We start from the raw sequence: 110,559 nt of genomic DNA on the forward strand, positions 1-110,559 counted from the left end.
CTGAAGCGCAGACCGCGCACGCCGCCTGCGTCGAGCCGCTTCAGTTCGTCATCGCTGGCGCCAGGATCGAGCACGCCGATGCCGCGACCGGCCCCATCGAAGCGGTGCAAGGCGTCGAGCAGGCAAGCATGGTCCTTGCGATGGAACTTGGACTGCACGACCACCGCCCGCTGCGTGCCCAGACGCGCCTGCAGCAGCCGGTAGTCGTCAAACGTCATGCCGGACGGCTTCGCCGCATCCGGGCTCGGAAAGCGCGGATCCAGGATATGGCAATGCGCGTCGCAAGCACCCGCCGGCACGGCGGAGCGAGGCGCCGCCATGCCAGCAGAGTTGGGGACCGGACCATCATCCGCCATCGGCGGCTCCTTCGCGCGAGGCTCTGAACTCTTGGAATCGATCACGTCGCATTCGGACGGTTCCGTCCGAATGCGACGTGATTTGGGGCCTTCAATCGATCTTGATGTTGCGGGATTTGACGGTGGCGGCCGTGCGGCCGATCTCGTCATCCAGGAAGCGCGCGAAGGCGTCGGGTTTGTTGCCGACCGGCTCGAGTCCGAGCTTTTCGAGCTTCGCCTTGATCTCCGGATTGGCCACCGCGGCGACGATTTCGCGCGAGAGCCGCTCGACGATGGCGGGCGACGTGCCCTTCGGCGCGAACAGCCCGTTCCATTCCTGTGTCTCGAAATCCTTGAGGCCGCTTTCAATCAGCGTGGGAACCTCGGGCAGCAATGGCGAGCGCTTCGGGGAGCCGATGGCGAGCGCCTGCACGGAACCCGAGGTGACCTGGCCGAGCGTGGAAGCCGTATTGCCGAAATAGAGCGAGACGCGGTCGCCGATGATGTCGTTGAGCGCCGGCGCGCCGCCGCGATAGGGCACATGCACGATGTTGAGGCCGGCAGCGTGGTTCAGCGCCTCGCCGGCCAGATGGGACGCCGAGCCCGCGCCGGCCGAGGCGTAGCTCGCCTTTTCCGGGTTCTTGCGGGCGTAGTCGAGCAGCTCCGCGACCGTCTTGTAGGGCGCCTTGGGGCTGGCGACGAGGATATTGGGTGCGATCACGACGAGCGAGACCGGAATGAAATCCGCCTTGGGGTCGAAGGGCAATTTGCGCAGGGTCGGATTGGCGGCGAAGGCCGAGGCATCGAAGAGCAGCGTGTAACCGTCGGCCTGGGCCTTGGCGACGAAATCGGCGCCGATCACGCCGCCGCCGCCCGGACGGTTCTCGATCACGATCTGCTGGCCGAGCGTCTGGCTCATCTGCTGGCCGACGATGCGGGCGGTGCTGTCCGCGCCGCCACCGGCCGCATAGGGCACGACCATCTTGATCGGCCGGTCCGGGTATTGCGCGAGCGTCGGCAACGGCGACAACGCAAACAGTACCGCGGCGATACGGAGCAGCGTCTGGCTCATTTATGGATGTCCTTCCTGGATCTGCATGGTCTGGCACTATCGATGAGGCTGGGATCAGCCGCCGTGGAGCACACCGGCCTGCGCCAGCTCCGCCACGGCGTCCTCGGTCAGGCCGAGCCCGGCCAGGATCTCGCGGTTGTGCTCGCCCAGGCGTGGCGCCCGAGTACGGATCGAGCCCGGCGTGTCGGTCAGGCGCGGCACGACATGGTGCATCGGCAGCTGGCCCATCTCCGCATCGGGGTAGTCGGCAATCAGCTCGCGCGCGATCACATGCGGATCGGCCATGATCTGCGGCGTATCGTAGATCGGCCCGATCGTGACCTCGGCCTTCTCGAAGAAGGCGACGTTCTCGGCCTGGCTTCGCTGCGCAATGAAGGCGCCGATGATGGCGTCCAGCTCCTCGACATGGCGCAATCTGTCGGCGTTGGTGCGGAAGCGCGGGTCCTCGATCAAGTCCGGCCGGCCGATCGCGCGGAAGAGCCGTTCGGTCATCTTCTGGATCGAGCCGGACAGGCTGACATAGGCGCCGTCGCTGCAGCGATAGGCGTTGCGCGGGGCGGAGTTGGTCGAGCGGCTGCCGGTGCGCGGCTTGACCTTGCCGGTCAGGCGGTAATTCGCGGCTTGCGGGCTCAGGATCGCGAAAAGCGGGTCCAGCAGCGGCAGATCGACGACCTGGCCCTTGCCGCCATTGATCTCGACCTCGCGCAACGCGATCATCGCCGCCGAGACGCCATAGAGCCCGGCGATGCCGTCAGCAAGATACATCGGCGGCAGCACGGGCTCACGATCGCCGAAGCCGTTGATCGCGGCGAAGCCCGAGGCGCCCTCGATGACCGTGCCGAAGCCGGGGCGCTGCGCATAAGGCCCGTCCTGCCCCCAACCGGAGATGCGGATGATGACGAGGCTGGGATTGATCGCGAGCAGCGCTTGCGGCGAGAGCCCCATCTTCTCCAGCACGCCGGGCCGGAAGCTCTCGATCAGGATCTGGGCGCTCGGGACGAGGTCGCGGATCAGCGCGCAGGCGCGCGGGTCGCGCAGGTTGAGGCACAGGCTCTTCTTGTTTCGCGCATAGACCTTCCAATGTGTCTCGATGCCTTCGGTCTTCCAGGCACGCAGCGTGTCGCCCTCGGGCGGCTCGACCTTGATCACCTCGGCGCCGAAATCGCCGAGCACCTGGGTCAGCACATTGCCGGCGAAGAGACGCGACAGATCGAGGATGCGGATGCCGTCGAGGCTGCCTTTCGCGGCCGGCTCGTAATCGCGGCGATGAAGTTCGCTCATGTCTCAGATGTCCGGATTGGTCTGCGCGCGCTCGGCCGCATCGGCCAAGGCGACGATGGCGCGGGCGCGGATCAGAAAGGGCGCGTCGATCATCTGGCCATCGACCAGATAGGCGCCGACGCCCTTGGCTTGCGCGTCCTCGGCTGCCGCCAGGATCGTCCGGGCGCGGGCGATTTCGGTGGCCGTGGGCATGAAGGCCTCATTGGCGATCGCGATCTGGCTGGGATGGATGCAGCTCTTGCCGGCGAAGCCATGGCGCCGGGCCGCCGCGCACTCCATGCGATATCCGTCGGGGTCATTGACCCCGCCGAAGGCGCCGTCATAGGCCGCAACGCCCGCTTCGGCGGCGGCGAGGCGGACGGCAACGCGGATATGCGCCAACGCCGCCTCGTCGCGCCGGTCGATCCCGGTCGGTTCGAGCAGGTCGGCATAGCCGATCTGAAGCCCGGCGACACGGGGATGGGCGGTTGCGAGCTCGGCCGCCCGGCGCAAGGCCTTCGGCGTCTCGATATTGACCAGCAGTCCGGTGGGTTGGGCACGACCAGCCGCGGTATCGAGCGTGTCGAGCAGCTGAGCAGCCTGCCGCACCGTCTCGGCATCCTCGACCATCGGCAGGTTGACGAGGTGCACGCTGGGCATGACCACCGCCGCCATATCCGCCTGGAAATGCCGGGTGCCCAGCGCATTGACGCGCACGACGACGGTCTTGCCGCGCGCAGCTTCGGGAGCGCGCAGGAACGCCGCGAGCTGGGCCCGGGCCTCGTCCTTGCGCTCCTCGGCGACGGCGTCCTCCAGATCGAAGGACAGCGAATCCGCCGCTGACGCAGCCGCCTTGGCGAAGAGCTCCGGCCGCGAGCCGGGGACGAAGAGCTTGCTGCGCATCAGCATGGCGATGATCCCTTGTTCAAAGCGGGTCCCTTGTTCAAAGCGCCTCGGGGCCGTTCTGGAAGATCATGATCGCCTCCGGCGGGATGCGGACCAGCACCTCGGGTGAGCTCACCGCCCGGCTGGTCTGGACACGCAGCCGGAAGCCTTGCCCCGCCATCTCGTGCTCATGGACCGAGCCGAGATAGGAGCTGTGCGTGATCCGCGCGCCCAACACATTCGCGCCGGGAGCATCGGTCAGTTCGATGCGCTCGGGCCTGATGGCCAGGACGAGCTTGCCGCTGACCGCCTCGGGGCAGGAACTGGCGACGAGCTGCGTGCCGTCGCCGAGGCGCAATTGCGCCTGCCCGGCGGAGCGGCCGACAAGCTCCGCCTCGATGAAGTTCGCCGAGCCGATGAAGTCGGCGACGAAGGCATTGGCCGGGCGCTCATAGATATCGGTCGGCGTGCCCAGTTGCTGGATCTTGCCCATGCTCATCACCGCGATGCGGTCGGACACTGCGAGCGCCTCAGACTGGTCGTGAGTGACGTAGATCGTCGTGACGTTGAGGCGCTCCTGCAATTCGCGCAGCCAGATTCGGGCCCGCTCGCGCAATTTGGCGTCGAGATTGGACAAGGGCTCGTCCAGCAGCAGCAGGCGCGGCCGGTAGACCAAAGCGCGCGCCAGCGCGACGCGCTGCTGCTGGCCGCCGGAAAGCTCGAAAGGGTAACGCTCGGCGTATTTGCCCATCTCGACGAGATCGAGCGCCTCCTTGATCCGGCTGTCGCGCTCAGCGCGCCCGACCTTGCGCAGCTCCAGCGGGAAGGAGAGGTTCTGCGCCACCGTCTTGTGCGGCCAGAGCGCATAGCTCTGGAAGACGAGGCCGATATTGCGCGCCTCCGGCGGCACGGCGATGCCCTTGGCGCCGTCGAAGAAGACCTTGTCGCCGATACGGATCGTGCCGGAGGTCGCTTCATTCAGGCCCGAGATCGCAAACAATGTCGTCGATTTGCCGCAGCCGGAGGGGCCGAGCAGCGTCAGGAACTCGCCCGAGGGGACCGTGAGCGAGATGTCGTCGACGGCATTGACGTCGCCATAGGCGATGGTGAGACGGTCGAGAACGAGATCAGCCATAGATTTTGGCTCCCAGGACGCGGCGTGCGACGAGCACGAAGATGGCGGTGATGACGACCTGGATGGTCGCGAGAGCCGAGACGGGGCCGTTATCGCCCTGGGCCCAGAGCTGCAGCATCGTCGTGCCGATGATCTCGGAGCCGGGCTGGAACAGGAAGACGGCCGTCACATACTCCTTGAAGAAGTGGATGAAGAGCAGCGCGAAGGTCGAGAACAGCGCCGGCTTGAGCAGCGGTGCGATGATACGCGTCACCGTCGTCCACCAGTCGGCGCCGGAGATGCGCGCGCCGCGGTCGAGCTCGTCGCCGATCTGGGCCAGCGCCGGCGCGATCGTGCCGAAGCCCACCGGGATGTAGCGCACCATGAAGGCCAGGATCAGGATCCAGATCGTGCCGCGGATCGCATCGAGCCCCGGCACCCAGATCACCGCGTAGAAGAATCCAAGGCCGGCGATGATGCCGGGCAGCGAGCGCGGGAACAGCGCGATGTATTCCAGCGGGCGCGCGCCCTTGAACTCGGAGCGGCGCGAGACCAGCGTGATGATCGCGACCAGAACGGTGCCGATGACGCCGCCGATCAGCGAGATCAGCACCGAATTGCCGATCGAGCGCATATAGTTCGGCGTCTGCAGGATCAGGTCGAAATTCTTCGTCGTCAGCAGCGTCCAGAACGGCACGAGCGGGGTCAGGAAGCTGACGCTCGCACGCATCAGCGTGCCCGCGAAGACGAGGACGATGGTGAAGAAGACATAGGCGAACACCGCGGCGAAGACGATCCAGCGCCAGCGGCCGAGATCGAGGAGAGCGGGCCGGCTCGCCTTGCCGCGCACGGTGACGAAGCGGTTGCTGCCGACCATGAGGCGGCCCTGGAGCCAGACCAGGAAGGCGACGATCGCCAGCAGGATGAGCGCAGCGGCGCCGACGATGCCGTAATCGGGCTGGACGGCGGCGTTGATGCCCTTGTCATAGAGGAAGCTGGTGATGGTCTCGATCTTGTTGGGGGCGCCGAACAGGAGCGGGATCGAGAGCATTTCGATCGCGACGACGAAGTTCAGCACGGTCGAATAGATCAGGGCCGGGCGCATCATCGGCACGGTCACACTCCACAGCGCCCGGAACGGACCGGCGCCGACCGAACGCGCCGCCGCCTCGAGCTGCGCATCCGCCTTGCTGACGGCGCCCAGGCACATGAGATAGGCGAGCGGTGCCTGCGACAGCCCGGCGACGACGCCCATGCCGGAGAGGGAATAGAGATCCCACGGCGTCACGCCGGTCCAGCTCCGTACCGCCAGCGTGACGTAGCCCGAGGGGCCGTACATGGTGAGCCAGCCGAAGGCGATGACGAGATGGCTGACGAAGAGCGGCCAGACCAGGACCTCGCCGAGCCAGCCTCGGCCCGGCAGGTTGGTGCGCCCGATCACGACTGCAGCCAGCGCCCCGAAGACCTGGGCGAAGATGGTCGAGAGAACCGCGAAGATCACCGTGTTGAGCGCGATCTCGCCGATGCCGGCTTCAGTGACCAGGCGGCCGAAATTCGCCGCGGTCAGCGCAGCCGAGGCGTCATAGAGCGGCTTGTTCAGAAAGGCCTGCATCGCGATCGGCGCGATCGGCCCGATGACGAGCAGCGTCGTCAGCGCGGCGACGCTCCAGAAGATCAGGCGCGAACGGTCGAAGCCCGTTCGCTCGAGGGCGGCATCCATGATGAGGCGAACCTTGTGATCGGCGGATCTTGGGATCGAGGGTGGCCGCAGCCGCCGGGGCTGCTGCGGCGTGCGGACGGCCTCAGCGGCCTTGCATGGCGGCGTTCCATTTCTCGACGAAGGGTTTCGCCTGCTCGATCAGCGCCTTGTCGAAGCCGACGACGATCATGTTCTTCTCGCCGACCTTCTCGGCGATGCCCTGATAGGTGTAGCGGACCTCGCTTTCCGCCACGTCCTCGCGATAGGGCACGAGACCGCCCTTGCCGAGCAGGGTCTGGCCCTTGTTGCTGAGCAGGAAATCGAGAAACAGCTTGGCGGAATTGATGTTGGCCGCCTGCTTGGGAATGCCCATGCCGCGCAGCATCACCGGCGTGCCGTCATCGGGGAAGGCGAAGCCGAGGATCTTGCCGCCCGGCTCGTCGAGGCGCGGGAAGATGGTGATGCCGGAGACCGCGATGCCGACGACATATTCGCCGGCCGCGATCTTCTCGTTCATCGGCCCGCCCGAGACCTCGCCGCGGATCATCGGCCCGATCGCGCGCAAGGCCGTCCAGCCGGCATCGCCCTTCTCGTGCAAGGTCTGCCACCAGGCCGCGAGGCCGAAGGAGTTGCGCGCCGCGTCATAGGTGGTGATCCGGCCCTTATAGGTTCCGGGATCGGCGGCGGCCATCTTGGCGAGCGAGGTAAGGCCGGTCGGCCGCTGGCCCTCCTTCAGAAGCGCCGTGTTGTAGGTCAGCACCAGCGGGTCGGACGAGGCCACGAACACGCCGGGATAGGGCTTGCCGAAGGCTGGCACCTTCTCGGCCTCGGGACTCCTGTAGTCGAGCATGCGCCCGTCCAGGCCATAGGCGGCCCAGCGGTCATTGGCGCCGGAGATCAGCAGATCGGCCGTGCGCGCGCCGCTGCCGGCCTCGGCCTCCCAGCGCGAATGCACGGTGCCGGAGCCAAGATCGAGCGTCTCGACCTTGATCCAGGGATAGCTCTGGCGGAAGCCGTCCAGCACCGGCTTCCAGTTGTTGTTCGCCATGTTGGAATAGATGACGAGCCCGTTCTCCTTGCGCGACGCCTCGATCGTCGCGCCGTAATCGGCGGGATAATAGCTCGGCGTGGCAGGCGCCTGCGCCGAGCCGATGCCGGGCGCGGCCACCAGCGCGGCGGCAGCGAGCAAACTAGTCAGAAGGCCCTTGATCACGGTCGTTTCTCCCTGGGTTTTTCGCAAAGAACGCCGAGCGCTTCGCAAGCTCGTGGCTTGCCTGCGCGGCGGCGGCGATGGTCAGCGCCTTCAGGCGCTCTTGGTCTTGCGCGATCCGCTCACGCGGTCCCGAGATGTTGAGGGCGGCGACGACCCTGCCGTCCTGCGACAGGATCGGCGCCGCGATTCCGGCTGCGCCTTCGACGACGCCCTTGAGATTGACGAAGGCGCCGTCGCGCCTGGTGGCTTCGACATGCGCCCTCACGGCTACTGCCGTCGCCTCATCGAGCCCGGCGAGATAGGCCTCGCGCTCAGCCTGGCTCATTCCGGTCAAAAGGACGATGCCGCTGGCGACTTCGTGCAGGGTGCGCGCATGCGAGATATCCCGGTCGTAGCGGATCTCGCGCAGGGGCAGGAGCTTGTTGAGGTAACGGACCTTGCCTTCGGTCAGGATGGCGATGAAACCCGACTCGCGGGCCGCATTGACGGCCTCGCGCAGGACGGGCTCGACGACCCGCAGGATCGTGCCCCAGCCCTGCTGCCCGGCAGAAGGCTCGCCCGGCAGGCGGATGAGCACATAAAGCCCGTCGGGCTGCCGCAGCACATAGCCGGCCGAAACCAGCGAGCGCAGCAGCAGCAGCGCGCTGCTCTTGGGCACCGCCATCGCCTGCGTGATCTCGGCAAGCGTCGCCGGCTCGTAGCGGCGCGCCAGCCATTCGATGAATTCGAGGATGCGCTCAGCGCCTCGCCCACTCATCCGTCGCCTCATCCCATCGTTCAGTATTTTGAACGCGTTTTATTTTATGAATGAGCCATAGCGCCTGGGCGCCTGGGCTGTCAAACCGCAGGGCTGAGCACAGGGCCGCCTCGGCGCGAGCCCGCAGCGAGATCGACCGAGGTGATGATTGTGTTCGTGGGTGGATTGAGAGCATCGCCCTCTACGAGCGATGCCTGACGGCGGCCTTCGGCTTCGCCTCAGCTCAGGGTCAGCAGATCCGGCGTCTTCGCCTCGACAAGCCCGGACCAGTCGGCGCCGATCCGAGCGCTGACCTCGGATGCGAGCGCTTCGGGACGGCCGCGGCTCTCTGCCCCCTCCTCGATCCAATAGGCGATCAGCTTGCTGCGGCTGTCCTGGAATACGGGCATCTTGCGGGCCCGCTGGCGGATCGCACGGATGGCCGTCTGCTCGCCCGATCCCCAGAGATAGCCGCAGCCCTCCGGCAGGGGAATCTGCTGGAAAACCTCCGCCAGCCTGCTGGCGCGCAGGCCGTTGCCGGAGCCATGCAGCCAGGTCACCAGGGCCCGGGGATGAGGCGGCAGAGCCTGCTCATGCGCCTCATCCGCGACTTCGATGACGACGCGGCTGGCGATAGCGTCGGGCGTCTCCTCGATGAGCCGCGCCAGGGCCGGCAAGCCGGTCGCGTCGGCCAGCAGCACTTGCCAGCGGACATCCGGAGGCGGCTGATACAGGCCGCGCGGACTATTGATGACGATGCGGTGCCCGGGCGGAGCAGCCTGCGCCCATTCGCTGGCCAGACCGCCCTCATGCACGACGAAATCGATGTCGAGCTCGCGCGCAGCCGCATCGAACCGGCGCACGGTGTAGGTGGAGTAGCGGACCGGCGGCTTGCCTTCCGGATAGGTCCAGCGCCCCTCGCCATCGATGATGGGGAGCACCGTTTCGCCCGTCGCCTCGTCGGGGAAGAACAGGCGGACATATTCGTCCCCGATCCCGGTGGAGCGAAATGCAGCGAGGCCCTCTCCCGCGAATGTCAGCCGCACCATGCCCGGCGTCAGGAGCTGGCGCCGCGCGACTGCTACTTCGTGAAACATCTGCTGCGTCATCGATCGTTCCAAGCCTGCCGGCGGCAAGGACGTATCTGCCCTTGGATCGCCAGGGCCTGTCTCTTAAGTCGTCGTGCGCGGGTTGAAAACCATCAGGCAAGATTATCTCATTGGTGTATTTCTAAACTATACATGGCGGAGCGAGAGGAAGCGGTCTGAAATGGATCGTATTCTACCGTTTTCGCTCGTGCGGGACGATATGCCATGGCCGCAAGTCCGGACGATGTCGAGAGTCTGCACATCTCCTAGCATCGTCAGCTCCTATCCGGGGCGGCAAGTGACGCACTAGACGAGACGTTCCGTCTCGCTTAGCCTTGGCTCATGACCTCCGCCGCCATCACCGCTCCCCGCCGCTCGGCGCAGTCCCATGAGGCCGTGCTTGCGGCTGCGGCCGACATCGCCGGCCGGCGCGGCTACAGCCATACAGGGATCGAGGACATCGCCGCGCAAGCCGGCGTCGGCAAGCAGACGATCTACCGCTGGTGGCCCAACAAGGCCGCGCTCTTCATCGAGGTCTATGGCAGGCTCGTCCCCGCCGGCCTCGGGGCCGAGAATGCGGGCAGCCTGGCCAGCGATCTGACGAGGCTCCTGCAGCGATTATCGGAGCTTTATGCGGACACGCCCGCCGGCAACATCCTCTCGGGGCTGATCGCCGAGGCCCAGACCGATCCCAGCCTCGCCAGCCAGTTGCACGATGCCTATGTCGCGCCGCGCCGGGAGATTCTGCGCTCCATCCTGAAGCGGGCCGCTGATCGCGGGGAAATCGCCTTTCCCGACAATGCGGACTTCGCCATCGACCTGTTCTCGGGCGCCGTCTGGTTCCGGATCCTGCTCGGCACGCGCCGCCTGGACCCGACATTCATACAACAGCTCGTCGATGCGCTGCTGCGCATGGTCCAGGGGGCTCAGCCTGCCCCAGCGATGCCTGCGGACATCCAGGCGAAGGATTGATCGGGGAGGGTTTCTGCCATGGCGCGCATCGATCCACTCAATGTGGCTCATTACTGGCGGGACCAGCGCTGGGATGGCCTGAGCCTGATGCGCGCCGACTTCCAGACACAGCACTATGCCCCGCATCGCCACGAGGCTTTCGTCATTGCCGCGACCGAGTTCGGCGGCTCCGTCTTCCGCAGCAGGGGGCTTGTCGAGCAGGCGAGCGCCTCGACCCTGCTGGCCTTCAACCCCGCCGAGCCGCATTCGGGCGGAATGGGAGCAAGCCGGAGATGGCGCTACCGCTCGCTCTATCTGGAGCAAGCCGCGATCGACGCGGTGGCGCGGGGGCTCGGCATCCAAGCGGTGCCCTATTTCACCCGGAACCTGTTTCCCGATCTCGACCTCATCTCGCGCTTCCTCCTGTTGCACGGTGTGCTCCAGGATGGGCGCGACGCGCTCCAGGCCAATGAGCTGATGATCTCGACCTTCGCGCTGCTGTTCGCGCGCCATGGCAGCGGCGGCGGCCGCATCGAGCCCGCGCCGCGCGATCGCGCCCGGCTGAAGATCGCCCTCGACATGATACGGGCGAGGCTGAACGAGGCTCCTTCGCTCTCCGATCTCAGCCAGGCGCTGGCGCTGACCCAGTATCAGGTCATCAGCCTGTTCAAGCGGACGACGGGGCTGACGCCCCATGCCTATGTCACGCAGCTTCGCCTGGACGTGGCTTGCCGCCGCCTCGCCCAGGGCGCAGGTATCGCCGATGTCGCGGTCGATTGCGGCTTCTACGATCAAAGCGCCCTGACCAGGCACTTCAAGCGCTGCTACGGCCTGACCCCACTGCAATTCGCCACCGCCGCCCGCAGCTGAATCGGCCGGGAGGTTCGCCCCCCGGCCTTTGATCAATCAGCCTTCGCGACCGGCCCGGGCCGGTGTCAGGATCGGATCGGGCGTCCCACGGCTTTCGGATGCTCCGCGCGGGCGGCCATGCAGCGCCAGGATGATCGCGGCGCTGAACGCCACCGCCGCGGTCACATACCAGGCCGGCGACAGGCCGTTGCCGGTCCTGGCGATGAGCCAGGTGGCGATGAACGGCGCAAAGCCGCCGAATATCGTGACGGCGAGATTGTAGGCGATCGAGGTCCCCGTCGAACGGATCTCCGCCGGACATATTTCCGCGATCGCGGCCGGCGCGGTGCCGGTGAAGGCCGCGATCAAGGTCGCGAAAACGATCTGGAAGGCGAGCAGCGACCATAGCGTCGGCGACGCGCTGAGGAGCGCGAGCAAGGGATAGGTCAAGACGACGATGGCCAGCGCCGGACCGACCAGAAGCGGGCGGCGGCCGATGCGGTCCGACAAAGCTCCGAAGACCGGCGCCAGCACGAGCAGCACGACCAGGCTGACCGCGTTGGCCAGGAAGGTCGTGCTCTGCGGCAGGTGAAGCTGGCGCACCGCATAGGTCGGCATGTAGATCAGGAAGAAATAGGTGCAGACGGTCCAGGTGATCGTGATGCCGAAACCCGTGGCGATGCTGCGTTTATGGAAGCGCAGCGCCTCGCTCAGCGGCGAACCGGGCAATTTGGCGGCGGCTTGCGTGAACTCCTCGGCTTCCTCGGTCTGCGCGCGGATATAGAAGCCGACGGGGCCGATCAGCAGGCCGAGCAGGAAAGGGATGCGCCAGCCCCAGCTCTCCAACGCCTCCTGGGAGAGCAGGCCGGTGATGGCCGCGCCCAGGAGCGAGCCGAGCAGCAAGGCACAGGCCTGGCTGGCCTGCTGCCAGCTCGCGAAGAAGCCGCGGCGGCCGGGTGGCGCGTGCTCGACGAGAAAAGCCGTCGCGGCGCCGATCTCGCCCCCGGCCGAGAAGCCCTGGATCAGGCGCGCGAGCACGATGATGGCGGGAGCCCAGGCGCCGATGCTGGCATAGGTCGGCGCGAAACCGATCATGGCGGTGCCCAGCGCCATCAGCAGGATCGTCACCGACAGCGCGAATTTGCGCCCTTTGCTATCGGCCATGCTGCCGAGCACGATGGCGCCGACGGGCCGCATGAAGAAGCCGACGCCGAAGGTCGCGACCGTGAGAAGCAGCGACACCGTCTCGTCGCCGGCGGGAAAGAAAAGCCTGGAGATGATGATCGCGAAGAAGCCATAGACCGCGAAATCATAGGTCTCGAGCATATTGCCGATCGTCGCCGCGACGATGGCGCGACGGGATTTGGCGCGCATGGGCGCCGAGATTGGCCCGGACGGCCCGAGGCCTGCTTGCATCTGTTCTGCCGACATGAAGATCCCCTTGTTTTTGTGTTGCCTTAAGCTGTTTTTGGGTTGCCTCAGGCCTCGGCCCATTGCGTCGCGCGGGCGAGGAAGCGGGTGGCTTCCTCCAGCTGTTCCGCCGCGATCCATTCATCCGCCTGATGCGCCTGCTCGATCGAGCCCGGGCCGCAGACCACGGTTGGGATGCCCGCCGCCTGGAAGAAGCCGGCCTCGGTTCCAAAGGGCAGCTCCATCAGCGGCAAGCTCGCGCCGAGCTCCTGCGCGATCGCGAGCGCCGGATTGTCCGGCTCCGGCCGCAATGGCGGGATCGTCACGGTTTCCCGGGTTTCAGGCGGCAGGCCCGGCGGCGCCGCGCGGCGCACGAACTCGTCGGTGACGGTCCTCAACGCGGCGATGTTGGCGCTCGCAGCCGGCCTTATCTCCCAGAGGACCTCGCAGCGGCCCGGCACGATGTTGATGCCGGTGCCGCCGGAGATCTGGCCGACATTGAACGTCGTCCGGTCGACACCCTCGGCGTCTTGCGCCCCGTGCCCGTCGAGAAGGCCGACGAAACGCGCCGCGGCCGCGATGGCGCTCACCCCCTTGCCGGGATTGCCGGAATGCACGGCATGGCCGTGGAAAACCGTCCGGAATCCGAGATAGCCGCGATGGCGATCGCCGATACGCATGCTGGTGGGTTCGCCGACCACGACGAGGGCCGGCCTGGACAGGTTCGCGACGAGATCGGCGACGAGCCCCGGCACACCGAAGCAGCCGATCTCCTCGTCATAGCTCAAGGCCAGATGGACCGGGCGCTTCAATCGCGCCTGGCCCCATTGCGGCGCGAAAGCCAGGCAGCAGGCGACGAAGCCCTTCATGTCGGTCGCGCCGCGCCCGTAGAAGCGGCCGTCGCACTGCCTCAGCTCGAAAGGGTTGCTGCTCCAGCTCTGGCCGTCGACTGGCACCGTGTCGGTATGGGCGGAGAGCACGATCCCACCCGGCACATCCGGACCGAAACTGGCGAGCAGATTGGCCTTGGCGCCGCCGCTGTCATGCGTGAGCCGGACTTTGGCGCCGGCGGTTTCGAGCAAAGCCGTCGCCCAGCCCACGAGCGCCAGATTGGAGTTGCGGGAGGTCGTGTCGAAGGCGACGAGGCGATGGAGCAGGGCGGCAGGCGTCATCGGATCGCTCATGCCGCCCGCGCCCTGGCCGATGTCAGGCGCCCTCCGGACAGGGTGCAGCCGGAGCCCAAGAGCTTCATCGAGGCCAAGAGCTTCGTAGCGGGCCTCAGCCTATCGAGTTCGCGATGGTGGAATCTGTGCGCCATGCCCTGCCAGCCATTTCGAATGTGCCGGGCAGCGTGATGCGGAGGCGCCTGATGCTATTGGCGAAAATCGAGGGTTTCAGAAAAGAAGCGCCGCCTCGCCATCGCCCTGGCGAACCGGCGATGCCGCTTTGCCAGGCAGTGGCCGCGTGAATCGCGATCGTGCATTGGCGCTTATTGGGAGATGACTCGGGCCGGCGATCCCGCTATGGAGGCAGATGTCGGCGGCAGGCACATGCCCGCGAACCGGCATGCGGGCGTAGTTCAGTGGTAGAACGTCAGCTTCCCAAGCTGAATGTCGTCGGTTCGATCCCGATCGCCCGCTCCAAAAAACGTTTTGACAACAATATGTTAGAACGCCGGCTTCGCGACCCGGGCCGCGGAATCCATCCTCTCCGGCATGGTTTGGCTGGGAACGCCCACGAGCATTTTCAATCGTTCAGGAATTTGCCCTCGTGCCGCGCGGGCATCTCACCCGGTGCGTTCGGCGATGGCGGTCCCTGCCGCCCAGCCTGATGACCACGCCCATTGGAAATTGTAGCCACCGAGCCAGCCGGTGACGTCGACCACTTCACCGATGAAGTACAGGCCGTCGACCGTGCTTGCTTCCATCGTCCGTGAGTTCAGACCGGACGTATCGACGCCACCGAGCGTCACCTCCGCTGTCCGGTATCCTTCCGATCCGATGGGCATGACCTCCCAGCCTTGAATGGTGGACGCGATCGCGGCGAGCTTCTTGTCGCTGGCGTCGCCGATGGGCCCCGCCCAACCATGGGCATCGGCGAGATAAGAGGCCAATCGCTTCGGCAGAATATCACCAAGCGTATTGGCGATGCTTCTGCGGCCGTTGTCCTGTCTGGACGCGCGCAAACCGGCGAACACGTCCTGCCTGGGCAGGAACGCGATCCTGATCGGTGCTTTCTCGCGCCAATAGGACGAAATCTGCAGGATCGCCGGGCCGGAAAGCCCGCGATGCGTGAACAGCAGCGCCTCGTCGAATGTGGTCTTGCCGCACGAGACCCGCGCATCTGCAGCGACGCCGGCCATCTCGCGAAACCCGGCAAGAACGTCTTCACCGAATGTCAGCGGCACCAGGGCTGGGCGCGTCTCCGTCACCGCCAAACCAAACTGGCCGGCGATCTGGTAGCCAAGGCTGGATGCTCCCATTTTCGGGATGGATTTTCCTCCGGACGCAACGACAAACTGCCGGCACCGAATTTTGGCGGCCCCCTCACCGCCAAGCACGATCGCAAAGCCGTCATCGCTCCGCTCCAGGTTTTCCAATGTGGTTCTGAGGCGCAATTCGCAGGCCGCGCGCGCCATCTCATCCATCAGCATTGCGATGATATCCTTGGCGGACTCATCGCAGAAGAGCTGCCCGAGCGCTTTCTCGTGATAGGCAATGCCGTGTTTTTCGACCAACGCCACGAAATCATGCTGCGTGTATCGGCCCAGCGCAGATTTGGCGAAATGCGGATTATTCGACAAAAAATTGCGCGCGCTTGTTCCGATATTGGTGAAGTTGCAGCGGCCCCCGCCGGAAATGCGGATTTTTTCGCCGGGCGCTTTGGCATGATCGACGATGAGAACACGCCCGCCGCGCGCTGCGGCATGGATCGCGCACATCATTCCAGCAGCACCGGCACCCAGGATGACAGTGTCGAAACGCTCAATCGACATCGAATGCTGCTAGCCCCAGAAGAGCCCTGACGGGCCATTGCGCAGCGTCTCGGATGGCATCGCACTACGCTTAAGCTTCGGGTAGATGATCGGCGACCGTCCATCAACAGATGAGACTGCGATCTCGAGTCTTGTCGCGACCCGGCGATCCTGTAGGCCAATCCGTCGATGAACGCGGGCGAGGACGTTCAACGGCTTGGCGCCGCTTTCCAGGCTGAATGTTGTCGGTTCGATCCCGATCGGCTGGTCCATTTCCCGTATCTCACGCGAGTTCGCTCCGCTCATCGCTCCGATGGGGCGGCCTGACCGGCCGGCGGGCAGTCGCCCTTGCGAACCCTTCGGGTTCGACTTCGCTCCGGTGAAGCGCTCCAATCCGCCCCAAACGCTCATGACCTGCGTCACGGAGGCCGCTTCCGGCCACGGCCGCGCGGGGGTATGAGTTGGCCCATGACGCAAGCGCAGGACGATCCGCAGCAGGATACGGCCCCGCCGTCGCGAGCGGGCATCCTGCTGCTCGCCGGCGGCGCGCTCGGCCTGCTTTTGACCGGGCTCTTGCTCTGGTGGCGCGAAGGCGACCGGCTTTTCACCGACGGCCTCATCGCCGCCCTCGTCGCCTGCTTCTGAACCCCATCCAAACGCCCTGAAACCGGATCGCCCGCCGTGCAACGCCGCCTCATCCTGCCCCTGATCGTCTTTCTTCTGGGGGCGCTCGCGCTCGCCGCGGCCGCGATCATCACCTTTTCGCCGACACGACAGAACCAGACGGGAACGGCGAGCGTCGGCGGGCCGTTCTCGCTGACGACGCCTGACGGCAAGACATTGACCGACAAGGAACTGCGCGGCGCGCCCTTCCTGGTCTTCTTCGGCTTCACCCATTGCCCCGACATCTGCCCGACCAAGCTGTTTGAGATCTCGGAGATGCTGCGCGCCGCCGGTCCCAAGGGCGAGAAGCTGCGCGCGCTGTTCATCAGCGTCGATCCCGCGCGCGACACGCCGGAGACCTTGAAGAGCTATCTCGGCAGCTTCGATCCGCGCATCGTTGGACTGACCGGCGACCAGGCGGCGATCGACGCCACGGTCAAGGCCTACCGCGCCTATGCCAAGAAGGTCCCGCTCAAGGATGGCGACTACACCATGGACCACACTGCGCTGGTCTATCTGATGGGCAAGGACGGCAGCTTCATCGGCGCCTTCAACAGCGAGCGGCCGCCGGCGGAGGCCGCGGCGGAGTGGCTGCGGCATCTCTAGGCAGGCACCGCCGCGCCAGGCTAGGGCGGTCTTGGCTGCCGATTTCAAATGACGGATCGACAGGGAACCCGAATCGGCGCGCCGGCTCACACTAGGCCGGCAGCTTGTTCATGAGTTCCAGCTGAGCCAGATGCTCCTTGATATGGCCGCGAATCAGCATCGCGATCGAGCGGTGGGTCTGATTCTTGCCGTTGGTCAGATAGACCTCCTGAATCTGCAGAAGCCGCTGGTGCCCTTCGACCTGCCCTTTCACATAGGCCTTGTCGAACTCCGGACCGGTCGGCATCGCCTTCAGAATCTCGACCATGGCTTTCGCCTCGGCACTCAAGGGGGGAGGAGCGGTCTCCGACATGCCGGTGGCGGCCTTGACCACCGATGCCACCACGTCCTGCTCCGCCGCCTCGAACTGGGCAAATCGCCGGACATTCGTATCGACAGCCTTGGTGGCAGCCGCGCGGCTTGCCTCCAGCGACGTCGCGCTCGCTTCCAGCGTTTCCGCCGCATGTTTCTGTTCAGGCGACATCCCGGCCGGCGCGCTTTGTCCAAATGCTGCCGAGGGGAGAGCAGAAACCATCGCTGCTTGCAGAAATGACCGGCGGTCCATGGAACTCTCCCCAGATGAGCTAAAACTCAAAAGGGGTGAACTTCCGTCAGCGCTGAATGTTCATTTACGCGCGAAGCTTGGCAGCTGCGGATTATGAGCCTGCCCGAACCCACATCAACTGGTGAGGCTGCCTGATTGCGACAGGTGCCGCCCCAGCCACCATTGGGAGGGGACGGACCGGGGCGGCAAGGCTGCGCAAACGCGACGCCCGATCGTTAGACGCGGCAGACCGGGAACAGGTTCACAAGCCACGCCACATTCTGGATTGGAGGTCGCTCGAACCAACCATGCCGAGCATCGCGGCCGCACAGACTGCTGCCTTAAACGTGCCCGCATCGATGTAGTCTTTCGACATAAGGCTGCCTTCGAGGGTCGGGAGGATGCCGGGCGAAACTCCTGAACCGAACGTTGTCGAACATGCTGCTCGCCATGCTGACACTGATGATGAAAGCCGTCAGACGCCGGCGGGCGCGCTCCAACCGGCGGCGCAGGCGTTAGGGCGTTTTCGAGCGAAGTGGCGCCGGCTCTCATCAAAAAGCGAGGGCGGGATCAATGCGAATAACCGGCTCCTACTTTTTCGCATCCTGCTCTCGCCGCAGCCAGGCACCCGCCGTGAAGACGGCGTTGGCCCGGGATTTGCGCCTTACGCCCGGCGAGGCTTCTTAAGGCTTGGGTAACCATGAAGCATCACTTTTGAGCGGATAGAGGCCACCCCCGACGCAGAGCCACCTTGGGAGTGAAGTCATGGACGCCTTTACGATGGTCATCATGGCCTGCGTGTCGGGGGAGCCGACATGCATGGCGACGCGAATCAGCGAGATGGGCTTCACCAGCGTCGAAGCCTGCGAAGCCCGGATCGACGACATCACGCGTGCCATGACCAAACAGCTCGCCACTCACCAGGAATTCAAAGGTCGCCAAGTGACCTATGACGTCTCCTGCCTGGACAGGGCGCAGCTCCGGCAAAAGCTCGGTGTTGCGCAGGCTGATACTTAGCGGCGGTCGTAGGGCGCGGCGTGCCGGCTGATTCGCCTGTAACCGTCACCAATCTTCATCGGTCGCGGGTAAAGGTTGGGATCAGTGTGGCCTTTCAAAGGTGCATCGCCCCCTCATGGCCACGGCGTTGCCGACTCCGGCGCGTCTCCTGTCAAACTGAGGTTCTGGACGAAGATCACGCGCGAAAGGCTGAAGACACGCACGAAGTTCGCTTGCGGCTCCCACCAAGGCTCCACGATGGTGCCCCAGTAGTTCATGGTTACGTGCGGCATTCGCAGCAGCTTGGCCCGGACAAACAGCTCCTCCAGCGCCCGCTGCTGTTGCGCCGTGCCAAACAGCTGGAGATGCAGGGAGGGCGGGCTCCGCGTCTCCCAGTTCGTCGTTTGGCCCCAACCCATTGCCCCTTCACCAAACCGGCTGGCGAGCCGCAAGCTCTCAGAAGCGGGCTCGAACCCGACGCTGACCCGCATTTGCCTCAATGCACTTTGCTGGTCCGCGCCCAGTCTCCCCGAAAACCGGACCTTAATGTCTGCGGGGTGGCCGGGGTCATCCATGTCACAGCGAGTGTTCATAGCGTCTAGGCCGACGAAGCCTTGCACCACATGGTTCTTGCGCGAGAACTCGTCCCATAGGTCTGAGGTCCACTCCCCGGGCAGGGTGGGAGGTGGCGTGTCCTTCTTGCTCCAGAATCCCAAGGCGCCCCCCAACAGCGACTACCGCATGCACTATGGAGGTCCTTTTGTGACCGCCCCGTACGAACCGCACAAGACGCTCAGCCACCTCCCGAGTGGTTATGGCGAAAGCTCGGTGTCGCGCAGGTCGATGCCTAGCCGCAGCGACGGGGCGCGGCACGCCGACCGATTTGCCGGAAACCGTCGCCAGTTTCATCGGTCTGGGGACAAAGGCTGGGATCGCCCGGAAAGGCGGTCGGCCGTCAGCGCGGCTAGCATGAGAATGGCAACCTGATCCCGCAGTATCGTGCGGACGAAGCCACAGGCCTCCAGCGCCCTCGGTTTGACTTGGACTCCGTCGGAAGCAGCGGGATGCTGGACGTCGCGACGTTGCATGAGGCCCTCGGAAAAAAAACGTCTGGAGCCTGGATCGCGGAGAACGTTCGTAAGCTGGGCGACCGGGGAAAGGGCTTACTCGCATCGTCGCGTGAGCATATCGCAGTCCGTTCTATGCGCTTCCTTAACGGATTTACGGTTTTGATCAGTCTCGAATACTTGCGACCAAGGAGAGACCCAGGAGGGTCAGAATGGATGCGACTGCCCTAGCGCGGGATCCCGCGCCGACGACCATTTCCTCGCATATTGCTGAGAACATCGATCGCGTACTCTCAAGCATTCGCAGTTATCTAAAGATGGATGTTGCGTTCGTCTCCGAGTTTTTGGGGCAAAACCGCATTTTTCGTAACGTTGACTGCGCCGACCGCGAAGCGCCGTATCGCGTTGGTGACGTCATCCCGATGGCGGCCGGCTATTGCCGTCATATCGCTAGCGGACAGTTGCCAGAGCTAATTCCCGACACGCGAGAGATCGAGTTTGCGTGGACGATCCCCGAAACCACCTCAATTCCAATTGGGTCCCATCTGAGCGTTCCGATTCAACTCGACGGAGGCAGGACTTTTGGGACGTTCTGCTGCTTCAGCCATTTGCCTAACCCGCTCCTCGATAAGCGCGACCTCGAATTATTGCGTACTTTCGGCCGAATGCTGGCAAATGACCTGACGGCGGATCTCAAGCTCGAAGCAGAACGACGCACGACCGCCAACAGGATCGGCTCAGCGATTGAGCTTGGTGATCCGCAAATCGTCTTTCAGCCAATTATACGCCTCGATGACCAGGCGGTTGTCGGTGTCGAGTGTCTTGCGCGTTTCGCCAGCGACCGCAATCTGTCGCCAGACCTTTGGTTCGCGGATGCATATAAGGTCGGTTTGGGCCATCAGCTGGAACTCCTGGCGGTCCGAAAGGCGCTGGCGTGCAGCTCAGATCTCCCGGCTGATCTAACGGTCAGCGTGAACATTTCGCCCGCTACGCTGATTACCGGAGACGTGCTGGATGCTCTCCGCGGCTTCGATCATCGACGGCTCATCATAGAAGTCACGGAACATGTTCCGATCGATAACTATGATCCCATCCTACTGGCGATAGCTCCAATTCGAGCATCCGGGGTCCGCGTCGCAATCGACGATGCCGGCGCAGGCTACTCGAGCCTGCGGCATATCCTCGCTATGCGTCCAGATATCATCAAGTTCGACATCAGCCTGACGCGGGGCGTCGATACCGACCCGGTTCGCCAAGCCATGGCAGCGGCACTCTCTGAATTTGCGCAGCGCACTCGAACAAGTGTTGTGGCGGAAGGGGTCGAGACCGAAGGCGAATTTCGGACCTTACGCGATCTGAAATTCGATAAGGGCCAAGGATATTATTTCGGCCGCCCGCAAGAACTTCCCGATTTCCTCCGCGGCTTCGCCGGAAAATTGGCGGCCGATCGCTGAGCTAACGTCGGAGCGAGAGCCCTTAATATTCCATTAAATCTCATTGTGTTTGACTTGAACCGCTGTTCCGCGTTTTCCTCGAGGCCCAACATGGCCGCGCCAGTACTTGACGCTTCTCGCGAGCAAAATCGTCTCGATGTGCTCGCGCGCTATGACGTACTCGACACCCCCAACGAAGAGACATTCGACCGCGTCACACGGCTGGTTCGGCGAACGCTCAATGTCTCGATGGCAACGGTCACCTTTCTTGATGGCCACCGCCAGTGGTTCAAGTCACGCACAGGCGTCACCGAGTGCGAAGGCGATCGGCAAAGCGCATTGTGCAATCTGACCATCCGCCAACCCACCCCGCTCGTTGTCCAGGATGCGCGCTCCGATCCGCGTTTCGCAAATAACCCGCTGGTCGTCGGCGCACCTCATTTGCGCTTCTATTTGGGCGTTCCACTGAGCGTGGACGGACAGAACATCGGCACACTTTGCGCGATGGACACCGTTCCCCGGCAAGTCGACGCCGAGGACATCGTGACTCTAAAAGACCTGGCCCAGATCGTGATGAACGAAATGGAATTGAGGCATGTTGCAGCGACAGATAGCCTGACCGGCGCACGCTCCCGAAGATCCTTTCGGGACGAAGCAACTCGGATCCTGGCGCTCGCTGCTCGTCATCGCCATGAAGCCGGCTGCATCACTTTCGATCTCGATCATTTTAAGGGGATCAATGACCGCTATGGCCATGCCATCGGCGATGCCGTACTCGGCGGAAGTGTCGAAGTGTGCCGAAAACTCCTGCGCCAAACCGACTTGCTTGGTCGGCTGGGTGGCGAGGAGTTCGCAATTCTGCTCCCCCATACCGATAAAGCGGCAACGATGAACGTGGCTGAGAAATTGCGTGAGGGAATAGCCTCGCAGCAATTCGAAGGCGTCGACGCGGCTTTCAATGTGACTGCCAGCTTCGGGGTTGCCAGCTTCGGCCCAGCCTTCGCCGATGTGGACGCAATCTTGAAGGCCGCTGATGAAGCGCTTTATGCAGCGAAAGCAACCGGGCGAAATCGCTGCGTCGTGAGCCAGAACGCCGAAAGTGCCAGTTGGTCACTGGGCAGACGCGTTCTTAAGGCGGGGCAAATCGTTTTCAACGGTGGACGCTCGGTGATCAACTGCACAGTCCGGCGCCTCTCAGAACACGGGGCAAACCTGGCTGTGCTTAGTACCGCAGGCGTCCCTGATCGTTTCAAATTGGCCATTGAAGTCGATTCTTTTTCGCGAGCCTGCCAGATCGCTCGGAAGGCAGATTCGGAGATCGATGTCCAATTTGCTTGAGTAAATCGCCGGGGCCTTCCGCGCAGGCGGGCACAGCCAACCAGGCCCAGCGGACATCAGCCCAGGCGCCGGCAACCCGGTCGCAGTTCGGTGCGCCGTCCTATGCGGGCAGCGCCATGGACGGATGATCTGAAGCAGGAGTGCGCGCTCGAAAGCACGGAAGCTTTCGTGGCCTTCGTGAATGATCTGCGGTGCGCTGAAAATCGATTGCCCATCCCGCAGGGCAGCTCCCCAGCAAGGACAAGCGACTTGGGCAAGCTAGCGAAGGAGGCGCGGCCTGCTCGGGCTCGCCAGCAGCAAAGCCACCCGGCTCGGACGAATCAGTCTGACGACAGGCGCCGAACGAATTTCAGAGGCTTGTCCAAAAGCGTCCGCAGTAATCCACGCCGACGCGCCTCGATCCAGTGCGCGGAGTAGGACCGAGAAAACGGCACCGCCGAGTTCTCTATCTCTGACAGATGTTTAGGAAGGAAGAAATGGTGGAGCCAGGCGGAATCGAACCGCCGACCTCTTGAATGCCATTCAAGCGCTCTCCCAACTGAGCTATGGCCCCACGCTAGCCGGCTGATTTGGGGGTCAGCCGGGATATTCCCGGGCGGTCATGCCTCACCTTTGCGGTGATCGACCGTCCCGTCCTTGTCGCCGCTGCGAGCGGCGAAGCGCTCTATAGGCGGGAGTGCCGGAAGACTCAAGCGCTGAATGTCGCCTAATCGTCATTCTTTCACAGTGCCTGCCCAGAGGCATTCTTTCACAGCGCCCGCCCAGAGGCATTCTTGCACAGCGCCCGCCCAGAGGGCGGAATCCTCAGACGTCCTCGTCGCCCTCGATGTCGCCATCGATCAGGTCGGCGACGTCGTCATCGCCTTCCTCGTCTTCCTCAAGGAAGGTGTCGTCCTCGGGGGCGATGTCGTCGTCCTCGACTTCGATATCGTCCTCGCTGGTGACGACAGCCTCCTTCTCGGTGGCTTCCGCATCGGCCTCGTCGAGCGAGACGAGTTCGACTGCGCCGTCGGCGACCTCGACCTCATCCTCGTCATCGGCGGGCTTGGCGGCAACGGCCGCCGCCTTCGCCTGGGGCTCGAACATCGAACGCGGGAAGGTCTGCCCGGTATAGGGCGAGACGATCGGATCCTTGTTCAGGTCGTAGAATTTGCGGCCCGTTGTCGGGCAAACGCGCTTAGTTCCAAGTTCCGGTTTCGCCACTGCGTCGGACCTTCAATCATGCATGTTCTGAAAAGCAGGCGCGTCCGTTAGTCGGGGCAGGCGGCCCTGTCAAATGTTGATTTCGCCCCGAGGGGCGCGTGACGCCTGGCTAAGGGTCATGCTAGGCAGCCCGCGCTTCCCCCAGACCAGCCGGCAGAGACCAAAGTGGCCCACGCGCAGCCCCCGATCCCCGTCACCGCACGCAGCAGGGGCCCACTTGCGGGACGCGTGCGCGTGCCCGGCGACAAGTCGATCTCGCACCGCTCGCTCATCTTCGGCCTGCTCGCGATCGGCGAGACGAGGATCAGCGGCCTGCTCGAGGGCGAGGACGTGATGCGCACGGCCGATGCCGCGCGCGCGCTCGGCGCGATCGTCCATCACGACAGGCCGGGCAGCTGGCGCGTCCGCGGCGTCGGCGTCGGTGGCTTGCGCGAACCCGGCGGCGTGCTCGATTTCGGCAATGCCGGCACCGGCTCGCGCTTGATGATGGGCGTCTGCGGCGCCCATCCGATCACCACGGTTTTCGATGGCGACGCCTCGCTGCGCAAGCGCCCGATGCGGCGCATCCTCGACCCGCTCGAACTGATGGGCACGACGATCGTCGCGCAGGAGGAGGGCGGGCGCGTGCCGCTGACCCTGCGCGGGCCGAAGGAGGCCGTGCCGATCACCTATCGCACGCCGGTCGCCTCGGCGCAGGTCAAGTCGGCCGTGCTGCTGGCTGGCCTGGCCGCGCCCGGCGAGACCACAGTGATCGAAACCGAGGCGACGCGCGACCATACCGAAAAGATGCTGAGGCATTTCGGCGCGGATGTCGCGGTTTCGCCGGATGGCGCGCATGGACGGCGCATCGTGCTCAAGGGCCAGCCCGAATTGCAGGCCGCGTCGATCGTGGTGCCGGCAGACCCCTCCTCGGCCGCCTTTCCGCTGGTCGCGGCCCTGATCGTGCCGGGCTCGGACATCCTGATCGAGAGCGTGATGACCAATCCGCTGCGCAGCGGGCTTTTGACCACGTTGCGCGAGATGGGCGCGGATATCAGCGTCGAGGGCGAGGCGAATGAGGGTGGCGAGGCGGTCGCGACGCTGCGCGTGCGGGCCGGCGCCCTGAAGGGCGTTACGGTTCCGCCCGAGCGCGCGCCCGCGATGATCGACGAATATCCGGTGCTGGCGGTCGCGGCCTCCTTCGCCACGGGCACGACACGGATGCGCGGCCTGCAGGAATTGCGCGTCAAGGAATCCGATCGCCTGGCCGCCGTCGAGGCCGGGCTGAAGGCAGCCGGCGTCACCTGCGCGATCGAAGGCGATGATCTTATCGTCGAGGGCCGTGGCGGCGAGGTCGCAGGCGGCGGCCTGGTCGCGACCCATCTCGACCACCGCATCGCCATGAGCTTCCTGGTGATGGGGCTGGCGACGCGGCAACCGATGACGGTCGATGACGGCGCGATGATCGCGACGAGCTTTCCGAGCTTCGTCGCCCTGATGAACGGGCTTGGAGGCGACATCGCATGAGCCGCAACAATGGGCGGGAGCGGCTTGTCATCGCGGTCGACGGTCCCGCCGCCTCCGGCAAGGGCACGCTGGCGCGCCGGCTCGCCGCGCATTACGGCCTGCCCTATCTCGATACCGGACTGCTCTACCGCATGGTCGCCAGGGCCGTGCTCGATGCAGGCCACGACATCCAGGATGCGGACGCCGCAGCGGCGATCGTCGCGAGCTTCGATGAAGCCGCCTTTCCCGAGGACAGCCTGCGCGGGCGCGAGATCGGCGAGGCCGCCTCCGTCGTCGCGGCGATGCCGGCCGTGCGCAGCGGCTTGATCGCGCGCCAGCGCCGCTTCGCCGGGCAAGCCGGCGGCGCTGTGCTGGACGGGCGCGATATCGGCACGGTGATCTGCCCGGAGGCGCGCGCGAAACTCTTCGTCACCGCCACGCCCGAAGTGCGCGCCGCGCGCCGCCATCGCGAGCTGACGGGACGCGGCGAGCCTGCCACTTTCGAAGGCATCCTGGCCGATATCCGCCGGCGCGACGCGCGCGATTCCGGCCGCAGCGACGCTCCCCTCAAATTGGCGGAGGACGCCGTCCTGCTCGACACCTCGGCTCTGACCATCGAGGAAGCGGCCGCAGCCGCTATCGGCATCGTCGATGCCCGTCGTGCCAATCCAAGTCACGAGAATGCTATAATAAGCGACTGAGCCTGCCCAGCTTTCGCCCTTGGCGGGAATCGAAACCGGGCGCACACTGCCGTTACGATAGGATGACGGAGGTGGCGATGCGGCGTTGGCTGTTCGGTCTCTTGAGTCTCACGGCAGCGAGCCTGCTGACCGGCACGGCGCCCAGGGCGCAGCAAGCCGCCGCTCCTGCTGAGGAGGTCGATGTCGCGCTCGTCCTGGCGCTCGATGTGTCCTATTCAATGGATATCGACGAGCTCGCCTTGCAGCGAAACGGCTATATCGAGGCCTTCCGCTCGAAAGAGCTGCATAACGCCATCGCCAAGGGGGCGATCGGCAAGATCGCCGTGACCTATTTCGAATGGGCCGGCGGCGACTTCCAGCACATCGTCAAATCCTGGACCATCATCGACACGCCGCAATCGGCGCTGGCCTTCGCCGAGGAGCTGGGCGAGGCGCCGACGCGGCGCGGCCGGCGCACCTCGATCTCGGGGGCGATCGACCTCGGCATGGCACTTCTGGAAAAGTCCAACGTCACGGCGATGCGCCGGGTCATCGATATCTCCGGCGACGGCGCCAACAATGACGGGCGCCCCGTCACCGCCGCGCGCGATGCAGCCGCCGCCAAGGGCATCAACATCAACGGCCTGCCGATCATGCTGAAGCAGGCGAGCTATTTCGATATCGACAACCTCGACGTCTACTACAAGGACTGCGTGGTCACCGGCATCGGCGCCTTCGTGATCCCGATTCGCGAGCGCCATCAATTCGTCGATGCGACGCGGACCAAGCTGGTGCGCGAGATCGCCGAGATGCCGCGTGATGGCGAAGCGCTCGTCCAGAAGGCGCAGTCGACCAGCCAGAACCCAAGCTGCCTGGCGGGCGAGCGGCAATGGCGCGACCGGATGGGGAATTGAACAGCGACACGCAGGGATTCTGCTTCTTCGTCATGACCGGGCTTGTCCCGACCATCCACGTCTTCGCTGATCCAGGCTAGTGCTCAAGACAGGGATACTCGCCACAAGGGCGAGCATGACGGCAGAGCCTCAGGTCCCGCGCGGCTTCGCCCTCGTCGTCGGCGGCGCGGCGGCGGGATCGTCCGGCCAGGGGTGGCGTGGGTAGCGGCCCTTCATCTCGGACTTCACGGCCGACCATGAGCCGCGCCAGAAGCCCGGCAGATCGCGAGTGATCTGGATCGGCTTGTGCCCCGGCGAGAGCAATTCCAGCACCAGCGGCACGCGGCCCCCGGCCAGCGCAGGGTGGAGGCCAAGCCCAAAGAGCTCCTGCACCCGCACCGAGATCGTCGGGCCGGCCTCGGCGGCATAGTCGACCGCGAGGTTGGAGCCCGTCGGCGCGGTAAAATGCGTCGGGGCCTCGCTGTCGAGCCGGCGTTTCAGATCCCAGGGCAAAAGTTCGGTCAGCGCCGCATCGAGATCGGAGGCCTGGATCGCCGCAAGCGAGGCGCGTCCCGGAAGATGCGGCGCGAGCCATGTCGCGACATCGGGCCCAAGCCCCTCATCCGTCAGGTCGGGCCAGGGATTGTCGCCGCCCGAGGACGCCGTCGCCTTGCGCAGGAAGTCGACGCGCTCGCGCAATTGCATTTGCGCCTTCGTCCAGGGCAGGAGCCCGATGCCGAGCGTTGCGATACCCCCGGCCAGCGCCGTGGCGTTGTCCAGGGACGCGTCGACCGGCAATGGCCGTTCCGCCAGCAGCAGCGCGCCATAGCGCCTGATGGCGCGGACCCGCAGCGCGCGCGCGGCCCGCTCGAACGTGACCTCGCTGCGCTCCTCGATCGTGAAAGGCGCGAGCCCCTCGCCCGCGAGCCAGAGGATGTCCGCCTCCGTGATCACTACCGCCGCCATGATACGCGCCTGCTGGGCGGCTCCGGTCATCTCCGCCACCACGAGCCAGGGCTCGCGCGCCAGCCGCTGGGAGGGCTCCAGCGCCGCGCCGCGGCCATTGGCGAGCAGATACGGGCCGGAGCCCGCGCTGCGTGCCCTGGCGATGCGGTCTGGATAGGCCAGCGCCAGCAGGAGGCCCAGCGACAGCGCCAGCTCCCGTAGTTTCGGACGCGCCTTCTCCGCGCTGCGCGCCCAGCCTTCGGCCAGCCGGCGCATATCGGCGGCGCGGCCGCCGCGCTCGCGACCGAGCCGCTCCAGGCGCTCGGCAAGATCGATCGCATCGCCGCCCAGCCCGCGCTCGACCAGCAGTGCGGCAAGCGCGGCCGCCGGGCTCGCCTGGCCGAAGCCCGCAGCGGCCACGACCATGCGCGCCAGCCGGGGCGGCAGCGGCAGCGCCTGCAGCGCCTTGCCCTCCGGCGTGATGCGGCCATCGCCATCGAGCGCGTGCAGCGTCGTCAGCAGGGCGCGCGCCTCCTTCAGGGCCGGTGCGGGCGGCATATCGAGGAAGGCGAGGCTCGTCGGGTCGGTCACACCCCAGGCGGCGCAATCGAGCAGCAGGGGGGCCAGGTCGGCGGAGAGGATTTCGGGCCGTGCGAAAGCCTCCAGCGCGCCGGTGCCGGCCTCCTCCCAGAGGCGGTAGCAGATGCCGGGCTCGGTGCGCCCGGCGCGGCCGCGACGTTGGTCTGCCGCCGCGCGGCTGACGCGGCGCGTCTCCAATCGGGTCACGCCGATATCGGGCTCATAGACCGGCACGCGGGCAAGGCCTGAATCGATCACCACGCGCACGCCCTCGATCGTCAGCGAGGTCTCGGCGATGGCGGTCGCCAGCACGACCTTGCGGCGGCCCTTGGGCGCAGGCAGCACGGCGCGATCCTGCTCGGCCTGGTCGAGCGCGCCATAGAGCGGCGCGATCTCGACGGAAGCCTCGCGGATGCGTTCGCGCAGGCGCTCCTCGACACGACGAATCTCGCCCTGGCCGGGCAGGAAGACGAGCAGCGAGCCGGCCTGCTCGTTCAGCGCCAGAAGCACGGCCTCCGTGACCTGATCCTCGATGCGCTTCAGCGGATCGCGGCCGCGATAGCGCGTCTCGACAGGGAAGGCCCGTCCCTGGCTCTCGATCACGGGCGCTTCGCCGAGCAATCGCGCGACGCGCGCGCCATCGAGCGTCGCCGACATCACCAGGATGCGCAGATCCTCGCGCAGGCCCGCTTGTGCATCGAGCGCCAGCGCCAGGCCGAAATCGGCATCGAGCGAGCGCTCGTGGAATTCGTCGAAGAGCACGGCCGCGACGCCGTCGAGCCCGGGATCGTCGAGGATCATCCGGGCGAAGACGCCTTCGGTGACGACCTCGATGCGGGTCTTCGGGCCGATCTTGGAGCCGAGCCGGACGCGCAGGCCGACCGTCTCGCCAACGCGCTCGCCCAGCGTCTGCGCCATGCGGTTGGCCGCGCCGCGCGCCGCCAGGCGGCGCGGCTCCAACAGGATCAGCTTGCCGCCCTTCGCCCAGGGCTCGTCGAGCAAGGCGAGCGGCACGCGCGTGGTCTTGCCCGCGCCGGGGGGCGCGACGAGGACGGCGTTGGGGCGCCCCCGCAGCGAGGCTGCGAGCTTGTCCAGGACGGCATCGATGGGGAGCTTCGTGTCGAAGGCGCGCATGACGTCTCGCCTGTGGCGCGACGGGAGGCGAAGCGCAAGCCTTTGAGCGGAATACGGCGCCCGAGTTTCCAACGGGGCCTCGTGTTCAATCGGGGATGTATGCTGCAGGAAAGGATTGCCCAGGGCCGGCCGAATCCGACAGGATCGCGCCATCAGCCCGGCGCCGCGCGCGTCCCGTCTTCGCGAGATCAGATGCAAGAAATCAGATGTATGTGAGCCTCATTCGTCGCGGCTTCCTGTGGTTCATCGGCGCGCTGGCGCTGGGCGGCTCGTCCCGCGCCGACGAACCGAAACCTGCGCCATCCCAACCGAATCCCGCCCCTGTGATCTCCGTCAGGCCGCGCCATGTCCTGTGTTTTCTCGGCCGCGCGCATGATCTGGCGCGGCTGTCGGAGGCCGCCCGCAACGCGATCGGCACTGTCGCCAAGGGCTTCAGCGTCGACACGGATTATTCCCAGGATGAGGCGGATGACCGGATGGAGCGTTCATTTGCGGTATGCTGGGATCGCGTGCAGCCCAAGGCCTGGACGGCCTCGGACGAACGCGCTGTCGCGGAGCATGGTTCGGTGCTCTATGTGATGGGGCCGCCAATGACGGCCGAGACGGCCGTCGAGACCTCCGCCACCGCCTTGCTGCTGGTGCAGCAACTCATCCAGGCCGGAGCGGTGGCCGTCAAAGGGGAAAGCGCCGGGATCGCCCATGGGCTGGCGCGCTGGCAGGAGCTGGCGGCCCAGGCGCAAGCGGCGCGCCAGGCCGTGCGCGAAGCCGGCGACAGCCTGGCGCTCGGCCGGATCTGCCGCCTGGCCTTCGCAAAACGCCCGCTGGAGGCCAAGGGCTATCTGGAAAGTGTCGGCTTTCACCTCGTCGGGCTGCCGGAGGTCTATGCGCCGAAGTCGCTGGGCAGCGAACGGGCGGTCGTCGCGCTCATGGACGAGGTCGCCGACGAGATCGCAAGGCGCGGGCTTGAGGCGACATTGCGCGAGCGCAAGGCAAGCCGGTCCTTCGCATCGACCTATGACGAGGACGAATTCAAGTTCAACCCCTATGGGATCGTGAGGCTTCAGCCGTAATCTCGAACAGAAACGGCCCGTCTTAGCCTCAGGCCGCCTGCTTCAGCCCGACCTCGAAAGGCGACAGCGCGACCGTGCCAGTGCGCACCGTGACCAGGGTGTTGGCCGGCAGCGCCTGCCAGCAATCGCGCGCGGCATCGACCGGTTCTGAGGCGATGATGACGCTGTCGCCGCGGTCGCAGAGATAGAGCGTCGGCGGCTTGGGGTCGGAGGACCAGCGCACCGCATGGACGCTGTCGCCATCGGCAAGCGCCGCGGCGCAGCGCAAGGGCTCGCGGATGCCGGCCTGCTGCATCAGGGCGAGCGCTTCGCCCAGCGCCCAGGCCAGCGCTTCGCCAGGTGTCATGCCCTCGGCCATGCCGGCCAGGGTGAGCAGGAAGATCGCCTCGGAATCGGTCGTGCCGACGCGGTCGCCATAGAGTGCGTCGGGAATCAGGCTCTCCAGCTTGCGGCGGATCAGGCCGTAGCCGCCGATCTGGCCGTTATGCATGAAGAGGTGGTGGCCATGGGCGAAGGGGTGGCAATTGGCTCGCGTCGTCGCGGTGCCCGTCGCGGCGCGGACATGGGCGAAGAAGAGGCGCGAGCGGACCTGGCGCGCGATCGAGAGCAGGTTTTCATCCGCCCAGGCGGGCCTGACCTCGCGGTAAAGCCCCGGCTCGCGCCTGTCGCCATACCAGCCGACGCCGAACCCGTCGCCATTCGTACCGGTCTTGGTTTCCTCGGCATGGAGCGATTGGTGGATCAGCGAATGGCAGGGCGCCGCGACGAGATCCTCAAGAAAGACGGGCGCGCCTGAATAAGCAAGGAAACGGCACATGATCGGTCCCGAATCGGCCGCGGCCGGGATGCCGCTAGGAGGAGATTATTCTACAGGAATGAATGCCGGCATAACAATCGACCAATGCGGGTCATTCCGCACGCGCTGCGGCGCGCAGTGCCGCTGCGCAGATGCGCAACCGCGAGACGCGAAGTCGCCTCGTCCCGACGACGGTCCCGTGCCTGCACCGCATCACGCTGCGCTGCGGCGCGCAGGGGATGATGACGGGCTACTCGCCGCAGCTGAAATCGAGCGTCGCGCTCTTGGCGCTGCGGCCGACCTTGACCTCGATATCGAGCGGCGCACAGGTCGCGTTGTCGAGCAGGAAGGCCTTGTGGATGCGCCCACTCTCGCCGAACAGGAAACCGCCATAGACGCGCCGCAGCAGGGTCTTTTCGCCGGTCTTGGCCCGCTGCTTGACCGTGATGGAGGCAAGGTCGCGGGCGATCTTGTCGGAGGATCTGGTGTTCTTCGCGCCGGTGAACACCAATGTCACCAGAACCGCGTCTGCCGGCTCGCCGGCATCGCCCTCGCCGATGACCGTGTTGTGCAGTGCCCTATTGGCGCCGATGAGATTATCCGAGAGCTTGCCGGAGCGTTCGAGGAAGATCTGGGCCCTGATCTCGGCGACCGAGACCTGGGCGAAGACCGGATTGGCCAGGGCCGGGACGAAGATAAGGGCCAGAAGAACTGGCAGAAGCGCGCGCATCCTGGAAATCCCCTTGCCATCTCTCGTTGCGTCACCCGGGCCTATACTGATTTGGCCCCAGGTTGCTAGGCTTTCGCTCCTCGTCTAACCAGCTACAGTCCACAACAGCCTCTGGGCTCGGCGATGATGACAACCACGCGAAAAGCGGGCGGGGAATGGCCTTAGTGAGCTTTCTGAGACGAACCGGCGCGGTGCTCGCGCTATGCCTGGTCTCCAGCGCAGCGCTGGCCGCAGGCGATATCGGCGGCGCGACGATGGGAGCGGTCTGGGCGCTGCCCTTCGCCGGCATGCTGCTCTCGATCGCGCTCGGTCCCGTGCTGTTCCCGCATTTCTGGGAGCTGAACTACGGCAAGTTCGCAGCGTTCTGGTCGGTGCTGGTGCTGGCGCCGCTGGTCCTGTCGCGCGGTTTCGACCCGGCGCTGGGCGCGCTCCTGCATATGGGGCTGCTCGATTATATCCCCTTCATCATCCTGCTCTTTGCCCTGTTCACGATCGCCGGCGGCATCCTGATCATGGGCAATCTGCACGGCACGCCCGCGACCAACACGGTTCTTCTGGCGATCGGCACGCTGATGGCGAGCTTCGTCGGCACCACGGGCGCCTCGATCATCATGATCCGCCCGATCCTGCGCGCCAATGATGCGCGGCGCCACAATGTCCATGTCGTCGTGTTCTTCATCTTCCTGGTCTCGAATATCGGCGGCTCGCTGACGCCACTCGGCGACCCGCCGCTGTTCCTCGGCTTCCTGCGCGGGGTGAGCTTCTTCTGGACGACCACGCATCTGCTTCCGGAGACCGGCTTTGCCGTCATCGTGCTGCTCGCCCTGTTCTATGGGCTCGACAGCTGGTTCTACCGCAAGGAGGAGGGCCTGCCGCAGCTCAAGGACCCGACACCGGACCGCGACATCAAGCTCTATGGCAAGGTCAACATCGCCCTGCTCGGCGGCGTCATCCTCGCCATCCTGATGTCGGCGAGCTGGAAGCCGGGCGTCGCCTTCACCGTGCACGGCATCGCGGTGGAATGGCAGAACCTGGCGCGCGACCTCATCCTGCTCGCGCTGGCGGGGCTTTCGCTGAAGCTGACGCCGGGTCCGGTGCGCGCCGGCAATGAATTCAGCTGGGGGCCGATCAAGGAGGTCGCCAAACTCTTCGCCGGTATCTTCATCTGCATCATCCCGGTGCTGGCGATGCTGCAGGCGGGCCGCAACGGAGCCTTCGCGCCGCTGGTCGCGCTGGTCAGCCATGCCGATGGCGCGCCCAACAACATCGCCTATTTCTGGCTGACCGGGGCGCTGTCCTCCTTCCTCGACAATGCGCCGACCTATCTCGTCTTCTTCGAGCTCGCCGGCGGCGATCCGCAAAAGCTGATGACGACGGGTGCATTGACGCTGACGGCGATCTCGGCCGGCGCGGTCTTCATGGGCGCCAACAGCTATATCGGCAACGCGCCGAACTTCATGGTCTATGCCATCGCCAAGGACCGGAAGGTCGCGATGCCGAGCTTCTTCGGCTACATGCTCTGGTCGGGCACGATTCTGATCCCGCTGTTTCTGGTGCAGACGCTGATTTTCTTCAGGTGAAGCGGCGATCTCGCCATGCTCGGGCTTGACCCGAGCGGCTCATACAGGGGGCGCTCGGTTCCCCACGGCTTGCGCGTCGATCAACGCCACGCATGGCTGATGTCACCGTCTCTGACTTGAAGCGGGACTGCCTGTGCTGGCAGATAGGGTTGAGACGATCACGCCCCAGGACACAGCTTCCATGACCGATGCAGCCGCCAGCAAGCCCTCCCCGCCGACCTATGCCGATGTCGAGGCGGCAGCGCTGCGCATCAAGGGCGTCGCCCATCATACCCCGGTTCTGACCTCGGCCACCGCCAACAGGCGCACTGACGCCAGCCTGGTCTTCAAGGCCGAGAACCTGCAACGCATGGGCGCCTTCAAGTTCCGCGGCGGCTATAATGCGATCGCGGCATTGTCGCCGGAGCAGAAGCGTGCCGGCGTCGTGACCTATTCCTCGGGCAATCACGCCCAGGCGATCGCGCTGGCGGGCAAGCTGCTCGGCGTGCCCACCACGATCATCATGCCGGAGGATGCGCCGGTGGCGAAGGTCGAGGCGACGCAGGCCTATGGCGGCGAGATCGTGCGCTATGACCGCTACAGCCAGGACCGCCTCGTGATCGGCGGCCAGCTCGCGGCCGAGCGCGGCCTGACCGTGATCCCGCCCTATGACCACCCTCATGTCATCGCCGGGCAGGGCACCGCGACCAAGGAGCTGATCGAGGATGCCGGCCCCCTCGACATCCTGCTGGTCTGCCTGGGCGGCGGCGGCCTGCTGGCTGGGGCGGCCCTGGCCGCCAAGGCGCTGAATCCGGGCTGCCGCGTCTTCGGCGTCGAGCCCGAGGCCGGCAATGACGGGCAGCAATCCTTCCGCTCCGGCAAGATCGTCAAGATCGCGGTGCCCAAGACGATCGCCGACGGGGCGCAGACCGCCTTCCTGGGCGATCTCACCTTCCCGATCATCCAGGCCCTGGTCGAGGACATCGTCACCGTCAGCGACGCCGCGCTGATCGATGCGATGCGCTTCTTCGCCGAGCGGATGAAGCTCGTGGTCGAGCCGACCGGATGCCTGGCCGCCGCCGCCGCATTCACCGGCGCGGTGCCGGTCGCGGGCAAGCGCGTCGGCGTGATCTTGAGCGGTGGCAACGTCGATCTGGCGAGCTTTGCCCGTTTCATCGCGCCGGCCGGTTAGATCACGTCGCATTCGGACGGAATCGTCCGAATGCGAAAGAACGTGTTCGACTCTAAAACCTGCGGCCACGCGCCATTCCGGCGTTGACGCCGGGCGCGGCAGCGACTATACGCCTGCCTCTCGCGACGGTCCGCGCAAGCAACGGCCGCCGCCCACGCATTTTCCATCACGGTCGCGGTCCGACCCCGCCAGGCACATAGCCTGAGGCGAACGGACGCGATGAGAACGAGGACGTTTCGATGGCCAATACGACGTCGGCCAAGAAGGCCACGCGCAAGATCGCGCGTCGCACCGAGGTCAATAAGGCGCGCCGCTCGCGCATGCGCACCTTCCTGCGCAAGGTCGAGGAGGCGATCGCCTCCGGCGACAAGAGCGCCGCTGCCGATGCTCTGAAGGCGGCCCAGCCCGAGATCATGCGGGCTGCTCAGAAGGGCATCGTTCACAAGAATACGGCGTCCCGGAAGGTCTCGCGCCTGGCGCATCGGGTTGGCGCTCTCGCCTCCTGATTTTCGCCATTCCGCAGAGCGGATTTTCGACTGAAAAACCCGGCCGTGAGGCCGGGTTTTTTCGTTGGCTGCAAACCTGGCTGTGACCCGGCTGCTACATTGTGCGAATGATTGATTCGCATCGCTTGTCAGCACGATTCTGCAATCTTTCCACGGCTTTGCGGGGTTGACTCCGGGGGCGCTCTGAGGGCGCAAAATCGGCCTCTCCGGCAGTTTTGACCGCGCAGCGAAAGCGCTTATTTTTCATGAGTTTAGCGGGCAAAGGATTTGGCCCTCGGGATTCCCTCCGACTCTCCTCGGGTGGATGGCACATTTGGAAAAAAAAGATTCGCTCTCGAAGGCATAGGGCATCCGTAAAGAAAATCTTAAGTTCCACAACCAATTGCACGGTGAATGCCGGTAGGTCAGACTACCCCTTTCGGGCCTCGACTCTCGGAAGCCGGCTGAAGGGGATGTTGATCCCTTTCGAGAGCGCCCTGTAAGGTCATTTTCATCGCCGGGCGGACAGCAATGGCCACCGGGGATTTCCGAAGAAATAATAGCGTTTTGGCTCGCGACCTAGGGGGGTTGGAGGATGCGGCTCTTTGTCTTGTCAGGTTGAGATGAAGTGCGGCTGCGTCTCTCCGCGGGCTATCCAGGCGTAATCGACAGAAGCGAAGGCAGGTCCCCTGCGAGCGCGCAGCGTTCGCGGAAGGCCTGATCTATCGACCGGACCAGTAGCGCCGGCGAGGCTGCCGCATTGCGGCGGTTCTCGCTCAAGCGCGCCAATTTTTTAAAGAATGGGGCAACACACATGTTTGAACGGCAGGAGACGGTGGAAGCGATCGAGGCAGTGGCGTCGCCGCTTCCTTTGGTTGCGACCACGATCACGGAGACGATCGCCCCCCTGCAGGGTTCGCTCGGGGAGGCCTGGGACCGAGTTCGCCGCCGCCTGCGTGCGGAGCTTGGCGAGGACGTGTTCTCGAGCTGGTTCGCCCGTGTCGAGATCGGCGGGCTCGTCGACAGCGTCGCCTATCTCACCGTGCCGACCCGTTTCCTGAAGAGCTGGCTCGAGGCGCATTACGCCGAGCGTCTTCAGGTCAATTGCCAGGCAGAACTGGGCGCCGTGAATGGCGTCATCCTGTCCGTCCGCCAGGTCTCGCGTGACAGTGCGCCGGCCCCGGTGCGAGAGATGGTCGCCGCGCGTCCGCGCTCTGCCGTGGCTGCGCCTGCGGCCGCTTCCGCCGAGATCCGCCATGGTGAGGCCGCGACGCCGTGCGAGCGCGACATCGTCGACGCTTGCGGCACGGTGCTCGACCGGCGCCTGACCTTCGAGAACTTCATCGTCGGCAAGTCGAACCAGCTCGCTTTCGCGGCTGCCGAGCGTATCGCTGCGGCTCCTGCCGGATCGACGCCCTATAACCCGCTCTACCTTCATGCCGGCGTCGGCCTGGGCAAGACGCATCTGCTGCAGGCAATCGCCCAGGAAGCGCGCCGCCAGGGCAAGCGCGTCGCCTATTTCACCGCCGACCGCTTCATGTACGGCTTCGTCGCCGCGCTGAAGTCGCAGACCGCGCTCGCCTTCAAGGAGAAGCTGCGCGGCATCGACCTGCTCGTGGTCGATGATGTCCAGTTCATCCAGGGCAAGTCGATCCAGCAGGAGTTCGGCCATACGATCAATGCGCTGATCGACGCCGGCAAGCAGATCGTCGTGGCCGGTGACAGGCTCGCCAACGACCTCGAGGCGCTGGACGAGCGCATCCGCTCGCGCCTGGGCGGCGGACTCGTCGTCGAGGTCGGCGATCTCGACGAGACGCTGCGCGGCAAGATTCTGGGCGGCCGATTGGCGGCGCTGCACGCCGCCCATCCGAATTTCCACGTCAATCCCGATGTCGTCGCCTATGTCGCTTGCGTCGTCGCCACCAATGGCCGCGATCTCGACGGTGCCGCCAACCGCTTGCTTGCCCATGCCACGCTGTCTGGCCAGGCGGTCACCCTGGAGACGGCCGAGGCCGCGATCCGCGATCTGGTGCGCACCCGCGAGCCGCGCCGCGTCAAGATCGAGGACATCCAAAAGCTGGTCGCGACGCGCTACAATGTCAGCCGGGCCGATATCCTGTCGGAGCGGCGGACGGCGGCGGTGGTGAAGCCGCGCCAGATCGCGATGTATCTCTCCAAGGCGCTGACTCCGCGCTCCCTGCCTGAGATCGGCCGCCGTTTCGGCGGGCGCGACCACACCACGGTGCTGCATGCGGTGCGCAAGATCGAGAAGGCGATCACCGAGGATCGCATGCTCCATGACGAGGTCGATCTCTTGAAGCGCATGCTGCAGGAGTGAGCGGCGGGCGTTGAAGCCCCTCTGCCCGTTTTGATTGTGATTGCCGGCGCGCCTGCCCTTGCGCCGGTGGCGCGCCTCCGGCAATGTCGCGGGCCATTCCGCCGCCCGCGCTTCCTTGGCCCGGGCGCAATCACGCCAGAAGACTAAGAGATATGAAGGTCACGGTCGAACGTTCCACGCTGCTGAAGTCGCTGGGCCACGTGCATCGCGTGGTGGAGCGCCGCAACACGATCCCGATCCTGTCGAACTTGCTGCTCAGCGGAGCGGAGGCCGGCCTGAGGCTCAAGGCGACCGACCTCGATATAGAGGTCGTGGAAACAATCGCCGCCGATGTCGCCGAGCCCGGCGCGACGACCGTTCCGGCCCATACGCTGTACGATATCGTCCGCAAGCTGCCCGACGGCGCACAGGTCTCGCTTGAGACGACTGGCGAGACCGGGCTGACCTTGCGCTCGGGCCGCTCGCGCTTCCAGCTCCAGACCTTGCCGGAAAGCGACTTCCCGGACATCACAGCCGGCGAGATGGCGCATCGCTTCGTGCTTCCGGCCGGTGAGTTCAAGCGCCTGATCGACAAGACGCAGTTCGCGATCTCGACCGAGGAGACGCGCTATTATCTGAACGGCATCTATCTCCACACGCTCGATGTCGAGGGCCGCAGCCTGTTGCGCGCGGTCGCCACTGACGGCCACCGCCTTGCCCGCGTCGACACCGCAGCACCTGCGGGCGCCGCCGGCATGCCCGGCGTCATCATCCCGCGCAAGGCCGTCTCCGAAATCCAGAAGCTGCTGGAGGATGGCGAGACCGAAGTGGCGATCGAATTATCCGCAACCAAGATCCGCGTCGCGACCCAGGCCGTGGTGCTGACCTCGAAGCTGATCGACGGCACTTTCCCCGATTATCAGCGCGTCATTCCCAGCGGCAACGACAAGCGATTGACCGTCGACAAGGGCGATTTCGCAGCCTCGGTCGACCGTGTCTCGACGATATCCTCCGAGCGCGGCCGGGCCGTGAAGCTCTCCATGGCCGATGGCCGCATGACGCTCTCGGTCACCAATCCCGATTCCGGCTCGGCGACCGAGGAGATCGAGGTCGACTATGATGCGAGCCCGCTCGATATCGGCTTCAATGCCCGCTATCTCATGGATATCGCCGCCCAGCTCGATGGCGACACCGCCCTGCTCAAGCTGGCCGACCCCGGCTCGCCGACCGTGATCCAGGATCGCGAAGGCGCGTCTGCGCTCTATGTGCTGATGCCGATGCGGGTTTAGGCAGCGTTCAGTGCCGTGACCGCCGTCGCGCGCCTGATCCTCCAGGATTTCCGTTCCTATGAGGCCCTCGATCTGACGATCGAGGGCCAAATCGTTGCGCTTGTCGGCGAGAACGGAGCGGGCAAGACCAATCTGCTGGAGGCGCTTTCGCTGTTCGCGCCCGGGCGCGGCCTGCGCCGCGTCGACCTTGCCGACATGGCGCGCCAGGGCGGACCGAGCTCCTTTGCCGTCTCGATCGCGCTCGCCGATGACGGGCCGCGCCTGGGCATGGGGCTGAGCGAGCGCGATGGCGATGGTAAGCGCAGCCGCCTCTCGCGCATCGACGGTGTGCCGGTCGGCTCGGCGTTGGCCTTCAGCGAGCATTTGCGCCTGGTCTGGCTGACGCCGGATGTCGACGGGCTGTTCAGGGGCGCGGCCGGCGATCGCCGCCGCTTCCTCGACCGGCTGGTGCTGGCGGTCGACCCGACGCATGCGACCCGCTCGAACGCGCTGGAGCGCGCCTTGCGCTCGCGCAACCGCATCCTCGAGGAAACGCCGCATCAGACGCAATGGCTCGACGCCGTCGAGCGCGAGGTCGCCGAGCTCGGCGTCGCGGTCGCGGCCGCCCGCGCCGAGACGGTGGCGCGATTGAGCGCGATCATCGCGGAAACCCGCGACGACGCCTCGCCCTTCCCCCATGCGGCGCTGGCGCTGGCGGGCGAGCTCGACACGCTGGTGGCACAGCTTCCGGCGCTCGACGCGGAGGACGCCTACCGGGCCCTGCTGCGCCAGGGCCGGGCTCGCGATCGTGCCGCCGGGCGAACGCTGATCGGGCCGCAGGCCTCGGATCTCGAAGTCCGCCATGCGCCCAAGGACATACCCGCCGAGCTGGGGTCCACCGGTGAGCAGAAGGCGCTCCTGATCGGCCTCGTGCTCGCCCATGCCAGGCTGGTCGCGGCGATGAGCGGCATCACCCCGCTCGTCCTGCTGGACGAGATCGCCGCCCATCTCGATCCGCGCCGGCGGGCGGCGCTCTACGACGCCTTGCTCGCGCTCGGCTGCCAGGTCTGGATGACCGGGGCGGATCCAGCGCTGTTCGCTGACCTGCCGGATGGTTCCCAGCAGATCAAGGTCGAGGCCGGCCGGGCGCTGCCCATGGTGTGATCGAGACCAGAAATGCCAAGTGTGATCGACGTGGTGGTGATTGCGCTTTGGGGGCGTTCCTCGCCTACAGGACGCGCACGTTTCGACTATAGACGCGGAAATACTCAACTGAGCTGTCTGTGGATACGGAAAAGCCATCGTCATGCTGGCTGGGGCCGCGCCTCATGGTTGATGGGCGGTTAACCATTCGGTGCTAGTGTCATCGCCCATGCAGCCATCCCCGAACATGTTCTCTGCGTCGGAGAAGGAGATCGCGAGCCGCCTGCTCGCGCTCCTCGCGCCGTATTTCGATGCCTCGATCGAGAAGCTCTACAGTTCGACCTTCGGCCGCGACAAGCTTAACCAGGACCGCCAGCTCCATCGTGACGAGCAGGCCAAATACCGCCTGCTTTTCGCCCTGCAATTCGATGCCGATTACGTTGCCGCCAAGCGGCGCATCGTCAGCCGGGCCAACCAGCACGACATCACCTTGGCGGACTATCCGCTGTTCTTCCTCGAGGATTTCTCGAACTTCCTGTCGGTCATTTTCTCGCGCTGGAAGCGGCGCTGGGGGCCGGTCGACGAAGCGCTACGCGTGTTCTGCAAATTGATGCTGACCGACATTGCCTACTCGATCGCCCGTTTCGACGAGGCAATCGACCTGCAGACGGGCGAGCGCCTCAAGCTGGTCGAACAGGCCTTTCGGAGCGGCATCGCCGAGCGCATCTCGGCGATCGAGGTCAGCATGGGCGACATTTCCGGGTTCTCCAGCGAGCTGTCGGCCAAGGCCGGTGAAACCCTGTCGGCGGTGGCCGAGACCCAGCGCAAGCCCGAGCAGGTCGCGGCCTCCGTGGCCGAGATCGTCTCCGCCACGCGTGCCTTCGGCGCGTCCTGCGCCGAGATCACGGTCGAGACCGCAACGTCCAGCCGGGCAGCGGACGAGGCCGGGGCGGGCTGCGAGGGGATTGCCAGCAATGTCGCCATGCTCCGGCAAGCCAATGGCCGTATCGGCAACGTGGTCGAACTGATCCGTAATCTCGCGGCGCAAACCAATCTGCTGGCGCTCAATGCCACCATCGAGGCCGCGCGCGCGGGCGAGGCCGGGCGCGGCTTTGCGGTTGTGGCCGCCGAGGTGAAATCCCTCGCGACGGCGACCAACAGCGCCACGGAGACCATTCGTCAGGGCATCGACGAAGTGGTCAATGCGAGTCTCGCCATCGATGAAGCCGTTGCCCAGCTCGGCAGCACCATGCAGGCGATGCAGGCCAGCGCTCGCCTTGTGGCCGAATCCGCAGCCGGTCAGGCCGGGCGCATCGAAGCCATCGCCGCCCAGGCCGAAGCCTCGTCGCTTGGGGTCGATGCAATCGCCCGCCATGCGACGCTGGTCGAGGGGCTCGCCGGAGAGGCTGCGGCGCTCGCTTACCACACTGACGAACGCATCAAGGCAACCTCCCGGCTGGCGCAGGAACTCGAAAGCTCGATTGCCGTCTTCCTCGGCGAGGTTGCGCAGGTGCGCGCCGACCGGCATCACGCGGTCGTTCGCGAAGCGGTCTGATCGATCAGGCCACGCAATGCGATGGGACGGGATGCGGCAAGGCTGCTAACCTTGCGGCAGCATCACGATAAGCGGTCGCATGCCATGGATTTTTCGAGCCTTCTGATTTTCGCCGGCGTTTATTTCCTTGCCGTCGCTTCGCCGGGGCCAAGCATCGCGGCGCTGGTGGCGCGCTCGCTGGCCACCGGCTTTCGCCGCTCGCTGCCCTTCGCCGCCGGCATCGTCGCGGGCGACCTGATCTGGCTCTCGCTGACCGCGCTCGGGCTCGCCGTGCTGATGCAGAGCTTCCACGGGCTGTTCGTCGCGATCAAATATGCCGGCTGCGCCTATCTGCTCTATCTCGCCTTGCGGCTCTGGGCCGCGCCCACGGGAGCGTTGAAGCAGGCTCCGGCGGCGCGCGGGGAAGGCTGGCGCCTGTTCCTGGGCGGAATCGCGCTGACGATGGGCAATCCCAAGGTCATCGTCTTCTTCCTGTCGATCCTGCCGCTGGTCGTCGACCTCTCCGCCCTGACGCCGCTCGCCTTCGCCGAGATCGCCACGTTGATCACGCTGATCATCGGCTCGACCCTGATCGCCTATGCCTATGCGGCCGATCGGGCGCGGCGGCTGGTGGCGAGCCCGCGCGCTCTGCGCCGGATCAACCGATTGACGGGCGGCGTCATGGCGGGAGCGGCTGCTGCCATCGCCATGCGCAGCTGAGCGGCCATGCTGCTGCTGGCGGCGGGCCTGCTCGATCTCGGCTTCGCGCTGTTCCATGCGGCGTTCTGGCGGCTCTTCGGCTGGCCGGAACGACTCGCGCCATCGGGCGGGCTGAACAGCGCGATCACCCAAACGCTCAATGTGATGCTGAGCTTCGTCTTCGTCGTCTATGGCGCGGCGTTGATCTGGCAGGCGGGAGATCCCGAGGCATCCTGGCTGCTGCCCCTCGCGGGTGGCTTGTTCTGGTTGCTGCGATTGGCGCTCCAGTGCCTCTGGTTCGATCCGCGCCCGCTCGCCTCCGGGCTGATCACGGCGGTCTTCGCCCTGGCGGCCGCGCTTCACCTGTTGGCCGGGCTGTCCTGAGGCTGGCAATCCGCGCGGCGGTCGGGCACACCACTGATCATGCCGCAATCCCGCGAATCAGACGCCCGCGCGATCCTCAAATCCGTCTTCGGCTATGACGAATTCCGTCCCGGCCAATGGGAGGTGATCGCGGCCGCCCTTGCCGGCGAAGACGTCTTCGCGGTGATGCCGACGGGCTCGGGTAAATCGATGTGCTATCAGCTTCCGGCGCTGGTCGCGGGTGGTTTGACGCTGGTGGTCTCGCCTTTGATCGCGCTGATGCGCGACCAGGTCGGGCAATTGACGCGGGCCGGCGTCGCCGCCGCCTCGCTCAATTCGATGAACAGCGAGACCGAGGCCACTGAAGCCTGGGACAAGCTCAATGCCGGCGAATTGCGCCTGCTCTTCGTCTCGCCCGAGCGCTTGGCCGGCGAGGGACTGGTCTCGCGCCTGCGCCGGCTCGGCGTGACCCGGCTCGCCATCGACGAGGCGCATTGCGTCTCGCAATGGGGCCATGATTTCCGCCCCGAATACCGCCTGCTCGCCAAGGCGCGCGAGGCGCTGGGCGGCGTGCCGGTGACGGCCCTGACCGCAACCGCCGACCGGCAGACGCGCGAGGACATTGCCCAGCAGCTCTTCCCCAAGCCGCCGCACAGCGTCGTCCACTCCTTCGACCGCCCGAATCTGAAGCTCGCCTTCGCGCCCAAGGATCAGCCCAAGCGCCAGATCGCCGAGTTCCTGACGCGCCATCGCGGCGGCAGCGGCATCGTCTATTGCTCGTCGCGCGGGCGCACCGAACGCTTGAGCGAGGGCCTGCGCGAGAAAGGCTACAACGCGCTGCCCTATCACGCGGGCATGGAGCAGGGCCTGCGCAACCGCAATCAGGACATCTTCCTGCAGGAGGACGGCGTCGTCGTCTGCGCCACCATCGCCTTCGGCATGGGCATCAACAAGCCCGATGTCCGCTTCGTCGTCCATGCCGACATGCCGGGCTCGATCGAGAGCTATTACCAGGAGATCGGCCGTGCCGGTCGCGATGGCCTGCCGGCCGACACGCTGACCCTCTACGGCATCGAGGACATGGCGCTGCGCCGCCGCCAGATCGACGAGAAGGCGGTCGAGGACGAGCGCCGCCGGATCGAGCACAAGCGCCTGAACGCCATGATCGACCTGTGCGAATCCGCGCTGTGCCGCAGGAGCGCGCTGCTCGCCTATTTCGGCGAGGAGACGCAGAGCTGCCGCCATGGAAATGCGCCGATCCGCTGCGATCTCTGCGGCGGCGAGGCCGAATTGACCGATGCTACGCTCGATGCGCGAAAGCTGCTCTCTGCGGTGGCGCGCTCGGGCCAGCGCTTCGGCGCGGGCCATCTCGCCGACATCCTGACCGGCACCATGTCCGAGACCATCCGCCGCCAGAACCATGATGGGCTGAAGACCTTCGGTGTCGGCCAGGACAAGCCCAAGAGCGCCTGGACCGCATTGACGCGAAAGCTCTTCGCCGCCGGCGCCCTGGCCGAGGCCAGCATCGAGCATGGCGGCTTCTGCCTGACCCCGAGGGGTGAAGACATCCTGTTCGGCCGCGAGGCGATCGCGCTTCGGGCCGATCTCCATGCTGATCGCCGTACGCGTCGCGCCGGGCGCGAGGCGGCCCGCGCCGACGGGCTCGACGAGGGCACGGCCGGGCTGTTCGAGCATCTCAGGCAACTGCGCCTGTCGATCGCCCGCGAGGAGGGCGTCGCGGCCTACATCATCTTCACCGACCGCACCCTGATCGCGATGGCGCGCGAGCGGCCACTGGGGCTGGAGGCGATGCGCGCGATCGAAGGCGTCGGCGAGCGCAAGCTCACGCAATATGGCGAGGCCTTCCTGGAGGCGATCGCGGGGTTTGCGGGCTGATAACCGCCAGACTCGCGCACGCACGCGTACACGCGTGAAAAAGCCGTCATTAGCCCCTATATTGACCCATACGAATCAAGACGATCGCGGATGCCCGCGCCTCCGCCGAAGGACCACGACATGAGCGATGCTGCCCGCGACCTTGAAGATGCCGCCTATGGCGCCGATTCTATCAAGGTTCTCAAAGGCTTGGATGCGGTGCGCAAGCGCCCCGGCATGTATATCGGCGACACCGATGACGGCTCGGGCCTGCATCACATGGTCTATGAGGTGGTCGACAACGCGATCGACGAGGCGCTGGCCGGCCATGCCGACCTCGTCACCGTCACGCTGAACGCCGAGGGTTCGGTCACCGTCACCGATAATGGCCGCGGCATCCCGACAAATATCCACAGCGAGGAAGGCATCTCGGCGGCCGAGGTCATCATGACCCAGCTCCATGCCGGCGGTAAGTTCGACCAGAACTCCTACAAGGTCTCGGGCGGCCTCCACGGCGTCGGCGTCTCCGTGGTGAACGCGCTCTCGGTCTCGCTGAAGCTGCGCATCTGGCGCGGTGGCCAGGAGCATTTCATGGAGTTCCGCCATGGCGATGCGGTGGCGCCGCTCGCGGTCGTGGGGCCGGCCGGCGACAAGCGCGGCACGGAGGTGACCTTCACCCCGTCCCAAGAAACCTTCACCATGATCGAGTTCGACTACAAGACGCTCGAACATCGCCTGCGCGAGCTCGCCTTCCTGAATTCGGGCGTCCGCATCGTCCTGACCGATGCCCGCCATGCCGAGGTGGTGCGCGAGGAATTGATGTATGAGGGCGGCGTCGAGGCCTTCGTGCGCTATCTCGACCGGGCCAAGACCGCGATCATCACCAAGCCGGTGATGCTCTCGGCCGAAAAGGACGGCATCACCGTCGATGTCGCGCTGTGGTGGAACGACAGCTACCACGAGAACGTGCTCTGTTTCACCAACAACATCCCGCAGCGTGATGGCGGCACCCATCTTGCCGGCTTCCGAGCCGCGCTGACGCGCCAGATCACCGGCTATGCCGAGACCTCGGGCATCCTGAAGAAGGAAAAGGTCGCGCTCACCGGCGATGATTGCCGCGAGGGCCTGACCGCAATCGTCTCGGTCAAGGTACCAGACCCGAAATTCTCATCGCAGACCAAGGACAAGCTGGTCTCCTCGGAGGTGCGTCCCGTCGTCGAGAACGTCGTCAACCAGGCGCTCTCGACCTGGCTCGAAGAGCACCCGCCCGAGGCCAGGCTGATCGTCGGCAAGGTGGCGGAAGCCGCAGCCGCGCGTGAGGCCGCCCGCAAGGCGCGCGACCTGACCCGCCGCAAGGGCGCGCTCGACATCGCCTCGCTCCCGGGCAAGCTCGCCGACTGCCAGGAACGCGATCCAGCCAAGTCCGAGCTCTTCATCGTCGAGGGTGACTCGGCCGGTGGCTCCGCCAAGCAGGGCCGCGCCCGCGAATACCAGGCCGTGCTGCCCTTGCGCGGCAAGATCCTCAATGTCGAGCGGGCGCGCGTCGACAAGATGCTCTCCTCCGAGCAGGTCGGTACGCTGATCATTGCGCTCGGTGCCGGCATTCGCGAAGAGTTCAATATCGAGAAGCTGCGCTACCACAAGATCATCATCATGACCGACGCGGACGTGGACGGCTCCCACATTCGCACCCTGCTCTTGACCTTCTTCTACCGGCAGATGCCGGAGGTGATCGAGCGCGGGCATCTCTTCATCGCCCAGCCGCCGCTCTACAAGGCGGCGCGCGGCAAATCGCAGACCTATCTCAAGGACGAGCGCGCGCTCGAGGATTACCTCGTCGAAACCGCGCTCGACGGCGCGGTCTTCAAGACGAGCGACAGCGCCGAGCGGGCCGGCTCCGATCTGCGCAGCCTGATCGAGGAGGCGCGCGGCATCCGCTTCACCCTTGGGCAATTGCATTCGCGCTATGACCGCCGCGTCGTCGAGCAGATGGCGATCGCCGGCGCGCTCCATCCCTTCTCCGAGGACAGCGAGGCGCAGGCCAATGAAAAGGCGGCCGCCGTGGCCGCGCGCCTCGATGCGATCTCCGACGATCTTGAGCGCGGCTGGGAGGGCAAGGTCGCCGATGGCGGCTTCCTGTTCTCGCGGATGGTGCGCGGCGTGAAGCAGGTCGCCGCGATCGATGCCGGCCTGCTCGCCAGCGCGGAGGCGCGCAAGCTCGATGCGTCGAGCGCCTCGCTGCAGGAGGCCTATGCCAAGCCGGGCCTGCTCAGCCGCAAGGGCGACGACCATGCCGTCAACGGCCCGACGGACCTGTTCGACGCCGTGACCGCCATCGGCAAGAAGGGCGTCTCGCTGCAGCGCTATAAAGGCCTCGGCGAGATGAACCCGGAACAGCTCTGGGAAACCACGCTCGACCGCGAAGCCCGCTCGCTGCTGCGCGTCAAGAACGACCAGAACGACGAGGCCGACGACCTCTTCGTCAAGCTCATGGGCGACGTCGTGGAGCCGCGCCGCGAGTTCATCCAGAGCAACGCCCTGACCGCGACGGTCGATACCTGAGCTGGGCCGTCAGGGGCTGAAGCGATCGCGCTTCAGCTCCGTGTGCCGCGCGGGCCCTTGAACTGCTCGCAGAGCGTTTCGGTCGCCCGGACCAGCATCGCCGCATCGACGCCCACGGCCGTGAAGCTGGTGCCAAGCTCGATGCAGCGTGCGGCGAAGGCGTTGTCGGGCGTCAGGATGCCGGCGGGCTTGCCGCAGGCCCTGATGCGGCCGATCGCCGTCTCGATCAGCGCCTTGACCTCCGGATGGCCGGGCTGGCCGACATGGCCGAGGCTCGCCGCCAGATCGGCCGGGCCGATGAAGACGCCGTCGACGCCATCGACCGAGGCGATCGCCTCCAATTGGTCGAGCGCCTCGCCGGTCTCGATCTGCACGAGCAGGCAGAGCTCCTCATGGGCGCGCCGGCCGTAATCCGCGACGCGGCCGAAGCAGGTTGCTCGCGTCACGCCCGAAACGCCCCTGATGCCGTCGGGCGGATAGCGCATCGCCGCGACCGCGGCCCGCGCCTCCCCAGCGTTCTGGACATAGGGGATCAATAGGGTCTGCGCGCCGAAATCGAGCAATCGCTTGATCAGCACGGCGTCGTTGCTGGCTGGCCGCACCACTGCCGAGACCGGATAGGGCGCAACCGCCTGGAGCTGCGCCAGCACGGTCAGCGGATCGCCGGGCGAATGTTCGGTGTCGAGCAGGAGCCAGTCGAAGCCGGAACCCGCGACCGCCTCGGCGGCATAGCTGCCCGGCAGGCTGCACCACAGGCCGATCTGCTGGTGGCCCTCATTCAGGGCGCGCTTGAACAGATTGGGCGGGAGTTCCATGGCGAACCTCAACTGAGCGAGACGCCGATGGCGCCGAGCGGACCGTAATCGGCCTGGATGACGTCGCCGGCTGCGATGTCGACCGGCCGGGTGAAGGAGCCGGCGAGCACGATCTCGCCCTTCCTCAGCCCCGTTCCGACAGCGTGCAATTTGTTGACGAGCCAGGCAATGCCGGCGGCGGGGTGGCCCATGATCGCGGCCGAGACGCCGGATTCCTCGATGATGCCGTTCTTCGACAGCGTCGCGCCGATCCAGCGGATATCGACATCCATCGGACGGATCGGCCGTCCCCCGACCACGATCGCTCCGAAGGCGGCGTTGTCGGCGATGGTGTCGGTGATCGCGCGCGGAACCTCGGTGCGGTAATCGATGATCTCGAGCGCCGGCAGCACCATCTCGGTCGCGCGCATGACGTCGTAGATGCGCGCACCCGGGCCTTCCAGGTCCTGTCCCATGACGAAGGCGAGCTCGACCTCCAGGCGCGGCTTGATGAAGTCGCTTGCCTTGATCCGGGCGCCGTCATTGTAGAGCGCGTCGTCGAGGATGCAGCCATAGTCCGGCTCGGTCATCTTCGACGCCATCTGCATGGCGCGCGAGGTCAGGCCGATCTTGTGGCCGACCATGCGGGCGCCATTGGCGATTCGCGCCTGCGCCCAGAGACCCTGGATGCGGTAGGCGTCCTCGATCTCGATACCGGGATAGGTCTTGCTGAGCTGGGGAATCGCCTGGCGCGTGCGCTCCGCCTGGAGCAATGCGTCGGCGCCCTGTTGGCGCTCGCCTTCGGTCAGCATGGTGGTCTCCTGCGCTCTAGCTCTTTGTTTTAACGTGTTTTCTCCGCGCAAACGCTTCGCGTTTGTCGCAAGGGAACCGGTGGCCACTTCGCTCGAAGAACGCGCTAGCCGGGCCGGCTTGCGGAATGAGCGGGCGGGTTCGCTACTTGATCGGCGGGCGTGGCAGCACGGTTTCGCCGGGCTCCATCACATAGGTGTAGTCCAGCGCGTACCAGGGCGTGGCGATGCCGGCATCGGACGGGTGCGGCTCCTCATGGCGGACATAATCGCCGAGCAGGGCCCTGGTGACGCCGAACTGGACGTCGGTGTCGATATGGGGATCCTTGGGGTCGTAGACCTGCGAGATCAGGACCTTGAAGCCCGGCTTGACGATCAGCGCATGCAGATGCGCCGGGCGATAGGGATGCCGGTTCTGCGCCGCCAGCAGCCGGCCGACGACGCCGTCGGTCGGGATCGGGTAACCGACCATCTTCACGGTGCTGAACCAGAAGCGGCCATCCGCATCGGTGGTGAATTTGCCGCGCAGGTTCATCTCGGCCTGTTCGGGATCCTGATTCTCGTAAAGCCCGACCGGCGAGGCGTGCCAGACATCGACTTCGGCGCCAGCGATGGGCGCCCCGGCCCGGTCGATGACGCGGGCCGTCACCAGCAGCGGATCGCCTGGCGTATCCGAGCGGATGATCGTGCCGCCATTCGCGACATGCGGCGCGTTCAATCGCCAGAACGGGCCGAGCAGCGATTGCGAGGTTTCGGTGTTGCCGCCATCGCCATTGTTGAGCAGGCAGACCAGGGAGGAGACGCCGAGCGAGCCGGCCATCAGCACCATCTCGTTATGGCTGTCGCTGGTGAGCTTGCCGATCTCGTTCAGGAGCGCGGTCGCTTCGCGAAATTCGGCTTCGGTCAGGCGTACGTCGCGGATGAAGGCATGGAGATGGGTCACGAGCGAGGCCAGGATTTCGCGCTGCCGCGGGTTTTGCGTGCGCGCCATCACCGCCAGTGCGTCGCGCGTCACATCGTGGTGGTTCTCGATGATCATGGCGTTCTCCTTGCGCCTTTCCATCGATTAAAATCGATTATCTGTCAACTTGAGCGCGCACGAACGAGAGCAGGTGAGCAGGTGTTTGCCGAGTGCATCTCACTGGAAGTTCAGGTAACATGCTAATCTAGAACGTTAATTTCTATAACCCTGCCGCCTGTCGATGGCAAGGGCTTGGTTTCGCGGCTTTTTCGATCTCAGTGTTTGACATTGATAATCGATTATCATAGTTATCGGCGACGGTTGAACCGGCATGGCTGGGAGGGGGCAGCATGAGTTTTGTCGCCGACGAGCCGGCCGATGCATTGGCGTCGAGGGCTGGATTTGCCAGAGGTGGCAGTTCCGCTTCCGAGGAACCTGCATCCATGCCCGGCTCACCGACCCATGGTTCGAGCGACAGCAAGAACACGAAGGCATCCCGTCTGGTCGATCGGCTGCGCGAGGCGATTTTGTCGGGCGAGCTGCGCCCCGGAACCAAGATCAATCTCGACGCGGTCAGGCGCGAACTCGATGTCTCGCTGAGTCCGTTGCGCGAGGCGCTGGCCCGTTTGATCGCGGTTGGCCTCGTCGAACTGCATGACAACAAGGGCTATTCGGTCGCGCCGGTTTCGCTGAGCAATCTCGCGGAAATCACCCGGCTGCGGGTCGAGTTCGAGAGCCTCGCGCTCTCCTCGGCCATCGCCCATGGCGATCTGAGCTGGGAGAGCGATGTCATGCGTGCGCTCCACCGCCTCAACCGCACCGAGCGGGTCGCCGGCGACCCGGCGACGCTGGAAGCCTGGGAACACGCCCATCGCGACTTCCACATGACGCTGATCAGAGGCTGCGGCATGCCGCTGCTGCTGAATTTCTGCGCCATGCTGCACAATCTGAACGATCGCTATCGCCGGGTTTTTCTGGTGGCGCAGGGTGGCGATCGCAATGTCGCCGCCGAGCATAGCGAGATCGCGCAGGGCGCGGTGGCGCGCGATGGGACTTATGCCTGTGAGAAGCTGCGCGAGCATATCCTGCGCACCGGCACCAATCTGCGCGCCCGCCTGTCCGACCAGCTTCAGCCCTGAGCCGAGGGAGCCCGATCTTGATGCAGCTGTCATCCGCCTCGCTGCCACCACTCGGGATCGCGCATTTCACCACGATCGATGTCGCACCGCTCGACTTCGTCGCCCTTGCCGCGAAGGTCGGCTACGCCACGGTAGGTTTGCGGCTCCACCCGGCTTTCCCGGGCGCTCCGTTCTACGAGATCCGGCCGGGCAGCGCGCTGATGGGCTCGATGCGGGCTCTGCTCGCGAATACGGGCCTGAGCGTCCACGATATCGAATTCGTCGTCATCGACGACAGCTTCTCGCCGGTCAGCCTGGCGCCGATTCTCGAAAGCGCGGCCGAGCTTGGAGCGCAGCGGCTGAGCGTCTGCGGTGACGATCCCGAGCATGGCCGGCTTGTCGCCAACTTCGCCGGGCTCTGCGAGCTGGCGGCCGGCTTCGGCCTTGGCGTCGATCTCGAAAACATGCCCTGGCGGCAGGTGGCGACCATACAGGATGCCGCGCGGGTCGTGCTGGAGGCAGAACACGCCAATGGCGGCGTGCTCGTCGATGCGCTGCATCTCACGCGCGGCGGCGCAACCCCGGCCGAGCTGCGGGAGATGCCGCCACATCTCATCAGGAGCGCCCAGCTTTGCGATGCAGGTGCGGATCGCCCCGTATCGGTCGAGGCGATCATCCAGGAGGCGCGCGGCGGGCGGTTATTGCCGGGGCAAGGCGTCCTGCCATTGCAGAATCTGTTGGCCGGGCTCCCGGCCGATGTGACGCTCTCGGTCGAGGTGCCCAATCATGGCGTCCCGGCGCTGGAGCATGCGCAGGCCGTCTTCGATGCCGCGATGGCGGTGATCGCGGCCCGCGATCTGGCTGGATCGGCCTGAGGCGATGACGCAGGCACCCAATCATTGCCCGTCAGCGGCAGACCATCCGCAAGACGGTTTCGATGGCGCTTCGGCGGCGGCGTTCGCGCGCCTCGGGGGCCGCCATGTCATGGCCGAAGACCTGCCGGATGCTGGCTTGGTTCGAGACATTGTAGAAGCTCAGCGCGCTGATCGTCAGGTGGATGTCGATCGGGTCGAGCCCCTCCCGGAACAGGCCATCCACCCGCCCGCGTTCATAGACCTCGCGGATCATGTCGATCGCCGAGAGGTTCAGCACGCTGATCTTGGTGGAGGTCGCGAGATGGCGGCCGTGGTGAATGTTCTCGACCATGACGAGGCGGACGAAATCCGGATTGTCGGCGTGATAGTCGAAGGTGAAGCCCGTCAGCGTGGCGATCGCCTCGCGTGGCGGCAGGGCCGCGAGATCCAGGCTGCGCTCGAAGGTGCGGATGCGGGCATAGGCCTCCTCCAGCACGGCCCGGTAGAGCCCCTCCTTGTCGCCGAAATAATAATAGATCATCCGCTTGCTGTTGGAGGTCTTGGCGGCGATCTCGTCGACGCGGGCGCCGCTGAGGCCGTTCTCCACGAATTCGGCCCGCGCCACCGCGAGGATGTCGCGGCGCACGCCCTCGGGATCCTGGGTCCAGCTCGCCGATTTGCGGCGCTTTGCCGGCAGGGGCGGGGCGGTCACCATCCGATTCATCTCGCTACGTTCCAAACCAGACGCGACCCTAGCGCGCTGTGCGCCCCTGTAAATGGACCAGGCAGTTAATTTCGCTTGACCAATTGGACTATCTAGTACAATTGGAATTCAAGGATTTATCGCAGGCATGGCGCGCGCAATGCGCACCGAGCTTGAGAAACCCCGCCAAGGCGCCCGATCAGAGGCGCCGGAAATGACGATATAGTGCTCGGACCGACCCGTTCAGAAGGTTGGCCGCTCCAGGGAAAACGCCGTGAACTACACGCTCGACTTCTTGCCCGTCATCGACGGGCTGCCCAGCCTGCTGGCGGCCTGTCTCGGCACGCTCGGATTGGCCCTGGGCGGCATGATCCTCGCGATCATCATCGGGATCGGCGGCGTGATGCTGCGCGATTCCGGCATCAAGCAGGTGCGCTGGCTCGTCATCGCCTTCGTCGAGCTGATCCGCAACACGCCCTTTCTGGTCCAGATCTATTTCATCTATTTCGCCCTGCCGCTCGCCGGCATCCGGCTCGATCCGACGCCGACAGCGATCATCGCGCTCGGCATCAATGGCGGCGCCTATGCGATCGAGATCATCCGCGGCGGCGTGCAATCGATCGGCAAGGGGCAGATCGAGGCCGGTCTCGCGCTCGGCCTGCACAAGGCCCAGGTCTTCCGCCTCATCGTGCTGAAGCCGGCGCTGCGCGCGATCTACCCCTCGCTCACCAGCCAGTTCATCCTTTTGACCCTGACCACGAGCGTGGCCTCGGCGATCGCGGCCTATGAACTGACCTCGGTCGCCCAGAGGATCGAATCCGACAGCTTCCGCAGCTTCGAGGTCTATGGCGCGGTGACGCTGTTTTACCTCGTCATGTCCTGGCTCTTGATGCGGATCTTCGGGCTGATCCAGTCGCGCTATCTCAACTATCCGGTCAAGTGAGGGAGGGCGTCATGGGTCTCAACGAATTCCTCTTCCTCCTCGCCGGCCTGAAATGGACGCTGGCCCTGTCGGCCCTCGGCTTCGTCGGCGGTGGCGTTGCCGGCCTTGTCGTCGCGCTGGCGCGGACCTCGGGCATCGCCCCGCTGGAGCGTGTCGCGGCGAGCTATATCGGCCTGTTCCAGGGCACGCCGCTCCTGATGCAGCTTTTCGTGGTCTATTACGGGCTGGCGCTTGTCGGGCTGAAGCTCGATGCCTGGGTCGCGGTCGCGATCGGCTTCACGCTGCATGCCAGCGCCTATCTCGGCGAGATCTGGCGCGGCTCGATCGAGGCGGTGCCGCGCGGTCAGACCGAGGCTGCCAAGGCTTTGAGCCTGAATTACGTCTCGCGGATGAAGGACGTGATCCTGCCCCAGGCGATCCGGATTTCGCTGCCGGCAACGATCGGCTTCCTGGTGCAGTTGATCAAAGGCACCTCGCTGGCTGCCATCGTCGGCTTCACCGAGCTGGCGCGTGCCGGCAGCATCGTCTCGAACCAGATTTTCCAGCCCCTGCTCGTCTTCGGCGTCGTGGGCGCCCTCTACTTCGCCATGTGCTGGCCGCTGTCGCTCTACGGCGCCTGGCTCGAACGCCGCCTCGCCACGGCCACGCGGTGAGGCGGCCGGCACAACGCTCCGCCAATGCCTGACTCAAAATGCCTGCCCCAACAAGAAGCCAACCCAGGGAGTAAAGACCATGACTGATGTGACCCGCGCGACGCTGAACCGCCGTCACCTGCTGCTCGGCGCTTCGGTCGCTATCGCCGCGCCGGCTTTGCTGACCCGGCCCGCGCTGGCGATCACGCCGGCCGAGATCAAGAGCAAGGGCAAGCTCGTCATCGGCATCCAGGGCGACAATCCGCCCTTCGGCTTCGTCAACACCAGCGGCAAGCAGGAAGGTTTTGACGCCGATGTCGGCGAGCTCTTTGCCAAGGAGCTCGGCGTCGCCGTCGAATTCGTGCCGCTCGCCGTGGCCAACCGCATTCCCGCGCTCACCGCTGGCCGCGTCGACATCCTGTTCGCGACCATGGCGATGCTGCCGGAACGCGCCAAGGCGGTGCAGTTCTCCAAGCCTTATGTCGCGAACTACATCACGCTGGTCGCGCCGAAGGCGACCGTGGTGAAGGCCAATGCCGACATGGGCAAGCTCGTCATCGGCGTGCCGCGCGCCAGCGTCCAGGACGCGCAGATCACCAAGAACGCTCCCGAAGGCACCACGATCCGCCGCTTCGACGACGATGCCGCGACCATCCAGTCACTGCTTTCGGGCCAGGTCCAGGCCGTGGGCGGAAACATGTTCTATGTCCAGCGCCTCAATGCGCAGAAGCCTGATGGTTTCGAAGACAAACTCGAATTCACCAGGCTCTACAACGGCGCCTGCACGCGGCTCGGCGAGAAGGAGATCAATGCGGCGACGAACGCCTTCATCGACAAGATCGTCGGCAATGGCGAGCTCGCGAAGATCTACGCGAAATGGATGAAAGTGCCGCTGCCGACCTTCCCCGCCAGTCTCGAAGGCGTCTCCTTCGTCGTCAGCTGACGCCCCCTCCAGCAGCCGGAGCCCTCAGTCATGACCAGCCATGCCACGACCACGTCCGCCGCCACGGACACGCCCATGATCGTGATGGAGAGCGTCGAGAAATGGTATGGCGGGTTCAAGGCCCTGACCGGCATCAATCTCTCGGTCCGCGCAGGCGAGAAGATCGTCCTGTGCGGGCCGTCGGGGTCGGGTAAATCGACCCTGATCCGCTGCATCAACCATCTCGAAGCCTATGAGAAGGGCGCCATCCGCGTCGGCGGCATCGCGCTCGGCGAGGATTCCAGCACGATCGACGCCGTCCGCCGCGAGGTCGGCATGGTCTTCCAGAACTTCAACCTGTTTCCGCATCTGACCGTGCTGCAGAACTGCACGCTCGCCCCGATGCGAACGCTGCGCCAGAGCCGGAAGGACGCCGAAGCCAATGCGCGCCGCCTGCTCGACCGGGTCAAGATTCTGGAGCAGGCCGACAAATACCCGGCCCAGCTGTCTGGGGGCCAGCAGCAGCGCGTCGCGATTGCGCGCGCGCTCTGCATGGGTCCCAAGGTGATGCTCTTCGACGAACCGACCTCGGCGCTCGATCCCGAAATGGTCAAGGAAGTGCTCGACACCATGGTCGCGCTCGCCGAGGAGGGCATGACCATGATCTGCGTCACCCATGAGATGGGTTTCGCCCGCCAGGTCGCCGACCGCGTCATCTTCATGGCTTCAGGCGAGATCGTCGAGGAGGCCCCGCCCGAAATCTTCTTCAGCAAGCCCACCCACGCCCGCACCAAGCAGTTTCTCGGCGAGATCCTGCGTGGGCATTAGAGCATTGCGCGAAAAAGTGGGTACCGGTTTTTCGCATAGGCAATGCTCTCGACGTTTAGAATCTTGCGCGTCAGCGCCCGGAGCCGATGATGAGCCGCCTCGTCTATGTCCTGAACGGACCCAACCTCAACCTGCTCGGAAAGCGCCAGCCGCATATCTACGGCCATGTCACATTGGCCGATGTCGAAGCCGAATGCCGCAAGCTCGCAGGCGAGTTGCACCTCGACCTCCGCTTCCACCAGAGCAACCGCGAATACGAGATCATCGACTGGATCCACGCGGCGCGGGAGGAGGCTGGCGGCATCGTCATCAACCCGGCGGCCTTTACCCACACTTCGGTGGCGATCCTCGATGCGCTCAACACCTTCGATTCGCCGGTCGTCGAGGTGCACATCTCCAATGTCCATAAGCGCGAGGCGTTCCGGCACCATTCCTACGTCTCGCTGCGGGCCGATGGTGTCATCGCCGGCTTCGGTACGCAGGGCTACACGCTCGCCTTGCAGCGGGTCGCGCGATTGATCGACGAGAAGGCGGCCTGATCGGCAAGCGCCATGCCGCGACGGGCGCTATGGTCGCGACCGACTGAAGCGCCGGGATACCGCAGCGAGCCAGTGGCGGCCGGACCACAAGCTTTTTGAGGAGATGCATCATGGATGACACGGGATCGCGGCCGCTGCGAATCGGCGTCCTGGGCGCGGCGAACATCGCGCGCGCCTTCACCAGCGGAGTTGCGCCGTCAAAGACCGTGGCGGTCGCGGCTGTCGCGAGCCGCGATGCCGGCAAGGCGCAGCGCTTCGCGCAGGAATGCGGGATCCCGCGGTCGCACGGCTCCTATGAGGCGCTGTTGGCGGATCCGGAGATCGACGCGATCTACAATCCGCTGCCGAATTCACTCCATGCGGAATGGTCGATCCGCGCCATGGAGGCGGGCAAGCATGTGCTCTGCGAAAAGCCGCTGGCGATGACGGCGGTCGAGGCGCGCGCCATGTTCGCCGCCGCCCAACGGCTTGGACGCCATCTCGTCGAGGCCTATCCCTATCGCGCCCAGCCGCAGACCCTGAAGCTGCGTGATTTGCTGGCGGAAGGCGCGATCGGCAAGGTCCAACTGATCCGCTCCAGCTTCGGCGTCGCCTTTTCCGATCCGAGCAATATCCGCCTTAAGCCGGAGGTCGGTGGCGGCGCGCTGCTCGATGCCGGCAGCTATGCCGTCAGCCTGGCGCTGCTGGCCGCGGGCGAACGGCCCGAACGCGTCAGCGCCATGGCCCGCTGGAGCGAGACCGGCGTCGATCTCAGCGTCGTTGCGTCATTGGAATTCCCGAGCGGCGCGCTGGCGCAGATTTCCTGCAGCTTCGCCACGGCCTATCACCGCAATGCGCTGATCGCCGGCGATGCCGGGACGATCGAGACCAGCTATCTCAACCATCCCCCGGCTGGCGGCCCACCGATCCTGACGCTGCGGCGCGGCACGACCATTGCGGCTGTGCCGGAGATCATCGAAGTCGCGCCCGGTAACGGCTTCCTGGCCGAAGCTGAATCCTTCCAGCGCCTGGTGACCCAAGGCGTTGCGCATTGGACCGGCGCGACGCCCGCCGAATCCATCGACATCGCCCTGACCCTGGACGCGATCGGCCAGAGCGCACGTTCGGGCGCGGCCGTGACGATCACGGGATGAGAATCGGCAAAGCAAGACCATGAAAGCCTGTTCGCCATGATACGCGGCACGACCAAGCTCATCGCCCATCTCGGCTACCCGACCGAGTCCTTCAAGGCGCCGATGATCTACAATCCCTATTTCGAGCAGCACGGCATCGACGCCGTCGTCGTGCCGATGGGCTGCAAGGCGCAGGATTATGCCGCCTTTCTCAAGCCGCTGTTCAGGCTCTCCAACATTCATGGCGCGCTCGTCACCATGCCGCACAAGGTCGCGACGATCGCGCTCCTGGACGAGGTCATGACGACGGCGAAGGTCGCGGGCGCCTGCAACGCGATCCGCCTTGGTCCCGATGGGTCGCTGATCGGCGACATGTTCGACGGCGAAGGTTTTGTGCGCGGCGTCCTGCGCAAGGGTCGCACGCTCCTGGGGGCGCGCGCGCTCGTGGTCGGCGCGGGCGGCGTCGGCTCCGCCATTGCGGCCTCGCTTGCCAAGGCCGGCGTCGCCGAACTTGCTTTGTTCGACGCCTACACCCCGATGGCGGAGGGGCTCAGTGAGCGTCTGCGCACCCATTATCCCAAGCTCAAGGTCTCGGCCGGCTCCAACGACCCCGCCGGCTATGACATCGTCGTCAATGCGACGCCGCTCGGCATGAAGGAGGGCGATCCGTTGCCGGTCGATGTCGAGCGTATCGCGCCCTCGGCCTTTGTCGGCGAGGTCGTGATGAAGCAGGAGATCACGCCCTTCCTGGCGGCGGCACGCGCCCGCGGCTGCGCTTTCCAGATCGGCACCGACATGCTGTTCGAGCAGATTCCGGCCTATCTGGAATTCTTCGGATTTCCGGCGGCCACCGCAGACGAACTCCGGGCGGTTTCACGGATCAACTATTGATCCTGTCCTCGCTCTTTGGTGAGGGCCGGAGGCCTCAACTCATCGCGCTGAAAACCGACCAGCCCGTCGCTTCGGCCACGCGCTCCAGCGCCTGCGTGCCCAGCTTGGAATTGCCATTGGCGTTCAGCCCGGGCGACCAGACCGCGATCGAGGCCTTGCCGGGCGCGATCGCCAGAATCCCGCCGCCGACACCCGATTTCCCCGGCAATCCGACGCGGAAGGCGAAGTCGCCCGAGGCATCGTAATGGCCGCAGGTCAGCATCAGCGCGTTGATTCGGCGCGCCCGCTGGGCCGAGACGACGCGTGCGCCGCCGGGCTGGTAGAGCCCGCCATGCATCAGATAGCGCCCGGCCATGGCGAGCTGCCGGCACGTCATCGCGATGGCGCATTGGTGGAAATACACGCCGAGCGTCAGCTCCGGCGCGTGCTGGATATTGCCGAAGGCCTTCATATAGTTGGCGAGCGCGACATTGCGGAATCCGGTCGCCTGTTCGGCGCGCGCCACCGCCTCGTCGATGGTGATCGTGTCGTCATCGGCGAGATAGCGCACGAAGCGCAGCAATTCGCCGATCGCCACGCGCGGCTCATGGCCGGCGAGGTTGATGTCGGCGACGACCAGCGCGCCCGCATTGATGAAGGGGTTGCGCGGAATGCCCTGCTCGCGCTCGAGCTGGACGATCGAGTTGAAGGGCGTGCCGGAGGGCTCGCGGCCGACGCGACGCCAGAGCGTGTCGCCGACCTTGCCGAGCGCCTGCGTCAGCGCGAACACCTTCGAGACGCTCTGGATCGAGAAGGCCTGCTCGGCGTCGCCGGCGGCATGGACCGCGCCATCGGCCGTGACGATGCAGAGCCCGAAGCGCCTTGGGTCGATCGTGGCCAGGGGTGGAATATAGGTCGCGACTGCACCGCGATCCTCGGCTGCTGCCATATCCTGGGCGATATCGCGGACCAGTCGGGTTATGTCAGTCAAGCTTTCCATCCCCGCCGGCCCTGTGGCCCGTCCCGGCGCAACAAGCCTGAGCCGTCCGGGTGGGTCAAGCGCGCCTCTGGATGAAAGCCGTTGCGCTGCGCCTGGATCTGTCGTGATCTTCCTCGCGGGAAAACAAACCGCCGGGAGCCGATGCGATGCGGATGGCCGCGATCTCTGCCCTGATGGTGGGATTTTGTCTCACTTTGCCCGCCCTAGCGCGCCCGCTCGAACGCGAGTTGCCACCGAAACAGGCCGCTTGCTGGGAGCGAGACTACGACGCAGCCCATCTCAAGGCGCATCCGGGACAGCGCGTGGCGAGCATCCGGCTGGTCCACCTGCCCGATGCCGTGCCGCCGGAGCCGGGCGGCAGCTATGTCCAGTTCTACATCAACCTGCGCCAGCGCAATGCGGCGACAGGCTATGATTACCAGCTCGGCGGCTTCTGCCGGCCGAACGGCAAGGGCCTGCGCTGCCGGCCGGAATGGGAGGCCGGGTCCTGGCGCATCGACGCCGGCCCCGGCGGCACGCTCGACGTCCGCAGCGACGGCATCGTCGCCAACCCCAACCCCTATGATGCCGAAGAAATCGCGGACAAGGCCGTCAAGATCCCGAGCAAGCCCGACGACATGCTCTGGCGGCTCGCGCCCGCGAAAGGGTCATGTGAGTTGCAGTGACGAGGGCCGGGCTCAGGCCGTCTGGCTGGACAGCTTGATCAATCGCTCCAGCGCGGCGTCGAGGAAACCGCTGGTGCGGGCGTCGGTGATCTCGCCATCCTCGCCAAAGGCTTTGTCGGCGCCGCCGACCGCAACCATTTCGGGGATCAATAGCGCGCCGAAACCGAGCTCCAGCACGGTGCGCAACTGCGTCAAGCCGCGATAGGCGCCCAGAGCGCCCGGCGAAGCGCCGCCAAGCGCCACGACCTTGCCGGCCAGCCCGGTCGCGGGCGCTCCGGGCTTGGCGACGCTCGCCCAGTCCAGCGCATTCTTCAGCGCCGGCGCATAGCCCGCATTGTACTCCGGGCTGGCGATGAACAGGCCGGCATGGGCGTCGATCTGCGCGCGCAGGTCATGGGCCGGCTGCGGCGCGTGACCGAAACCCGTAGCATCGACCAGCGGCAAGGGATAATCCGCAAGCGAGATCAGCGTGACCTGCGCTCCCGCCGCCGTGAGCTTCTTGGCCGCCAGGGCCGCGAGCTTCGCATTGAGCGAGCCGGGGCGCGACGAGCCGGAGAAAACGAGAATCTTGGGTGCGGACATGACGGCCTCGGTCGGATCAGGACGGTCGGGAGCGACTGGCTGGAAACTATGCCGTTGCACCCGCGACGCCAAGACCGCCGAACGCGATGTCACGATTGCGCGGATGCAATGAAGCGCGCGATTATGTCCGAACGTCAGATCGTCGGGAAGGCCGGCTGCGAAGCCTTATATCCAGGCCCTATGTCGCCTGGCGATAGACCCAGACGCGCGCGGGCGGGATATTGCGCAAGACCCAATCCGAGGCGAAGGCCTTCAGCCCGGAGCCCTTGCGAGGCACGGGCGAGATCACCGAATAGGTGAACTGGATCAGGGGTGCACCCTCGACCAGCAAGGTGAAAGCATCCTTGGCGAGCGCGCTGCGCATCGCCGGCGGGCGATTGAACAGGGGCAGGCTGGAGACGACGGCGATCGCCTTCTCCTGGAGATGGCCGGCCAGCGTCGTCGAGAGCGCATAGGCGTCGCCCTCCACCACGGTCGCGCGGGGAAAGCGCTGGCGCAGCAGCGCGCAGAATTCCGGGCTGTACTCGACCAGGATAAGCCGTTCCTCGCTGATGCCGCGTTCGATCAGCGCCTCGGTCACCGGTCCGGTGCCGGGGCCGATCTCGATCACCGGCCCGGGAATGGCGGGGTCGACGAAGGACGCCATGCGCCGCGCCAGGAACGGGCTGGACGGCGTCACCGAGCCGGTGCGGCCGGGATCGTCGATCCACGACTTGATGAAACGGGCTTCGTCGCTCAGCTTCGATTTGGCTTCGCCGGCAACCCTGGACACATGGGTCTTGAACTTCTCGGCCTTCTGGCGGACCTCGCCTTCGACCTTGTAGCGAACGGCGGCAACCCTCAAACGCGCCTCGGCCATGCTGTCGACGAGGTCGGCAGCGGTCACGCGCACCTCATCCTCGATGCGCACGGCCATGCTCGACTGGCCTAGCCTTGCAGCTAGCGAGCCGGTGCGCGGGCGACGATGGGGATGAGTTTGAGACATTTGACCCCTAGTGCTGACGCAACATGCGGCAACCATGACGAAATAATGACGTTACCTGCCCGACATATAGGGTTCAAGAGCCTTGAGAGCACGAAGATCTGCCGCTCGCTGAGGCAGGAGGTGCCCTCAGATCAGCGGTCTCGGCTCGAGCTCCCGTTCGTAAAGCGAAGCCATGCGGGCGGTCAGGCGCGGATTGAGCAGGGTCAGGCGCCCGCCCGAGATCTCGAAAAGGCCGGCCCGGCGCAGCTTCGCCCATGTCTTGCTGGTGTGGACGAGCGATAACCCGAGCGCATCGGCGAGCTGCTGCTGCGAGAGCGGAAACCGGAAGCTGTTCTCGCTCACCAGGCCAAGCGCGTTGGCGCGGCGATGGAGCGAGATCAGCAGCGCCGCGATGCGCTCGGCGGCATTGCGCTGGCCGACAGAGGTCAGGTTCTCGTCGATCAGGCTCTCCTCGCGCGAGCCGAGCCAGGCGATCTCATAGGACAGGCTCGGCATCCGCACGAACAGATCCCAGACCCGCTTGCGTGGAAAGGCGCAGAGCTCGACCTCAGTCAGGGCCTCGATGCCGTGCTGGGCGGCGCTCAGCAGGGAGGCCTGCAAGCCGACGAGGTCTCCCGGCAGCAGGAAGTTCAGGATCTGGCGCCGGCCGTCGGGCAGGGATTTGTAGCGGAACGCCCAGCCGGAGAAGAGCGTGTAGAGCGCCGCGTCCTCCTGTCCGGGTTGGATGATGTCGGCGCCGGCCGGCAGCAGGCGATGCTCCATCTTCATCGCCTGGATGAAGCGCACCTCGTCGTCGGTCTTGTCCTTAAAGGCGGGCTTGAGCCGGAGCGGGCAGGCCAGGCAGGGCACGCCGATGCGGTTCTGATTCGCGCTCGTCGCCATCGTGTCGATCGATCCGTTCTTGCAATGGCTGCCGGCATACGCGTCTGGCCGAAAAGAACAACCCGGCGTCCCGTCACTTGTTCCCCGTGTTGCACGTGTTCCCGTCTTGTGCGGCGCAGCATATGTGGAGTGGCAGGGGAACTTGCGCCGCGGCAGGGCGTTCTGAATCAGCGTCCGTCATGGTGCCGTGACGATTCTGGAGTGGCCGCTGCATGTCCGACACGCCGAGTGTCCCGAAACGCTCGCGTATGAGCCGCTTCTTCGTGACCGCCTTGAAATTCTGGACGGGCAAAGCCCGGCTGCGCGCCTGGGGGCTGACGATCGTCGTGCTCGTCTTCGTCGCGGCACAGATCGCGACCGCCGTCGGAATCAATGCCTGGAACCGGCTGTTCTTCGATGCTCTCGAAAAGCGCGATGTCGCGGCGGTCTGGAGCACGGTCGCCTGGCTGCCGCTGCTCATCGCGGTCTCGGCGTTGACGCTGTCGGCGCTGGTGATCAGCCGCATGCTGCTGCAGATGCGCTGGCGTGAAAATCTGACGCGCCGCATCGCCGGCTGGTGGATCGCCGACCAGCGCTACTACCGGATGCAGTTCACCGCCAAGGAGCAGAGCGCACCGGAATATCGTATCGCGGAGGATGTCCGCCTCGCCGTCGAACCGCTGGTCGAATTTGCTATCGGCCTGATCAGCGCAGCCGTCACCGCCGCGACTTTCGCCACCATCCTCTGGCATGTCGCAGGCTCGGCCCACTTCGTGCTCGGCGGTGCGGACATCGTGATCCCGAGCTATATGGCGATCGCGGCGATCCTTTATGCGATCATCGCCTCGCTCGCCGCCTATGTTGCCGGCCGGCCGCTGGTTGGCCGCATCTCGGTGAAGAACGAAGCGGAGGCGCAGTTTCGCGCCGAGATGACAAGGCTGCGCGAGAACGCCGAGAGCATCGCGCTCATCCGCGGCGACGCCGACGAACGGACCTCCGTCGGCGAGAATTACGGCCGTGTCGTCGCGGCCTGGCTGGGCGTCATCCGCCAGCAAGGCGTCATTGCGCTGGTGCTCAACACCAATGGTGCGCTGTTTCCGATCGTGCCGCTGCTGCTGATCGCGCCGAAATATCTGTCGGGCGAGGTCACGCTGGGTGCCGTGATGCAGGTCGTTGCGGCCTTCAGCGCCGTGCAAGCGGCCCTGATCTGGTTCGTCGACAATTTCGTGCGGCTGGCCGAGTGGTTCGCCTCCGTGGCCCGCGTCGACGAGCTTCAGGAGGCGCTGGAGGCGCTCGATGTCGGCACGATCATGGAAGGCGAAACCCAGATCAGCCTCGGCGAGAGCGACGATGGCGCGATCCATATCGAGAATCTCTCGATCGCCCACAGCAATGGCCGCGTGGTCATCGCCGACGCCTCGGTGGTGATCGAATTGGGCGAGAAGGTGCTGATCGTCGGCGAAAGCGGTTCCGGCAAGAGCACGCTGATCCGCGCCTTGGCGGGGTTGTGGCCCTGGGGCTCGGGACGGATCGAGGTGCCGCGCGGCAAGTCGATCGCCTTCGTGCCGCAGAAGCCCTATCTGCCGATGGGCAGCTTCCGCACCGTGCTGCTCTATCCGCAAGCGGATGCGCCGGTTCCAGACGATGTCGTCATCGCCGCCATGAAGCGCTGCGGGCTGGCCTATCTCGCCAAGCGCCTCGATGACGAGGATCGATGGGATCAGATCCTCTCCGGCGGCGAGCGTCAGCGCGTCGCCTTCACCCGCCTCCTTATCCAGAAGCCGGATATCGTCATCATGGACGAGGCGACCTCGGCGCTGGACGAGGATAGCCAGAATACATTGCTGGGTCTGTTCGAGGACGAACTTGCCCATGTGACGGTGATCAGCGTCGGCCATCGCAGCGGTCTCGAGGAGTTCCATGACCGCAAGATCACCCTGGAGAAGCGCCTCGCCGGCGCTCATCTGAGCTCGCGGCGGCTGGGCAAGTCGCTCTGGCGGCTGTTCCGCAGCCGTGGCTCAGCTAATGACGATGCGGCTTAGTGGAGGCGGTCACGTCGATGTGACCGCCGGTCGGCGCCGCGATCGTACCGAAATGGAACTGTGAGGCGATCCTTGCGTTAACTCCTGCATAAACCGGCTGATGGTGGCTGGTTCTGGCGTTGGGAGAGACAGATGTTGAATGACAGCCTTGCCCCCATCAAACGCGCTGGCCTGTTCTTCGGCTTCATGGGCGTGGCCGTCGCCAGCCTGACATTCGGCGCGGATTGGCAGCGCCCTGACGACCAGAGCTCGAGCACGGTCGCGCAGGCCAAGATTGAGCGCCATGAGCCGGCCGATATCCGTTTCGCGTCCGTGAATTCCGGCCAGAAGGTCGTCGATCGCACCAAGCGCGCCATCGCCACCTCCCAGCAGGCCATGGCGGAGAGTGGTCCAAGGGTGATCATCCGCTGATCTGATTTATGCTCGCGGCGGGAACTGTTTTCAGGGTTGCGCGTTGACGACCCAGCGCTCCCTCGCGCGATGCACTTCGAGCCGCCTCCGGGCGGCTTGTTTTTTTGGTCGTCGCGGGGCTGGCGCGGATTTGCCGCCATATCAAGTCGCATTCGGACGATGCCGTCCGAATGCGACTTGATCGATTCTAAAAGTTTAGAGCATTGCCCCTGCGAAAAACCTGTACCCGTTTTTCGCAGGGGCAATGCTCTAGGGGGACACGATGTATCTGCGCATCCGCCACGCCACCACCTATCGCTATGCCGCCCCGGTGCAATTCGGGCCGCATCGGCTGATGCTGCGCCCGCGCGATTCCTTCGATCTGCGCGTGGTCGACACGGCCTTGTCAATCGCTCCGCGGGCGCGGCTGCGCTGGATGCACGACGCCTATGGCAATTCGGTCGCGGTCGCGATTTTTGACGCGCCGGCCAATACGCTCGATATCGTCAGCGAACTGGTGATCCAGCGCTTCGGTTCGGCCCTGCTGCGCACCGAGATCGAGAATTCCGCGGCCGTGACCGGCGTCGTCTACAGCGAAGCGGAGCGCGCCGTGCTCCAGCCTTATCTCGATCTCGCTGCCGCCGACCCTGACGGACTGCTCGACCATTGGTTGGCGGATTTTCGCGCCCGCATCGGCCATGGTTCCGGGCATCTGCTGCGCGACCTCGCCCATGCGATCTATACCGGGCTGAGTTATGCGGTGCGCTTCGACGAAGGCACGCAGCATCCCGCCGATACGCTGCGCTCACTCGCCGGCTCCTGCCGCGATTATGCCTGGCTCTTCATCGAGCTCGCCCGGCGCATGGGCTTCGCCTCGCGTTTCGTGACGGGCTATATCCATGACCGCTCGCCCGACGCGGCCGGGCTGGTCTCCAGCATCGGCCTGACCCATGCCTGGGCCGACGTCTTCATCCCCGGCGATGGCTGGGTGGAGTTCGATCCGACCAATGATCTCGTCGCCGACAGGCAGCTTCTGCGCGTCGCCGTCGCACGCGTGCCCGAGGATGCCTCGCCGGTTTCCGGCAGTTTCACCGGGGGAACGGGTTCGTTCCTCGGGCTGAGCGTCGGCGTCAATATTGAACCGATCGACAAGCCGGCCTGATGGCACGGCGTCTTGAGTGGCTGGCCCGAAAAGAAGCCACTGATTCCAACGGCTCTGCCCCAATCATCGACACGCCGTCATCCCGGGCGTAGCGAAGCGTAGACCCGGGATCCATGCCGGAGCGCAGCTTGGCTAGGCTCAGGAATGGACCTGGATCTGCGCGGCTTCGCCGCTTGTCCGAGATGACGGCGCGGGAGATATCAACCGATCGGAAGTCCCTGATATCGCTTGGTTCATTTCGAGCTGGGCTCTCAGGCGAAATGGGCGACCCTCCAGGCGCCCAGCCGCGACCCTTCCGGTGCGCCCGCCTGAACCGCCTCGATCTGGGTGACGAGGCCGGCGAAGAGCTTGGGCGGCTCGCTATGAACGATCTCGCGATCGGCCTCGATGGCGATCTCGACAGTCCCGTCGTCGATATCGGAGACGGAGATTTGGATGCTGACGGCTGGCGTGCTGCGCAGCGCACGCGACATCACGTCGACGATCAGGAAACCGAGTGGGATGATCCGGTCGACCGAGAGGGAGGCGCGCGTGGCGACGGTGCTGCTGACCCATTGGTCGCGGCGGCGCAGCAGGTTCGAGATCATCGTCACGACATCGTCGACGAAGAGGTCGACGCGCACGGGCTGCATCTCGCCATCGGCGAGCGTGAAGCGATAGGCGGCCGAGAGCACGTGAACGCGGCATTCGGCGTCGGCCAAGGCCATTCGCGCGTCGCCGCGGTAGTCGCGTTTGGTCAGGCCGATATAGCTCTGCACCACCTGCAGGCTGTTCTTCACGCGGTGATGCAGTTCGCGAACCAGGAAACGGTTGTCGTCGAGCGCCGTCTGCAGCTTGCGCTGCCTGACCTCCTGCTCCTCGACCATGACGTTGAAGGCTTCGGCGACGCTGCGGATATCGCTCGGCATGTCGTCGGCGATCACCGCGCGTGCCGTCGTCAGGGTCGAGCGTGTCCTGGCCGCCGCCTCGATGCCGCGCAGCCAGCGCACGCAATGCTTGTCGATCGCGCGCAGATAGACCACGCAGAGCAGCGCCAGCGTCAGCAGCGGCGCCAACAGCAGCACCAGAAATTGTGTCCGGGCCGCCTGCCCCAGCGCATCGTCGAAGCTGGCGACGATGTAGAAATCAGGGTCGGCGACGATGCGGGTGGCGTAGATGCGCGAGACGCCGGCGCGGCTTTGCGCTTGCGAGGGCTCCTTCGCCGCCGACGCCAGAGCTCGCGCCGGCAGCCAGGACGCGTCGTCCGGCTGCGCGGTGCCGCGCGAGACGATGATGTCGCTGTTGCGGCCGGCCAGGGCGACGACGAGCCCGGGTTCACCGTCACCGAGGTCGAAGACCTGATCCAGCAATTCGGGGTCGACCAGCAGCAGGCCTTCCCGCATCGGGCTGCCGGCATCGTCGCTTTGCGCGTAGACGGCGAGATAGCGCTTGCCGCCCAGCCTTACATGGTCGTAGCGCGCCTGGGCGAGCTCCGTCCCGGCCCAGATCTGGACCGGCGGCTTTGCCTTCAAACTTGCCGCGGCCGCGGCGAGATCGGCAGCGCTGAGCTCGGGATCGAGCGAGAAGGCGCAGGCCTCGCCGCCCTGCGGCAGGATATGGATGGCGCGATATCCGGCGACCCGAGCAAGCGTCTGGCCGCCGACCTTTCCACAATCGCTGCTCTCGCGGCCGTTCAGGGCCAATGCGGAACCGCCGGCGAGCAGCGACCGCAAGGCGCCGCGATACCAGACGCGGGTGCGCACAGCGTAGTCCTCCGCCGTGCGCATCTGGGATGTGCGGATCGCGGAGGTGACGGTCTGGTAGGTGGTGACGGCGGTGATCGCGGTCAGGCCGGCGATTGGCAGCGCTATGCCGATCAGCAGCGCCAGCAGACGCCCTCTGACGGTCTTGAAGCGCGCCAGCCGCATCAGAGGCCGACGATTTCGGAACCGACCCTTTGGATGGCGGCGGCGCTCTTGCGATCTGGCCCGAGATCGTCGAGTCCGCCGATCGAAAGCAGTTCGGCCAGCTTCGTCCGGGCGCGGTTGACCCGGCTCTTGATCGTACCGATGGCGACGCCGCAGATCTCGGCGGTTTCCTCATAGGACAGCCCGGTCGCGCCGACCATGATCAGCACTTCGCGCTGTTCCTCGGGCAGCTTGGCGAGCGCCTTGCGGAAATCGGCGAGGTCGAGATGGCTTTCTTGGTTGCCATGCGTCGCCATGCGTTCGGCATAGGTGCCCTCGCTGTCCTGCACCTCCCGCCCGCGCTTGCGGTAGAGCGAGTAATAGGTGTTGCGCAGGATCGTGAAGAGCCAGGCGCGCAGGCTTGTGCCGGGCTCGAATTTCTCCGAATTGCCCCAGGCCTTGAGCAGCGTGTCCTGCACGAGATCGTCGGCGAGCTGCATCGAGCCCGAAAGCGAGGCCGCGAAGGCGCGCAGATTCGGGATCTCCTTGATCAGCCCGTCCTTGAAATCAGCGGCGCTCATCGGACATGTCCCCGGAAGCGGCACGGGTTTCCTGAGCTTCGAGCTGGGCGAGCAGCACTAGGAATTTGTCGGGCACCGGCGCGTTGATGATATCGTCGTAATGCGCCTTCAGCGATCGCCCGATCGATTCCTGCACCCTGGGGTCGAGGACCAGTTCGACCTCGTCATTGTCTACCCCGCCGGGTTCCGTCATCGAGACGCTCGTGTTGTTCATGTCAGCCCTCGCAACGAAGGCGAGCCTGCTTTTCCAGCTGGTCTCGCATTTGATCATACCGGCCCGCCCAAGCTGGCACTCATACGGCCAGATAACAGGCTTTGCCGGAAAAGGTTCCAGGAAGAACAAAAAATAAATTGCTTGTCAGAAAGCCGCTGCAGGTGCTCATTTTCGGCTAGTTACAAGGGACCTTTGCATGTCGATCGCGAAAGAAATTGCACCGCACCTGCCCTATCTGCGCCGGTTCGCCCGGGCGCTGAGCGGGACGCAGGCGAGCGGAGACGCCTATGTCGTCGCGATGCTCGAAGCGCTCGTCGCCGATCCCTCTTCGTTCCCGCGCGGGTTCGATCCCAGGCTGGGCCTCTACCATACCTTCCTGAAGCTGTGGTCCTCGGTCAGCCTCAACGCCATCAGCACCGGCTCTGCCGAGACCGACCGGCCCTCGGCCGAGCGCAATCTCGAAGCGCTGACGCCGCGGCCGCGGCAGGCCTTCCTGCTGCGTACCGTCGAAGGTTTCTCGATCGAGGAGGTCGCCACGATCATGGGTATTTCAGCGCCCGACGCCGCCGGCCTCATCCAGGCGGCAGGTCAGGAGATCGCCGAGCAGGTTGCGACCGATGTGTTGATCATCGAGGACGAGCCGATCATCGCGCTCGACATCGAGACCATGGTGGAGGAGCTCGGCCATACCGTGACCGGCGTCGCCCGCACGCATCGCGAGGCGATCGCGCTCGTCGCCAAGAAGCGCCCCGGCCTCGTCCTCGCCGACATCCAGCTCGCCGATGGCAGCTCCGGCCTCGACGCCGTCAACGAGATCCTGTCCTCGATCGATGTGCCAGTGATCTTCATCACCGCCTATCCCGAGCGTCTGCTGACCGGTGACCGGCCGGAACCGGCCTTTCTGATCACCAAGCCGTTCCAGCCCGAGGCGGTGAAGGCTGCGATCAGCCAGGCGCTGTTCTTCGATCGCCGGGCCGGCCGCAAGGCGGCCTGAGCGGCTCTCGACGTCTACGATCCCAGGCCGGCGGCATTTCCATGTCGCCGGCTTTTTCGTTGCTCGGGCCCACCGGCATAGGCCGACCAGGAAGCATGGATGGCCCGATCAGAACGCATGAACCAGGCGGGAACCAGCGTGTCGCTCCAGCGTTACGCGCAAGGGCAGGCCGGACCAAACCGGCCGCCTTTCGGGAGGTCTTGGTCCATGGCGACGACGTTTGTTGCGGCCCTGATCACGGGCGGTTCGATGGCGTTGGTTCTGTTCGGTGGCGTCGTGTCCGCAGGCGCGCTGACGGCGGAAGCCCTGTCGCTCGCTTTGGCCGCTACCACGGTCCTGGCCGTGCTCAGCGCTGCCGCCCTCGACAGCTGAGTCCGAAGATCACAGCGCTCCGCAATGCATCCGGGACAGGAGTGTCGTCCAGGGCGGCGTGGACATATCCGTCGCTAGATCATGTCGCATTCGGACGGAAGCGTCGGAATGCGAAAAACGTGATCGATTCTAAAAGTTTAGAGCATTGCTCCTGCGAAAAACCGGTGCCCACTTTTTCGCGCAATGCTCTATGGCTGCGAAGCCTTGGCCGACTCGCCTTGGCCGCTGCGGCTGTCGCGATCTGGGCAGGCGGCGTTCATGGCGCGGAAGTTCATGCCCCGGAACTTCATGCCGCGGAAAGCATCAGCCAAAGCGGAGCAGGAATCAGGGCCTTGCCGCCACCGCGCCCGGTTGATCTGCGCCCACAGCAGCAATCGCTGCCTTCGTCGAAGCCCGCCGACCCCTCCGCGCTCCCCGCCGGCGCGAGCCCAGCGGATCCGCCGAACCCCGAGGGCGGCGCTGCCTGCCTGGCGGGACTGCGGGCACTTTACGGCACGCGCGTGCGTTCGGCCGATGCTGATGCCGCCAAATCCGAGGATGCCGCCTGCCGTGTCGAGAGCCCCGTCCTGGTCGAGGCGCTCGCGATGGGAGCCGTGCCGGTCGTCTTCGAGCCACCTGCCACCTTGAGTTGCGAGATGGCGACAAAGGCAGCCGAATTTCTCTCCGTTAGCGTCCAGCCGCTGGCGAAAGGCTATTTCGGCCGGGATCTGGTTGGCCTGCGCGTCGGGGGCGGCCACGAATGTCGGCGTCGCAACAGGGCGGCGACCGGGCCGCTGAGCGAACATGCGACAGGTCGGGCGCTCGACATCTTCGCCTTTGTCTTCGCAGGGCAGGCCGGTGGCCTGAAGCTCAGCGTCGAACGGCCCGAGGATACCGTCCAGCAGCGGTTCCTCCTAGCTGTGAGGCAGGCCGCATGCGGCGCTTTCACCACCAGCATAGGGCCGGGCGCGGATGCCGCCCATGCCAACCACCTGCATCTGGACATCCAGGCGCGCCGTTCACAGTCGACACGGTTTTGCCAATGAACCCGTGTCTCATCAGAGAGTTAGAGCATCGCCCGAAACCGGTTCCCAGGTTTGCGAATCTTGCTCGAGGAGAGATCTGGAACCCGCTGGCATCAAGCGGGAATGCGCGAGAGGAAGGCAACGTCGCAAGCGGGATGGCGCTCCTGCCTTTCGGCTGCGCTGCGCCGCACCGCAATGATCTCCAGAGCCGTCCTGGTGTCATGGCCCTGCGCGATCAGCACTTCCAGTTCCCAGAACGGCGGCGTGCGCACCTCGCCGCGCCAGGTGAGTCCCTTGGCAGACGCATCATCCTGGAGGAAGCTGATGAGCATGTGGGTTTTCCGCCTCAATGCCGAGTATAACGCAACACCTCCGACCGGGTTCCGTTTAATGAGGAACTGTGGAGTGTTTGCGGCGTTTCAGCGTCATTCGATCGTGAGGAGTTTCAATATGGCTGCCCCGCTTCCCCGGTTTCAAACTGTTGCGATCCTTGCTGCCGCGGCTGCGGGCCTGCTCGCGTTCCAGGCTCCAGCCTTCGCTCAGTCAGGCCCGCCGGCGGGGCGTCTCAACTGCAGCGTCGGCGCGGGGCTAGGTCTGGTGGTGACATCGCAACGCCCGATGGAGTGCCGCTTCACGCCGCGCCGCGGCCCGGGGCAGCGCTATATCGGCGTCGTCAGGAATTTCGGCCTCGATCTCGGCACGATCCGCAGCAGCACGATGTCCTGGCGCGTCTACGGTCCTTATGCTCGGGCCCCGCTGGGCGTGCTCGCCGGCCGCTATGGCGGAGCGACGGTGGGCGGCTCTGTAGGGACGGGCGGCTCCGGCAATCTGCTCGTCGGCGGCAATAACGGCGATGTCACCCTGCAGCCGCTTTCGCTCCAAGGCGCCCGCGGGATCAACGTGGCGATCGGCGTGACCGGATTCGAGCTGACGCTGGCCAAGTCCAGACGTCGCTAAGGTCACAGTCGCTGCGGTCGCAAATGACTGGCGCCTCCAAAGGTTCGCTACGATTCGCTAACCTTATCGCTGCAAATTTAATCGCATTTGACGATTTCCCAACATGTTCGGAGGACACTGTCGGAACATCGCAAGCACTCTGACGTTCTCTCGGCATGTTACGAGAAGAGAACAGAGGAAGGGAGGCTGGATTGATGTCCGATATCCGCATCCTGATCGTCGAAGACGACCCGTTCATCGCAATGGACATCGAAGCAGCCGTGGCGGAACAGTTTGGTGACAGTGCCGAGTTGATCATCGTCGAATCGGTTGCCGGTGCGCGTTTGGCGGCGGCGTCGCAGCTGTCCTGCGCCTTGCTCGATATCGATGTCGTCGGGGGCAAGACCTTCGATGTCGCCACCAGCCTGCTCCAGAGCGGCACGCCCTTCGCGTTCGTCTCGGGCTCGGCTCCCAACGATGTGCCCAAATCGCTGCGTGACGTGCGCTTCCTGCGCAAGCCCTTTTCCACGCGCGAGATCGCGAGCTTCGTCTCGAGCGCGATCAAGGTAGCCTGACCGTCGGCGGCAGCTCGCCGCACTCAATCCCGTTTCGGGAATGTCAGCGTGATCTTGGAGCCGGGGCGCTCGGAACCGGACGAAAGCGGCTCGCTCGTCATCGTGGCCCGCATGCTGCGCAACAGGCTGGCGATCACCGTCTGACCCAGGCCCTTGGTATCCGCTTCGACCACCGGCAGCCCGACGCCGTTATCCTCCACCGTCAGGAGAAGCGTGGTCGCTCCGTCCGCGTCACGCTCGCTGAAACGGATGACGATTCGCCCCGGCGCATTGTCGGGGAAGGCGTGCTTGATCGCGTTCGTCACGAGTTCGTTGACGATCACGACGAAGGACACCGCGTCGCGCCCAGGCAGGCGGATCGAATCCATCTCCAATACGATCTCGATCGGCCGGCCCTCGGCCGCCTTGCCGATCTCGGCGAGGAGATCCTCCATATAGGGCTGGGCGTCGATCTCGTCGGTCTCGATGTCGAGGCGCAGGCGACGTTGCCCGGCGGCGATCGCCTGGATGCGGGACTGCGCCTGGGAGAGGGCGTTGCGCACGGCCGGCTCGCGCGCCTGCCGGCTCTGGACATTGAGCAGCGCCGAGACCATTGCGAGGTTGTTGCCGACACGGTGGTTGACGTCGCGCAGCAGCGCCTCGATGCGCAGCCGCTCGTTCTCGAGCTGCTGGGTTCTCTCGCTCACGATTCGCTCGAGCTGCGCGTTGCTGGAGGCGAGCAGGGTGCTGCGGCGCTGCCGCGTGCGCAATTGCTGCCAGGCGGCGAAGGCAAGTCCGGCCAGCGCGACGACGATGCCGATACTGGCCAGAAGCCGCCTGCGCTCCTCGGCGCGATTGAGCGCGACGAGGCGGATGTTCTCGGTGAGCTGAAGCTGCTGCACGGTGCCGCGCAACGCATCCATGACCGAGAAGCCATTGCCGCCCTTCACGCGTGCGACAGCCGTATCAAGCTGGCCTGCCCGCACGAGCGCGATCGTTGAGTCGAGCTCATCCAGCTTGGCGATAGCCTCGCTGCGCGCCTTGGCGACGCGCTCGGTCTGCGCGGCATCGCCTTCAACGAGTTGCTTCAGGGCGTCGAGTTCCGGCAGGGCGGCGGCTCGGCCATTCGTGTAGGGGCCGAGATAGGCTGGATCATGGGTCAGGAGATAGCCGCGCTGTCCGGTCTCGGCGTCGCGCATATGGCCCAGGAACCGTTCGGAGCGCTCGCGAATCTCGATGGAATGCGAGACGAGTTCCGCGGTGGCGCGCGCTTGCGCGTTGATCCAGGCCGCCAGGATGACCGCCACGCCAACGACGCCGATCGCGATGATCGTCGTCGTGGCCGATCGCAGGCGGGCGCCTAGGGCGGGAATGCTGGGCAGCGCCAAGCGGCTGCGGGGCCTTACCTCAGTGGACATGGATACCGTGATACAGGACGGAATCCGCAATCCCTATGTAAAAAGACAGGGGCAGTCGAGCGCACGCCGCATTCGCCTTGGAGGGTTCTCAAGCGAAGCGGACCCCGGTTGGCGTGAAGAAAACGCGCCAGAACAAGGGGCTAGAGCCATGGCTCCAGAGCAGGACGCGAAAAAGCGGAAACCGGCTTTTCGTGTTGATTCGTCTCTCAACTCTTTGATGAGGGGCGGATTCAGATGTCAGATGGAATCACTCCGTGATCTCATCTGACATCATCCGGCTCTCGAGCGCGGCTTGCGCTGCTACGCCTCGTCCTCGTCGCCCCCGTCGCGGTTGAAGAACTGCCTGCCGATCAGGACGCCGAGGATGACGACGCTCCCGACGACGGCCGTGCGCCAGCCCATGCGCGACGATCCGAGCAGCTTGGCCGCGATCGGCGCGGCGGCCAATGCCGTGGTTGCCAACGGCCGCGACGGTCGCCGGCGATTCTTGACATAGGTCGCGACGCCCAGGCTCAGCAAGGCGGCGAGCAACAGGCCACCCGCGATCCAGAGGCTCGCCGTGATCGGGTCGTAGCGCAGCGCCAGCACGGTGTGCAGCGCGTTCAGGCCATAGCCCGCCGCGCACAGGACCAGCAGGACTGAGAAGCCGTACAGGCCGTAGATGATGACATTGCGCCTGACCGCGCCGGAGACCTCCGACGCGATGAAGCTTCCCAGCCCCCCGAGCATGGCTTATCGGGCCGACAGGAAGCCGACGAACAGGCCGACAGCCGCCGCCACTCCGAGCGCGCGCAACGGCCGCTCCTGGATCTCCTGCACGATGATGCGCTGCAGATCGGTCGCCTGTTCCTTGGCGACGTCGACCATCTTGTCGGTGTCGACGCCGACGGCGCGCAGCTTTTCGGTGACCGTTGCCGCCAAATCCTCGGCGCTGCGTGTCAGACTGGCTTCGAGTTCGCTCGTCTCACGCTTGACGCGGCGGCTGGCTTTCTGTGCGGAGGCCTTGGCGTCAGCAGCGATGTCCTCGGCGCCTGCGACGGCTTCGTCCTTGGCGCGTTTGACCGCCGAGGCCGCCTGGCGTTTCGCGGAAGTGGTGCTGGCCATGTCTGATGTCCCCCTCTCGATACTGCGAATGGATGCGATACTGCGAATGGATGGATGCGCTCCGAACGAAACCGGAGCTTGGTGACCTAACGCACGCATGGTGCGCAAGTTCCTTGTAGCCGACTAGCCGTTGCCGGCTGCCTGCTGCTCGGCGGGCACTTCCTGGGGCGAGGCCTCTGCCTGCTGCACCTTGCGGTATGTGGCAAATTCTTCCTGCGCGACCATCGCCACGAGCAGGATCGGCGTCGACAGCACGGCGCCGACCGGCCCCCAGAGCCAAAGCCAGAAGACGAAGCCGATGAAGACCAGGAATGGCGAGACGGTGAGCCTGCGCCCGACGAAAACCGGGGTCACCACATTGCCTTCGAGCAGATGCAGCACGAAATACGCCGCTGCCGGCCAGATCGCGGCGAGGAGAGACGGCGCGTCCAGCAGCGCCCCTGCAAGCAGCAGCACGGTGACGATGATCGGCCCGATGAAGGCGAGATAATTCAGCAGGAAAGCGAGCGCGCCCCAGAAGACCGGGAATGGCAGCCCCGCGAGCCAGGCGATTGCCAGAGCCAACAGGCCCATGCCGAGATTGATCAGCGTCACCAGCCCGAAATAGCGCGCGACCCGCGTCTCGATTTCCTGAAAGAAGGCGCCGGCGGATTTCCGCGCGCCACGCCCGAGGCAAAATCGCAGCGTGCGCGCCTTGAGATGGCGCCGCGTCGCCAGCCAGAAATACACTGTTGCGACGAAGATCAGCAGGCCACCCGCCGCCGTCGAAGACGACACCGCGATATCGAGCAGCGGATTGCCTTGGGAGACGTTGAGTTCCGCCCCGCTCTTGCCGGTCAGCGCAGCGGCGGCCCGCTTCAACTCGTCCATGAAGACGAAGACGCCGGCGAGCTTGGCCTGCAGCGCCGCCATCATTGCGGGCGCCCGGTCGCTCCAGCCGGCGATCGGCACGGCGAGCAGGGTGATCGCGAAGAGAATCAGGCCGACCCCGAGCAGGACCACTATGGCTGCCGCCAGATGCTGCGGCACGCCGCGACGCACCAGCCAGTCGACCAGCGGTCCCAGCACCAGGCCGAAGATGACGCCCGCCGTCACCGGCAGGGCAATGACCTTGGTCAGATAGAGCGTCGTGGTCGCCAGGATGACGAAGATGCCGATAATGGCGTAGCGGACGATAAGGTCATGCTCATAGGGCGTGACGTCGTCCTGGGTCTCCTCGATCTCGGGTTCCGCCATATAGCGCGGAAACGGTCTCCAGGCGGACGAACTGAGCATGTGACGATATCCAACGCGCAAAGCGCGCCCCCCGGCGCGTCGGATCTATAACGTGGCACTGGCAGGCAAGGTTCCTGTGGTCCAAGGTTCCTGTGGTCCAAGGTTCTTGCGGTCCAAGGTTCTTGCGGCCGAAGCGTCGGCGCCTCAATGCGCCTCGTCCCAGTTGCTGGCGGCCCGCGCGTCGACCTGCAGGGGCACGCGCAGCTGCACGGCTGGGTGCGGTGCATCCACCATGACCTGGCGGACCAGCGGCAGTGTCGCCTCGACCTGGGCGTCGGGCACCTCGAAGACGAGCTCGTCATGCACCTGCAGCAGCATGCGGGCGTCGAGCCTGGCGGCGGCAAGCGCGCCCTCCATCCGGATCATGGCGCGGCGGATGATGTCGGCAGCCGAGCCCTGGATCGGCGCGTTGATCGCCTGGCGCTCGACGAAAGCGCGTTCGGAGGGGTTCTTCGAGGCGACCGCCGGGAAATGGCAGACCCGGCCGAAGATCGTCGTGACATGGCCGTTCGCCCGCACGAAGGTCTTGGTCTGGTCCATATAGTCGCGGATGCCTGGGAAGCGTTCGAAATACTTCCGGATATAGGCGCCGGCTTCCTCGCGGCTGATGGCGAGCTGGTTGGCGAGGCCGAAGGCCGAGATCCCGTAGATGATGCCGAAATTGATCGCCTTGGCGCGGCGGCGCACCTCGCTCGGCATGCCCTGGACCGGCACGCCGAACATTTCCGAGGCCGTCATCGCATGGATGTCGATGCCGTCGGCGAAGGCCTGCCGGAGCTGCGGGATATCGGCGATATGGGCGAGCAGGCGCAGCTCGATCTGGCTGTAATCGGCCGAGATCAGCTTGTGGCCCTTTTCGGCGACGAAGGCAGTCCTGATCTTGCGGCCGGCCTCGGTGCGGATCGGGATGTTCTGCAGGTTGGGTTCGGAGGAGGAGAGCCGTCCCGTCGTCGTCGCCGCCAGCGCATAGGAGGTGTGCACCCGGTTGGTCTCCGGGTGCAGATAGGTCGGCAGCGAGTCGGTATAGGTCGATTTCAGCTTGGCGAGCTGGCGCCATTCCAGGATCTTCGAGGGCAGTGGGTGGCCCTGCTCGGCGAGCTCTTCGAGCACGCCGGCCCCGGTCGCCCATTGCCCGGTCGCGGTCTTCTTGGCGCCGGAAAGCCCCATCTTGCCGAACAGGATGTCGCCGAGCTGCTTGGGACTGCCGATCAGGAATTTCTCGCCGGCCACCTCGTAGATCTCGTCTTCCAGCCGGGCCAGCGATTGCGCGAATTCGCCCGAGAGCCGCGACAGGATCTGCCGGTCGATGGCGATGCCGCGCTGCTCCATCCGGGCGAGCACGGCGATCAGCGGCCGCTCCAGCGTCTCGTAGACGGTGGTCTTGCCCTCGGCCGCGAGCCTCGGCTTCAGCGCGCGCCAGAGCCGCAGCGTCACATCGGCATCCTCGGCGGCGTAATCCGTCGCCTTGTCGAGCGCGATCTTGTCGAAGGTCACCTGCGCCTTGCCGGTGCCCGCGACTTGCGAGAACGGGATCGTCTCATGGCCGAGATGCAGCTCGGAGAGCCGGTCCATGCCGTGATTGTTGTTGCCGGCGTCGAGCGCATAGGAAATCAGCATCGTGTCCTCGATCGGGGCGACGGAAAGCCCGTGCCGTTCGAGGATCAGCAGGTCGTATTTCAGGTTCTGGCCGATCTTCAGGACGCCTGGATCGACCAGCAGCGGCTTGAGCGCCGCCACAGCCTGGTCGAGCGGAATTTGCCCCTCGACCATGCCGCTGCCGAACAAATCGGTGCCGCCGCGATGCTGCAGCGGGATGTAGCAGGCGCGTCCCGGCGCGACGGCGAGCGAGATGCCGACGAGATCGGCCTGCATCGCGTCGAGCGAATTGGTCTCGGTGTCGAGCGCGACATGGCCGGCCTCATAGGCCCATCCGATCCAGCGCTCGAGATCGGCGAGCGTACGCACGCATTCATAGGCCGTGCGGTCGATTGTCCCGGCGATCGCCTCGTTCTTGCGGGCGGCTGCGAGCTCGGACGGCGTCATCCAGCCGTCGCCGGCCGCGGGCTGCGCGCTGGCCGGTTCTGCGCCCGCGACGGAGGCTGCGGCAGGGGCTGCGAAGCCGCCCTCGCCCGCATCTGCGCCGACATAGAGGGCCTTCAATTCGGCCGCGCGCGACCCACCCGGCGCCAGCGCCTCGTCGGCGTCGATCGCCGCGACATCGGCTCCATAGGCCTCGGCGACGCGTTTGGTGATGGTGGTGAATTCCATCGCCTTGAGGAAGGCGACGAGCCTGGCCGGATCGGGGTCGGCCAGCGTCAGATGCGAGAGTGGCGTCTCGACCTTCACGTCGTCGACCAGCGTCACGAGCTTGTGCGAAATGCGCACCTTCTCGATCACCTCGGGATTGGTCAGGGTCTCCCGGCGCTTGGGCTGCTTGATCTCGCCGGCCCGCGCCAGCAGCGTCTCCAGGTCGCCATACTCACCGATGAGCTGGGCCGCCGTCTTGATGCCGATGCCGGGAGCGCCCGGCACATTGTCGGTCGCGTCGCCGGCCAGCGCCTGCACGTCGACCACCCTGTTCGGCATCACGCCGAAATACTCGACCACCTCGGGCTCGCCGATCCGGCGTTCGGCCCGGAAGCCGGCGCCCTTCTTGGCGTCGCCCGAGGCCGGATCGTACATCGCCACGCCCGGCCCGACGAGCTGCATCAGATCCTTGTCGGCGGAGACGATCAGCACGTCGGCCCCGGCCTCGCGCGCCTGCCTGGCATAGGTCGCGATCAGGTCGTCGGCCTCGTAGACATCCTGCTCGACCGGGATCAGCCCGAAGGCGCGCACCGCCTCGCGCATCAGCGGGAATTGCGGGATCAGATCGGCCGGCGGCTCGGAGCGGTTGCCTTTATAAGCGGGGTAGAGCGCCTTGCGGAACGAGTTCTCGGTCTTGTCGAAGACGATGGCGAGATGCGTCGGTTTCACCCCGAGCACGCCCTCACGCACGAACTGGAACATCTTCGTCGCAAACAACCGCACGGCGCCGGAGGGCAGGCCGTCGGAGCGTGCATTGTATTTCCTGTCCTGATTGATCGACTGGAAATAGGCGCGGAAGATGAAGTTCGAACCGTCGACCAGGAAGAGGTGGTCGCCGGGCTTCAGGTCGGGGGCGGTGGTCTTCGGGGCTGTCTCGCTCATGGCGCGGACCTTATTCGGGCAGGGCGAGCCGGTCCATGCTTGTTGGCTCAGCTCGTGCAAAAGCCTGTCAGCAGTCTGGGGCTGTTGGTCGCTTTGGCCGTGATTTGACCACTGCTCCATCGTCATTGCGAGCGCAGCGACGCAATCCAGGGGGACGTAGAGCGAACCCTCCTGGATTGCGTCGCTGCGCTCGCAATGACGGTAAGGTCGTCACGCAACTGGTCGAACGGCCAGCACCTCACCCCTGCCCCTCTCACTGAACTCGGGTCTGCCCGAGTTCAGTACGCAAAGTGTCGAAGTCGGCTAGACCCGACTTCGATGCAGGAGAGGGGTTCTCCGTTGCGGTTCCGGGGCTACTTCGTGATCGTGTCGATCTCGGCCAGCTCATCGGCAGTCAGCGCCCATTCGGCCGCCTTGACGTTGGCGGCGATCTGCTCCGGCTTGGTCGCGCCCGCGATGACGCTGGAGACGACGGGCTGTGCGGCGAGCCAGGAAAAGGCGAGCTCGACCAGCGTCTTGCCCCGCGCCTCGCAGAAGGCTGTCAGCTTCTCGGTCTTCTCCCAGTTGACCTCGGTCAGGACCTCGTCGGCACGCTTCGATTCCTTGGTCATGCGCGCGCCTTCCGGCATCGGCGCGTTGCGCTTGTACTTGCCGGTCAGCAAGCCGTTGGCGAGCGGGAAATAAGGCAGCAGCCCCATGCCGAAATGGCGGGCGGCGGGAATCAGGTCCTTTTCCGCGCCGCGCACCAGCAGGCTGTATTCGTCCTGGCAGGAAGCAAAGCCGTTGATGCCGAGATCGCGCGCCGTCCACTCCGCATTGGCCATCTGCCAGGCCGGCATGTTGGAGCAGCCGATATAGCGCACCTTGCCCTGGCGGATCAGGTCTTCGAGCGCGCGCAGCGTCTCGTCGATCGGCGTCAGCGGGTCGGCGCGGTGGAACTGGTAGAGGTCGAGCCAGTCGGTCTTGAGGCGCTTCAGCGAGGCCTCGACCGCCGACATGATGTAACGCCGCGAGCCGCCCTTCATCGTGCCGGCATCGTTCATGTCCATGCCGAACTTGCTGGCGAGCACGATGTCCTTGCGGCGCGGGCCCAGAAGCTGGCCGAGCGCCGTCTCGGAGCCCCCGCGTGCGCCGTAGACATCGGCGGTGTCGAACAAGGTGATGCCATGCTCGATCGCCGCATCGACGACCTTGCGCGCCGCCTCGTCATCGATGCGGCCGCCGAAATTGTTGCAGCCGAGGCCGACGAGCGAAACGCGCAGGCCGGAGCGGCCGAGATTGCGGGTGAGCATGGGAAACGTCCTTCGTGATGAGGGACGCAAGGGACCAGAGCCGGAGCGAGCCGGCAAGCGCGCTGGGCGCAACCCGGCTCATCGTCAGTCTCGGGCTTGTCCCGAGACAAGCATGCCGGAAGCGGTCTTCAGAAAAATGCCCGGCACGAGGCCGGGCATGATGGGTACGGTCGGGTCGAGCCCGAGCGTGACGCGGAGCTCAGGGCTTCAAGCCACTTCCTGCTTCTGCTTCTGCGAGCGCTTGCGCTCGTTGGGGTCGAGCACGCCCTTGCGCAGGCGGATCGACTTCGGCGTCACCTCGACGAGCTCGTCATCGTCGATCCAGGCCAGAGAACGCTCCAGCGTCATCCGGATCGGCGGCGTCAGGCGCACGGCCTCGTCCTTCGAGGTGGTGCGGATGTTGGTGAGCTTCTTGCCCTTGAGCACGTTCACTTCGAGATCGTTCTCGCGGGTGTGCTCGCCGACGATCATGCCCTGATAGACCTTCCAGCCGGGCTCGATCATCATCGGGCCGCGATCCTCGAGGTTCCACAGCGCGTAGGCCACGGCCTCGCCGGTCTCCATCGCGATCAGCACGCCGTTGCGGCGTCCGCCGATCTCGCCCTTATAGGGCAGGTAGTCGTGGAACAGCCGGTTCATGATTGCGGTGCCGCGCGTGTCGGTCAGCAGTTCGCCCTGATAGCCGATCAGGCCGCGCGTCGGGGCGTGGAACACGAGCCGCAGGCGATTGCCGCCGGAGGGACGCATTTCCAGCATGTCGGCCTTGCGCTCCGACATCTTCTGCACGACGACGCCGGAATGCTCCTCGTCGACGTCGATGATGACCTCCTCGATCGGCTCCAGCAGCTGGCCGGCCTCGTCGCGCTTCAGCACGACGCGCGGACGCGAGACGCCGAGCTCGAAACCCTCGCGACGCATCTGCTCGATCAGGATGGCGAGCTGCAATTCGCCGCGGCCGGAGACGATGTAGCTGTCCTTGTCGGCAGCTTCCTCGATCTTCAGCGCGACATTGCCCTCGGCCTCCTTGAACAGGCGGTCGCGGATGACGCGGGTGGTGACCTTGTCGCCCTCGGTGCCGGCGAGCGGGGAATCATTGACCATGAAGGTCATCGACACGGTCGGCGGATCGATCGGCTGCGCCTTGATCGCGGTCTCGACGGACGGATCGCAGAAGGTGTCGGCGACCGAGCCCTTCACCAGGCCGGCGATGGAGACGATATCGCCCGGGATGGCTTCCTCGATCGGCGTGCGCTCGAGACCACGGAAGGCGAGGATCTTGGTGATGCGGCCGCTTTCGACCAGCGAGCCGTCGCCCGACAGCACCTTGATCATCTGGTTCGGCTTGGCCGAGCCCGAGACGACGCGGCCGGTGATGATGCGGCCGAGATAGGGGTTGGCTTCGAGCAGCGTGCCGAGCATGCGGAACGGGCCTTCCTCGATGCGCGGCTCCGGCACATGGCTGAGGATGAGGTCGTACATCGGGGCGAGGCCCTGATCCTGCGGGCCGGCGGGATCATGCGCCATCCAGCCCTGCTTGCCCGAACCGTAGAGGATCGGGAAGTCGAGCTGCTCGTCGCTGGCGTCGAGCGCCGCAAACAGGTCGAAGACCTCGTTGATGACTTCGGTGACGCGGGCGTCGGGCTTGTCGACCTTGTTGATCGCCACGATCGGGCGCAGGCCGAGCTTCAAAGCCTTGGAGACCACGAACTTGGTCTGCGGCATCGGACCCTCGGCCGCATCGACTAGCACGATGGCCGAGTCGACCATGTTCAGGATGCGCTCGACCTCGCCGCCGAAATCGGCGTGGCCTGGGGTGTCGACGATGTTGATGCGCGTATCCTTCCAGACGACCGAGGTCGCCTTGGCCAGGATGGTGATGCCGCGCTCCTTCTCAAGCTCGTTGGAATCCATCACGCGCTCGATCACGCGCTGGTTGTCGCGGTAGGTGCCCGACTGCTGCAGCAACTTGTCGACAAGCGTGGTTTTGCCGTGGTCGACGTGGGCGATAATGGCGATATTGCGCATGGACATGCGGGTAAGGGCCTTGTTTCAAGACCGCAAGCCGGCCAGGTCAAAGCCCTGCCGGCGCAGCCCGTTCATGAGGAAACTGGAATTCGCTGCGCTGCACATAAACGCTGAAGGCCGTTTGGGCAACCTTTGCTCGCGCGCAAGAGCAGGATGCGAAAAAGCGGGAGCCGGCCGCTCGGGACAAGCCGATGCGAGATCAAAGCCCTCCAGCATCGGGCTGGAGACGATATTAGGTCCGATCAGGCAGGGCGGCGCGCTACGCGTCGACCAGCGCCAGGCGCCGCTCCGCGACCGCGCGTCCGACCTGGTCCATCACCAGCCGGTAGGCGGCCAGCCCCGAACCGTCGAGGTCGCCCTTGGCGAAATCGCTGAGCACGCGCGTCAGAATCTCGTCGGCCTCGCGGTCGAGCCGCGCCAGTTCGATCTCGTCGGAACAGGTGCGGATCACCGGCAGCAGCGCCAGCAATTCGTCGAGCCCCGACATCGCCCGGCGGCGGCGCGCCGCGCTTTCCTGGCCCAGAATGGCGGCGCCGCCGGTGCCCAGCATGGAGAGACCCATCACGGCGAGATAGAACCAGTCGCCATAGCGCTCGAAGAAGGTCTCCTGCTCGCCGTCGATGAAGGCGGCGGCACCGGAATGGACCGTGAGCGGGGCATCCTTGTCCGTGGAGGGCGTCTCCAGCCCCTGGATCGACGGTAGCTCGGCTGCAAGCGTCAATCGCAGCGCCAGCAGTTCCTTGACCACCTGGCCGACGAGAGTGTCGTCGAGATTCTGCGAGGCCATCAGGCGCGAGGTGACGGAGATCGTCGGCAGGTTCTCGGAAGGGCGGGGCGGGTCGCCGCCGAGCGCGCCGCGCACGATCTCGCCGGTCTCGATCGAGCGGTAGCGCGCCTTGATCGCCTCGGCCTCGCGGATCGGGATCAGCATGGGATCCTCGCCCCAGGCGGAGCGGAGGCGGTTGATGCCGTCATTATTCGCCAGCGAGCCGACGGCATTGATCGAGAAGAAGGCGTCGATGCGCCCTTCCCTGGCGAAGGGCACGATCTCGTCCGGCGTCAGCCCGATGATCTCGACCTCGCCGGGCCTGACTTCGTATTGTGCCAAGACGCGCTGGAGCAGCACGATATTCCCGGCCGGATTGCGCGCGACGCCGATCCTGCGGCCGCGCAGATCGGCGATCCGCCCGATCCCGCTTGCCTTGGTGGCGATGATGAAGGGGAAGGAGCGGCGCGTGATCAGGGCGGTGTCGCCCTGGGCGGGCAGCGCGATGTCGGGGCGCACGATCGCGAGATCGGCCAGGCCGTCATCGAGCTTCTTGGCGCTTTCCTCCGAGCCTTCGGTCAATACGAGCCGGAAGCGAAGGGATGATTTCTCGCGGTTGAGCCCCTGGACGAAGCCCGCCGCCATGCGCGCATCCTCCGAGCCCAGCGGTCCGACAGCCAGACGCAGGGTCTTGGGCTGGCTGACGAAGTAGAAAACCGACGCGGTGACGCCAAAGACCGCCAGTAACCCCGCCAGAGCCGTAAAGCCGCGCCGCCCCATCCTCAATCGATCCGCCCCATTCCGTTGCGTCCACGCAGGATGCTCTCACGGGCGATCATGTCGCAAGTGCGGCGGCGCCCCGGATCATGCTAGAGCGGGCCGATGAACCACTATGACGACACATTCGCTGTGAAGATCTGCGGGCTCTCGACCCCGGAGACGCTGGCGGTCGCGCTCGACGCCGGCGCCGACATGATCGGCCTCAACTTCCACCCCAAAAGCCCGCGCTTCGTCACGATCGAGCAGGCGATAGCGCTGGCCGCCATGGCGCGGGGGCGGGCGGAGATCGTGGCCCTGATCGTCGATTGGGATGAGACGCAGGCCATGCGCCTGGTTGAAGCGCTGAAGCCGGACTGGCTGCAGCTGCATGGCCGGGAAACGCCGGAGCAGTTGCGCGCCCTCAAGGCCGCGACCGGTCTGCCCGTGATGAAGGCGCTCGGCATTGCGGGCACAGAGGATCTTGCGGCTGTCGAAGCCCATCGCGGCGTCGCCGACCGCATTCTGCTCGATGCCAAGCCGCCCAAGGATGCCGCCTATCCCGGCGGTCATGGCCGGCCCTTTGACTGGAGCCTGCTTGCCGAACTCGACCCCGGCTTGCGCTTCATGTTATCGGGCGGGCTCGATCCGGCCAATGTCGCCGAGGCGATCCGCATCACGAGACCCGCCGGGGTCGACGTCTCCTCGGGCGTCGAAACCGCGCCGGGCGTCAAGGATGCCGGCCGGATCAGGGATTTCATCGCGGCGGCGCGGGCCGGTGCGCAGAGTTTGAGACCATAGAGGCAAGCCGGACATGAACGCGCCCCATACCCCGAACACCTACCGCTCCGGCCCCGACGAGAATGGCCGCTTCGGGATGTTCGGCGGCCGCTTCGTCGCCGAGACGCTGATGCCGCTGATCCTGGAGCTCGAACAGGCCTATGAGGCGGCCAAGGCCGACCCTGCCTATCATGCCGAGACGGCCTATGGTTTGAAGCATTATGTCGGCCGGCCCTCGCCGCTCTATTACGCCGAGCGCCTGACCGAGTATTTTCGCGACAAGGCAGCGGCCTCTGGCCTCTCGGGCGGCGCAAAAATCTATCTGAAGCGCGAGGAGCTGAACCATACCGGTTCGCACAAGGTCAACAATGTGCTCGGCCAGATCCTGCTGGCGCGGCGCATGGGCAAGAAGCGCATCATCGCCGAGACTGGCGCCGGCCAGCATGGCGTCGCGACCGCCACGCTCTGCGCCCGCTATGGCCTGGAATGCATCGTCTATATGGGTGCGGTCGACGTCGCACGCCAGGCGCCCAACGTCTTCCGCATGCAGATGCTGGGTGCAACCGTTATCCCGGTCGAGTCGGGCACCAAGACGCTCAAGGACGCGATGAACGAGGCGCTGCGCGATTGGGTCACCAATGTCGGGACCACCTTCTACTGCATCGGCACTGTCGCGGGCCCGCATCCCTATCCCGCCATGGTGCGCGATTTCCAGTCGATCATCGGCAGGGAAACGCGCGAGCAGATGCAGGAACTGGAAGGCCGCCTGCCGGATTCGCTGATCGCCTGCATCGGCGGCGGCTCGAATGCGATGGGTCTGTTCCACCCGTTCCTCGATGACCCCAGCGTCGAGATCTATGGCGTCGAGGCGGCCGGCCACGGCATTCCGTCAGGCCTTCACGCCGCCTCCTTGACCGGCGGCGCGCCGGGCGTGCTGCACGGCAACCGCACCTATCTGCTGATGGACGCGGATGGCCAGATCAAGGACGCGCATTCGATCTCGGCCGGGCTCGACTATCCCGGCATCGGCCCCGAGCATTCCTGGCTGCATGATGTCGGCCGGGCGAAATACATCTCGGCCACCGACGAGGAAGCGCTGGAGGCTTTCCAGCTGATCTCGAAGCTGGAGGGCATCATTCCCGCGCTGGAATCGGCCCATGCGCTCGCCCGCGTTGCCGATCTCGCCCCGAAGAAGCCGCAGGACCATCTGATGGTGGTCAATCTCTCCGGCCGCGGCGACAAGGATATCCCGCAAGTGGCGGAGATTCTGGCGGCGCGCTGAACCGCGCCGGGCTGCCGAGAAGGAGCAGATGATGAAAAAGGCGATCCTGTTCGCGGCCATGCTGGCCCTTTCGGGCCAGGCGCAGGCCCAGAACCGCGACGCGGCTCCCGCCGAAGGCATCGTCATCCGCACCGAAGGCGAAGTCCGGGTGAAGCCCGATCTCGCGACGATCCAGGCCGGCGTGGTCAGTGAAGGCAAGACCGCGGCGGAGGCCCTGGCCAAGAACACGCCGGCGCTGGCCAAGCTGGTCGAGGCGGTCAAGGCGGCGGGCGTCGCGCCTGCCGATCTCTCGACCTCCCAGGTCGCGCTGACGCCTCGCCTGACCCAACCCTCGGCGTCCTCCTCGCCGCAACCACGGGCGCCCAGGATCGACGGTTATGAGGCGCGCACCGGCATCACCGTGATCCTGCGCGACATCGCCAAAGCCGGGCCCTTGATCGATGCGCTGGTCGCGGCCGGCGCCAACGACATGTCCGGCATCAGCTTCGGCCTCGCCGACGAGGGCAAGGCCAAGGACGCGGCGCGCGCCAAGGCGGCCGAGAGCGCGCGGGCTCGTGCGGAAATCTATGCCGGCAAGCTCGGCGTGAAGCTGGGCGACCTCGTCTCGATCGTCGAGGCCGAAGCCGAGCCTCCCGCCAGGCCGATGGGCGATGTGCGAGCCTATCGCATGGCGGCGGGCGCCGCGCCGATCCAGGTCGAGCCGGGTGAGATCACGGTCAGTGCCGCGCTGCGCACTGTCTGGCGCATCGAGAAGTAGACGCCGGCTCAGCGATGGTGGCGCAATGCATCCGCGAGCAGCGGATGCGGCGGTTCGGCGAACGGGTTGATCACGGTCGCGCCGCGATAGACGAAGCCGTGCTGCATGTCCTCCGAGAGCAGGGCCGCACATTTTGCATCAGCCGCCGTTACAAGGATCACGGCATCCCAGATCTGCAAGCCGGCCTCGGTTGCGAGGTCGGTCGCATGAGCGAAGGTCGCCTCGGTCGCTGCGCCTGAAGCGCAGGTACTGATCCACTCCCGGCAAATGCTGCGCGCCCGATCGAGGGGCGTCCGATATTTCCGGGTGAGGACATTGTAGAATTCGCCGACGACTTGCGATGCCAGGAATACGCGCTTCGGTCCAAGTCTCGAGCGAAGCTCCTTTGCTCGCGCCTCGCGCTGCGGATCGTTCAAGCCTTCCGCATAGACAAGGATGTTGGTATCGAACGCGACCAGCATGGCTCAGTCGTACATGTCGTCACGCGTTGCGCGAGGCAGATTCTGAGCCGTTTGGCTGTTGAGCCGCCGCGTCAGCTCGTCGAAAGCTTTTTGCCGCCGCTCCATCTCGCTGTCGGTGTCGTCCGCGCGAACGATCTTGACCTTCGGCTTGCCGCGCGACGTCACGACCACCTCCTCGCCGCTCTCGGCGAGCTTCATCAGCTTCGAGAATTCGCGATTGGCCTGTGCGGCCGAGACCGATTTCACCATGGCCGCCTCCAAAAGTAGTGATATCACTACTTTATGCTCGCTCCCGATCTTTCGCAAGCTGACCCCGCTTTTCCAGCCCGGGAAACGCATGCTATTTCAGGCCTCATGAGCATCCGTATCGTCCGTCTCGGCACGCCCCGCCTTCCCGATGAGGGCACGCGGATCGGCACCGTGCGCCGGCCGCCGCGCGGTGTCCGCAAGGAGCGCTATGCGGCCGACGACTGGTACGATGTCTGGTTTCCGGAGCTTTCGCCCAGCCCTGAACTGGTGAAATCGGCGCTGACCGCGGAGAGCGAGGCGGAATGGCATGGCTTCGTGCGCGCCTTCCGCGTCGAAATGGACGAGCCCGCGGCACGTCGCACGCTCGATCTGCTCGCCGCGCTCTCCCATAGCGGACGCTTCTCGATCGGTTGCTATTGCGAGCATGAGAACCGTTGCCACCGTTCGGTGCTGCGTGCGTTGCTGAGCGAGCGCGGCGCCGAGATCGCCGGAGAGACCGGAGCTTGACGGCATACCTCTCGCCAAGCCGGCCCCGGGCATGCTAACCGCAAGCCCATGACAACGACCGGCCAAACCCGCATCCAGACCCGCTTCCAAGCCTGTGCAGCCGAAGGCCGCGCCGCGCTGGTGACATTCATCACGGCGGGCGATCCCGATTTCGACACCGCCAGCGCGATCCTGCACGCTTTGCCAGCCGCAGGCGCCGACATCATCGAGCTCGGCGTGCCCTTCACCGATCCGATGGCCGATGGCATCCCGGTCCAGCTCGCGGGGCAGCGCGCGCTCAAGGCCGGCCAGACCTTGAAGAAGACGCTCGCCATGGTCGAGGCGTTCCGCAAGGCCGGACATGACACGCCGATCGTGCTGATGGGCTACTACAACCCGATCTATGTCTATGGCGTCGAGCGCTTCCTAAGCGATGCGAAGGCGGCCGGCGTCGATGGTTTGATCGTGGTCGATCTGCCGCCCGAGGAGGATGCCGAGCTCTGCTTGCCGGCTCTGGCCGCGGGGGTCAACTTCATCCGCCTCGCCACCCCGACGACGGATGACAAGCGCCTGCCGAAAGTGCTGCAGAATACCTCCGGCTTCGTCTATTATGTCTCGATGACAGGCGTCACCGGCGGCACGATCGCCAATTATGACGCGGTCGGAGAAGCCGTCGCGCGGATCAAGCGCCATACCGACCTGCCGGTGGCTGTCGGCTTCGGCGTCAAGACGGCGGCTGATGCGGCCGCGATCGCCAAGGGTGCGGATGGCGTCGTCGTCGGCTCGTCGCTGGTCGAGCGCATCAGGCTTTCGTTGGATGTTCAGGGCAAAGCCACGGAAAAGACGGTTTCCGCTGTCACCTCGCTCGTCTCCGAGCTCGCAGCCGGCGTCCGCTCGGTCGCCAGGGCTGCCGCCTGACCCTGCCAGTACAGTTGAGGACGAATCCATGAACTGGATTTCCGAAGTCGTTCGGCCGCGGATCAAGACGCTGTTCAAGCGCGAGAGCCCGGAGAATCTCTGGATCAAATGCCCGGATTCCGGACAGATGGTCTTCCACAAGGATGTCGAGGCCAATGGCTTCGTCATCCCCGGCTCCGACCATCATATGAAAGTCACCGCGACCGACCGGCTGCGCCTGACCTTCGACGAGGGCAAATGGCTCGACGTCGCCCTGCCCGAGGTCGCGATCGACCCGCTGAAGTTCCGCGACGAGAAGCGCTATATCGACCGGCTGAAGGACGCCCGCGCCAAGACCGGCGCGATCGACGCCTTCAAGGTCGGTTACGGCCGCGTCCAGGGCCTGGCGATGACGCTCGCCGTGCAGGATTTCCACTTCATGGGCGGCTCGCTCGGCATGGCGGCGGGCGAGGCCTTCATCAAGGGCGCCGAGACCGCACTCGAGAAGAAGACGCCTTACGTCGTCTTCGCCGCCTCGGGCGGCGCCCGTATGCAGGAGGGCATCCTCTCGCTGATGCAATTGCCACGCACGACCGTGGCGGTGCGCATGCTGCGCAATGCCGGCCTGCCCTATTTCGTGGTGCTGACCAACCCGACCACGGGTGGCGTGACGGCGTCCTATGCGATGCTGGGCGACATCCATATCGCCGAGCCCGGCGCGCTGATTGGCTTCGCCGGTCCGCGCGTGATCGAGCAGACCATTCGCGAGAAGCTGCCGGACGGCTTTCAGCGCGCCGAATACCTCAAGGACCACGGCATGGTCGACATGGTGGTGCACCGCCATGAGATCCCAGCGACGCTGGCAAGGCTCGGGCGGCTACTGACGAAGCAGCCCGCGCCGGACGGCGTCGTGAAGCCGCCGCTTCCGGTCGCCGAGGCCGTCTGAAGACGCGCATGGGCGGGAGGCCCTGAACCGAGATGGGGTCGTCCGACACGCTGCTGGCGCGCTTCATGGCGCTGCATCCCAAGCTGATCGATCTCTCGCTCGGGCGCATCCTGACCTTGCTGGAGCGGCTCGGCGATCCGCAGAAGCACCTGCCGCCGGTGATCCATGTCGCCGGCACCAATGGCAAGGGCTCGACCATCGCCTTCATGCGGGCGATCCTGGAGGCGGCGGGCCTCAGCGTCCATGTCTATACCTCGCCGCATCTGGTGCGTTTCCACGAGCGCATCCGGCTGGGCGCGCCGGGCGGCGGCCGTTTCGTCGACGAGGCCGTGCTGGTCGAGGCGCTGGAGCGCTGCGAGCGCATCAATGCCGGCGATGCCATCACCTTCTTCGAGATCACCGCCGCGGCGGCCTTGCTGCTGTTTTCCGAGCACAAGGCGGATGTCGTGCTGCTCGAAGTCGGGCTGGGCGGCCGCTTCGATGCGACCAACGTCATCGCCCACCCCGCCTGCACGGTGGTAACGCCGGTCTCGCTCGACCATGCCGAATATCTCGGCGACACCGTGACCAAGATCGCGGGCGAGAAGGCCGGCATCTTCAAGCGCGGCGCCCCGGCGGTGATCGCGCCGCAGGAGCCTGAGCCGACGGCGGTGCTGGAGGCCACGGCCGAGCGCGTCGGCGCCTCGCGCATCCTGATCGGCGCGCAGGATTTCAACGTCCATGAGGACGGTGGCCGGCTTGTCTATGAGGATGGCGACGGCCTGCTCGATCTGCCCTTGCCGCGCCTTGCCGGACGGCACCAGCATGTGAATGCCGGCACGGCGATCGCCGCCCTGCGCGCCGCCGGCTATGGCGGCCTGCCGGCGCGGGCCTTCGAGCAGGGCATGCTGGAGGCCGACTGGCCGGCGCGGCTGCAGCGGCTGGCGCGCGGCAAGCTCGCCGAGCTCATCCCCGCCCGCGCCGAACTCTGGCTCGACGGCGGCCACAACCCCGATGGCGGGCGTGTTCTGGCCCAGGCGATGGCTGATCTCGCCGATCGCAATCCAGCCCCGCTGGTGATGATCACGGGCCTGCTCTCGACCAAGGACGCCAAGGCGACGCTCAGCCATTTCAAAGGGTTGGCGCAGGCGCTCTTCGCGGTACCGATCCAGAATACGCTGGCGGCGCGCCCGGCCGAGGAGGTGGCGAGCCTGGCGCGCGAGGCCGGGCTCAATGCCGCGGTTGCGGGCTCCGTCGAGCAGGCATTGCACGAAATCGCCAGCCGGAGCTGGTCGGCCGCGCCGCGCATTCTGATCTGCGGCTCGCTCTATCTGGCGGGCGAGGTGCTCTCAGCCAATGGCACGCCGCCGGTCTGATCAAGCGAAAGGCAATCGTGGATCGCGCCGTGGTGGCGTTGGTGCAGGCCGAGTGGAGACAGCATGCGAGGTCCCGGAATGGCAAGGCCAGGCCTCTATCCGTTTTGCGGTCTTCTCCTGCTCTGCGGCGGGCTCGGTGGTTGCGTCACCTCCAGCGATGGGAGGCTGTCCGAGGCGGGCGGTATCGATCGGGTCGTAGCGGGCGAGCCAACGGTCATGCAGCAGACCTATATGACGATGGATAAGCGCTGCCGGCCGGTGAAGCGACCGACCGCCATGCTGACGCAGCCGCCTCGACACGGCACGGTGAGGATGTTGCCCCGCAGGGGCGCGGCGACCTACGGGCCCGGCCCCTACCAGCATTGTGACGGCAAGGTCGGCCCTTCGCTCGCCTTCGAATACACCTCGGCATCCGATTATCGCGGCCGCGATTCCTTCGCGGTGCGGGTGCGTTATGCGGATGGAGAGCTGCGTCACGGCCATTTCGAGGTCGAGATTCGCTGAGAGGGGCAAGATTGGTTGCGAGATTGGTCGAGAGAGGCAGGAGAGCGCTGATGGCACATCGTTTCGGTCAAGACGGCCCGGAGGTCGCACGCATCGGCCAGGGCAGCTGGAACATCGAGCTCGCCGACCGGCGCGACGCTGTCGTTGCGCTGAAGCGCGGGCTCGATCTCGGCCTCAGCCATATCGACACCGCCGAAATGTACGGCTCGGGCCGCTCGGAGGAGATGGTCGGGGAGGCAGTCGATGGGCGGCGCGACGAGGTTTACCTAGTCTCGAAGGTGCTGCCGCACAACGCCTCGAAAGCCGGAACGCGCAGCGCCTGCGAGCGCTCGCTCAGGCGCCTCAAGACCGACCGGCTCGATTGCTACCTGCTGCATTGGCGCGGCTCCTATCCGCTGGAGGAGACCTTCGCTGCGTTCGAGGCGCTGCGCGAGGAGGGCAAGATCCTGTCCTGGGGCGTCAGCAATTTCGATGTCGACGATCTCGACGAGGCACTCGACGTGGCAGGGCCGGGCCGCATCGCCTGCAATCAGGTGCTGTACCATCTGCGTGAGCGGGCGATCGAGCATGCGGTGATCCCGTGGTGCGAGCGCAACGGTGTCGCGGTCACGGCCTATAGCCCGTTCGGGCAGGATGATTTTCCGCCATCCACCAGCGCCGGCGGCAAGCTTTTGGCTGAGATCGCGGCGACGCATGGGGCCAGCGCCCGGCAGGTCGCGCTGGCTTTCCTGACGCGACGGCCCTCGGTCTTCGCCATCCCGAAAGCGGCCAGGGCCAGTCATGTCGAGGATAATGCAGGCGCGCTGTCCCTGCGCCTGAGCGAGGCAGAGATCGCCCGTATCGATGCCGCCCTGCCGCGTGGGCCAAAGCCGCGCTCGCTGCCGATGTTGTAGCCGCCGGCGTCGAGGCCCAGACCGCAGAGGCACAGACCTCAGCGCATGAACCCGATACCGCGCAAAAATCCCTCGACCTCGCTGCGCCAGGAGCCGACGGCATTGATGTAGCCATGGCCGTCCTGGCCATAGGCCGGAGCGGACACGAAACGTGCCTTTCCGCCCGCGGCGGAGAAGGCCGAGTACAGGCGCTTGGCCAGATCGGGACCGAAGAAGAGATCGTTGCTGCTGTAGAGCCAAAGTTCCGGCGTGCGCGCATAACCGCCATAGCGCCCGGCTGCGGAGATCAGCGCCTCTTCCGAGCATACATCACTGGGGCCGCGCGAGCCGCGTCCGCCGGCGAAATTGACCACGCCGAGCAGCCCTGAATCGCCGTAAGTTGCGGCTGCGATCGAGCCCCAGCCGCCGGCCGAGACGCCCATATAGACCAGCCGGCGCGGGTCTGCGTCGGGCCGGGTCCTGACGGCGCTGGCGGCGGCGCGGATATCTTGGGCGGTCGCCAGGCCGCCGCCATAATAGTCCGCGTTCTCGCAGCGGCCATAGCCCTCGGCCCAATTGCTTCCCTCGCCGCCATAGCCGCGCCGGATCGGCACTGCGACGAGCACGCCGCGCGCCACAAAGGTTTTGGCGACGGCGGCCAGCGTCGCCTCACCGAACTTCGCGCGTGCCGCGGGGTTGCGTGGGCTGCCATGCGACAGGATCAGCACCGGAAACGGGCCTTGTCCGTTCGGGACATGGAGATGGACGGCGATCTCGCTCCCCCCGACCGAGGTCTTCAGGGTCTCGACGGCGCGGACCTCCTGCGCGGCGAAGGGTAGCAGGAGCAAGCTGAGGGCCAGGAGATGGCGAGCCAGGAGATGACGAGCCAGAAGATGACAAGCAAGGCGCAAAGGCGATCGTGACGGCATGGCAAGGTCCGGGCGGTTGGCGGGTCGCTCATGCTGCCGGCTCCTGGCGCCGCCGTCAAAAGCGCGCCTGCACACAAGGCAGGCCCATCGGGTCTCGAGCGCTCATCGCGGGATCGTGGAAACCACAATTCGTCTTTGCACTTTACAGCAGGGCCGGCAGCGGGGTTTCCTGAAGGCAATGGCGGCGGAGCCTTGCGCCCGACAATGCCGAAAGATCCAACAGTCGCGTTTTTCGGAGTGGTGTGATGCGTCGCGTTCTCGGCATCCTGGCCGTCTTGTTCCTATCATTTGCCGGCATCGTCACGGCTCAAGCCGGCGTCTCGGTGAAGGTCGATATCGCCGCCCAACGCATGCAGGTCACGACGACCGATGGCGAGGCTTACAACTGGGCGATCTCCTCGGGCCGCAAGGGCTTCCGCTCGCCCAACGGCATCTACCGGCCGACCCGGCTGGAGAAGAGCTGGTACTCGCGGAAATATGGCGGGGCCATGCCCTATGCCGTGTTCTTTCGCGGCGGTTATGCGATCCATGGCACCAATGCCGTCGGCGCGCTCGGTCGCCCGGCCTCGCATGGCTGCATCCGCCTGCACACAGCCAATGCCGCCAAGTTCTTCGCGCTGGTGAAGAAGCATGGCGCCGGCCAGACGCGCATCGCGCTGAACGGCGCGGCCGATGACGGGATCTCGCAATTCGCCAAGGCGTCCGGCGGCGCCAAGTCCAAGCTCGCCAAGGCGAAGGCCAGGGAGCGCGCCGCCATCGCGCAGAGCCGCAAGGCCCCGAGCTGGAACGCCGCCCGCGAGCAGATTTTCCTGCGTCCGGCGCTGCCGGTGGATGCCTTTGGCTATCAGCCCTACTATCCCAACCAGCGCTGGCGCTGAGTGGCTAGAGCATTGCGCGAAAAAGTGGGTACCGGTTTTTCGTGGGGAGCAATGCTCAATTCTTTTAGAAGCGATCACGTCGCATTCGGACGTACCCGTCCGAATGCGACGTGATCTAGCGCCCGGCTGCCGGCTCACAGCGTCTCCGGCACGATCCGCAGCCAGCCTTCCAGCGTCTCGCCCGGCTCAAGCCGCGTCAGCGGCGAGACGGCGCGTGCGGCCGCTTCGCTCGGTGAGCCGATCGCGTGGCTTTGCGGCTCGACGCAGAGGAAATCCGCTCCGAGCGGAGCCCAGACCACCGGGAAGCTGAAATTCTCGCTGGCGGTCAGCGTGATCGCGAGACCTGTCGAAGGCGTCTCGATGCGCGCCACGCCATTCCAGCCGAGCAAGCTCCAGGCGGTCTCATGCTCCCTGGCGAAAACCGGCTTGTCCGCATAGGGGCCGCCATCGCTGAACAGCGCCGAGCCGGTTGCGCGAAAAGCCTCGCCGAAGACGAGAGTGCCCGCTGCGGTCATACCCAGCCGCGTGTCGGGCGCGCAGGGAAACCAGGGATGATGGCCGATTCCGTAAGGTAGTGCCGTATCGGCCTCGTTGGTGACGGCCATCGTGATGGTCATACCGGTGTCGTCGAGCGTGATGTCCTGCGTCGCGCGGTAGCGATAAGGATCCGGGCCTTCCGTCCGGCGGTGCTCCAGCACGGTATGGCCTTGGGTCGTCCCCAGGACAGTCCAGGCCGACTGCCGGCCGAAACCGTGGATGTTGCCGCTGCGGTCATTGGCCGGGACAGTGAAGGCGCGCTCGCCATCATCGACCAGGCAATCGAAGGCCCGGTTGGCGAAGGGCACCATCAGCCATGTCCCGAACATGTTGGAATGCGCGGTCGTGGGCACCGCGCCGTCGGGCGCATGCAGCAGCTTGTGGCGTCGTCCGTCCGGAGCGCGCCATTCAAGCGCCGTGACGATTCCACCGATCTCGGGGACGATGCGGGCGGTGAAGGGGCCGGTCGACAGTTCCAGCATCGCGATTTCGCCTGGGTTCATTTGATCAACGGCTGCAGCATCGCCTGCATCGCGCGCATTTTCGGCAGAAAGGCCTCGGCCATCGCTTCCGCGGAGTTGCGTTGCGCCTGACCCGACAGGTTGAAGGCCGCAACGACCTCGCCACGCGCATTGACGAGCGGCATCGCCAGCGAGACCAGGCCGAGTTCGAGCTCCTGGTCGACGAGGCAATAGCCCTGCGCCTGCGCCCGCGCCAGGATCGGCATCAACTGCGCGATCTCGGTGACCGTGCGTGGCGTCAGCGCGCGCGGCTTGCCTGCGAGAATGCGCGCCTGCGCCTCCTCTGGCGGCAAGGCCGCCAGCAGCACGCGGCCCATCGAGGAGCAGAACGCCGGCAACCGGCTGCCGACCGACAGGCCCACCGACATGATCCGCCTTTGCGCCGAGCGGGCGATGTAGACGATCTCATGCCCGTCGAGCAGCGAGGCGGATGAGGATTCGTGGGTTTCCTCGGAGAGCCGCTCGAGGAATGGCTGGACCAGCTGCGGCAGCGCCGTCGAGGCGAGCCAGGCATAGCCGAGGCGCAGCACGCGCGGCGTCAATCGGAAGAACTTGCCGTCGAACTCCGCGTAACCGATCTTCGCCAGCGTCAGCAGGCAGCGCCGCGCGGCGGCGCGGGACAGATCGGTTGTACGGGCGACATCTGCGATGGTGAGCTTGTCATGGATCGCGTCGAAGCATTCGATCACAGCCAGCCCCTTTTCCAGGGCGGCCATATGGTCGCGGTCCGGTGCTGTACTCGTCATGCTTGGCTCGCCATGCTTGACCGTCTCTGTTACGCGCCGTAAAGTGCGATTATCAAAACGTTGTGCGATTAACGCACATATTGAGGAGATGTCAAGGTGGCTGAATTCGTCTCCCTTGCCCAAGGGGTCGAGGCGGTCCTGAGCGATGGCTGCTCCGTCGCGATGGAGGGTTTTACCCATCTGATCCCGCATGCGGCGGGCCATGAGGCGATCCGTCAGGCCCGCAAGCGCCTGACCTTGATCCGCATGACGCCGGACCTCGTCTATGACCAGATGATTGGCATGGGCTGCGCCGAGAAGCTCGTCTTCTCCTGGGGCGGCAATCCCGGCGTCGGCTCGCTGCATCGCTTCCGCGATGCGGTCGAGAATGGTTGGCCGCACAAGCTCGAGATCGAGGAGCACAGCCATGCGGCCATGGCCAACGCCTATGAGGCGGGCGCCGCGAACCTGCCCTTTGCGGTCTTCCGCGGCTACAAGGGCGTCGACCTGCCCAAGGTCAACCCGAAGATCAAATCCGTGACCTGCCCCTATACGGGGGAGGTGCTGGCGACGGTGCCGGCAATCCGCCCCGACGCCGCGATCATCCATGCGCTCAAGGCCGATCGCGAGGGCAATGTCCTGCTGGAGGGCATCGTCGGCGTGCAGAAGGAGGCGGTGCTGGCAGCAAAGCGCTCGCTCGTCACGGTTGAGGAGATCGTCGATGATTTCGGCCCGCGCAACGCCAATGCCGTGATCCTGCCGGCCTGGACGGTGACCGCGATCGCCCATGTCCCGGGTGGCGCTTACCCCTCCTACGCGCAGGGCTACTACAAGCGCGCCAATGATTTCTACATCGCCTGGGACAAGATCGCTCGCGAGCGTGAGACGTTTTTGGCCTGGATCAAGGCGAATGTGCTGGAGAAGGGGCCTGATGCCTTCGCCCAGCATGCCCGCCCGTCCCGGCAGGCAGCGTGAGGGATCATCATGACCGCGACCCCCACCGAGATGATGACGATCGCAGCCGCCCGGCTGCTGACGAATGAGGATGTCTGCTTCGTCGGCATCGGCGCGCCCTCGGCCGCCTGCAACCTCGCGCGTTTGACCCATGCGCCGAAGATCACGCTGATCTACGAATCCGGCACGCTCTCGACGCGCCCGACCGTGCTGCCGCTCTCGATCGGCGATGGTGAGCTCTGTGATACCGCGCTGACCACCGTCTCGGTGCCGGAGATGTTCCGCTACTGGCTGCAGGGCGGGCGCATCACCATCGGTTTCCTCGGCGGCGCGCAGATCGACCGTTTCGCCAATCTCAACACCACGGTCGTCGGCCCCTATGATGCACCGAAAGTGCGTCTGCCCGGCGGCGGAGGCGCGCCCGAGATCGCGATCCATTGCGGCCAGATCTTCATCACCATGGCGATGGGCTCGCGCGCCTTCGTCGAGACGCTCCCCTTCATCACCTCCTTCGGCCACGGCGCGGGCAAGGGTGACCGCGCCAAGCTCGGCCTGAAGACAAGGGGGCCGACCAAGATCATCACCGATCTCTGCGTGATGGAGCCGGATCCCGAGACCTCGGAGCTGACCGTGGTTTCGCTGCATCCGGGCGTTACGCGCGAGCAGGTTCAGGCCGGCTGCGGCTGGCCCTTGCGTTTCGCGGCCGAGTTGGCGGAGACTCCCGCCGCGTCAGTGCAGGAACTGGCGGTGCTGCGCGATCTGCACATCCGCACCAAGCAAGCTCACGGAGTGGCGGCATGAGCCTGATCTATCCGCGCGAGAGCCTGAAGGCGCACCCCCTCAACGCCTCGCCCGAGTACAAATCCACCTTGAAGCGCGCCCCCGCGCAACCCTTGATCCTGCTGCCGCAGGCGCTGTCGGAAACGACGGGGCCCGTCTTCGGCCATGTTGCGGTCAACGAGACCGACACTGACCTCACGCGGCAGCACGAGGGCGAGCCGTTGGGCGAGCGCATCATCGTGACCGGCCGCGTGCTCGATGAGGACGGCCGGCCGGTGCCGCATACGCTGGTCGAGATCTGGCAGGCCAATGCCGGCGGGCGCTATGTCCATGTCCGCGACCAGCATCCGGCCCCGCTCGACCCGAATTTCACTGGGGCGGGCCGGGCACTGACCGATGCGCAGGGGCGCTATCGCTTCGTCACGGTCAAGCCAGGCGCCTATCCCTGGCGCAACCATCACAATGCCTGGCGGCCGGCCCATATCCATTTCTCGCTGTTCGGGCCGAGCTTCCTCTCGCGCGTCATTACGCAGATGTATTTTCCGGGCGATCCGCTGTTCAGATACGATCCGATCTTCCAGTCGATCACCGACGAGAATGCGCGCAATCGGCTGGTCTCGCGCTTCGACATCGAGGCGACCGAGCCGGAATGGGCGCTCGCCTACCAGTTCGACATCGTCCTGCGCGGCCGCAATGCGACGCCGCTGGAAGAGCCTCATGACCACTGAGACGAAGACCACTGAGACCAAGCCCGGCCTGACTCCATCGCAGACGATCGGCCCGTTCTTCGCCTATGCGCTGACGCCGCGCGCCTATGGCGGGCCGGAACTCGCCACCGAACAGGTCGCGGCCGAGGGCGTGGCCGGCGAGCGTATCCGCATCGAAGGCGCGGTCTTCGACGGCGACGGCGTGCCCGTGAGCGACGCCATGATCGAAACCTGGCAGGCCGACCCGCAGGGGCGCTTCCATGCCGCGGGCAATGTCGGCTTCACCGGCTTCGGCCGCGCCGAGACGAATGCGGAAGGCGGTTTCTTCTTCGAGACGGTCAAGCCGGGCGCCTTGCCGGGAACTGACGGGATACAGCAGGCCCCCTATCTCAGCGTCTCGGTCTTCGCACGTGGCGTGCTGCTCAGGCTCGCGACCCGGATCTACTTCTCTGACGAGCCCGGCAACGCCTCCGATCCGGTCCTGGCCCTGGTGCCGGCCGGGCGGCGCGAAACGCTGATCGCCCAGCGCGGCGCGGATGGTGTGTTCCGCTTCGATATCCGCTTGCAAGGCGAGGGGGAGACGGTGTTCTTCGAGGCCTGAGGCCTTCGCTGTGAAGGCCGCCCCGGGACGCGTCATGATCGTCGTTTTTGGTTCCCTGAATGTCGACCTCGTCACGCCGGTCGAGCGCCTGCCCGGTGCGGGCGAAACCGTGATTGGCCCGGGCTATGCGCTCCATCCCGGCGGCAAGGGTGCCAATCAGGCGCTGGCCGCGTGCCGTGCCGGGGCAGAGGTCGCGCTTGTGGGCGCGGTCGGGCGCGATGGTTTCGCCGAGATTGCCTTGTCGCTGCTCGCGGCGGACGGGGTCGATCTCGCCCATGTCGCGCATGTCGATGCGCCAACGGGGGCAGCCTTCATTGCAGTCGATGCGGCCGGCTCCAACCAGATCGTCGTCGCGGCCGGCGCGAATGCGTTCGCGCGCAGCGCCGCGCTGGACAGCATGCCGCTGAGCGAGCGCGATGTACTGCTGCTCCAGCGCGAAGTGCCGGAGGCGGAGTGCATCGCCGCCGCGCGGTCGATGAAGCGGGCTGGGGGACGCGTCATCTTGAACCTCGCCCCGGCCGGTGCGCCCGCTGCGGCGCTGCTCGACTGTCTCGATGTCCTGATCGTCAACGAGCATGAGGCGCTGGTTCTGGCGCGGTCCCTGGGTTGGCCCGACGGGGAGCCCGAGGAGGTCGCCCGGCGCATCGACGCCGAGCGCGGGCTGGCCTGCGTCGTGACGCTTGGCGCGGCCGGTGTGGTCGGCTGGCAGGGCGGCGTCCGGCGCAGGCTCGCGGCGCCGCAGGTCGACGTCGTCGATACGGTTGCCGCCGGAGACAGCTTCACGGGAGCTTTCGCGGCAGCGCTTGCGAATGCCTATGGCTTCTCGGGCGCGCTTCAACGTGGGCTGGCGGCCGGTTCGCTTGCCTGCACGGTTGCCGGCGCGCAGCCGAGCGTACCGCGCCGGGAGGCGATCGAGGCCCTGGTCGGCCAGGCGTTTCTTTGAGCTTCCAGGCGTTTCTTTTTGCTCACAAGCGTTTCTCGGAGTTCCGCAGTATCCTCTGCTGCGTGTTGATGAGAGCTTCGGGAACCCTGCGTTAAGTCTGTTCCTTGCAAAACCGGCATCGACCCGGGAACGCGCATAATACGAGCGGCGCTTTTCATCTTTCCGCAGGGACTGCGCCACATTCTCGATGCGCAGATTGGGGATGGGGTCAGACATCGATGGCGCAAAGGCCGATCATATGGGCTCTCGGCGTCGCCGGGGCCGTGATCTACAGCGCGCTTTCCTATAGTGGGCGGCTTGCAGACATCACCGGCGGTGCCGCGCCGCCCGTCGCGGCGGTTGCCACCGCCGGGAACCGGCCGACGGCCGCGCCAAGGCCTGCACCACAACGTCCGACCCTGACCGTCGCCGCAGATTATCGCGGCCATTATGTCGTTCATCCGACGATCGACAATTACCGCGTCCAGATGATGGTCGATACCGGCGCCAGCATGGTCGCGCTGACGGCGAGCGATGCCCGGGCGCTCGGCATCCAGCTCCGGCCCAGCGACTACAAGATGATCCTCAGCACCGCCAATGGCGTGGTCAAGGGTGCGCGCGTCAATCTGCGCGAGGTGCGGCTTGGCGATATCCTAGTGCGCAATGTCGAGGCGGTCGTGTTGCCGGACGGTGCGCTCTCGATGAGCCTGCTCGGTACCTCCTTTCTCGGCAAGCTGCAGGGCTACGAGGTCCAGACCGGCAGAATGGTCCTGCGCGGCTGAACCGCTAAAGCGTTTTCGAGCGAAGTGGATACCGGTTCGCGTGAAGAAAACGCGTCAAGACAAAAAGCCAGAGCTGTTGAACGATCCAGTTGGATCGGAAACTGCTCTAGCTGGGTTCGGCTGAAGCGTTTCCCATCAAGGGCGTCATCGGCTATGTGTGACGCTTCTGGCCCGCTTCTCCGTTCCGGATGCCCCGATGTTCCCCAAGCCGCTGCCTGAGCTCTTCCCGAACACCTTCGAATATGAAGCCCTGCCGCTGGTGAAGCCGACCGGCTTCCGCGAATATGATGCACGCTGGTTCTTCGGGCCCGAGCTCAACCTGATGGGCGTCCAGGCCGTCGGCATGGGACTGGGCACGCTGATCAAGCGCATGGGCGTGAAGCCGGAGATCGTCACCGGCCATGATTTCCGCAGCTATTCCTCATCGATCAAGATGGCGCTCGTCACCGGCCTGATGGCGGCGGGCTGCAAGGTCCATGATATCGGGCTCGCCATGTCGCCGATGGCCTATTTCGCCCAGTTCGCGCTCGATGTGCCTTGCGTCGCCATGGTCACCGCTTCGCATAACGACAATGGCTGGACCGGGGTGAAGATGGGCTGCGACCGCCCCGTCACTTTTGGTCCCGAGGAGATGGGTAGGCTCAAGCAGATCGTGCTCGCCGCCGATTTCGACTTGTCGGGCGGTGGTTCCTATCAGTTCGTGTCGGATTTCCCGGCGCTCTACATCAAGGACCTGACCAGCCGCCCGAAGATCACGCGCAAGCTCAAGGTCATCGCCGCCTGCGGCAACGGCACGGCTGGCGCCTTCGCCCCGCAGATCCTGGAGGCGCTCGGCTGCGAGGTCGTGCCGATGGATGTCGAGCCCGACCATTCCTTCCCGCGCTACAATCCCAACCCCGAAGACATGAAGATGCTGCATGCCATGGCCGACGCCGTGAAGCAGCATGGCGCTGATGTCGCGCTCGGCTTCGACGGCGATGGCGACCGCTGCGGCGTGGTCGACGATCATGGCGGGGAGATCTTTGCCGACAAGATCGGCGTCATGCTGGCCCGCGATCTCGGCGCGCTCCATCCGGCTGCGCAGTTCGTCGTCGATGTGAAGTCGACCGGCCTGTTCAGCACGGATCCCGAATTGCAGCGCCTCGGCGTCAAGACCGATTACTGGAAGACCGGCCACTCCTACATCAAGCGCCGCGTGCGCGATCTGAACGCCTTGGCAGGCTTCGAGAAATCGGGGCATTTCTTCTTCAACGCGCCGGTCGGTCGCGGCTATGACGACGGGGTCGTCACCGCCATTGCCGTCATCGACATGCTCGACCGCAATCCGGGCAAGTCGATGTCGCAGCTCTATGCCGCCGTGCCCAAGACTTGGGGCACGCCGACCATGGCGGCCAAATGCGCCGACGAGATCAAGTATCAGGTCGGCGAGCGCGTCGTGAAGCGCATCGAAGCCTTGCAGGCGCAAGGCGCGACCATCGCCGGGCAATCGATCCGCGACGTCATCACCGTGAACGGCGTCCGCGTCGTCAATACGGACGGCACCTGGGGGCTGGTCCGGGCCTCGTCGAACAAGCCCGAACTCGTCGTCGTCTGCGAGAGCCCGGTCTCCGAGGCGCGCATGCGCGAAATGTTCGCGGCGATCGATGGCCTGCTGCGCGAGAATCCTGAGGTCGGCGCCTACAACCAGAGTATCTGACGGGCCAGGCAGACAAGCTGCTCGGTGGTGTTCCCCGTCAGTTGTAGAGCGGGCACATGGCGACGCTGGTCCGCTCGACCTGCTCTATGCTGCCGGTGCCGCCGGTCTTGCCGACGCGCGGGCGCATATAGATCGGGGTGTTGCCGATCGTGATCGGGCCGGTCACGAGATAGCCGACCGGTGGCGTGAACTGGTAGCTTGACGTCGCCATGATCAGCGAGGTGCTGGCGATCTTGAGATTGGCCGGCAGGGTGACCGTGTCCCCGCGTTTGGGCACGGTCGAGTTGCGCTGCGCGCTCCAGCAGACCTTGGCAACGCCGCTGCTGTCGATGACGACGCTGACGATCGCCATTTTGGGCGCCACGCTCGTGAACGGCACCATGATCGTTTGCGCGGCATCGAAGATATTGCTCATCTCGGTGTCCGAGATCGATGTGCCCTGGGCGGTCAGGTCGGCCAATGCGCGGTTCAAATCCGTGATCTTGCGGTCGATCATCACGCCCTGCGCGACCTCGACGATGCCGAAATAGGCAATCAGCATGACCGGGAGAACGAAGGCGAACTCGACTGCGGCGACACCGCGGCGGCTGCGGGCGAAACGCCGCGCCAGGCCGCGCCAGGCGGCCCGGTTGCGGCGGAAGGATAAGGCGCGCCACATGATCCGGCCTCAGGTCGCAGGAACAGCGAAGGGTTCGGCACGGAAGGTGGCGGAGGCCACGATCGCCCGCTTACCCGCGCCGATATTGGCAAGTGCCGAGCTCCACTGCGTGAAGATCAGCTTGTATTCGAGCACTGCCCGCACGACGACGATCTGCCCAGGCAGTGGCTGCGTGTAACCGTAGCCGGTCGTGTTCAAGGTGCCGCCGCTCACGGGGTTGCTGGCGGCCGTGCCTGTGTTCGCGCTGGCGAAGGAGGCGTAGCTGCGGATATCGATGGTCACCTTGGTGCAATCGATCAGGCCTGATGCATTGGCGCAGATCGCGTTCTTGAAGGCCGTCGCATTGGCGCTGGCGCTGCCCTTGTAGAGCGTCTGGGACTGGCCGGTGAGCAGTGCGCGCGAGGCTTGGCTGACGCCCTCCTCGAGTGCCTGGCTGCTCCAGAACATCAGCGCAGTCTCGAAGATCGCCGCCAGCAACATCAGGAAAGGCGTTGCGATCAAGGCGAATTCGACGATAGTGGCGCCGTCCTGCGAGCGCCTGAAGCGTCGCAGCAGGCGGCGGATTCCGCGTGGCCGGCGCGCAGGCTCGGCCGGTGTGTCTATCGGATGACCCGTCATAGCGTCATGCGTCCAGCTGGCGTGCCACGGAGAACTGCAGGGCAGATGAGACCGGGGCACATTCTCGAACTGTCGTGCCGGCTGCCGCCAGGCCATGCCCGTCGATCTCGGCGTGTATAGTCTTAGGCGAAAAGAATTTCGGATCCGTTATGGCCATATGCAGGCCCTCGCCGGAGGCGTTAGCCAGCCGTTCACCTTGATGGCCACGCACCATGTCGCCGGAGCGGATCGATCCGCCGCCCGATGTCGAGAGCAATTTCCGATCCCGTTGGATCGTTCAATCGCTCTCGTCCTTTATGTCGCCTCGTTTTCTTCACGCGAACCGGCGCCCACTTCGCTCGAAAACGCTCTACCGGTTCGTGCCGATGGCCAGGTTGTTGCGCGCGGTCGTTTGGCCGCCGACCTCGCCGAAATACTTCTGGGCGTCGCCGAGCTGAACGGAGGGCTGGCATATCGGCGTGCAGGAATAGGATTCGCGTTCCAGGCCGCGCTGCACGGTCAGGATGGAGTCGGAAGCCGCGCTCACGCGCACGAGGGATTCCGCCAGCAGCGCTCCGCCGGCGTCGAGGGCGATCAGATTGGTGACGCCGAAGCTCTTGCCGGTGACGACCATCACACCGTTCTTCTGCACCGAGACATCGGCGATGCCGGGATTGCCGACGATCACGGTCTGGGCCCTCTCCGGCAGCCGGACCACCTTCGCGTGGTCGACCAGGACGTTCACGGTTTCGGGCGCGGCTGTCTGCGGTGCGGCGTTTACCGCTCCAGCCTGCGCGGCGAAGGCGATGAGCGCAGCCAGCATCCACGACAGGCGAGCCCGGCGACGTGGCGCTGACGGTTCGAGAGTGGACATGGCTGACGCCTCAAGGATTCCAACATCGGGAGCAAAGCGCAAATTGATGAATCAATCCCTAATGGGCCCTCGCTGAAGGCTTAGATCGTTACTCGGAGCCGCTGAGATTGAGGGTTTTCCTCAGGGGAATTCAGTCGATTTGGCACAAGGCGACGCGATATGGGAGAAAAAGAGCTCGTTCGCGAGCGTGGAAGAGTGAAAATAAAATCGAATACTGGAATTAATTACAAATAAGCGCTGTGCGATCTTATAAATTCAGCGTTAACCATCGAAGTAATGTCTCTGAAAACGGGCGAATTCTTCTTTCCGCTTAACCGATCAGCAAGGGGGGCGGGGTAATGTCCGTATGTCGCTGACCGAAGCCGCTCAGAGCAACGGCAGCAGTCAAACCGTGGTGCAAAAGGAGTTCCAACATGACCAATCTCTTCGCTCGCTTCGTCAAGGATGAGTCCGGCGCGACCGCCATCGAATACGGCCTGATCGCGGCTCTCGTCGCCGTCGCTGCCATCGCTGGTATGACCGCGCTCGGCACGGGTCTGAAGACCCAGTTCACGAACATTGCGGCTCGTCTTGCCGGCTGATCTAGCTACTTCAGGCGCGGTCTAGTCATCGCGCAAAGTAGAGCGCCCCGGCTCTGCTGGGGCGCTCTTGCTTATGCTTGGCGGCGTTGCCACTAGCGTAAGATTTTGGCGAGGTTGCTGGAGCATATCTGGTCAATCGAATTTTCCGGGAAACTGTTTGATGTCGCTCTCGCTCATCGCACTTCTCGTCGTGTTCCCGGCTGCCGTGGCTTATGCGGCCGCGAGCGATCTCATTACAATGACGATCTCAAATCGGCTTTGCCTCCTTCTACTGGTCACTTTCGGTCTTTGCGCTGCGCTCTTGGGATTGAGTTGGAGCCAGATCGGTTGGCATCTTGCCGCGGGCGGTCTGGTTCTCGTCATCTGCTTCGGTATGTTCGCAGCCGGCTGGATCGGTGGCGGGGACGCCAAGTTTGCGGCAGCGGTCGCGCTCTGGTTCGGTTTCGGCCAATTGATGCCCTATTTGATGCTCGCGGGCATCGCGGGCGGCGTCCTGACGCTCGCCATCCTCAGCCTCCGCTCGGGACCGCTGCCGGCCATCGCAGCTGGCTGGCCCTGGGCGCGCCGGCTCCATGCCGCCAATGAAGGCGTGCCCTATGGCATCGCGCTTGCGTTCTCGGCGCTCTTCGTCCTCCCCGAGACCGATCTCTGGCGGGCCGCCATCGGCGTCTGAGCGTTGCTCACGCTGCCGCTCAGACGACGTGTTCGGAAAAAAATACACGCTCGATTAACCATAAGTTGACGATTCCCACCGCACGATCCCTGCCGAAAGCCATCTCGGTTTGGCTGAGGGTCAGTCGCAATGAGTCCCGCCCGCATCATTATTCTCGTCGTGGCGCTGGTCGCCGGACTCGGCGCGGCCCTGCTCATGCAGCGCCCGGCGGATGGTCCTGCGCCCGCGGCCCAAATCCAGGCTGCACCGACCGTGCCGGTGCTCGTGGCAGCCGCTGATATCCCGATCGGCAATACGGTATCCGCCAATGACTTGCGCTGGATCGACTGGCCGCTGGCGAGCGTGCCGGCTGGTGTCGTGCGCCAGGACGAGACGCCGGAGGCCGAGAAGGAGCTGATCGGTCAGGTCGCGCGCTATGCGATGCTCGGCGCGGAGCCGATCCGGCGTGAGAAGCTGATCAAGACCGACGGCACCGGCTTCCTCTCGGCCGTGCTCCCGGCCGGCAAGCGCGCCATCGCGATCAGCACGGATAGCCGCGGTGCCAACACGGCAGGCGGCTTCATCCTGCCCAACGACCATGTCGACGTCATCCGCACCTATCGGGAAGAGGGTACGGGCAGTCGCAGCGAGAACTATTCCAGCGAGACGATCCTGCGCAATGTCCGCGTCCTGGCCATTGGCCAGAATGTCCAGGAGCGCAATGGCGAGAAGGTCGTCATCGGCGAGACGGCGACTTTGGAAGTCGATCCGGGCCAGGTCGAGACCGTAGCTCAGGCTCAAAAGACCGGTTCGCTCTCGCTTGCGCTGCGTAGCCTGAAGGATGTCGGCGAAGCGGCTCGACCCACCGAGGAGGGCGCCATGACCCTCGTCCGCTACGGCGTCACCAGCAGAGGCGTGAAACCATGACCGTCGAACGCATCTTTATCTCGGCGGCGCTCGCGCTCCTCCTGGCAGGTCCGGCCGGCGCCCAGTCGACCGGCCCCGCGCCGGTTTTGAATGTCGGGTCAAGCGACCATGCGATTGCGCGCAAGCTCGATCTGTCGATCGGGCGCTCCTTGGTCGTCGAACTGCCCCGCGACGCGAAGGAAGTCTTCGTCGCCAATCCGAAGGTCGCCAACGCCGTCGTGCGCTCGGCACGCAAGCTCTTCATCATCGGCATCGCCGATGGCTCGACCTCGATGTTCGTGATCGATGCCGAGGGCAGGCAGATCTCTGCTCTCGAGATCGAGGTCGGGCGCGACCTCAACGTACTCCGCCAGACCCTGCGCAGCGCACTTCCCAAGGCCCAGATCGATATCAAGCCCGCCGGCAACTCGATCCTGCTGATCGGCAACGTCGCCAATGCTTCGGAGGCGACTCAAGCCGTCGATATCGCCACGGCCTTCGTTGGTCAGTCGAGCGGCTTCTTCTCCGCGTCGAAGGGTGCCGTCATCAACTCGCTGACGATCCGCGGTCGCGATCAGGTCATGGTCAAGGTCGTGGTCTCGGAAGTCTCGCGCAAGGCGATCAAGCAGCTCGGCATCAATTCGACCGGCGAGTGGAAGCTCGGCAATTTTTCGATCTCGCCGAGCCTCGATAATCCTTTCCCACTGCAACCGCAGGCGCTGGCGGCGACCGCGGTCGCTGCGGGCGTGGGCAACTCGACGAATTTCACGCTGCGCGCGCTGGAACGCGCCGGTCTTTCCCGTGTCCTGGCCGAACCGACCGTGACCGCGATCTCTGGCGAGAGCGCCAAGTTCACGGCTGGCGGCGAGGTGCCGGTGCCCAAAGGCCAGACCTGCACTACCGACACCTTCAACCGGCAGACCTGCCAGTTCCAGATCGAGTACAAGCCGATCGGCGTCTCGCTCAACTTCACGCCGATCGTGTTGTCCGACAACAAGATCAGCATGCGCATCGCCACCGAGGTGACGGAACTCGATTTCGAGAACCAGCTCCGCCTCGCCGGCAGCAACCAGCAGGACCTCAACGTTCCGGCCTTCCGTGTCCGCAAATCGGATACGACTGTCGAGCTGCCATCGGGCGGTACCTTGGCGACGGCCGGCCTGATCCAGCGGGTCACGAAGCAGTCGATCAACGGCTTTCCCGGGCTGATGAACATTCCGGTCATCGGCGCCTTGTTCCGCTCGCGCGACTACCAGCGCGAGGAGACCGAGCTGATGATCACGGCGACGCCCTATATCGCCAAGCCGATGGAGCCCAACCAGGTTCAGCGTCCCGATGACGGCTTCGTCGAGGCCCACGACGCGCAAGGGATCCTGCTGGGCCGCCTGAACAAGATCTACGGCACCAATAGCGGGCCATTGCCGCAAGCCTACAAGGGCCGCGTCGGCTTCATCGCCGACTGACGGCGTCGAGCGCGCGAGAGGAATGACGGGACCATGATGGTTCGATCACAGCATATCAGGCTTCGCCAACTGCGTGGGCTCGCTGCCGTCCTGGCGGCGGGTCTCGCGCTTGGCGCTTGCGCAAAGAACGCCGACGTCACGGGCTCGCTGGCGCCGATCGACACGCGCGAGCGCCACCCGATCGTGCTGCGCGACGCACCGCGGTCGCTCGACGTCTTCGTCGGGCGAGCCGGCGGCGGGCTCGATGCAAGGCAGGCGGAGGATGTCGCCGACTTCGCCCAGGAGTATCGTCGCTCCGGGCGTGGCGGGCTCGTTGCCGAGGTTCCCACCGGTATGCGTCGCGAGATGGCCGCGCATGACACGCTCAACGCCATCCGTGCGACCCTGGCCCGCAGCGGCGTATCCGCTGCCGCACTCTCGGTCCGGACCTATTCGGTCAACGATCCCGGTCTCGCTTCGCCGATCCGCCTCACCTTCGCCTCTCTTCAGGCCGGCTTGCCGCATTCCTGTGGGCAATGGCCGGAGGATACGGGCGCTTCCAGCTTCAAGACAGCGGCGTCGAACGCGCCTTACTGGAATCTAGGCTGCGCCACCCAGGCGACGTTTGCCGCGCAAGTCGCAGATCCCATCGATCTCGTCCGCGCCCGCAGCGAGGGCCGCCCCGACATCGCCAAGCGCATGGGCGCCATCACCAAGCTGCGTGAAGGCAAGGATCCCTCGACCGAGTACCGGCAGCAGACGCCGCAGATCAATTCCACTGTCGGCGGAGGAACCTGATGGACAAGGATCAGGCCTTCGAGACGCAGGTCGAAGCCCCGAGCAACGAAATCATCATCGCCCCGCTCCCGCGCATCACTCTGCAGGCCTTCTGCGAGACGCCGGGCGTGGCTGCGACGATGCAGGCCGTCATCGCCGACCGGCGCATGGACAAGGCGCATGCGCGCATCCAGATGGGTGGCCCCGCGGCCGCCGTCGAGGCCTTTCGCGCGGCCCCGACCCCCAACGTCATCGTGGTCGAGACGGTGTCAGATCCCGCGACGCTCGTCCGCCATCTCGAGACATTGTCGGAGGCCTGCGACGCCGGCACCAAGGTCGTGGTCGTCGGGCATGTCAACGATGTCCAACTCTATCGCGATCTCATTCGCCGCGGCGTCAGCGAATATCTGATCGCTCCGCTCGGCACGCTCGATATCCTGCGTACGCTGTCTGAGCTCTATGTCGCGCCCGGCGCCCGTAATCTTGGCCGCATCATTGCGGTCGTGGGTGCCAAAGGCGGCGTCGGCGCCTCGACTGTGTCGCATAATGTCGCCTGGGCGATCGCCCGCAATCTCGATGCTTCGACCGTCATCGTCGATCTCGACATCGCCTTCGGCACGGCGGGTCTGGATTTCAACCAGGATCCGCCGCAGGGCGTGGCGGAGGCCGTCTTCGCGCCGGAGCGTCTCGACGCCAATTTCCTCGACCGTCTGCTTTCGCGCTGTAGTGAGAACCTGGCCTTGCTCGCGGCGCCGGCCATGCTGGATCGCACCTGCGATCTCTCCGAGGATGCGTTCGATCAGCTCTTCGATCTGCTGCGCGCCAGCGTGCCTTGCGTCGTTCTCGACGTTCCCCATGTCTGGAGCGCCTGGGTCAAGCGCGCGCTGATCAGTGCAGACGAGATCGTCATCGTGGCTGCGCCCGAGCTCGCCTCGCTGCGCAATGCCAAGAACCTGATCGATTTGATGCGCGCCGGCCGCGCCAATGATTCCAGCGCGAGGCTGGTGCTGAACCAGGTCGGCCTGCCCAAGCGGCCCGAGATCGATGCGTCCGAATTCGCCAAGGCGCTCAATGTCGAGGTGCTGAGTTCGATTCCCTTCGACGCGCAGCTCTTCGGCACCGCCGCCAATAATGGCCAGATGATCGCCGAGGTCCAGGCCAACGGCAAGATCAACGAAGCTTTCGTCCAGATAGCCAGCGCGCTGACCGGGCGCGGCGAGGCCAAGCGCGGCAAGCGCAGCCTGTTCGAGCCGCTGGTGGCCAAGCTGAAGCGCCGCAAGGCCTGACGATGATGTGTGCCGCGATCAGCGTCGATATGAGCGGCTCGGTCGGGCAATATCTCGCCTTGCCCGCGAAAGAGGGTTGAGATGTTCGGAAAGCGATCAACCGGCGCAAATCCACCCCAGGCCTTGACCGTGAAGGCGGCCGCTTCCGCGCCGGGGCTTGCGCACACGCTCGACCGGACCGCCGGGCGTGATCCGCGGCGCAGCCCGCCGCCGCCCGTGCCGGTCGAGACGCCACGCTCCGAC

At 65.5% G+C, this 110,559-nt stretch carries 112 protein-coding genes, 2 tRNA genes and 1 pseudogene (2 of these 115 cut by a window edge); 66 read left to right on the forward strand and 49 right to left on the reverse strand.

Translation table 11 applies throughout. From position 1 onward, the window contains the following. From J2Y55_RS17130 to J2Y55_RS17170, 9 genes are all read right to left on the reverse strand, one after another. Positions 1-356: the 5' portion of an amidohydrolase family protein gene (locus J2Y55_RS17130; RefSeq protein WP_310155767.1), read on the reverse strand. The gene continues 511 nt to the left of window position 1, outside the view; the window shows 356 of its 867 coding nt (coding positions 1-356); it begins with the start codon at positions 354-356; its stop codon lies off the left edge, out of view. A gap of 91 nt (positions 357-447) precedes the next feature. Next, positions 448-1,407, reverse strand: coding sequence for a Bug family tripartite tricarboxylate transporter substrate binding protein (locus J2Y55_RS17135; RefSeq protein ID WP_310155770.1), 960 nt, complete (start codon positions 1,405-1,407; stop codon positions 448-450). A gap of 54 nt (positions 1,408-1,461) precedes the next feature. Continuing rightward, positions 1,462-2,688, reverse strand: a complete 1,227-nt coding sequence (locus J2Y55_RS17140; protein ID WP_310155773.1) for a CaiB/BaiF CoA transferase family protein — start codon at positions 2,686-2,688, stop codon at positions 1,462-1,464. 3 nt (positions 2,689-2,691) lie between these two features. Continuing rightward, entirely contained in the window at positions 2,692-3,576 is an 885-nt protein-coding gene (locus J2Y55_RS17145) for an HpcH/HpaI aldolase/citrate lyase family protein (protein ID WP_310155779.1), read from the reverse strand. A gap of 34 nt (positions 3,577-3,610) precedes the next feature. Then, positions 3,611-4,687, reverse strand: a complete 1,077-nt coding sequence (locus J2Y55_RS17150; protein ID WP_310155783.1) for an ABC transporter ATP-binding protein — start codon at positions 4,685-4,687, stop codon at positions 3,611-3,613. Next, entirely contained in the window at positions 4,680-6,386 is a 1,707-nt protein-coding gene (locus J2Y55_RS17155; protein ID WP_310155788.1) for an ABC transporter permease, read from the reverse strand. The genes J2Y55_RS17150 and J2Y55_RS17155 overlap by 8 nt, the downstream gene beginning before the upstream one ends. Positions 6,387-6,468: 82 nt before the next feature. Next, entirely contained in the window at positions 6,469-7,578 is a 1,110-nt protein-coding gene (locus J2Y55_RS17160; protein WP_310155791.1) for an ABC transporter substrate-binding protein, read from the reverse strand. Continuing rightward, on the reverse strand, positions 7,556-8,335 hold the full coding sequence (locus J2Y55_RS17165) for an IclR family transcriptional regulator domain-containing protein (protein ID WP_310155795.1): 780 nt from the start codon (positions 8,333-8,335) through the stop codon (positions 7,556-7,558). The genes J2Y55_RS17160 and J2Y55_RS17165 overlap by 23 nt, the downstream gene beginning before the upstream one ends. A gap of 218 nt (positions 8,336-8,553) precedes the next feature. After that, positions 8,554-9,423 carry a siderophore-interacting protein gene (locus J2Y55_RS17170; RefSeq protein ID WP_310155797.1) on the reverse strand — a complete coding sequence of 290 codons (870 nt, stop codon included), beginning with the start codon at positions 9,421-9,423 and terminating at the stop codon, positions 8,554-8,556. A gap of 321 nt (positions 9,424-9,744) precedes the next feature. Between J2Y55_RS17170 and J2Y55_RS17175 the strand changes: the two genes are divergently transcribed. Next, positions 9,745-10,374 carry a TetR/AcrR family transcriptional regulator gene (locus J2Y55_RS17175; protein WP_310155799.1) on the forward strand — a complete coding sequence of 210 codons (630 nt, stop codon included), beginning with the start codon at positions 9,745-9,747 and terminating at the stop codon, positions 10,372-10,374. Positions 10,375-10,392: 18 nt separating this feature from the next. Then, entirely contained in the window at positions 10,393-11,223 is an 831-nt protein-coding gene (locus J2Y55_RS17180; protein WP_310155802.1) for an AraC family transcriptional regulator, read from the forward strand. 36 nt (positions 11,224-11,259) lie between these two features. Here the strand turns inward: J2Y55_RS17180 and J2Y55_RS17185 are convergent, their stop codons facing one another. Both J2Y55_RS17185 and argE read right to left on the reverse strand, forming a co-directional pair. Further along, positions 11,260-12,633, reverse strand: a complete 1,374-nt coding sequence (locus J2Y55_RS17185) for an MFS transporter (protein WP_310155805.1) — start codon at positions 12,631-12,633, stop codon at positions 11,260-11,262. A 47-nt stretch (positions 12,634-12,680) separates the two neighbouring features. After that, entirely contained in the window at positions 12,681-13,784 is a 1,104-nt protein-coding gene (argE, locus tag J2Y55_RS17190) for an acetylornithine deacetylase (protein ID WP_310155807.1), read from the reverse strand. 396 nt (positions 13,785-14,180) lie between these two features. Between argE and J2Y55_RS17195 the strand changes: the two genes are divergently transcribed. Then, a tRNA-Gly gene (locus J2Y55_RS17195) sits at positions 14,181-14,255 on the forward strand. Between the two features lie 143 nt (positions 14,256-14,398). Here J2Y55_RS17195 and J2Y55_RS17200 read toward each other — a convergent pair. Then, a complete protein-coding gene (locus J2Y55_RS17200; RefSeq protein WP_310156306.1) occupies positions 14,399-15,601 on the reverse strand; it encodes a BaiN/RdsA family NAD(P)/FAD-dependent oxidoreductase in 1,203 nt (400 codons plus the stop codon). A gap of 15 nt (positions 15,602-15,616) precedes the next feature. Then, the gene (locus J2Y55_RS17205) at positions 15,617-16,009 is read right to left on the reverse strand and encodes a hypothetical protein (RefSeq protein WP_310155810.1); all 393 of its coding nucleotides are present in this window, start codon (positions 16,007-16,009) and stop codon (positions 15,617-15,619) included. 45 nt (positions 16,010-16,054) lie between these two features. Between J2Y55_RS17205 and J2Y55_RS17210 the strand changes: the two genes are divergently transcribed. Next, positions 16,055-16,231 carry a hypothetical protein gene (locus J2Y55_RS17210; RefSeq protein WP_158516160.1) on the forward strand — a complete coding sequence of 59 codons (177 nt, stop codon included), beginning with the start codon at positions 16,055-16,057 and terminating at the stop codon, positions 16,229-16,231. 36 nt (positions 16,232-16,267) lie between these two features. Next, positions 16,268-16,855, forward strand: a complete 588-nt coding sequence (locus tag J2Y55_RS17215) for an SCO family protein (RefSeq protein ID WP_310155819.1) — start codon at positions 16,268-16,270, stop codon at positions 16,853-16,855. 91 nt (positions 16,856-16,946) lie between these two features. On the opposite strand, the gene J2Y55_RS17220 is transcribed toward J2Y55_RS17215, so the two are convergent. Continuing rightward, a complete protein-coding gene (locus J2Y55_RS17220; protein WP_310155821.1) occupies positions 16,947-17,459 on the reverse strand; it encodes a DUF4142 domain-containing protein in 513 nt (170 codons plus the stop codon). Between the two features lie 744 nt (positions 17,460-18,203). On the opposite strand from J2Y55_RS17220, the gene J2Y55_RS17225 reads away from it, so the two are divergent. After that, the gene (locus J2Y55_RS17225; protein WP_310155823.1) at positions 18,204-18,455 is read left to right on the forward strand and encodes a hypothetical protein; all 252 of its coding nucleotides are present in this window, start codon (positions 18,204-18,206) and stop codon (positions 18,453-18,455) included. Between the two features lie 113 nt (positions 18,456-18,568). On the opposite strand, the gene J2Y55_RS17230 is transcribed toward J2Y55_RS17225, so the two are convergent. Next, on the reverse strand, positions 18,569-19,150 hold the full coding sequence (locus tag J2Y55_RS17230) for a hypothetical protein (protein WP_310155826.1): 582 nt from the start codon (positions 19,148-19,150) through the stop codon (positions 18,569-18,571). A 339-nt stretch (positions 19,151-19,489) separates the two neighbouring features. Here J2Y55_RS17230 and J2Y55_RS17235 point away from each other — a divergent pair. From J2Y55_RS17235 to J2Y55_RS17245, 3 genes and pseudogenes are all read left to right on the forward strand, one after another. After that, positions 19,490-19,613: pseudogene (locus J2Y55_RS17235) on the forward strand (IS3 family transposase); the annotation flags it as partial. Positions 19,614-19,713: 100 nt separating this feature from the next. After that, on the forward strand, positions 19,714-20,955 hold the full coding sequence (locus tag J2Y55_RS17240; protein WP_310155829.1) for a sensor domain-containing phosphodiesterase: 1,242 nt from the start codon (positions 19,714-19,716) through the stop codon (positions 20,953-20,955). 90 nt (positions 20,956-21,045) lie between these two features. Beyond that, a complete protein-coding gene (locus J2Y55_RS17245) occupies positions 21,046-22,272 on the forward strand; it encodes a sensor domain-containing diguanylate cyclase (protein ID WP_310155832.1) in 1,227 nt (408 codons plus the stop codon). A gap of 477 nt (positions 22,273-22,749) precedes the next feature. On the opposite strand, the gene J2Y55_RS17250 is transcribed toward J2Y55_RS17245, so the two are convergent. Together J2Y55_RS17250 and J2Y55_RS17255 are read right to left on the reverse strand one after the other, a co-directional pair. Further along, positions 22,750-22,825, reverse strand: a tRNA-Ala gene (locus tag J2Y55_RS17250). A 251-nt stretch (positions 22,826-23,076) separates the two neighbouring features. After that, positions 23,077-23,475 carry a TIGR02300 family protein gene (locus J2Y55_RS17255; RefSeq protein WP_069689233.1) on the reverse strand — a complete coding sequence of 133 codons (399 nt, stop codon included), beginning with the start codon at positions 23,473-23,475 and terminating at the stop codon, positions 23,077-23,079. 165 nt (positions 23,476-23,640) lie between these two features. Between J2Y55_RS17255 and aroA the strand changes: the two genes are divergently transcribed. The 3 genes from aroA (at position 23,641) to J2Y55_RS17270 (ending at position 26,554) form a co-directional block, all read left to right on the forward strand. Then, on the forward strand, positions 23,641-24,981 hold the full coding sequence (aroA, locus tag J2Y55_RS17260) for a 3-phosphoshikimate 1-carboxyvinyltransferase (RefSeq protein ID WP_310155838.1): 1,341 nt from the start codon (positions 23,641-23,643) through the stop codon (positions 24,979-24,981). After that, positions 24,978-25,661: a (d)CMP kinase gene (cmk, locus tag J2Y55_RS17265; RefSeq protein ID WP_310155841.1), complete on the forward strand. Its 684-nt coding sequence runs from the start codon at positions 24,978-24,980 to the stop codon at positions 25,659-25,661. Before aroA ends, cmk begins: the two co-directional genes overlap by 4 nt. A 77-nt stretch (positions 25,662-25,738) precedes the next feature. After that, a complete protein-coding gene (locus J2Y55_RS17270) occupies positions 25,739-26,554 on the forward strand; it encodes a DUF1194 domain-containing protein (protein WP_310155843.1) in 816 nt (271 codons plus the stop codon). A 129-nt stretch (positions 26,555-26,683) separates the two neighbouring features. Here the strand turns inward: J2Y55_RS17270 and hrpB are convergent, their stop codons facing one another. Beyond that, entirely contained in the window at positions 26,684-29,191 is a 2,508-nt protein-coding gene (gene hrpB / locus J2Y55_RS17275; protein ID WP_310155849.1) for an ATP-dependent helicase HrpB, read from the reverse strand. 212 nt (positions 29,192-29,403) lie between these two features. Here hrpB and J2Y55_RS17280 point away from each other — a divergent pair, with 212 nt between their 5' ends. Then, a complete protein-coding gene (locus J2Y55_RS17280; protein ID WP_310155854.1) occupies positions 29,404-30,261 on the forward strand; it encodes a hypothetical protein in 858 nt (285 codons plus the stop codon). A gap of 28 nt (positions 30,262-30,289) precedes the next feature. On the opposite strand, the gene J2Y55_RS17285 is transcribed toward J2Y55_RS17280, so the two are convergent. Further along, positions 30,290-31,078, reverse strand: coding sequence for a class II glutamine amidotransferase (locus J2Y55_RS17285; RefSeq protein ID WP_310155857.1), 789 nt, complete (start codon positions 31,076-31,078; stop codon positions 30,290-30,292). A 229-nt stretch (positions 31,079-31,307) separates the two neighbouring features. After that, on the reverse strand, positions 31,308-31,787 hold the full coding sequence (locus J2Y55_RS17290) for a hypothetical protein (RefSeq protein ID WP_310155860.1): 480 nt from the start codon (positions 31,785-31,787) through the stop codon (positions 31,308-31,310). A 155-nt stretch (positions 31,788-31,942) separates the two neighbouring features. On the opposite strand from J2Y55_RS17290, the gene J2Y55_RS17295 reads away from it, so the two are divergent. The 11 genes from J2Y55_RS17295 (at position 31,943) to gyrB (ending at position 46,784) form a co-directional block, all read left to right on the forward strand. Further along, positions 31,943-33,367, forward strand: coding sequence for a sodium:proton antiporter (locus J2Y55_RS17295; protein ID WP_404978959.1), 1,425 nt, complete (start codon positions 31,943-31,945; stop codon positions 33,365-33,367). A 181-nt stretch (positions 33,368-33,548) separates the two neighbouring features. Next, positions 33,549-34,538 carry a threo-3-hydroxy-L-aspartate ammonia-lyase gene (locus J2Y55_RS17300; protein ID WP_310155866.1) on the forward strand — a complete coding sequence of 330 codons (990 nt, stop codon included), beginning with the start codon at positions 33,549-33,551 and terminating at the stop codon, positions 34,536-34,538. Positions 34,539-34,777: 239 nt separating this feature from the next. Then, the gene (gene rpsT / locus J2Y55_RS17305; RefSeq protein ID WP_092173014.1) at positions 34,778-35,044 is read left to right on the forward strand and encodes a 30S ribosomal protein S20; all 267 of its coding nucleotides are present in this window, start codon (positions 34,778-34,780) and stop codon (positions 35,042-35,044) included. Between the two features lie 793 nt (positions 35,045-35,837). Further along, positions 35,838-37,361 (forward strand): chromosomal replication initiator protein DnaA, encoded by a 1,524-nt coding sequence (dnaA, locus tag J2Y55_RS17310; protein WP_310155873.1) that lies wholly within the window; start codon positions 35,838-35,840, stop codon positions 37,359-37,361. A gap of 152 nt (positions 37,362-37,513) precedes the next feature. Continuing rightward, the gene (dnaN, locus tag J2Y55_RS17315) at positions 37,514-38,629 is read left to right on the forward strand and encodes a DNA polymerase III subunit beta (RefSeq protein ID WP_092173020.1); all 1,116 of its coding nucleotides are present in this window, start codon (positions 37,514-37,516) and stop codon (positions 38,627-38,629) included. Between the two features lie 15 nt (positions 38,630-38,644). Further along, on the forward strand, positions 38,645-39,772 hold the full coding sequence (recF, locus tag J2Y55_RS17320) for a DNA replication/repair protein RecF (RefSeq protein WP_310155882.1): 1,128 nt from the start codon (positions 38,645-38,647) through the stop codon (positions 39,770-39,772). A 226-nt stretch (positions 39,773-39,998) separates the two neighbouring features. Continuing rightward, the gene (locus J2Y55_RS17325; protein ID WP_310155885.1) at positions 39,999-41,306 is read left to right on the forward strand and encodes a methyl-accepting chemotaxis protein; all 1,308 of its coding nucleotides are present in this window, start codon (positions 39,999-40,001) and stop codon (positions 41,304-41,306) included. An 84-nt stretch (positions 41,307-41,390) separates the two neighbouring features. Next, positions 41,391-42,005: a LysE family translocator gene (locus tag J2Y55_RS17330; protein ID WP_310155888.1), complete on the forward strand. Its 615-nt coding sequence runs from the start codon at positions 41,391-41,393 to the stop codon at positions 42,003-42,005. A 6-nt stretch (positions 42,006-42,011) separates the two neighbouring features. Then, positions 42,012-42,368 carry a hypothetical protein gene (locus J2Y55_RS17335; protein WP_310155891.1) on the forward strand — a complete coding sequence of 119 codons (357 nt, stop codon included), beginning with the start codon at positions 42,012-42,014 and terminating at the stop codon, positions 42,366-42,368. Positions 42,369-42,407: 39 nt separating this feature from the next. Next, positions 42,408-44,243, forward strand: a complete 1,836-nt coding sequence (gene recQ, locus J2Y55_RS17340) for a DNA helicase RecQ (protein ID WP_310155894.1) — start codon at positions 42,408-42,410, stop codon at positions 44,241-44,243. Between the two features lie 120 nt (positions 44,244-44,363). Continuing rightward, positions 44,364-46,784: a DNA topoisomerase (ATP-hydrolyzing) subunit B gene (gene gyrB / locus J2Y55_RS17345; RefSeq protein WP_310155897.1), complete on the forward strand. Its 2,421-nt coding sequence runs from the start codon at positions 44,364-44,366 to the stop codon at positions 46,782-46,784. A 32-nt stretch (positions 46,785-46,816) separates the two neighbouring features. On the opposite strand, the gene hpaI is transcribed toward gyrB, so the two are convergent. The 3 genes from hpaI to J2Y55_RS17360 all read right to left on the reverse strand — a co-directional run bounded on the left by hpaI (position 46,817) and on the right by J2Y55_RS17360 (position 49,426). Further along, positions 46,817-47,599, reverse strand: a complete 783-nt coding sequence (gene hpaI, locus J2Y55_RS17350) for a 4-hydroxy-2-oxoheptanedioate aldolase (protein WP_310155899.1) — start codon at positions 47,597-47,599, stop codon at positions 46,817-46,819. A gap of 8 nt (positions 47,600-47,607) precedes the next feature. Then, a complete protein-coding gene (gene hpaH, locus J2Y55_RS17355) occupies positions 47,608-48,390 on the reverse strand; it encodes a 2-oxo-hept-4-ene-1,7-dioate hydratase (protein WP_310155901.1) in 783 nt (260 codons plus the stop codon). 142 nt (positions 48,391-48,532) lie between these two features. Next, complete coding sequence (locus J2Y55_RS17360) at positions 48,533-49,426, reverse strand: dioxygenase family protein (protein WP_310155903.1); 894 nt, start codon at positions 49,424-49,426, stop codon at positions 48,533-48,535. Positions 49,427-49,791: 365 nt separating this feature from the next. Here J2Y55_RS17360 and J2Y55_RS17365 point away from each other — a divergent pair, with 365 nt between their 5' ends. Both J2Y55_RS17365 and J2Y55_RS17370 read left to right on the forward strand, forming a co-directional pair. Beyond that, positions 49,792-50,487 (forward strand): GntR family transcriptional regulator, encoded by a 696-nt coding sequence (locus tag J2Y55_RS17365; RefSeq protein WP_310155905.1) that lies wholly within the window; start codon positions 49,792-49,794, stop codon positions 50,485-50,487. A 20-nt stretch (positions 50,488-50,507) separates the two neighbouring features. Continuing rightward, a complete protein-coding gene (locus J2Y55_RS17370; RefSeq protein WP_310155907.1) occupies positions 50,508-51,341 on the forward strand; it encodes a sugar phosphate isomerase/epimerase family protein in 834 nt (277 codons plus the stop codon). Between the two features lie 31 nt (positions 51,342-51,372). On the opposite strand, the gene J2Y55_RS17375 is transcribed toward J2Y55_RS17370, so the two are convergent. Next, positions 51,373-52,035: a TetR/AcrR family transcriptional regulator gene (locus J2Y55_RS17375; RefSeq protein ID WP_404978963.1), complete on the reverse strand. Its 663-nt coding sequence runs from the start codon at positions 52,033-52,035 to the stop codon at positions 51,373-51,375. Positions 52,036-52,297: 262 nt separating this feature from the next. On the opposite strand from J2Y55_RS17375, the gene J2Y55_RS17380 reads away from it, so the two are divergent. The 7 genes from J2Y55_RS17380 (at position 52,298) to J2Y55_RS17410 (ending at position 57,890) form a co-directional block, all read left to right on the forward strand. Then, the gene (locus tag J2Y55_RS17380; protein WP_310155913.1) at positions 52,298-52,966 is read left to right on the forward strand and encodes an amino acid ABC transporter permease; all 669 of its coding nucleotides are present in this window, start codon (positions 52,298-52,300) and stop codon (positions 52,964-52,966) included. Between the two features lie 11 nt (positions 52,967-52,977). Next, positions 52,978-53,619 (forward strand): amino acid ABC transporter permease, encoded by a 642-nt coding sequence (locus J2Y55_RS17385; protein WP_310155916.1) that lies wholly within the window; start codon positions 52,978-52,980, stop codon positions 53,617-53,619. An 88-nt stretch (positions 53,620-53,707) separates the two neighbouring features. After that, positions 53,708-54,541, forward strand: a complete 834-nt coding sequence (locus J2Y55_RS17390; protein ID WP_310156309.1) for a transporter substrate-binding domain-containing protein — start codon at positions 53,708-53,710, stop codon at positions 54,539-54,541. Positions 54,542-54,616: 75 nt separating this feature from the next. Next, positions 54,617-55,348, forward strand: coding sequence for an amino acid ABC transporter ATP-binding protein (locus J2Y55_RS17395; RefSeq protein WP_310156313.1), 732 nt, complete (start codon positions 54,617-54,619; stop codon positions 55,346-55,348). A gap of 89 nt (positions 55,349-55,437) precedes the next feature. Continuing rightward, a complete protein-coding gene (gene aroQ, locus J2Y55_RS17400) occupies positions 55,438-55,887 on the forward strand; it encodes a type II 3-dehydroquinate dehydratase (RefSeq protein ID WP_310155919.1) in 450 nt (149 codons plus the stop codon). A 110-nt stretch (positions 55,888-55,997) separates the two neighbouring features. Next, positions 55,998-57,020 (forward strand): Gfo/Idh/MocA family protein, encoded by a 1,023-nt coding sequence (locus J2Y55_RS17405; RefSeq protein ID WP_310155922.1) that lies wholly within the window; start codon positions 55,998-56,000, stop codon positions 57,018-57,020. Between the two features lie 36 nt (positions 57,021-57,056). After that, positions 57,057-57,890: a shikimate dehydrogenase family protein gene (locus J2Y55_RS17410; RefSeq protein ID WP_310155925.1), complete on the forward strand. Its 834-nt coding sequence runs from the start codon at positions 57,057-57,059 to the stop codon at positions 57,888-57,890. Positions 57,891-57,924: 34 nt separating this feature from the next. Here J2Y55_RS17410 and J2Y55_RS17415 read toward each other — a convergent pair whose 3' ends face one another. Beyond that, positions 57,925-58,869: a glutaminase gene (locus tag J2Y55_RS17415; RefSeq protein ID WP_404978962.1), complete on the reverse strand. Its 945-nt coding sequence runs from the start codon at positions 58,867-58,869 to the stop codon at positions 57,925-57,927. Positions 58,870-59,021: 152 nt separating this feature from the next. On the opposite strand from J2Y55_RS17415, the gene J2Y55_RS17420 reads away from it, so the two are divergent. Further along, positions 59,022-59,534, forward strand: coding sequence for a hypothetical protein (locus J2Y55_RS17420; RefSeq protein ID WP_310155931.1), 513 nt, complete (start codon positions 59,022-59,024; stop codon positions 59,532-59,534). Between the two features lie 12 nt (positions 59,535-59,546). On the opposite strand, the gene J2Y55_RS17425 is transcribed toward J2Y55_RS17420, so the two are convergent. From J2Y55_RS17425 to J2Y55_RS17435, 3 genes are all read right to left on the reverse strand, one after another. After that, on the reverse strand, positions 59,547-60,116 hold the full coding sequence (locus J2Y55_RS17425; protein ID WP_310155934.1) for an NADPH-dependent FMN reductase: 570 nt from the start codon (positions 60,114-60,116) through the stop codon (positions 59,547-59,549). Positions 60,117-60,294: 178 nt separating this feature from the next. Then, on the reverse strand, positions 60,295-61,032 hold the full coding sequence (locus J2Y55_RS17430) for a class I SAM-dependent methyltransferase (protein WP_310155937.1): 738 nt from the start codon (positions 61,030-61,032) through the stop codon (positions 60,295-60,297). Between the two features lie 195 nt (positions 61,033-61,227). Further along, entirely contained in the window at positions 61,228-61,983 is a 756-nt protein-coding gene (locus J2Y55_RS17435) for a Crp/Fnr family transcriptional regulator (protein WP_310155940.1), read from the reverse strand. Positions 61,984-62,195: 212 nt separating this feature from the next. On the opposite strand from J2Y55_RS17435, the gene J2Y55_RS17440 reads away from it, so the two are divergent. The 3 genes from J2Y55_RS17440 to J2Y55_RS17450 all read left to right on the forward strand — a co-directional run bounded on the left by J2Y55_RS17440 (position 62,196) and on the right by J2Y55_RS17450 (position 65,556). After that, the gene (locus J2Y55_RS17440) at positions 62,196-64,004 is read left to right on the forward strand and encodes an ABC transporter ATP-binding protein/permease (protein WP_310155942.1); all 1,809 of its coding nucleotides are present in this window, start codon (positions 62,196-62,198) and stop codon (positions 64,002-64,004) included. Positions 64,005-64,136: 132 nt separating this feature from the next. Next, positions 64,137-64,415, forward strand: a complete 279-nt coding sequence (locus J2Y55_RS17445) for a hypothetical protein (protein WP_310155945.1) — start codon at positions 64,137-64,139, stop codon at positions 64,413-64,415. 262 nt (positions 64,416-64,677) lie between these two features. Continuing rightward, a complete protein-coding gene (locus J2Y55_RS17450; RefSeq protein ID WP_310155949.1) occupies positions 64,678-65,556 on the forward strand; it encodes a transglutaminase family protein in 879 nt (292 codons plus the stop codon). A gap of 251 nt (positions 65,557-65,807) precedes the next feature. On the opposite strand, the gene J2Y55_RS17455 is transcribed toward J2Y55_RS17450, so the two are convergent. From J2Y55_RS17455 to J2Y55_RS17465, 3 genes are read right to left on the reverse strand one after another with little or no spacing between them, the layout of a single operon-like run. Further along, entirely contained in the window at positions 65,808-67,463 is a 1,656-nt protein-coding gene (locus tag J2Y55_RS17455; protein WP_310155952.1) for a sensor histidine kinase, read from the reverse strand. After that, a complete protein-coding gene (locus J2Y55_RS17460; RefSeq protein ID WP_310155955.1) occupies positions 67,463-68,023 on the reverse strand; it encodes a sigma-70 family RNA polymerase sigma factor in 561 nt (186 codons plus the stop codon). The genes J2Y55_RS17455 and J2Y55_RS17460 overlap by 1 nt, the downstream gene beginning before the upstream one ends. Next, entirely contained in the window at positions 68,010-68,237 is a 228-nt protein-coding gene (locus J2Y55_RS17465; RefSeq protein WP_310155958.1) for a NepR family anti-sigma factor, read from the reverse strand. The genes J2Y55_RS17460 and J2Y55_RS17465 overlap by 14 nt, the downstream gene beginning before the upstream one ends. Positions 68,238-68,433: 196 nt before the next feature. Here J2Y55_RS17465 and J2Y55_RS17470 point away from each other — a divergent pair, with 196 nt between their 5' ends. From J2Y55_RS17470 to J2Y55_RS17480, 3 genes are all read left to right on the forward strand, one after another. Then, positions 68,434-69,231 carry a response regulator gene (locus J2Y55_RS17470; RefSeq protein WP_310155961.1) on the forward strand — a complete coding sequence of 266 codons (798 nt, stop codon included), beginning with the start codon at positions 68,434-68,436 and terminating at the stop codon, positions 69,229-69,231. A 207-nt stretch (positions 69,232-69,438) separates the two neighbouring features. Continuing rightward, positions 69,439-69,603: a hypothetical protein gene (locus J2Y55_RS17475; protein ID WP_310155964.1), complete on the forward strand. Its 165-nt coding sequence runs from the start codon at positions 69,439-69,441 to the stop codon at positions 69,601-69,603. Positions 69,604-69,767: 164 nt separating this feature from the next. Continuing rightward, positions 69,768-70,628 (forward strand): extensin-like domain-containing protein, encoded by an 861-nt coding sequence (locus J2Y55_RS17480; RefSeq protein WP_310156316.1) that lies wholly within the window; start codon positions 69,768-69,770, stop codon positions 70,626-70,628. A 92-nt stretch (positions 70,629-70,720) separates the two neighbouring features. On the opposite strand, the gene J2Y55_RS17485 is transcribed toward J2Y55_RS17480, so the two are convergent. Beyond that, positions 70,721-70,939 (reverse strand): hypothetical protein, encoded by a 219-nt coding sequence (locus tag J2Y55_RS17485; RefSeq protein WP_310155967.1) that lies wholly within the window; start codon positions 70,937-70,939, stop codon positions 70,721-70,723. Between J2Y55_RS17485 and J2Y55_RS17490 the strand changes: the two genes are divergently transcribed. Next, positions 70,932-71,564: a DUF992 domain-containing protein gene (locus J2Y55_RS17490; protein ID WP_310155969.1), complete on the forward strand. Its 633-nt coding sequence runs from the start codon at positions 70,932-70,934 to the stop codon at positions 71,562-71,564. The two genes, J2Y55_RS17485 and J2Y55_RS17490, sit on opposite strands and share 8 nt — an antisense overlap. Before the next feature lie 194 nt (positions 71,565-71,758). Next, positions 71,759-72,118, forward strand: a complete 360-nt coding sequence (locus J2Y55_RS17495) for a response regulator (protein WP_310155972.1) — start codon at positions 71,759-71,761, stop codon at positions 72,116-72,118. Between the two features lie 23 nt (positions 72,119-72,141). Here the strand turns inward: J2Y55_RS17495 and J2Y55_RS17500 are convergent, their stop codons facing one another. From J2Y55_RS17500 to J2Y55_RS17535, 8 genes are all read right to left on the reverse strand, one after another. Beyond that, on the reverse strand, positions 72,142-73,515 hold the full coding sequence (locus tag J2Y55_RS17500; RefSeq protein ID WP_310155975.1) for a sensor histidine kinase: 1,374 nt from the start codon (positions 73,513-73,515) through the stop codon (positions 72,142-72,144). Between the two features lie 300 nt (positions 73,516-73,815). Continuing rightward, on the reverse strand, positions 73,816-74,244 hold the full coding sequence (locus J2Y55_RS17505) for a hypothetical protein (protein ID WP_310155978.1): 429 nt from the start codon (positions 74,242-74,244) through the stop codon (positions 73,816-73,818). A gap of 3 nt (positions 74,245-74,247) precedes the next feature. After that, positions 74,248-74,619, reverse strand: coding sequence for a glycine zipper domain-containing protein (locus J2Y55_RS17510; RefSeq protein ID WP_310155981.1), 372 nt, complete (start codon positions 74,617-74,619; stop codon positions 74,248-74,250). Positions 74,620-74,742: 123 nt separating this feature from the next. Continuing rightward, on the reverse strand, positions 74,743-75,894 hold the full coding sequence (locus J2Y55_RS17515; RefSeq protein WP_310155984.1) for an AI-2E family transporter: 1,152 nt from the start codon (positions 75,892-75,894) through the stop codon (positions 74,743-74,745). A gap of 144 nt (positions 75,895-76,038) precedes the next feature. Continuing rightward, positions 76,039-79,083, reverse strand: coding sequence for a DNA polymerase I (gene polA / locus J2Y55_RS17520; protein ID WP_310155988.1), 3,045 nt, complete (start codon positions 79,081-79,083; stop codon positions 76,039-76,041). Between the two features lie 353 nt (positions 79,084-79,436). Next, positions 79,437-80,375 carry an aldo/keto reductase gene (locus J2Y55_RS17525; protein WP_310155991.1) on the reverse strand — a complete coding sequence of 313 codons (939 nt, stop codon included), beginning with the start codon at positions 80,373-80,375 and terminating at the stop codon, positions 79,437-79,439. A 207-nt stretch (positions 80,376-80,582) separates the two neighbouring features. Then, positions 80,583-82,406, reverse strand: a complete 1,824-nt coding sequence (gene typA / locus J2Y55_RS17530; RefSeq protein ID WP_092173111.1) for a translational GTPase TypA — start codon at positions 82,404-82,406, stop codon at positions 80,583-80,585. A 253-nt stretch (positions 82,407-82,659) separates the two neighbouring features. Beyond that, positions 82,660-83,946: a TAXI family TRAP transporter solute-binding subunit gene (locus J2Y55_RS17535; protein WP_310155995.1), complete on the reverse strand. Its 1,287-nt coding sequence runs from the start codon at positions 83,944-83,946 to the stop codon at positions 82,660-82,662. A 102-nt stretch (positions 83,947-84,048) separates the two neighbouring features. On the opposite strand from J2Y55_RS17535, the gene J2Y55_RS17540 reads away from it, so the two are divergent. The 3 genes from J2Y55_RS17540 to J2Y55_RS17550 are packed head-to-tail and all read left to right on the forward strand — an operon-like array spanning position 84,049 to position 86,741. Further along, entirely contained in the window at positions 84,049-84,723 is a 675-nt protein-coding gene (locus J2Y55_RS17540) for a phosphoribosylanthranilate isomerase (RefSeq protein ID WP_310155998.1), read from the forward strand. A gap of 13 nt (positions 84,724-84,736) precedes the next feature. Beyond that, positions 84,737-85,984, forward strand: a complete 1,248-nt coding sequence (gene trpB, locus J2Y55_RS17545) for a tryptophan synthase subunit beta (protein WP_310156001.1) — start codon at positions 84,737-84,739, stop codon at positions 85,982-85,984. Positions 85,985-86,015: 31 nt separating this feature from the next. After that, positions 86,016-86,741, forward strand: a complete 726-nt coding sequence (locus J2Y55_RS17550) for an SIMPL domain-containing protein (RefSeq protein ID WP_310156004.1) — start codon at positions 86,016-86,018, stop codon at positions 86,739-86,741. An 8-nt stretch (positions 86,742-86,749) separates the two neighbouring features. Here J2Y55_RS17550 and J2Y55_RS17555 read toward each other — a convergent pair whose 3' ends face one another. Together J2Y55_RS17555 and J2Y55_RS17560 are read right to left on the reverse strand one after the other, a co-directional pair. Further along, entirely contained in the window at positions 86,750-87,202 is a 453-nt protein-coding gene (locus J2Y55_RS17555) for a PIN domain-containing protein (RefSeq protein WP_310156009.1), read from the reverse strand. Positions 87,203-87,205: 3 nt separating this feature from the next. Continuing rightward, the gene (locus J2Y55_RS17560; RefSeq protein WP_310156011.1) at positions 87,206-87,541 is read right to left on the reverse strand and encodes a type II toxin-antitoxin system Phd/YefM family antitoxin; all 336 of its coding nucleotides are present in this window, start codon (positions 87,539-87,541) and stop codon (positions 87,206-87,208) included. Between the two features lie 15 nt (positions 87,542-87,556). Here J2Y55_RS17560 and J2Y55_RS17565 point away from each other — a divergent pair, with 15 nt between their 5' ends. From J2Y55_RS17565 to J2Y55_RS17590, 6 genes are all read left to right on the forward strand, one after another. Beyond that, positions 87,557-87,958: a DUF488 domain-containing protein gene (locus J2Y55_RS17565; protein ID WP_310156013.1), complete on the forward strand. Its 402-nt coding sequence runs from the start codon at positions 87,557-87,559 to the stop codon at positions 87,956-87,958. A 48-nt stretch (positions 87,959-88,006) separates the two neighbouring features. Then, positions 88,007-88,855: a tryptophan synthase subunit alpha gene (gene trpA, locus J2Y55_RS17570; RefSeq protein WP_310156016.1), complete on the forward strand. Its 849-nt coding sequence runs from the start codon at positions 88,007-88,009 to the stop codon at positions 88,853-88,855. 28 nt (positions 88,856-88,883) lie between these two features. Beyond that, the gene (gene accD / locus J2Y55_RS17575; protein WP_310156019.1) at positions 88,884-89,780 is read left to right on the forward strand and encodes an acetyl-CoA carboxylase, carboxyltransferase subunit beta; all 897 of its coding nucleotides are present in this window, start codon (positions 88,884-88,886) and stop codon (positions 89,778-89,780) included. A 32-nt stretch (positions 89,781-89,812) separates the two neighbouring features. Further along, entirely contained in the window at positions 89,813-91,135 is a 1,323-nt protein-coding gene (locus J2Y55_RS17580; RefSeq protein WP_310156022.1) for a bifunctional folylpolyglutamate synthase/dihydrofolate synthase, read from the forward strand. A 78-nt stretch (positions 91,136-91,213) separates the two neighbouring features. Next, complete coding sequence (locus J2Y55_RS17585) at positions 91,214-91,639, forward strand: hypothetical protein (RefSeq protein WP_310156025.1); 426 nt, start codon at positions 91,214-91,216, stop codon at positions 91,637-91,639. Between the two features lie 50 nt (positions 91,640-91,689). Beyond that, positions 91,690-92,532 (forward strand): aldo/keto reductase, encoded by an 843-nt coding sequence (locus J2Y55_RS17590; protein WP_310156029.1) that lies wholly within the window; start codon positions 91,690-91,692, stop codon positions 92,530-92,532. Between the two features lie 38 nt (positions 92,533-92,570). On the opposite strand, the gene J2Y55_RS17595 is transcribed toward J2Y55_RS17590, so the two are convergent. Beyond that, positions 92,571-93,359, reverse strand: coding sequence for an alpha/beta hydrolase family protein (locus J2Y55_RS17595; protein WP_310156031.1), 789 nt, complete (start codon positions 93,357-93,359; stop codon positions 92,571-92,573). A 326-nt stretch (positions 93,360-93,685) separates the two neighbouring features. Between J2Y55_RS17595 and J2Y55_RS17600 the strand changes: the two genes are divergently transcribed. Then, positions 93,686-94,318 (forward strand): L,D-transpeptidase, encoded by a 633-nt coding sequence (locus J2Y55_RS17600; RefSeq protein ID WP_310156034.1) that lies wholly within the window; start codon positions 93,686-93,688, stop codon positions 94,316-94,318. A gap of 134 nt (positions 94,319-94,452) precedes the next feature. Here J2Y55_RS17600 and J2Y55_RS17605 read toward each other — a convergent pair whose 3' ends face one another. Then, entirely contained in the window at positions 94,453-95,337 is an 885-nt protein-coding gene (locus J2Y55_RS17605) for an aldose epimerase family protein (protein WP_310156036.1), read from the reverse strand. A 17-nt stretch (positions 95,338-95,354) separates the two neighbouring features. Next, positions 95,355-96,122 carry an IclR family transcriptional regulator domain-containing protein gene (locus J2Y55_RS17610; RefSeq protein ID WP_310156039.1) on the reverse strand — a complete coding sequence of 256 codons (768 nt, stop codon included), beginning with the start codon at positions 96,120-96,122 and terminating at the stop codon, positions 95,355-95,357. A 96-nt stretch (positions 96,123-96,218) separates the two neighbouring features. On the opposite strand from J2Y55_RS17610, the gene J2Y55_RS17615 reads away from it, so the two are divergent. The 7 genes from J2Y55_RS17615 to J2Y55_RS17645 all read left to right on the forward strand — a co-directional run bounded on the left by J2Y55_RS17615 (position 96,219) and on the right by J2Y55_RS17645 (position 102,543). Continuing rightward, positions 96,219-97,076 carry a CoA transferase subunit A gene (locus J2Y55_RS17615; protein WP_310156042.1) on the forward strand — a complete coding sequence of 286 codons (858 nt, stop codon included), beginning with the start codon at positions 96,219-96,221 and terminating at the stop codon, positions 97,074-97,076. 9 nt (positions 97,077-97,085) lie between these two features. Continuing rightward, positions 97,086-97,856: a CoA-transferase subunit beta gene (locus tag J2Y55_RS17620; RefSeq protein WP_310156044.1), complete on the forward strand. Its 771-nt coding sequence runs from the start codon at positions 97,086-97,088 to the stop codon at positions 97,854-97,856. Then, the gene (gene pcaH, locus J2Y55_RS17625; RefSeq protein ID WP_310156047.1) at positions 97,853-98,563 is read left to right on the forward strand and encodes a protocatechuate 3,4-dioxygenase subunit beta; all 711 of its coding nucleotides are present in this window, start codon (positions 97,853-97,855) and stop codon (positions 98,561-98,563) included. The genes J2Y55_RS17620 and pcaH overlap by 4 nt, the downstream gene beginning before the upstream one ends. Then, positions 98,553-99,143: a protocatechuate 3,4-dioxygenase subunit alpha gene (gene pcaG / locus J2Y55_RS17630; protein ID WP_310156049.1), complete on the forward strand. Its 591-nt coding sequence runs from the start codon at positions 98,553-98,555 to the stop codon at positions 99,141-99,143. The genes pcaH and pcaG overlap by 11 nt, the downstream gene beginning before the upstream one ends. A gap of 34 nt (positions 99,144-99,177) precedes the next feature. Further along, positions 99,178-100,086 (forward strand): ribokinase, encoded by a 909-nt coding sequence (locus J2Y55_RS17635; RefSeq protein ID WP_310156053.1) that lies wholly within the window; start codon positions 99,178-99,180, stop codon positions 100,084-100,086. A gap of 218 nt (positions 100,087-100,304) precedes the next feature. After that, entirely contained in the window at positions 100,305-100,847 is a 543-nt protein-coding gene (locus tag J2Y55_RS17640; protein WP_310156056.1) for a retropepsin-like aspartic protease family protein, read from the forward strand. Positions 100,848-101,043: 196 nt separating this feature from the next. Further along, positions 101,044-102,543 carry a phosphomannomutase/phosphoglucomutase gene (locus J2Y55_RS17645; RefSeq protein WP_310156059.1) on the forward strand — a complete coding sequence of 500 codons (1,500 nt, stop codon included), beginning with the start codon at positions 101,044-101,046 and terminating at the stop codon, positions 102,541-102,543. A 37-nt stretch (positions 102,544-102,580) separates the two neighbouring features. Here J2Y55_RS17645 and J2Y55_RS17650 read toward each other — a convergent pair whose 3' ends face one another. From J2Y55_RS17650 to J2Y55_RS17665, 4 genes are all read right to left on the reverse strand, one after another. Next, positions 102,581-103,201, reverse strand: coding sequence for a TadE/TadG family type IV pilus assembly protein (locus J2Y55_RS17650; RefSeq protein ID WP_310156062.1), 621 nt, complete (start codon positions 103,199-103,201; stop codon positions 102,581-102,583). A gap of 9 nt (positions 103,202-103,210) precedes the next feature. Continuing rightward, positions 103,211-103,819, reverse strand: a complete 609-nt coding sequence (locus J2Y55_RS17655; RefSeq protein WP_310156066.1) for a TadE/TadG family type IV pilus assembly protein — start codon at positions 103,817-103,819, stop codon at positions 103,211-103,213. Positions 103,820-103,823: 4 nt separating this feature from the next. Then, positions 103,824-104,075: a hypothetical protein gene (locus tag J2Y55_RS17660; protein WP_310156069.1), complete on the reverse strand. Its 252-nt coding sequence runs from the start codon at positions 104,073-104,075 to the stop codon at positions 103,824-103,826. A gap of 93 nt (positions 104,076-104,168) precedes the next feature. Next, complete coding sequence (locus tag J2Y55_RS17665; protein WP_404978964.1) at positions 104,169-104,621, reverse strand: pilus assembly protein N-terminal domain-containing protein; 453 nt, start codon at positions 104,619-104,621, stop codon at positions 104,169-104,171. 464 nt (positions 104,622-105,085) lie between these two features. On the opposite strand from J2Y55_RS17665, the gene J2Y55_RS17670 reads away from it, so the two are divergent. From J2Y55_RS17670 to J2Y55_RS17700, 7 genes are all read left to right on the forward strand, one after another. Further along, positions 105,086-105,253 (forward strand): Flp family type IVb pilin, encoded by a 168-nt coding sequence (locus J2Y55_RS17670; protein WP_310156075.1) that lies wholly within the window; start codon positions 105,086-105,088, stop codon positions 105,251-105,253. Between the two features lie 160 nt (positions 105,254-105,413). Further along, positions 105,414-105,926 (forward strand): A24 family peptidase, encoded by a 513-nt coding sequence (locus J2Y55_RS17675; RefSeq protein WP_310156079.1) that lies wholly within the window; start codon positions 105,414-105,416, stop codon positions 105,924-105,926. Between the two features lie 129 nt (positions 105,927-106,055). After that, positions 106,056-106,832: a Flp pilus assembly protein CpaB gene (gene cpaB / locus J2Y55_RS17680; protein WP_310156082.1), complete on the forward strand. Its 777-nt coding sequence runs from the start codon at positions 106,056-106,058 to the stop codon at positions 106,830-106,832. Further along, positions 106,829-108,274 carry a type II and III secretion system protein family protein gene (locus J2Y55_RS17685; protein ID WP_310156085.1) on the forward strand — a complete coding sequence of 482 codons (1,446 nt, stop codon included), beginning with the start codon at positions 106,829-106,831 and terminating at the stop codon, positions 108,272-108,274. Before cpaB ends, J2Y55_RS17685 begins: the two co-directional genes overlap by 4 nt. 33 nt (positions 108,275-108,307) lie before the next feature. Beyond that, complete coding sequence (locus J2Y55_RS17690) at positions 108,308-109,051, forward strand: CpaD family pilus assembly protein (RefSeq protein WP_310156088.1); 744 nt, start codon at positions 108,308-108,310, stop codon at positions 109,049-109,051. Further along, entirely contained in the window at positions 109,051-110,316 is a 1,266-nt protein-coding gene (locus J2Y55_RS17695; protein ID WP_310156091.1) for a CpaE/TadZ family protein, read from the forward strand. The genes J2Y55_RS17690 and J2Y55_RS17695 overlap by 1 nt, the downstream gene beginning before the upstream one ends. An 81-nt stretch (positions 110,317-110,397) precedes the next feature. Beyond that, positions 110,398-110,559, forward strand: the 5' end (the start) of a protein-coding gene (locus J2Y55_RS17700; RefSeq protein WP_310156094.1) for a CpaF family protein. Its footprint extends 1,290 nt past the window's final position; only the first 162 of its 1,452 coding nucleotides appear in the window; its start codon is at positions 110,398-110,400; its stop codon lies beyond the right edge, outside the window.

This window comes from Allobosea sp. BE125 (assembly GCF_031456075.1).
Lineage (GTDB): Bacteria > Pseudomonadota > Alphaproteobacteria > Rhizobiales > Beijerinckiaceae > Allobosea.

Bases quoted from the DNA above. Each gene is read 5' to 3' on its own strand.
- J2Y55_RS17535 (WP_310155995.1), bottom strand. From the start codon at position 83,946: ATGGGGCGGCGCGGCTTTACGGCTCTGGCGGGGTTACTGGCGGTCTTT.
- J2Y55_RS17510 (WP_310155981.1), bottom strand. From the start codon at position 74,619: ATGGCCAGCACCACTTCCGCGAAACGCCAGGCGGCCTCGGCGGTCAAA.
- J2Y55_RS17515 (WP_310155984.1), bottom strand. From the start codon at position 75,894: ATGCTCAGTTCGTCCGCCTGGAGACCGTTTCCGCGCTATATGGCGGAA.
- J2Y55_RS17370 (WP_310155907.1), top strand. From the start codon at position 50,508: ATGCAGCTGTCATCCGCCTCGCTGCCACCACTCGGGATCGCGCATTTC.
- aroQ (WP_310155919.1), top strand. From the start codon at position 55,438: ATGAGCCGCCTCGTCTATGTCCTGAACGGACCCAACCTCAACCTGCTC.
- J2Y55_RS17240 (WP_310155829.1), top strand. From the start codon at position 19,714: ATGGATGCGACTGCCCTAGCGCGGGATCCCGCGCCGACGACCATTTCC.
- J2Y55_RS17465 (WP_310155958.1), bottom strand. From the start codon at position 68,237: ATGAACAACACGAGCGTCTCGATGACGGAACCCGGCGGGGTAGACAAT.
- J2Y55_RS17375 (WP_404978963.1), bottom strand. From the start codon at position 52,035: ATGGTGACCGCCCCGCCCCTGCCGGCAAAGCGCCGCAAATCGGCGAGC.
- J2Y55_RS17150 (WP_310155783.1), bottom strand. From the start codon at position 4,687: ATGGCTGATCTCGTTCTCGACCGTCTCACCATCGCCTATGGCGACGTC.
- J2Y55_RS17560 (WP_310156011.1), bottom strand. From the start codon at position 87,541: ATGCGTTTCCCGGGCTGGAAAAGCGGGGTCAGCTTGCGAAAGATCGGG.
- J2Y55_RS17525 (WP_310155991.1), bottom strand. From the start codon at position 80,375: ATGCTCACCCGCAATCTCGGCCGCTCCGGCCTGCGCGTTTCGCTCGTC.
- pcaG (WP_310156049.1), top strand. From the start codon at position 98,553: ATGACCACTGAGACGAAGACCACTGAGACCAAGCCCGGCCTGACTCCA.
- cmk (WP_310155841.1), top strand. From the start codon at position 24,978: ATGAGCCGCAACAATGGGCGGGAGCGGCTTGTCATCGCGGTCGACGGT.
- dnaA (WP_310155873.1), top strand. From the start codon at position 35,838: ATGTTTGAACGGCAGGAGACGGTGGAAGCGATCGAGGCAGTGGCGTCG.
- J2Y55_RS17610 (WP_310156039.1), bottom strand. From the start codon at position 96,122: ATGACGAGTACAGCACCGGACCGCGACCATATGGCCGCCCTGGAAAAG.
- J2Y55_RS17385 (WP_310155916.1), top strand. From the start codon at position 52,978: ATGGGTCTCAACGAATTCCTCTTCCTCCTCGCCGGCCTGAAATGGACG.
- J2Y55_RS17650 (WP_310156062.1), bottom strand. From the start codon at position 103,201: ATGTGGCGCGCCTTATCCTTCCGCCGCAACCGGGCCGCCTGGCGCGGC.
- J2Y55_RS17550 (WP_310156004.1), top strand. From the start codon at position 86,016: ATGAAAAAGGCGATCCTGTTCGCGGCCATGCTGGCCCTTTCGGGCCAG.
- J2Y55_RS17585 (WP_310156025.1), top strand. From the start codon at position 91,214: ATGGCAAGGCCAGGCCTCTATCCGTTTTGCGGTCTTCTCCTGCTCTGC.
- J2Y55_RS17135 (WP_310155770.1), bottom strand. From the start codon at position 1,407: ATGAGCCAGACGCTGCTCCGTATCGCCGCGGTACTGTTTGCGTTGTCG.
- J2Y55_RS17145 (WP_310155779.1), bottom strand. From the start codon at position 3,576: ATGCTGATGCGCAGCAAGCTCTTCGTCCCCGGCTCGCGGCCGGAGCTC.
- typA (WP_092173111.1), bottom strand. From the start codon at position 82,406: ATGTCCATGCGCAATATCGCCATTATCGCCCACGTCGACCACGGCAAA.
- J2Y55_RS17175 (WP_310155799.1), top strand. From the start codon at position 9,745: ATGACCTCCGCCGCCATCACCGCTCCCCGCCGCTCGGCGCAGTCCCAT.
- J2Y55_RS17580 (WP_310156022.1), top strand. From the start codon at position 89,813: ATGGGGTCGTCCGACACGCTGCTGGCGCGCTTCATGGCGCTGCATCCC.
- J2Y55_RS17335 (WP_310155891.1), top strand. From the start codon at position 42,012: ATGCTGCTGCTGGCGGCGGGCCTGCTCGATCTCGGCTTCGCGCTGTTC.
- J2Y55_RS17505 (WP_310155978.1), bottom strand. From the start codon at position 74,244: ATGCTCGGGGGGCTGGGAAGCTTCATCGCGTCGGAGGTCTCCGGCGCG.
- cpaB (WP_310156082.1), top strand. From the start codon at position 106,056: ATGAGTCCCGCCCGCATCATTATTCTCGTCGTGGCGCTGGTCGCCGGA.
- J2Y55_RS17555 (WP_310156009.1), bottom strand. From the start codon at position 87,202: ATGCTGGTCGCGTTCGATACCAACATCCTTGTCTATGCGGAAGGCTTG.
- J2Y55_RS17490 (WP_310155969.1), top strand. From the start codon at position 70,932: ATGAGCATGTGGGTTTTCCGCCTCAATGCCGAGTATAACGCAACACCT.
- J2Y55_RS17330 (WP_310155888.1), top strand. From the start codon at position 41,391: ATGGATTTTTCGAGCCTTCTGATTTTCGCCGGCGTTTATTTCCTTGCC.
- J2Y55_RS17670 (WP_310156075.1), top strand. From the start codon at position 105,086: ATGACCAATCTCTTCGCTCGCTTCGTCAAGGATGAGTCCGGCGCGACC.
- J2Y55_RS17690 (WP_310156088.1), top strand. From the start codon at position 108,308: ATGATGGTTCGATCACAGCATATCAGGCTTCGCCAACTGCGTGGGCTC.
- J2Y55_RS17155 (WP_310155788.1), bottom strand. From the start codon at position 6,386: ATGGATGCCGCCCTCGAGCGAACGGGCTTCGACCGTTCGCGCCTGATC.
- hrpB (WP_310155849.1), bottom strand. From the start codon at position 29,191: ATGCGCGCCTTCGACACGAAGCTCCCCATCGATGCCGTCCTGGACAAG.
- J2Y55_RS17295 (WP_404978959.1), top strand. From the start codon at position 31,943: ATGGCCTTAGTGAGCTTTCTGAGACGAACCGGCGCGGTGCTCGCGCTA.
- recQ (WP_310155894.1), top strand. From the start codon at position 42,408: ATGCCGCAATCCCGCGAATCAGACGCCCGCGCGATCCTCAAATCCGTC.
- gyrB (WP_310155897.1), top strand. From the start codon at position 44,364: ATGAGCGATGCTGCCCGCGACCTTGAAGATGCCGCCTATGGCGCCGAT.
- pcaH (WP_310156047.1), top strand. From the start codon at position 97,853: ATGAGCCTGATCTATCCGCGCGAGAGCCTGAAGGCGCACCCCCTCAAC.
- J2Y55_RS17475 (WP_310155964.1), top strand. From the start codon at position 69,439: ATGGCGACGACGTTTGTTGCGGCCCTGATCACGGGCGGTTCGATGGCG.
- J2Y55_RS17405 (WP_310155922.1), top strand. From the start codon at position 55,998: ATGGATGACACGGGATCGCGGCCGCTGCGAATCGGCGTCCTGGGCGCG.
- J2Y55_RS17665 (WP_404978964.1), bottom strand. From the start codon at position 104,621: ATGCTGGCTGCGCTCATCGCCTTCGCCGCGCAGGCTGGAGCGGTAAAC.
- J2Y55_RS17220 (WP_310155821.1), bottom strand. From the start codon at position 17,459: ATGGACCGCCGGTCATTTCTGCAAGCAGCGATGGTTTCTGCTCTCCCC.
- J2Y55_RS17605 (WP_310156036.1), bottom strand. From the start codon at position 95,337: ATGCTGGAACTGTCGACCGGCCCCTTCACCGCCCGCATCGTCCCCGAG.
- J2Y55_RS17440 (WP_310155942.1), top strand. From the start codon at position 62,196: ATGTCCGACACGCCGAGTGTCCCGAAACGCTCGCGTATGAGCCGCTTC.
- J2Y55_RS17210 (WP_158516160.1), top strand. From the start codon at position 16,055: ATGACGCAAGCGCAGGACGATCCGCAGCAGGATACGGCCCCGCCGTCG.
- J2Y55_RS17270 (WP_310155843.1), top strand. From the start codon at position 25,739: ATGCGGCGTTGGCTGTTCGGTCTCTTGAGTCTCACGGCAGCGAGCCTG.
- J2Y55_RS17180 (WP_310155802.1), top strand. From the start codon at position 10,393: ATGGCGCGCATCGATCCACTCAATGTGGCTCATTACTGGCGGGACCAG.
- J2Y55_RS17245 (WP_310155832.1), top strand. From the start codon at position 21,046: ATGGCCGCGCCAGTACTTGACGCTTCTCGCGAGCAAAATCGTCTCGAT.
- J2Y55_RS17170 (WP_310155797.1), bottom strand. From the start codon at position 9,423: ATGACGCAGCAGATGTTTCACGAAGTAGCAGTCGCGCGGCGCCAGCTC.
- J2Y55_RS17435 (WP_310155940.1), bottom strand. From the start codon at position 61,983: ATGGCGACGAGCGCGAATCAGAACCGCATCGGCGTGCCCTGCCTGGCC.
- J2Y55_RS17365 (WP_310155905.1), top strand. From the start codon at position 49,792: ATGCCCGGCTCACCGACCCATGGTTCGAGCGACAGCAAGAACACGAAG.
- J2Y55_RS17460 (WP_310155955.1), bottom strand. From the start codon at position 68,023: ATGAGCGCCGCTGATTTCAAGGACGGGCTGATCAAGGAGATCCCGAAT.
- J2Y55_RS17415 (WP_404978962.1), bottom strand. From the start codon at position 58,869: ATGGAAAGCTTGACTGACATAACCCGACTGGTCCGCGATATCGCCCAG.
- J2Y55_RS17540 (WP_310155998.1), top strand. From the start codon at position 84,049: ATGAACCACTATGACGACACATTCGCTGTGAAGATCTGCGGGCTCTCG.
- dnaN (WP_092173020.1), top strand. From the start codon at position 37,514: ATGAAGGTCACGGTCGAACGTTCCACGCTGCTGAAGTCGCTGGGCCAC.
- J2Y55_RS17655 (WP_310156066.1), bottom strand. From the start codon at position 103,819: ATGACGGGTCATCCGATAGACACACCGGCCGAGCCTGCGCGCCGGCCA.
- J2Y55_RS17425 (WP_310155934.1), bottom strand. From the start codon at position 60,116: ATGTCCGCACCCAAGATTCTCGTTTTCTCCGGCTCGTCGCGCCCCGGC.
- J2Y55_RS17285 (WP_310155857.1), bottom strand. From the start codon at position 31,078: ATGTGCCGTTTCCTTGCTTATTCAGGCGCGCCCGTCTTTCTTGAGGAT.
- polA (WP_310155988.1), bottom strand. From the start codon at position 79,083: ATGAGCGAGACAGCCCCGAAGACCACCGCCCCCGACCTGAAGCCCGGC.
- trpA (WP_310156016.1), top strand. From the start codon at position 88,007: ATGACAACGACCGGCCAAACCCGCATCCAGACCCGCTTCCAAGCCTGT.
- rpsT (WP_092173014.1), top strand. From the start codon at position 34,778: ATGGCCAATACGACGTCGGCCAAGAAGGCCACGCGCAAGATCGCGCGT.
- J2Y55_RS17500 (WP_310155975.1), bottom strand. From the start codon at position 73,515: ATGTCCACTGAGGTAAGGCCCCGCAGCCGCTTGGCGCTGCCCAGCATT.
- hpaH (WP_310155901.1), bottom strand. From the start codon at position 48,390: ATGCTGACCGAAGGCGAGCGCCAACAGGGCGCCGACGCATTGCTCCAG.
- J2Y55_RS17620 (WP_310156044.1), top strand. From the start codon at position 97,086: ATGACCGCGACCCCCACCGAGATGATGACGATCGCAGCCGCCCGGCTG.
- J2Y55_RS17360 (WP_310155903.1), bottom strand. From the start codon at position 49,426: ATGATCATCGAGAACCACCACGATGTGACGCGCGACGCACTGGCGGTG.
- hpaI (WP_310155899.1), bottom strand. From the start codon at position 47,599: ATGGAACTCCCGCCCAATCTGTTCAAGCGCGCCCTGAATGAGGGCCAC.
- J2Y55_RS17445 (WP_310155945.1), top strand. From the start codon at position 64,137: ATGTTGAATGACAGCCTTGCCCCCATCAAACGCGCTGGCCTGTTCTTC.
- J2Y55_RS17165 (WP_310155795.1), bottom strand. From the start codon at position 8,335: ATGAGTGGGCGAGGCGCTGAGCGCATCCTCGAATTCATCGAATGGCTG.
- J2Y55_RS17225 (WP_310155823.1), top strand. From the start codon at position 18,204: ATGGACGCCTTTACGATGGTCATCATGGCCTGCGTGTCGGGGGAGCCG.
- J2Y55_RS17140 (WP_310155773.1), bottom strand. From the start codon at position 2,688: ATGAGCGAACTTCATCGCCGCGATTACGAGCCGGCCGCGAAAGGCAGC.
- J2Y55_RS17300 (WP_310155866.1), top strand. From the start codon at position 33,549: ATGACCGATGCAGCCGCCAGCAAGCCCTCCCCGCCGACCTATGCCGAT.
- J2Y55_RS17325 (WP_310155885.1), top strand. From the start codon at position 39,999: ATGTTCTCTGCGTCGGAGAAGGAGATCGCGAGCCGCCTGCTCGCGCTC.
- J2Y55_RS17600 (WP_310156034.1), top strand. From the start codon at position 93,686: ATGCGTCGCGTTCTCGGCATCCTGGCCGTCTTGTTCCTATCATTTGCC.
- J2Y55_RS17635 (WP_310156053.1), top strand. From the start codon at position 99,178: ATGATCGTCGTTTTTGGTTCCCTGAATGTCGACCTCGTCACGCCGGTC.
- J2Y55_RS17185 (WP_310155805.1), bottom strand. From the start codon at position 12,633: ATGTCGGCAGAACAGATGCAAGCAGGCCTCGGGCCGTCCGGGCCAATC.
- J2Y55_RS17695 (WP_310156091.1), top strand. From the start codon at position 109,051: ATGGACAAGGATCAGGCCTTCGAGACGCAGGTCGAAGCCCCGAGCAAC.
- J2Y55_RS17675 (WP_310156079.1), top strand. From the start codon at position 105,414: ATGTCGCTCTCGCTCATCGCACTTCTCGTCGTGTTCCCGGCTGCCGTG.
- J2Y55_RS17485 (WP_310155967.1), bottom strand. From the start codon at position 70,939: ATGCTCATCAGCTTCCTCCAGGATGATGCGTCTGCCAAGGGACTCACC.
- J2Y55_RS17450 (WP_310155949.1), top strand. From the start codon at position 64,678: ATGTATCTGCGCATCCGCCACGCCACCACCTATCGCTATGCCGCCCCG.
- J2Y55_RS17430 (WP_310155937.1), bottom strand. From the start codon at position 61,032: ATGGCCGTGCGCATCGAGGATGAGGTGCGCGTGACCGCTGCCGACCTC.
- J2Y55_RS17410 (WP_310155925.1), top strand. From the start codon at position 57,057: ATGATACGCGGCACGACCAAGCTCATCGCCCATCTCGGCTACCCGACC.
- J2Y55_RS17590 (WP_310156029.1), top strand. From the start codon at position 91,690: ATGGCACATCGTTTCGGTCAAGACGGCCCGGAGGTCGCACGCATCGGC.
- J2Y55_RS17455 (WP_310155952.1), bottom strand. From the start codon at position 67,463: ATGCGGCTGGCGCGCTTCAAGACCGTCAGAGGGCGTCTGCTGGCGCTG.
- J2Y55_RS17395 (WP_310156313.1), top strand. From the start codon at position 54,617: ATGATCGTGATGGAGAGCGTCGAGAAATGGTATGGCGGGTTCAAGGCC.
- J2Y55_RS17290 (WP_310155860.1), bottom strand. From the start codon at position 31,787: ATGCGCGCGCTTCTGCCAGTTCTTCTGGCCCTTATCTTCGTCCCGGCC.
- J2Y55_RS17420 (WP_310155931.1), top strand. From the start codon at position 59,022: ATGGCCGCGATCTCTGCCCTGATGGTGGGATTTTGTCTCACTTTGCCC.
- J2Y55_RS17640 (WP_310156056.1), top strand. From the start codon at position 100,305: ATGGCGCAAAGGCCGATCATATGGGCTCTCGGCGTCGCCGGGGCCGTG.
- J2Y55_RS17565 (WP_310156013.1), top strand. From the start codon at position 87,557: ATGAGCATCCGTATCGTCCGTCTCGGCACGCCCCGCCTTCCCGATGAG.
- J2Y55_RS17645 (WP_310156059.1), top strand. From the start codon at position 101,044: ATGTTCCCCAAGCCGCTGCCTGAGCTCTTCCCGAACACCTTCGAATAT.
- J2Y55_RS17470 (WP_310155961.1), top strand. From the start codon at position 68,434: ATGTCGATCGCGAAAGAAATTGCACCGCACCTGCCCTATCTGCGCCGG.
- accD (WP_310156019.1), top strand. From the start codon at position 88,884: ATGAACTGGATTTCCGAAGTCGTTCGGCCGCGGATCAAGACGCTGTTC.
- trpB (WP_310156001.1), top strand. From the start codon at position 84,737: ATGAACGCGCCCCATACCCCGAACACCTACCGCTCCGGCCCCGACGAG.
- argE (WP_310155807.1), bottom strand. From the start codon at position 13,784: ATGACGCCTGCCGCCCTGCTCCATCGCCTCGTCGCCTTCGACACGACC.
- J2Y55_RS17495 (WP_310155972.1), top strand. From the start codon at position 71,759: ATGTCCGATATCCGCATCCTGATCGTCGAAGACGACCCGTTCATCGCA.
- J2Y55_RS17685 (WP_310156085.1), top strand. From the start codon at position 106,829: ATGACCGTCGAACGCATCTTTATCTCGGCGGCGCTCGCGCTCCTCCTG.